This window comes from Chromobacterium sp. FG89 (assembly GCF_057808735.1).
Window position 1 is genome coordinate 57,672 of record NZ_JBMDIQ010000003.1, and the last position, 112,915, is coordinate 170,586.

A 112,915-nucleotide genomic window follows, 5' to 3' on the forward strand; every position below is an offset into this window, starting at 1 on the left:
CCAGACCCACCGGCAGATTGACGAAGAAGACCCAGCGCCAGCCCAGGTATTCGGTGAGAAAGCCGCCCAGGGTCGGGCCCACCGCGTTGGCCAGGCCGAAGGCCGCGGTCAGCATCACTTGCCAGCGCAGACGCTGCGCGGTTTCCGGAAACATGTCCGGCACGCAGGCGAAGGTGGTGGCCACCAGCATGCCGCCGCCCACGCCTTGCAGCGCGCGCGCCAGCACCAGTTCCAGCATGTCCTGGGCCAGGCCGCACAGCATGGAGGCGACGGTGAACAGGATGATGGCGGTCAGCACGAAGGGCTTGCGGCCGTGATCGTCGCCCAGCTTGCCGAAGATGGGCACGGTGATGACCGAGGTGAGCAGGTAGGCGGTGCCGACCCAGGCGTACAGGTCGAAACCGTGCAGCTCCGCCACCACGGTGGGCATGGCGGTGCCGACCACGGTCTGGTCCAGCGCCACCATCAGCAGCACGAAGCACAGGCCGAGCATGGCCAGCACTTTCTGGCGGAAATCCAGCGCGCCGGCCGCTCCAGCGGTTGCGGCTAAGGTGTTCATTTTTGTTGATCCATCAATAATTGACTAGTCAACTATTTTGCGCCGAGAAGGACCAGGAATCCAGTAGCGGACACAAAGATTTACAAAGCAGGGGCTCTTAGAGCCTGTTTAAGGCGCGCGAGCAAGAGCGGGGCAAGGCGAAAACGATTGAAGAAGCGGAATGTACAGCGGGTACCTGTGCATTCTGAAAGCGTTCTTAACGCCCTTGTCTAAACTATCCGGCCAAAGCGCCGCAAACTTAGAACGGGTTCTTAGGCGGCGGCGCGTCCGCGCCGCCGCGCGCTTCAGTAACCGCGCCGGGCCAGCCAGCTGCTGGCCTCGCTCTTGGCCAGAATGGCCACCAGCCAGTCCCGGAACACTTTGACCTTGGGCAGTTCCGCCAGCTCGTGCGGATAAACCAGGTAGTAGCTCCACTCGGTCTCCAGCACGGTGTCGAAAGGCATCACCAGCCGGCCGGAATCCAGGTCCTGGGTCACCATGGACACCTGGGCCAGGGTCACGCCCATGCCGGCGACGGCGGCGTGCAGCGCGTATTCGGAGGCGTCGAAGGTGACGCCGCTTTCCGAATTCACGCCGTTGACGCCGGCCAGTTTCAGCCAGCGCTTCCAGGTGTCCTGATCGCGCCAGGGGTGCAACAGGGTGTGATGGCGCAAATCGTCCGGGGTGTTCAGCGGGTGCTTGCCGTTGAGCAGGGCCGGGGAGCAGACCGGTATCAGTTTTTCGCGGCAGATGCATTCGGTGCGCAGATCCGGCGCCACTTCGGCGCGCGCCATGCCCACCACCGCCAGATCGTACTCCGCGCGGTTGAACGGCTTGTCGTGAATCAGCTGAGTCACCAGGTGCAGCGTGTATTCCGGATAGCGGGTCTGGAAGTCCGGCAGATTGGGCAACACCCAGCGCATCGCCGGGGTGGGCGGCATGCGCACGCGCAAATCGCTCTGCCGCAGCCGCAGCGCTTCGCTGGCCTCGTTCAGCAATTGGAAGGCCTCGCGCGCCGGCTTGATCAGCGCCTCGCCCTCGGCGGTCAGCGACAGGCCGCGCGCCTGCCGGGTGAACAGAGTGGCGCCGTAGTATTCCTCCAGCGTTTGCACGTGGCGGCTGACCGCCCCCTGGGTCAGGCTGAGCGCGGCGGCGGCGCGGGTGAAGGACAAATGCTCGGCGGCGACGACAAATACGCGTAATGCATTCAGCGGTGGCAGCTTCATCTTACATGCCTTTTTATCATGGTTATCATGAAATTAACTGCTTTGTCATGCCAGGCGCAACATCGTATGCTAGGCATGCCGGGCACGGCTGGGCTTGGAACGGCGGACCGCGGCATGCAAGCCGCCGCCATGCGTCAATGGCATGAAGGCCGCCGCTCCGCGTTGATCGAACCGTCCCTGCCGCGCTCCCCGATTTCCAGCGCGGCGCCCGCAGCCAAAACCAAGCCCGGCCTTGGCTTTCCCGGAAACGGAACCGTCATTCCCGAGCCTAAGGCTTTATCCGTACTGAAATAGTAACGGATTATAAATATTACAGGATGACATCCGCTTGCAACGGAGAATTTTCCACCGCTTATCGCGTGTCGCCGAAACTGCGGCGGCGTCGCCAGATTAACTGCCAATCCACGTTGGGCATTGCCGGGTTCAGACAGGGCCCGGCTTTTTTTTGCCCGCGCTCCGGCGAGCGGACAAGAAAAAAGGCCACGCGAGTGGCCCAAAGTTCGGAGAATAAGCCCAGGCGGCGCGAACGTCGCTTGGGCGCGGGCGGCGAACCGCCCGTTCTTGAGTTTGCGAGTGTAGCGCGTTGCGCCGACAGCGGCAACGCAATAATCCTGGCTAGTACCGCCCGGCTTTCACTCGCCCAATTCCGCCAGCAGTTCCGCCTGCTGCTCGGCGATCAAGGCGCCGGTCAGTTCGCTCAGATCGCCGTCCATCACGTAATCCAGCTTGTACAGCGTCAGATTGATCCTGTGGTCGGTGATGCGGCCTTGCGGGAAGTTATAGGTGCGGATGCGCTCGGAACGGTCGCCGGAGCCGATCAGGCTCTTGCGCTCGGCCGCTTCCTTCTGCTGCTGTTCGCGGCGCTGGATGTCCATGATGCGCGCCGCCAGCACTTGCATGGCGCTGGCCTTGTTGGCGTGCTGGGAACGGCCGTCCTGACACTCCGCCACAATCCCCGTCGGAATATGGGTGATGCGCACCGCGGAATCCGTCTTGTTGATGTGCTGGCCGCCGGCGCCGCTGGCCCTGAAAGTGTCGATGCGCAGATCAGACGGGTTCAGCACCACGTCGGCCAGTTCGTCGGCCTCGGCCATCACCGCCACGGTGCAGGCCGAGGTGTGGATGCGGCCCTGGGTCTCGGTCACCGGCACCCGCTGCACGCGGTGGCCGCCGGATTCGAACTTGAGCCGGGAATAGGCGCCGAAGCCGATCAGGCGCACGATGACTTCTTTATAACCACCCAGGTCGGATTCGCTGGCGGAGACGATCTCCGCCTGCCAGCGATTGCGTTCGGCGTAGCGGGTATACATGCGCAGGAGGTCGCCGGCGAACAGCGCGGCCTCGTCGCCGCCGGTGCCGGCGCGGATTTCCAAGAAGATGTTTTTCTCGTCGTTGGGGTCCTTGGGCAGCAGCAACTTCTGCAACTCCAGCTCCAAGACCGCCAGCTTATCCTTGCCCTCGGCGATTTCCGCCTGGGCGAACTCCTTCATTTCCGGGTCCGACAACATGTCTTCCGCCGCGGCGATGTCGCTTTCGCACTGGCGGTAGCCTTGGTAGGTTTCCACCACCGGGCTGAGTTCGGCGTGCTCGCGGGTGAGCTTGCGGAACGCATCCATATTTTGAGTGGCCGCCTCGCTGGCCAGGAGGTGGGTCACCTCTTCCAGACGATCGGCCAGTTGCGCCAGTTTGGCCGCAATTGACGCTTTCATTACGACTCCGGGTGTAAACGATAAAGACGCGCCACGGCTTCCACCTGCGCGTCGTGCTCCGCGCCGCGCCCGGACGACAAGGCCCGGGTGGGGGGATGCATCAATTTATTGGTCAGTTGCACCGACAAGGTTTCCAACACCCGCTCCGGCGCTTCGCCGCGCGCCAGCTGCTTGAGCGCGGCGTCCAGCGCGGCGCGGCGCAGCCGGTCCGCGTCGTCGCGCAGCGCGCGGATCAAGGGCACGGTTTCGCGCTTCTTCAGCCAGTCGCTGAACTCGCAAACCCGGGCCTGAATGATGGTTTCGGCTTCCGCGGCCGCGCTCTGACGCGCTTCCTTGCCCACTTCCACCACGCTGGCGATGTCGTCCACGCTGTACAGGAACACATCGGCCAGCTTGCCCACTTCCACTTCGATGTCGCGCGGCACCGCCAAGTCCAGCATGAAGATGGGGCGGTGACGGCGCGCCTTGATCGCGCGCTCCACCATGCCCTTGCCTATGATGGGCAGCTGGCTGGCGGTGGAGGTGACCAGCACATCGTAGCGCGGCAGGATGTCCGGCAGCTCGGCGAGGGTGACGGCGTTGCCGCCGAACTGCTCCGCCAGCCGCTGGCCGCGCTCCAGCGTGCGGTTGGCCACGGTGATACAGGAGGGATTGCGCGCGGCGAAGTGAGTGGCCACCAGCTCTATCATTTCCCCGGCGCCGACAAACAGAATGTTCAGTTCGCCAATGGTGGGGAAGATCTGCTCGGCCAGCTTGACCGCCGCCGCCGACATCGACACCGAACTGGCGCCCACCGCGGTGTTGGAACGCACCTCCTTGGCCACGGCGAAGGTGCGCTGGAACAGGCCGTTGAGCAGGGTGCCCATGGTGCCGGCGTGTTCGGCGCTGCGCACCGCGTCCTTCAGCTGGCCCAGGATCTGGGTTTCGCCCAGCACCATGGAGTCCAGGCCGGAGGCGACGCGAAAAGCGTGGCGCGCGGCGTTGGCCTCGTCCAGCTGATACAGATAGGGCTGCATTTCCGCCAGCGCCAGGCCGTGATATTGCGCCAGCCAGCTGAGCGCCGCCTGCGGATCGCCGCCGGTGCAATAGATTTCGGTGCGATTACAGGTAGAGACGATGGCCGCCTCGCGCGCCGCATGCGAGCTGACCAGGCTGTCCAGCGCCTTGGGCAACACCTCCGCAGGAAAAGCCAGCTTTTCCCGGATGGAGAGCGGTGCGGTATGGTGGTTCAAACCAAGGGCGAACAGATGCATGGGCGGATAAGCCGCGGAAAGAAATGGGGTATTTTAGCCTAACTTGAACCGCAAGTCCTGCGCCGCGGCGGCAAGCCGCGCCGGCCCGTCGCCGGCGCCTTATACGACATAGCAGAATCCGGCGCCGCGCGCGTCCCAAATAACGCGTTCTTCTTGCGCAAACCCCTATATGGGCCAAGCGAAGCTGGCATAAGATAAGCCCCATCAAGGAGGACGAAATGTCGCTGAACCTCGCAGACATCCGCAAGGATTTTTCCAAGAAAGAATTGTCGCCGGAGGAGTGCCTGCCGGACCCGCTGGCCCAGCTGGAGAGCTGGCTGGACCAGGCCATCGCCGCGCAGATGCCGGAACCCACGGCGATGAACCTGGCCACGGCCGGCGCGGACGGACGCCCCACATCGCGCATCGTGTTGCTCAAGGGCGTGGAAGACGGCCAGCTGCTGTTCTACACCAATTATCTGAGCCGCAAGGGCCGCCAGCTGAGCGACAACCCCTATGTGGCGCTGACCTTCTTCTGGCCGGAGCTGGAACGGCAGATCCGCATCGAGGGCCGCGCCGCCCAGGTGGCGCCGGAAATATCCGACGCCTATTTCGCCAGCCGGCCCTACACCAGCCGCGTAGGCGCCTGGGCCAGCGAGCAGAGCAGCGAGATCGGCTCCAAGGGCGTGCTGGTGTCGCGCGCGGCGATGTTCGGGGTCAAACACCCGCTGAACGTGCCGCGGCCGCCGCATTGGGGCGGCTACGCGGTGACGCCGGACCGGCTGGAATTCTGGCAGGGCCGACCCAGCCGGCTGCATGACCGGGTGCAGTACGCCTTGCGGGAAGACGGCGGCTGGAAGATCGCGCGGCTGGCGCCGTGAACCGGTCTCCAGTGAGGACAACTCATTGAAATAATGAGTTTTACGCATATTCAAAAAACTGCAACCATCTCAAATTAGACAGTTTGTCCGCTTTTATAGCGATTTGGATGTTGCCGCATCACAACAAGCCGCATCGGGATGATGCGGCTTTTCATTTTCTTGATGTTTCCCTCTCTTCTCCTTGTCTACCAAGGATTCGACGCCCCGCTTTGATTTCGGTCATGCCCGCCGCCGGCCATGCCCAGGCAACTGGCACTTAGAACAGATGCATATCAAGTCGGAAAAACCAATACATAATTTATGCATTTGGCAAGTGGTCGTCAGAACAAACCAAGCCAACGTCCTCTGGTTTCAGCAATTCCTTTCCCATGCTCAGAGCGACGTCCCATGTCGGGAATGCATAAGGGACGCGGCGAAAACCTCCCCGCCCGATGGCGGCAGCCATCTTGAGGGAACGGTTTCCAAGCGTCCGAAAGGGCAGGCGCAAGCCTGTCTGGCGCCGGCGGCCTTTATGCAAGACCCGCCGGCTTGACGCGGGGCATTACCGTGTCCTGCTGATCTACATTGGAGAAAAAGTCGTGATGAAAACCCAAACTGCGATGGTTCGCGTACTGGTGCTGTCCGCTCTCGCCCTGGCTTACGGTTCCGCCCACGCCGCCGAGCGCGTCAACCTGGAAGCGCTGGCCAAATCCAGCAAACTCGTCGACGGCGCCAGCGTGTTCAGCGCCGCCGGCATCAACCAGGGCGAACTGAAAGCGCAGCGCAGCGCCCAGTTCCCCAACGGCAAAGTCGTCACCCGCTACCAGCAGTTCTATCAGGGCGTGCCGGTGTGGGGCGAGGCCGTGGTGGAGGAAAAACAGTTCGCCAAAGGCTCGTCCACCGCCGCGGCCAGCAAGCTGTCCGGCTACTATGTGCGCGGCATCGGCTCCGACCTGGCTTCGGTCAAGCCGGCGCTCAGCGCCTCCCAGGTGCTGGCCAGCGCCAAGGCGCTGAAGGCCAACGGCTACGAAACCCGCAATGAGAAGACGGAACTGGTGGTCCGTCTGGACAACAACACCGCCCAGCTGGTTTACCTGGTGTCCTTCCTGGTGGAAGGCGGCAAGGAGCCCAGCCGCCCGCACCTCATCATCGACGCCAACAGCGGCCAGGTGCTGAAGCAGTGGGAAGGCCTGAACCACGCCGAAGCCAACGGCCCCGGCGGCAACGCCAAGACCGGCAAGTATCTGTACGGCACCAACTACGGCCCGCTGATCGTCACCAGCGATTGCAAGATGGACAGCGGCAACGTGGCCACCATCAACCTGAACGGCGGCACCAGCGGCACCACCCCGTACAAGTTCGCTTGCCCCACCAACACCTACAAGCAGATCAACGGCGCCTACTCGCCGCTGAACGACGCCCACTACTTCGGCAACGTGGTGTTCAATCTGTACAAGGACTGGTTCAACCTGCGTCCGATCAACCAGAAACTGCTGATGAAGGTGCATTACAGCCGCAACTATGAAAACGCGTTCTGGGACGGCAGCGCGATGACCTTCGGCGACGGCGCCACCCGCTTCTATCCGCTGGTGTCGCTGGACGTGTCCGCTCACGAAGTCAGCCACGGCTTCACCGAGCAGAACTCCGGCCTGGTCTACAGCGGCCAGTCCGGCGGCATCAACGAAGCGTTCTCCGACATGGCCGGCGAAGCCGCCGAGTACTACATGAAGGGCAAGAACGACTTCCTGGTGGGCGCGGAAATCTTCAAGCAGACCGGCGCGCTGCGCTACTTCGCCGATCCGACCAAGGACGGCCGCTCCATCGGCCACGCCAAGGACTACACCAGCGGCCTGGACGTGCACTACTCCAGCGGCGTGTACAACAAGGCCTTCTACCTGATCGCCACCAGCGCCGGCTGGAACACCCGCAAGGCCTTTGAAGTGTTCGTGGACGCCAACCGCCTGTACTGGACCTCCAACGCCACTTACAACAGCGCCGCTTGCGGCGTTGAAAAAGCGGCCGAAGCGCGCGGCTACAGCAAGGCCGACGTGACCAAGGCCTTCACCGCCGTGGGCGTGGCTTGCGGCAGCTGATGACCGCCTGACGGCGCGGCCATGACGGCCCGCGCCGTTTCTCCCATCCGCCGGCCATGGCCCGTCCATGGCCGGCATCGCTCAGGAATTCCGGAATGCTCACTCTCAAACCGAGTCTCGTCGCGCTCTTGGCCGCCACCAGCCTGGCCGGCGCCGCCCAGGCCGCCCCGGTGTGGATTTCCATCGGCGACGACGCCTACCAGCTATTGCAACAGGTCAGCCCGAAAAGCCGCAGTCAGGAAAGCCGCCAGCTGGCGGTGAGCGCGCTGCCGGCCGGCGTGTCCGCCAAGGGCGTGGCCACCGAGAAGGTCCACCTGGTGCAAGTGGACGACAGCGTGCTGCCGCAATTGTCGGACGCCATCCACCACAGCCTGCGCCATTGCGGCGGCTTCATCGTGCACAAGGATCTGCAGGACGCGCGCACCGCGCTGAAAGCCCCGGTGGCCAGCGCGCTGCTGCCCAGCTACCAGATCAACGACCAGGCCGCCGTCAACAAGCTGTTGCCGCAGCTGCAGGACAGCAACATCCTCGGCACCATCCAGTCCCTGTCCAACTACCAGAACCGCTTCTACACCACCAGCCACGGCGTCAACGCCTCCAACTGGATCGCCAGCCAATGGCGGCAGCTGGCCGCCGGCCGCGGCGACGTGAGCGTGGAGCAGTTCGCCCACAGCGCCTGGCCGCAGAAATCGGTGATCCTCACCATCAAGGGCAAGGACAACGCCGCCGAAACCCTGGTGCTGGGCGGGCATCTGGACTCCACCGTGGGCAACGGCACCGGCGAAACCAGCCGCGCGCCGGGCGCCGACGACGACGCCTCCGGCATCGCCAGCCTGACCGAGGTGATCCGCGTGCTGATGGCCAACAACTACCAGCCGCGCCGCACCATCAAGTTCATGGCCTACGCGGCGGAAGAAGTGGGCCTGCGCGGCTCCTCCGACATCGCCAACCGCTACAAGCAGCAGAAGGTCAACGTGGTGGGCGCCTTGCAGCTGGACATGACCAACTACCAGGGCAGCGCGGAGGACATCTTCCTGTTCACCGACTACACCAACGCGTCGCAGAACACCTTCCTCGCCAACCTGGCCAAGGTCTATCTGCCCAATCTGAAAGTGGGCTACAGCTCGTGCGGCTACGCGTGCTCGGACCACGCCTCCTGGCACAAGAACGGCTACCCGGCGTCCTTCCCGTTCGAGTCCGCCTTCAACCAGTCCAACCCCAATATCCACACCGTGCGCGACACCCTCGCCAGCGCCGGCAACCAGGCTCGCCACGCGCTGAAGTTCTCGCAACTGGCGCTGGCCTACGCGGTGGAATTGGGCAGCGACGGCCCGGCGGTCAAGCGCTGACCCCAACGCCCCGTCCAATGCGCCCACCCTCTTGCGGGGTGGGTTTTTCATTGTGGGCCATGCCGCGAGCGCTCAGAACGTGTTTACGATCTCGCGAGCTAAGGCGAGACAAGGCGAAAACGGTTGAAGAAGCGGAATGTACAGGGGGTACATGAGCATTCTGAAAGCGTTTTCAACGCCCTTGTCTAACTATTCCGCCGACGCGCAGCAGATCGTAAACAGGTTCTCAGACGCCGGCCTCTCGCCGCATGTCCACATGCGGAATGCCGCCGTCGTCGTAAGCCTCGGACACCACGCAGAAGCCGAAACTTTCGTACAAGGCCTGCGCGTCGGTCTGCGCCGACAACATGACGGCCGCCTGCGGGAAATGCGCGCGGCACTGCGCCACCGCCTGCGCCAGCAGCGCCTTGCCCAGACCCTGGCCGCGCGCCTCCGGCGCCACCACCACCCGGCCTATCGCCGCCGCGTCCGGGTATTTCTCCCCCGGCGCGATCAGGCGCGCGTAAGCCAGCAGCCGGCCGCCGTCGTCGTGGCCGGACAAGTGCAGACAGTGCAGATCCACGCCGTCCACGTCGCCGTAAATCGACTGCTGCTCCACCACGAACACCCGGTCGCGCAACTGCAAGGCCCGATACAGCGCCAGCGGCGTAAAACCATCGAAACGGTGGCAGTGCCACGCAACTCGGTTTGCCATAGTAGAATTCCCCTGAACTGATTCATTATCATCGGCCGGCTTAGCGGCGCGCCCGGGCCAAGCTTACGACAAGGCGTGTTTGCCAGCTATAACCGTGAGGACAGGCTTTGCCGTGGCGCAAACGCCGGCCGATGAACGCTAACCGATTCAACTCCTGCCTTGCCCATATGAACGATAACGATCTGTTTGCCGAGATTACGCCGGACGGCGCCGCCGCCCTGACCCCGCCGCCGCCCACTCCGCCCGCGGCAGACGCCGACGACGGCGAGTGGATTCCGCTGGACCTTTACGCCGAGCGCGCCTACCTGGAATACGCGATGAGCGTGGTCAAGGGCCGCGCGCTGCCGGAAGTGGCCGACGGCCAGAAACCCGTGCAGCGCCGCATCCTGTACGCGATGCGCGACATGGGCCTGGCCCACGGCGCCAAGCCGGTGAAATCCGCGCGCGTGGTCGGCGAGATCCTGGGTAAATACCATCCTCACGGCGACAGCTCCGCCTACGAGGCGCTGGTGCGCATGGCGCAGGACTTCACGCTGCGCTACCCCTTGATCGACGGCCAGGGCAACTTCGGCAGCCGCGACGGCGACGGCGCGGCGGCGATGCGTTACACCGAGGCGCGGCTGACCCCGATCGCCGATCTGCTGCTGTCGGAAATCGACATGGGCACCGTGGACTTCGTGCCCAATTACGACGGCGCCTTCGAAGAGCCGCGCTTGCTGCCGGCGCGCCTGCCCATGGTGCTGCTCAACGGCGCCTCCGGCATCGCCGTGGGCCTCGCCACCGAAATCCCGCCGCACAATCTGACCGAAGTGGCCCAAGCCTGCGTCGCGCTGCTGGACGATCCGGAACTGGACACCGCGGCGCTGATGCAATACGTGCCCGGCCCGGACTTCCCCGGCGGCGGCCAGATCATCACCCCGGCCGAAGACATCCTCGCCGCCTATGAGAGCGGCCGCGGCAGCGTGCGCGTGCGCGCCAAGTGGGAAGTGGAAAAACTGGCGCGCGGCCAGTGGCGCGTGATCGTGTCCGAACTGCCGCCCGGCTCCAGCGCGCAGAAAGTGCTGGCGGAGATCGAAGAAGCCACCAATCCCAAGGTCAAGACCGGCAAGAAGGCGCTGACCCAGGACCAGCAAAACCTGAAGAGCCTGATGTTGTCGCTGCTGGACCGCGTGCGCGACGAATCCGACAGCGAGTGCCCGGTGCGCCTGGTGTTCGAACCCAAATCCAGCCGCCAGGACACGGACGAGTTCATCAACACCTTGCTGGCGCAGACCAGCCTGGAGGGCAACGCCTCGATGAACCTGGTGATGATAGGCCTGGACGGCCGGCCGGGTCAGAAAGGCCTCAAGCCCATCCTCAGCGAATGGCTGGACTTCCGCCGCACCACCGTCACCCGCCGCCTGCAGCACCGGCTGGCCCAGGTGGAAAAGCGCATCCACATCCTGGAAGGGCGGATGATCGCCTTCATCCACATCGATGAAGTGATACGCGTGATACGCGAATCCGACGAGCCCAAGCCAGACCTGATCAAGGCCTTCGGCCTGACCGAGATCCAGGCCGAGGACATCCTGGAAATCCGCCTGCGCCAACTGGCGCGGCTGGAAGGCTTCAAGCTGGAGAAAGAGCTGTCCGACCTGCGCGAGGAGCGCGAAGGCCTGCGCCACGTGCTGGACACCCCGGACGCGCTGCGCACCATGATGCGCGAGGAAATCCAGGCCGACGCCGCCAAATACGGCGACAAGCGCCGCAGCGAGATCAAGACCGCCGAGCGCGCGGTGCTGACCCAGACCATAGCCGACGAGCCGGTCACCATCATCCTGTCGCAAAAGGGCTGGATCCGCGCCCGCGTCGGCCACAACGTCGACCTCACCGCGCTGGCCTTCAAGGACGGCGACGCGCTGCACACCGTGGTGGAAACCCGCACCGTGTGGTCGGTGATCGTGCTGGACTCCAAGGGCCGCGCCTACACCGTGGATCCGGCCGACGTGCCCACCGGCCGCGGCGACGGCGTGCCGGTGGCCTCGCTGGTGGACCTGCAGGACGGCGCCAAGCCGGCGCAGATGCTGTCCGGCAAGGACGAGACCCGCTTCGTCGTCGCCGGTTCCGGCGGTTACGGCTTCATCGCCAAGCTGGGCGACATGGCTGGCCGGGTCAAGGCCGGCAAGGCCTTCCTGACGCTGAACCCGGAAGAAAGCGTGCTAACCCCGGCGCCGCTGCCGGCGGCCGGCATCGCTGAAGCCACCCAGTTGGTGGCCGCCGCCGACAACGGCCGGCTGCTGGCCTTCCCGGCCGCCGAGCTCAAGGAGCTGGCCAAGGGCCGCGGCCTGATGCTGATGGCGCTGGACAACGGCGAAGCCCTCACCGCCGTCGGCCTCGTCAACGGCGACAAGGCGCTGCTGTCCACGCTGTCGGTGCGCGGCAAGGCCTCCGATGAAAAACTGGCGCTGGCGGAGTTCGCCGGCAAGCGCGGCAAGAAGGGCAAGCTGATGCCCAAGAAATGGAGCGTCGGCGCCATCAGCGAGCTGCCGACGACATGAACCGGGACCGCCCGCCCACGCCGTTGACCCCGCGCAGCGGGCTGGTCTTCATCAACAGCTTCCGGGCGGCGCTGCTGCTGGTGCTGCTGGCGATGTCGCTGTTCGCCAACCGCGAAGGCGAATCGCTGGTGGCCGGCGGCAAGGCCTTCTATCTGTGGAGCGGCGTCTACGCCGCGCTGATCGGCGCCTGGTTCCTGCTGCGCAACGGCCGGCTGGCCCACACCCTGCAACTGACCCTGGCCATCGCCGCCGACATCGCGATGATCGTGCTGCTGATGGGCATCAACGACGGCGTGCGCAGCGGCTACGGCATCCTGCTCCTGCCCTATCTGGCGGTGGCCGGCCTGCTGTCCTCCGGCCGCTACGCGCTGTTCTACGCCTCCATCGCCACGCTGATCCTGCTGTCCTTCGTCGGCGTCGAGCAATACCTGGGCATAGGCCGCGGTTCCGACTTCTACTACTCCGCGCTGCTGGCCACCGCCGGCTTCATCACCTCCATCGTCACCTGGAAGCTGGGCCGGGTGGCGCGCGACTCCGAGGCCTTGGCCACCCGCCGCGGCGGCGAAATCGCCAACCTCAACCGCCTGAACGAACTGGTGTTGCAAAGCCAGCGCGACGCGGTGGTGGTGCTGGACCCGTCCGGCCTGCTGCGCCAGTTCAACAACCAGGCGGCGCGCTACTTCGGCGCCATGCGCCGCGGCCACGTCGTCCCGGAACTGCTGCCGCTGGTGGAGCGCTGGCGGCACAACGGCTGCCCGCCCAATCCCAGCTTCATAGACCGCAATATCCGCGGCCGCCAATTGGTGGGCCGCATGGTGCCGGTGCTGATGGGCGACGACCACGCGCTCTTGCTGTTCATGCGCGATATGGCCGACATGGCGGAAGAGGGCAAACGCGTGAAGCTGGCGGCGCTGGGACGGCTCACCGCCAATATCGCCCATGAAATCCGCAACCCGCTGTCGGCGATCAACCACGCGGCGGATCTGCTGGCCGAAGACGAAACCGATCCCGCGCGCCAGCGGCTGATCCGCATCGTGCAAGGCAATAGCAAGCGCATCAACCACATGGTGCAGGAAGTGCTGGCCTTGAACCGCCGCGACCGGATCAAGCCCGAGCCCATCCGGCTGCAGCCATTTCTGGACGAACTGCTGGACCACTTCGGCGTGGTGGAGGCCGCCGCCGCCGGCGCGATCTGCTGCGTCTACCAGGCGCAAGCCGCCGCGGTCCAGTTCGACCGCGGCCATTTCGGCCAGATTCTCAATAATCTGCTGGCCAACGCCTGGCGCTACTCCAGCAAACAGCCGGGCGCGGTGCGCATCGAAGTGGGCGAAGTGGAAAACCACCTGACCATCAAGGTCATGGACGATGGGCCGGGCATGAGCGAAGATGCCCAGGCCCGCTTGTTCGAACCCTTTTTCACCACGGAAAGCGCCGGCACCGGACTGGGCCTGTACATTGCGCGCGAGCTGGCGGAAGCCAACGACGCGCGGCTGGACTACTGCCCGCCCGGCGGCGTGTTCCGTCTGATCTGTCACAAGGCTTATGGCTAAATCCTCTCTGCGCGTGCTGGTGATCGACGACGAACCGGACATCCGCGAACTGCTGGAACTGACCCTGATCAAGATGGGGCTGGACGTGGCCACCGCCGCCAGCGTCGGCGCCGCCAAACTCAGCCTGAACAGCCAGCCCTTCGACCTGGCGCTGACCGATATGCGCCTGCCGGACGGTGAGGGCATCGAGGTGGTGCGCCATATCGCCGAGCAGGGGCTGGACGTGCCCATCGCGGTGATCACCGCCTACGGCAACACCGACAACGCGGTGCTGGCGATGAAGGCGGGCGCCTTCGACTACCTGCAAAAACCGGTCAGCCTGGCGCAATTGCGCAGCCTGGTGAAGTCCGTGCTGCGCGTGGACAACGGCAAGCCCGGCGCCGCGGTGCGGCTGGACGGCGAATCCCCGGCGATCCAGGAAGCCTTGCGCCTGGTCGGCAAGCTGGCGCGCAGCCAGGCCGCGGTCTACCTCAGCGGCGAGTCCGGCACCGGCAAGGAACAGGCGGCGCGGATGATACACGAGCACAGCGCGCGCGCCGAACGGCCGTTCATTCCGGTCAACTGCGGCGCCATCCCGGAAACGCTGATGGAAAGCGAATTCTTCGGCTACCGCAAAGGCGCGTTCACCGGCGCCGACAACGACCGCGACGGCTTCTTTCAGCAAGCCAACGGCGGCACGCTGTTTCTGGACGAAGTGGCCGATCTGCCGCTGGCGATGCAGGTCAAGCTGCTGCGCGCGATTCAGGAAAAGAAAGTGCGCCGCCTCGGCAACGCCCAGGAAGAAGCGGTGGACGTGCGCATCATCTGCGCCACCCACAAAGACCTGGCGGCGCGGGTGGACGCCGGCAGCTTCCGCCAGGACCTGTATTACCGGCTGAACGTGCTGCCGCTGCGCATGCCGCCGCTGCGCGAACTGCGCGAGGATCTGCCGCGCTACATCGCCGGCCTGCTGGAACGCTTTTCCCCCGATGAAAAGCCGCGGCTGGCGCCGGCGGCGCTCAAGGCCTTGCTGGAATACAATTACCCGGGCAATTTCCGCGAACTGGAAAACATCCTGGAGCGCGCGGTGGCGCTGGCCAACGACGCCCGCATCGAATTGCCGGACCTGCAACTGCTGCCTGGCGATCACGGCGGCCACGGCGACGGCGAAGCGCCGACATGCGCCGACGGCGAGCCGCTGCAAGACTTTCTGGACCGGGTGGAGCGCGAGGCCATACTCAAGGCGCTGGAAAGCACCCGCTTCAACCGCACCCAAGCCGCCAAGCAGCTGGGCGTGACCTTCCGCTCCATGCGTTATCGGATGGAAAGGCTGGGCATCAAATAAGAAGGGCTTTCAACACGGCATCGCCGAAGCGCAGCAGGCTCTGCGCTAAGCACGCTGTGGATAAGCACGGCATTGCGCCAAATCCTGTGGATAAGCCATATTCTCGCTTTTTGCCGGCCCCTTGCCGGAAAGCCGGGAAGCCCGGCCGCGCAATCGCTACAATGCGGCAGCCGCGGCCCGCGTCCGCGCATCAGACAAGACCGGACCCGGACCAGCGGCTATAAATAATCTATTCGGCGGCCCCGCCCAAGCGCGCGCGCCATTGCAAGACATCGATATCCGCTACCGCCCCATGGCTTTCTCGCCGCTCCACCTCGCCCGCCGCGCCTTGCCGGCCCTGCTGTTCGGCGCGCTCAGCGCCCCGATAGCCGCGCTGCCGTCGATCCGGGTGGCGCTGGGCGAAACCAAACAGCCCTATATCGACGCAGAGCGCGCCAAAGGCGTGGAATACGATATCGTCCACCAGGCCCTGATCCAGGCCGGCTATCAGCCCCAAATCCGCTTCGGCCCCAATCTGCGCGCGCACAACTGGCTGGCCAACGGCCAGGTGGATGCCGCCATCGCCAATAGTGGCGGCCATGTTTCCGAGCCCTACATCGTCTACCAGAACATGGCGATCACGCTGTGCAAACGCCGCATCCGCCTGCGCCGGCTGGACGACCTGGCCCGTTTCCGGGTGGCCGCCTTCCAGGGCGCTCACCTTTACCTGGGCCCCGACTTCGCCGCGCTGGCGCCGCAGATTACGTCCTACCGGGAAGAATCGCCGCAGGTCACCCTCAACCGCCTGCTGTACAGCGAGCGCGCCGACGTGGCGATTTCTGACGTCAACATCTTCCAGCAGTTGAGCCACGAGCTGCGCCGGGAAATCGACGTCGGCGCCAAGCTCTGCCCGTACGCGCTGTTCACCCCCACCCATTACCGGCTGACCTTCCGCGACGTCCGCGACCGCGACCGCTTCAACCAGGGCCTGCGCCGCTTCGCCGCCGCCGGCGGCTACGAGAAACTGGCGGAACGCTACCAGCTGCCCACCCAGCGTGGACGTCCCTGGTTCAAGCCCTGAGAACCCGTTCAAAATCTGCCGCGCTTCGGCGATACGGCGTTGAACAGACTCTGAGCGCGCCTTGCCGCGCCCGGCTGGCCTAAGGGTGGGTGTCTGCTCTGGATCAATAACCTTCGCCGCCGCGCGGTGTTAGCATGGTTTGGCAGTATCTGATCGCTGACGGCCGCTGTCTTTGCCCTTAGGCTTCGCCCGGGTTCGCGTCGTCAGCCGCTCCATGTATCCACCCGCCCAAGGAGTCGCCCATGTTTCCCGAATACCGCGAACTGATCAGCAAGCTGAAAACCGAAGACGAGCACTTCACCCGCCTGTTCAACAAACACAACGACCTGGACCAGAAGATCAAGAATATGGAAGCGCGCATCGAGCCTTCCGTCGACTTCGAAATCGAAACCCTGAAAAAGGAAAAGCTGCGGCTGAAGGATGAGTTGTACATCATCCTGAGAAAGGCCGCCGGCTAGATCCGGCGTCTGCGCGCAAGAACAAAGCCCGCCGACAGGCGGGCTTTTGCATGATGCGCGCCGGGCTTCAGACCGTGGGCGCGTCCTTCTCCAGCTCCGCCAGAATCGCGCCAGGCTCCTGGGTCACTTCCAGAACCTTGCGGATGCGGTTGAACGCCACGCAGGCGTCGGCCGGATACTTGCCGAACGGCGTCAGCCCGCCATGGCTCCAGCCCGCCGCGGCCAGCACGTCCTTGCGGAACTGCGAGCCATCGGCGCTGCCGCCGGCGATCTGCTGCAAGGCCCGGTCGATCAGAATATGCGGAAACGGGTTGCGGGACAGCGTGGTGAAATGCTCTGGGCGAACTTCGTCGAACTGCATGGCGCACTCCTGATGCGTGAACATGATTCATCTAAGTCCAAACCAGGGCAATTCGCCAGCAGACTGTGAAGACTCACACGCCGCCGCCGCGAACGGCGGCGGCGCGGCCAGGCTCAGCGCCTATTCAAAACGCGCGCGGCCTTGAACCGGCTCTAGCGGTTCACCAGCAATTTGGAGTTGGAGTTGCCCCACACCGTGTACAGGTCGGCCAGCAAGGCGCCGTTGATGTCCTCCAGCTCGGCGGCGCCGATTTCGCCCTTGCCCTGCTTGCCGAACAACACCACCTCGTCGCCGATCTTGGCGCCCGGAATCTCGGTCACGTCCACCATCAGCGTATTCATCGACACCTTGCCCACCACCGGCGCGCGCTGGCCGTTGATCAGCACATGCGCCTTATTGGTGAAGGCGCGGCGATAGCCGTCGGAATAGCCGACCGGGATATTGGCCAGCAAGGACTCGCGCTTCAGGGTGTAAGTACGGTCGTAGCCTACAGTGTTGCCGGCCGGATAGCGGTTCACCGCCGCCACGCGCGATTTGAAGGCCATCACGCGCAGATATTCGGTATGGCTGGGCACGGTGTCGCCGAAGATGGCGCCGCCCGGACGCACCATGTCCAGCCGCGCTTCCGGCACTTCCAGCGTGGCGAAGCTGTTGGCGCAGTGCAGGGTGATCTTGCTGCGGTCCAGGCCGCCCGCCTTGATCAGCCAGGCGCTTTCCTGCTTGAAGGCCGCCAGGCCTTTTTCCACGTCGGCCTTATCCTCCACCGGGAAGTGGGTCATGATGCCCACCACTTGCAGATTGGGCAGCTTGAGCATGGCCAGCGCGTCGCGGCGGCCTTGCTTGCTGGCCAGCTCCACGCCGTTGCGGCTGATGCCGGCGGAATTGATGGCCAGATGGATTTGCAGCGTCTTGCCCTGGCGCTTGGCCAGCGCGGACGCCTGACGCGCCAGTTCCAGATTGCCCACCAGCTCTTGCATATCGTATTGCAGGCCGTCCGCTATCTCTTCCTGCGTGGCGCTGCGCACGCGCGCCACCACGCCCTTATAGCCGCTGACGCGGGCCACGCGGGCCTCTTCATTGCTGGCGATGCCCACGCAGGGAATGCCCTGGGCGATGATGGACGGCATCACGTTGGCGATGCCGTGGCCGTAGGCGTCCGCCTTCAAAATGGCGCACACCTTGGTGTCGGCGCCCACCAGGCGCTTGAGTTCGGCCAGATTGTGATCCAGCGCCGCCTTGTCGATTTCCAGCCAGGCGTTGCCGCGCGCCGCTTCCGCGGTGGAGCCGCTGTTGGCCGCGGTCAACGGCGGCGCCGCCATGGTCAGCGCGGGCGCCAGGGCCAGGCCCAGCGACAAGGCCAGCAGTGTTTTCTTGAATTGCATAAATCGTCCCCCGAGTGTGAATGCCGCTTGCCGACAAGGCCGTTCCGGCATCCGGGAGATGATAGGAGGCAGATATATTCATGTCGATATGAATATTCACTGCTAGTCCTGGTTTTGCATAAGCGCTTGACTGCGCGCAAACCCGGCAACGGCGAGCGGCCCTTGCGCGGCGCGGCGCGGCTATCCATCATGAAGGGGCGGCGCGCAGCTTCCGCGCGCCATCTCGAGGTTATTCCGATGCGGCAATCCCTATTCCTTCGCCGGCTGGCCGGCTGCTGGCTGGCCGTCCTCATCGCCTTGGCCGGCGGCATGTCCCCGTCCGTTCAGGCGGCCGGAATGATCTACGTCGGCCACGCGCCGGAAACCCCCGCCGACGAGCGCTACGACTATCACTGGGCGATTCTGCGCGCGGCGCTGGACGCCACCCGCCCGCGTTGGGGAGATTACAGCCTGCGCTTCGCCCCGCGGATGAACGAAGCCCGCCAGCTGCAGGAACTGGGCCACCCGCGCGGCCGGCTCAATGTGGTGATCCGCGAAACCAACCGCGACTACGAACGCCGCTATCTGCCGGTGCGGATTCCGATAGACCGCGGCCTGCTCGGCTATCGCGTGCTGCTGATCCGCGACGCGCGGCAAGCGGATTTCGACGCGGTGACGGGTCTGGCCGACTTGCGCCGTTTCAGCGTCATCCAGGGGGACGGCTGGGGCGACAACGCCATCCTCAAGCAAGCCGGGCTGACCGTGGTGACCGACCCCAATTACGAGGGCCTGTTCCGCATGCTGGAACGCGGTCTGGGCGACACGTTCTCGCGCGGCGTGGCGGAAGTGGAGGAGGAGATCCGCGTTTACCAGCCGCAATACAAGCATATCGCGCTGGAGCGGTCTTTATTGCTGTACTACCCGCTGCCCACCTATTTCTGGTTCGGCCGCGACGCGGAAGGGCAGAAGCTGGCGCAACGCGTGGAACAGGGCATGCGGCTGATGCTGCGCAACGGCGAATACCAGCGGCTGTTCCAGAAATACCACGCCGGGCTGATCCAGCGGCTGGACCTGAAGCACCGGCGGCTGATCCGCATCGACAACCCCTTCCTGCCGCCCAGCACGCCCTTCGCCGACCGCGGCCTGTGGTTCGATCCGACCACGGCTAAATAAACGCGCTCACTCCGCTTGCAAGGCCTGGCGCACGCACAGCCGCTGGGCTATTTCGCGGTCGGCGCATTTGAGTTCGGCCTCGGCGCGGGCGCGGCAGCGCGCGGGATTGGCCGAACGCGCGCAATCCGGCGGCGGCAGCCGCTCGTTGATGCAGACGCGGCGCGCCTTGCCTTCCAGCCCGTCGCAAGAGCTGTGCGCCGCCCGCAAGGCTTCGCACCGCTTGGCGTCGCGCTCGCGCAGGCAGCTCAAGGCCGGCGTGTAAAATTCCAGGCAGGCGTGCCGCCCGTTGACCGGCAAATCATTGCAGGCCATCGTGCCCTGACGGTGCAGCTCGCAGCGCTGCGGCGCGGTGGCGCGGCTGCAATCCCATTGCGCCGCCGCCGCGTCCGCCAGCCAGCACAAGACCAGCCCCCATCCCCAGGCGCGCCGCAACGCGCCGTATCCCCTATTGTTTTTCAAGGCATGCCCCTTGCGCATGACCGCTTATCTCCACGCCCGCCTAAGCACAGCTGTTGACGATCCGCTCAATGTCGAAATGCTGATGCGCCGCGTGTACTGTTCTTTCTCAGCCGCAACGCCTTGTCGCTCGCGAGAGCGTGAACCGCTTTTATTGGGCGAAAACGACGCTGCGCGCTAACGGCGCGGCGGACGGCCAGCCAGGCTCATGCCGGCGAAATCGTTTTGCTCCGCAAACCGTTCCGGCAATGAGAATTGGAATTGGAATGAAAAGGCTGGCGTACTCTATTCAAAGCTTATCAATAGAAATCTCGCTTCGCCAGCCGGGCTTGACGCGTCGGAGGCTCACTCCGAGCCGCGTTTGCGGCGGTCGCGCCAGAAATGAGGCTTGACGCGATCCGGCGGCGGCGGCGCGGCGCCGTCCGGGTTCATCCGCCAGTACGGCGGCGGCGCGCGATGCATCAGCTCCGGCGGCAAATCGCCGTCCTGCACCGCTTCGCGCAGGCGCAAATTGCGCAGGCGGCGCAATTCCTTGCAGTCAGGATCCGGCCGCGCCTGGCAGCGGCGGCTAGGCGCCGGCTCCAGGTCCGGCGGCATGGGGCCGCGCTCCTTCCCTCGCGCCAGGGCCGGCGCGCTGGCGAGCGCTTGCAGCAAGGCAAAGATGAGAAGAATCGGCAACCGCGTCATGAAAGCTGTTTTATCCTGTCGAAGGGGCTGGTAAAGGGCTCCGGTCCCAAGATCCGGGCCGGCGAGGGCGGACAGCATACACCATGCGCCGCCGATGCCAAAGGCATCTCCCCGCGGCCAAACCACCGGAACGCCTCATTAGGCAGCCTAGACTCGCGGCATGAGGCAGACATGAGCGACAATCGCTGATTTGTTAAGGTGTGTGATCGCGGGAACCGGCTTAACATATCTTCATCAGGCGCGCTGCCGCAGCCCGGGGCCAGCCGCTAAGCTGACACACCGCTCCGAGGAAAAATCGCATGGAACACAATAAGATACTGGTCGTCGACGACGACGCCAAGCTGCGCGAGCTGCTCACCCGCTATCTGAGCCAGCAAGGCTACGCGGTGGAGGCCCTGCCGGACTCCAAGGACCTGGACCGCAAGCTGGCGCGCAATCGTCCGGACCTGATGGTGCTGGACGTGATGATGCCGGGCGAGGACGGGCTGGCCGTGGTGCGCCGGCTGCGCGCCCAGGGCGAAACCATTCCGGTGATCATGCTCACCGCGCGCGGCGAGGACATCGACCGCATCCTCGGCCTGGAAATGGGCGCCGACGACTACCTGCCCAAACCGTTCAATCCGCGCGAGCTCACCGCCCGCATCCAGTCGGTGCTGCGCCGTCATCACGCCACGCCGGCGCTGGGCGCGCGCCACGACGCCGACGAGGAAGTGAGCTTCGGCGAATTCGTGCTCAATCTGGGCCAGCGGGAACTGCGCAAGGCCGGCCAGCCGGTGACGCTGACCAGCGCGGAATTCGCGGTGCTGTCGGTGCTGGTCAGCCATCCGCGCCGGCCGCTGACCCGCGAGCAATTGATGGAAATGGCGCTGGGCAAGGGCAATGGCGAATCGCTGGACCGCAGCATAGACGTGCATATCTCCCGGTTGCGCAAGGCGCTGGAAAGCGGGGACAGCCAGCTGCGCTTCATCCAGACGGTATGGGGCTACGGCTATGTGTTCGTGCCGGACGGCACGCCGCGGGAGTAAGCGGTGCGCAAGCTGACCGGCTCGCTGTTTTTCCGGCTGGCGGTGCTGGTGGTGCTGGTGGTGCTGACCACCCAGTTCGTCACCCTGTGGATGGCCGCCGGCGAACGCCACAAACTGCTGGACAAGCAGCTGTATTCGCAGACGGTGGACACCCTGGCCTTCCTGGAAGGCACGATGGAGGCGATGACCAACACCGAGCGCGCCGAATTCCTGGCCGGCTACAACCGGCCCGGCCTACCGCGCCTGCTGCCGATCAACGCCGATCAAGGCGTCAATTTCACCGACTACGTGCCGCGCCTGGGCGAGACCCTGGCGCAGCGGCTGTCGCACGGCCTCAACGAGCCGATAGAAGTGCGCCACGCCCAGATCGACGATCGCAGCGAGCTCTGGGTCAATGTGCACGTGCTGGACCAGGCCTACTGGCTGGTGCTGCCCTTCGGCCGCTACAGCGACCGCCCGATCAACACCATCATGCAGGCGGCGCTGCTGGCCTCCATCGTCGCCAGCCTGCTGGCCTTCGTCGTCGCCTGGCGGGTGACGCGGCCGATCAGCCGCGTGGTGCTGGCCAGCCGGGAACTGGCCGCCGGCACCATGCCGGCCGCGGTGCCGGAGGACGGCCCGCGCGAGGTGAAGGTGCTGGCGCATAATTTCAACCTGATGGCGCAAGCGCTGGACAGCGCCGCGCGCGAGCGCCGGCTGATGCTGGCCGGCCTGTCCCACGATCTGCGCACGCCGCTGACCCGGCTCAAGCTCTCGCTGGAACTGCAGCAGGACAGCCCGGATCAGCACGATATGCTGGCCGACATCGACGAGCTGTCGCAGATCGTCCGCCAGTTCATCGACTTCGCCCGCGCCGAGGAAACCACCCGGCTGGAGCCGGTGGCGCTGGCCGACCTCGCCGCCAGCGTGGTGTCGCGCTTCGCCCGCGAGGGCATGGACGTGCGCCTGAAGCGGCTGGCGGAGCCGGAGCTGCAAGGCGACGGGCTGGCGCTGGAGCGCTTATTGTCCAATCTGCTGGAAAACGCGCGCCGCTACGGCGCGCCGCCGGTGGAGGTCTGCGTCGAACAAGACAACGGCTTCGCCGTGCTCAGCGTGCTGGACCACGGCAAGGGCATTCCGGCCGAGCTGCGCGAAACCGCGCTGGCGCCGTTCGAACGGCTGGCCGAACACCGCGGCACCGACGGCGGCAGCGGCCTCGGCCTCGCCATCGTCAGCCGCGTGGTCAAACAACACCGCGGCCGGCTGGAGTTCTGCGATCAGGCGGACGGCTTCAAGCTGGCCGTCCATCTGCCGCTAAACGCCGCTTGATAACGCGGTCCGAGCGTCGCCCGTCTATCGGGCGGCGCTCAGCGGAAGCGCAGCATCATCCACAGCCCGCCCATGCTCAAGGCCATGCCGCCCAGCTTGCCCAGCGACGGCTGTTCGCGAAACAGCAGATAGCCCAACGGCAGCAACACCAGCGCGGTCAGCACATTGGAACTGAGCGCCGCGTAGCCGACATGCCAGCCGGCGCGATAGGCCAGCAAAAAGCCCAGTTCGATGCCGACAATACCCGCCGCCACGCCCAGGCTGCTCCAGTTCAGCGCGGCCAGCCCGCGCTGGCCGCCGCCGGGCAGCCACCACATCCCCAGCACGCACACCAGCATGGCCACGCCGTAACTGACCGCCAATGAAAAGAAAGGATTCGCCGCCTCCGGCACCTGCTTGATCGACAGGTGATAGACGACGGAGCCGGCGACCGCCAGCAATAAAGCCGCGATGAACATGTTTGAACGCCTCATGAGAAATATCCGTCCCTAGGCTAAACTTTCCCGCCGCTTATAGGTAGACTGAAAAATCAGGGCATTGTTATAAGAAAAAATCATGACTGGAGATTTGGACACCGGCTTGCTGCGCGCGCTGATCACGGTGGCGCGCCACGGCAGCATCAACCGCGCGGCGGCGGACTTGGGGCGCACGCAGCCGGCCTTGAGCCTGCAACTGCGCAAACTGGAACAGCACTGCGGCCAGACCCTGTTGCGACGCTCTCCGCGCGGCGTCAGCCTCACCGCAGCGGGGCTGCAATTGCTGCCCTACGCCGAACGCATCGTCAGCCTGACCGAACAGATGCAGCCGACGGCCGCGCCCGCCGCCGCGCGGCGTTGCCGGGTGGGCCTGATCGAGGATGTGATCAGCCGTCATCTGCCGCAGGTGCTGGCCGACTTCGCCGCCACCCAGCCGCAGTGGCAGCTCGAAGTGCGGGTGGCCCTGGAACGGGAACTCAGCCCGGCTTTTCGCCAGGGAGAACTGGATCTGCTGATCGCCAACCCGCGTCAGTGCGGGCTAGAGCGGACGCCGAGCTGGGTGCTGGAATACCCCTTGCAATGGTTGGCGCGCGACGGCGTGAAACCGGAAGCGGAGGTCCTGCCCTTGGTGATGTTCTCCGCGCCCTGCAGCTGGCGCGACGCGATGCTGCGCGCCTTGCACCAGCTTGACCAGCCTTATCGCATCGTCTTCGAAAGCACCAGTCAGCTGGCGGTGCAAGCGGCCTTGGAAGCGGGCCTGGGTGTGGGCGCCCTGTTTCCCGACGCCGTCTCCGCGCAGCTGCGGCCCTTGCCGGAACACAGCCTGCCGCCGCTGCCGGCGGTGCCGCTGGCGCTCTACCGCCAGCGCGACGACGACGGGCTGGAATTGCTGTCCCGGCTGTTCTTCCGCGCGCTGGGCCAGTTCGCGGTCTAGGCCGGCTGCAAACCCGCCATCACCGCGCCTTCCCAGCCTATCAACTCCACCTTGCGTTCCGCGCCCCAGCGGTATTCGCCCAAAGCGCCCTCGGCTCGTATCACCCGGTGGCAGGGAATCAGCCAGGCCACCGGATTGGCGCCCACCGCACTGCCCACCGCCCGCGCGGCGCGCGGCCGCCCCACCGCGGCGGCGATCTGGCCGTAACTGGCGAAGCCGCCGTAGGGAATGGACAGCAGCGCGCGCCAGACCTGGATCTGGAAATTGCTGCCCTGCACCCGCAGCGCCAGCGGCGCCTGGCCTTCGGCGCGCAGCGGCTCGAACATGGCCGCGGCCACCTCGGCGCCGCCACCGGGAACATGGCTCAACGCGGCCTTGGGCCAGCGCCGGCTCAGCCAGGCCACGGCCTCTTTCTCGTCCGCGACGAATTGCGCCGCGCACACCCCACGCGCGGTCCGCGCCACCAGCACCGGGCCGAAACGGCTGGCTTCCACGCTCCATTCGATCGCCAATCCGGCGCCGCCGTTGCGGTATTCGCCCGGGGTCATCGCCTCCAGCGTCACGAACAGATCGTGCAAGCGTCCGCCGCCGGACAAGCCCAATTCATGCGATAGCGGCAACAAGGCCTGTCCGCCCAGCCTGGCCTTGGCGGCCTCGCAGGTCAGATGCTGCAAAAAGCGCTTGGGGCTGACGCCGGCCCAGCGGGTGAACAAGCGCTGCAAACGCGATTCCGACAGGTGCAACGCGCCGGCCAGCTCGGCCAGCTCCGGCTGGCGCTCGGCGTTGGCCACCAGATAGCGGATGGCGTCGCGAATGCGGCCGTAGTCGCGGTCTTCCTCGAGAATTTCGCCGTGCATGGTCTGCTCTCCATTCGATCACAGCCCCAGCATAAGCAGATCGGGCCGCCGCGGCGACCCGATTCTTGCCCACTTGCGCGCCGCGCCCCTCATATCGCGTGCAGCAAGGAATATTGAATTTCCGACAGGGCCTGCGGCACGCGGATGAAGGAAAGCGGCATGCCCAGCAACCTGGCCATGTGGGAGGTGGAGAACAGGCCACACAATTCATGATGGCCGCTGCCGGGGTTGAACTCCGCCACCAGCGCGTGCTGGCGTCCCATCTGCTTCATCGTCGCCACCATATGACCCACGCTGGCGTGCTCGATATCGCCCAGGTTCAAGGCTTCCAGCTGCTTGCGCGGCGTCATCACATCGCCCACGCCGATGTCCGCATAGTGCTTGCCGTGTTCCTTCATGCACTGGATGGGCCGCTCGCCCAGCAGATCGGTGGCGGTGATCAGGCCGGCGAACTGGCCATCGCCATCGTGGACGAACAGCAGCCGAATGCCGTGGCTGATCATTCGGTCGTGCGCTTCGCGCAAGCTGGCGTTCTGATGAATGCCCACCGGATTGATCAGCCGCAAATCGGTCATCACGTCCAGAGCCGGGCTGTTCAGGGTGATAGGCGGGTGCGGGCGCTGATCCAGGCGCACCAGGTCGGTGGTGGACGGCAGGCTCATCGTGGGCAACACGCTGTAGTTGGCTAACATGGTAGCTCCTTGTCTTCTTAGACAGCGGAGTCGATGCGGCGGCGCTTTGCGCCCGTCATATTCGATCTGTCCGCTCGGAAGTTCTCCGACGGCGTGGACCGGCCTGGGGCATGACTGGATTTTGCACGTCCTTCCCGGGCCGGCGGCCTCGGGAGAACCGCGTCGGCGACGCGGCTCTTGTTTGAAGAGTAGAAGAAGGCGCGGCGCAGATCAGCCGGCGAATGATTAATTTTTTCGCAAACGCGGCCGCGGGTCCGTCATTCGTCCCGTTCGGCCCTCAGCTTGCGGCGAAACAGGGCACTCATGCGCTGGCTGGCGCCGCGATGGGCGCCGCTGAAGGCCAGCGCCGACTCGCGCATCGCCTGACGGCGGCACTCATCGCCCAGCAGTTCCACGACGGCGCCGATCAAGTCCGCCGCATTGGCCACCTGGCGCGCCGCGCCGGCGGCCAGCGCCAGCGCCGCCGCCTGCTTGAAATTGAAGATGGACGGGCCGAACAGCACCGGCACGCCCACGCTGGCCGGTTCGATCAGATTATGACAGCCCAAGGGCAGCAGGCTGCCGCCGACGAAGGCCAGGTCGCCGCAGGCGAAATAGGCGAAGGCCTCGCCCATGCTGTCGCCCAGCCAAACCTGGGTGGCGGCGTCCACCGGCGCGCCGTCGCTGCGGCGCTGCACTTTCATGCCGCGGCTCTCGGCCAGCGCGGCCGCTTCGGCGAACCGTTCCGGATGACGCGGCACCAACACCAGCAGCGCGTCGCCCAGCGCTTGGGCCGCGGCCCGCCAGGCGTCCAGAATCAAAGCCTCTTCGCCGTCGCGGGTGCTGGCGCAGACCAGGACCCGGCGTCGGCCTATCCTGGACTTGAATGCTTCCGCCAGCGCCAGCTGCGCCGGCGGCGGCTGAATGTCGTACTTGGTGTTGCCGCAGATTTCGACGGATTTAGCGCCCAATTGACGCAAACGTTCGCCATCTTCCGGCGTTTGCGCGGCAACGGCCCTCAAAGCCGCCACCGCGGGCGAAATCAGACCGCTGATTTTCAGATAGCCGTTCAGCGATTTTTCAGACAAGCGCGCATTGGCCAGGAACAAGGGCACCTGCTGCTCGGCCGCGGCGTGAATCAGATTGGGCCACAGCTCGGTTTCCATCAACACGCCCAGGCGCGGCCGGTAGGCGGCGAGAAAAGCTTGCGCGGCTTGCGGATAATCGTAAGGCAGATAACGCACTTCGGCGTCGGGATACAGCTGCAAGGCGGTGGCCCGCCCGGTGGGCGTCATCTGCGTCATCAGCAGCGGCGCGTCCGGCCAGGCTTCGCGCAGCGCCGCCACCAAGGGCTGAGCGGCGCGGGTTTCGCCCACCGACACCGCGTGGATCCAGATCGCGCCCTCTGCGCGCGGCTGCAATTGACTGCCGAAACGCTCGTCCCAGTGTTCCAGATAAGCCGGCGCCTTGCGCGCCCGCTTCTTCAGATAGTGCCGCACCAGCGGCGTGGCCAGCAGCCAGGCCCAGGAATACAGTCTGCGTTGCCAGTTCATGTCCAGTCCTTGCGCGCGAACAAGGCTTGCAGCGCCTCGTCCACCGACGGGCACAGCCCTATGCCGCCCAAATTGGTGGCCCACGGCGTTTCCACCACGCCGGTGGCGGCCGGATCGGTATCGGTGTAAATCGCCGCCAAGGGCACGTTCAAGGCATTGGCCAGATGAGTCAGCCCAGTGTCCACGCCCACCACCGCGTTGGCGTGGCCCAGCAGGCCGGCGGCCTCGATCAGGCCCATCTTGGGCGCCACCACCGCGGCCGGCATCCGCGCGGCCAGCCTTTCGGCGCGCTCGCGTTCGCGTTCATTGCCCCAGGGCAGCACCATCACCAGATCATGCTGCATGGACAGGCGTTTGCCCAGTTCCACCCAATGGCCTTCCGGCCACTCCTTGGACGCCTTGCTGGTGGCGTGCAGCAATACCGCGTAGCGGCCGGACAGCACCCAGGCGGGCCGTTCGCCGGCCGGCACCCCGAAACGGGGCTCGCCCTGCGGCTGATAACCGAACACCCGCGCGAACAAGAGCCTGTTGCGTTCTATCGCCGACAAGCTCCAGTCCACCTTGTGGCGCTTATCGTAAAAACAGCTGGCCAGAGACTCGCGCGCGCTGCCCCAGTCGTAACCGGTCAGCGGCGCCTTGGCCCAGCGGGCCGGCAAGGCGCTTTTCAACAGGCCCTGGCTGTCCACCACCAATTCCCAGGGCGTGTCGCGCAGTTCTTTGCGCAAAGCCCGGATCTCGCGCCAGGTGGAGGGCAGCCACCAGCGTTTGCGCCAGCGCCGCCCATTCAAGGCGATCACCCTGTCCACCGCCGGATGCAAACGGGCAATGTCGGCGAAAGCCTCTTCGGCCAGCCAACTGATGCGGAAATTCGGGTAATGCGCTTTCAACTCGGAAATGGCGGGCCAGGTGTGGATAAGGTCGCCCATCGACGAGGTGCGCACAATCAGCACATTCATCATGGCGCGCATTGTACCCGAGCATGGCTGTGGTTAACCAAGTAAAATCCCTGCAGTTCAATTGTGGATAAAGCGCTGTGGACAACTGAGCGCGAATTTATCCACAATTTGCAATGTCGCAGCGCACCTAAACTATCCAAAGCCCATCAACAGGACAAGTAACTGAACCCTTTGAAGTTTTTGTCGCTTATCCACAGCAATGGCCGACTATATCAGTTTCATCAATATAAAATTGCGTTAAAGAGTTATCGGTGGCTGTAGCAGCTAGGCAGGCAAATTCACGCCATGCACAAGCAGGTGGGAACAAAGGGGATCGGAGCTGTGGACAAGCAGGGACTTCACCGTTCTCTCAGATTTATCCACAAGTCTTCCGTCTGCAAAACGCAGGGTGAACAACAAGATTCCAACTTGTACAACATGATGAAAACAATGGAAAAAACAGGGTTATCCACAGAAACGGGACGCCTTCTACCAGTTTCTTCAAATTACATATGGGAAAACATATAACAAGATGCGTGCGCGAATTAGCGTGGTGCTAATCACCAAGAATGCGGAAACCTCGCTGGAAAAATGTCTGGACAGCGTGGGCTTCGCCGATGAAATCGTGCTTGTGGATTCAGGCAGCACCGACAGGACATTGGCGATAGCTTCCGCCTATAAGGCAAAAGTTATCCACCAAGACTGGCTGGGATTCGGTCCTCAGAAACAATTGGCGGTAAGGGCGGCCAGCCACGACTGGGTGCTGTGCCTGGATGCCGACGAGTGGTTGTCGGAAAATTTAGTCAATGAAATCAAAGAACTGCTGGACAATCCACAGGCCACGGCCTTCCAGTTCCCGCGTTGCAACCGTTTCATGGGTCGTTTTCTGAAACACGGAGAAGGCTATCCGGACTGGTCTTTGCGCTTGTTCCATCGCGCTCACGCGCGTTGGTCCGACGATCTGGTTCACGAGTATGTGATCGCCGACGGCCCTGTGCATAAGCTGCGTCACGAGCTGATGCACGAATCCGGCGAAGACATCGCGCTGTATCTGAGCAAGCAGAACCGCTATACCAGCTTGCAGGCGGAACAACTGTTGCAAAGGGGAAAACGTGTGGGTATTGCCAAACTTATCCTCAGCCCGCTGCTGCGCTTCGTGAAGTTCTATTTTTTTCGCCGCGGTTTTCTCGACGGCGTCCCCGGTTTGGTCCACATCAGCATCGGTTGCTTCAACAGCTACATCAAATACGCCAAATTGATCGAACTGCGACGGCTGAAGAACAAATAACCGGCTTGCCGGCTATCCCTCCTTATGCTGACAATGTCATTTCCTTGAGCAACTAGGCGAAGACAGATGGTGGAGATCAGGACAATGCGGGCGGCGGATGCCGCCGCCGCGGCGCGGCTATGCCTGGATCTGGGCTATGAAGCGACGGAAGCGGACATCAGCGAGCGTTTCGCCAGGTTGACGACACTGCCGGACAACCAGGTTTGGGTGGCCGAAAGAGACGGCGTCGTGCTGGCTTGGGCGCATTGCCGCGGCGTGCACCTGCTGCAAGCGCCGTCGGCGATAGAGATTGTCGGCATCGTGGTCAGCCCGGCTTGTCAGGGCCAGGGTTTGGGACGGCGTTTGCTCAGCGCTTGCGAAGCCTGGGCGCGGCAACTCGGTTATCGGCATATCCGGCTGCGCTCCAGCGTTCATCGCGTCGAAGCCCATGCTTTCTATCGTCATCTTGGTTATCGGCAACTGAAGACCAGCCACAGCTTTGCGCGGGATTTGAGCGAGGAAGCCGTCCTGCCTTGATGTTTATCCACAGGAGCAATCGCCGATGACGGCTTTTCCCGCGCCCTTGAGGCCAGGCGACCGCATCGCCGTCACCGCTTTTTCCTCCGGCGTGCCTCCGGTCTTGCACGGACAACTGGATCGCGCGCTGCAATGTCTGCGCGATCAGGGCTGGCAAGTGGTGGAGGGCGCTTGCCTGTGCGGCGAATCCCAGGACGCCAGCGCGCCGGCCGCCCAACGTCTGGCGGAGCTCAACCATTTTCTTTTCGATCCGGAGATTCGCGCCATCCTGCCGCCCTGGGGCGGCGAAAGGGCGATGGAATTGCTGGCCGGCATCGATTTCGCCGCCTTGGCGCGTTTGCCGCCCAAATGGCTGGCCGGGTTTTCCGATATTTCCACCGTGCTGACGCCGCTGACCCTGTTGGCGGGGTGGGCGACCTTGCACGGGCCGAACCTCTTCGATCTGGGCAATCCGCAGCGGATGGAAGAGAATTCGGCGCTGCTGCACGCCTTGCGCCACGGTTTGCCGCCTCAGCAAGGCCATTACAAGGCGTTTTGGCGCTGGGACGCTCCGGGAGAGTCTTATCCGTCCACGCTGCGCGTGTTGGGCGCGCAAAGGGCCCGCATGGCCGGCCGGCTGATAGGCGGCTGCCTGGATACGCTGAGCCGGCTGCAGGGCAGCCCTTATTTCGATTTGCGCGCGTTCAAACGGGAACCCGCGCTGCTTTACCTGGAAAACTGCGAGCTGAGGCCTTGCGAGTTGCTGCGCGCGCTGCTGGGCCTGCGCCTGTCCGGCGCGCTGGACGGCTTGAGCGGGCTGGTGTTGGGCCGCAGCAGCGGACCGGACGCCGCGGACGCGAACGCCTTGAGCTACAGCCAGGCCGTGGAAACGGCTTTGGACGGACTGCCGTATCCGGTGGCGGTGGACGCCGATATCGGCCATGTGCCGCCGCAATGGACATTGATGAACGGCGCCTGGGCCGAACTGGAAGTGGACGCGGGCCAGGCTACGCTGCGTTTTGCGAAAGGATGCGCATGAGTTGGCAATATCGTTTGGCCGGGGCGGGGGATGTGGACGCGTTGCGGACGCTGATCACGGAGCACGGACCCAATCCGTGGAACTGGCTGCCGGCGGACGGGGTGGAGCGGAGTTTGCGCCAGGTGGCTGCCGGCGAAGCCTGGGCGGCCTTGTTCGAGCGAGACGGCCTGCTGGGGGCCGCCATCCTGTATCGGCTGCACGATGCTTTTCCCCAACACCGGCCGGCCGAGGTGGCGGCGGAGGCCGCCGGCTACATCATGGAGGCGGTGGTGCGGCGCGATCAGGCCGGACAGGGCCTGGGCAGCTTGTTGTTGCGACAGGCTTGCGAGGATCTGGCCGCGCGCGGCGCGCGCTGGGTGACGGCGGACCGCCACGAGGAAAACGCCGCGTCCGGCGGCATGATGCGCAAGGCGGGTTTCGTTGAACTGGCCAGCTTCGACGATTGGGAACGCCGCGCCGGCGGCAGCCGTCGCAGCACGGTGTGCGGGCGCTTGCTGGGCTGAACGCTTGGTCTGCGGCGCTGCGGCGGGACTTTAAGCAGGAGGCGTTGAAAACCGCTTAAAAATGCTCGCCTACCACCTGTGCATTCCGCTGTCTCAGCGCTTTTCGTCTTGTCTCGCTCTGGCTCGCGAGATTGTAAACAGGTTCTAAATGCCGTCGTCGGCCGGCAGCGCCGCCGGCGGCGTCGGCAGTCGGGTGAGCAGAATCTTGTCTACCCGGGTCTTGTCCATGTCCACCACTTCGAAGCCGAAGCCGTTCCAGTCGAAACGGTCGGTGACGCTGGGCACCCGGCCCAGCTGGAACATCACCATGCCGCCCAGGGTGTGGATATTGCCGCCGGCTTCGCCCGGCAGCGCCTCGTCTATGTCGAAAAACTCCTTGAAGCGGTCCAGCGACAGCATGCCGTCTATCAGCCAGCTGCCGTCCTCGCGCTGGGCGATATCGTCGTTTTCGGCGCTGATGGCGGGCATGTCGCCGACGATGGCTTCCAGTACGTCGTTCATCGTCACCAGGCCTTCCAGCTCGCCGTACTCGTCCACCACCAGCGCCATGTGATGGCGGGTCTGCTTGAACTGCTCCAGCAGCTGCATCAAGGTGATCTTGGCGGGCACGTAGAGCGGCTGGGACAGTTCGGCGGCGACGTCGGCTTGTTGCCCGGCCAGCATGCGGTCCAGCACGCGTTTGGCGTGCAGCACGCCGACGATCTGCTCGATGCTGCCGCGGCAGACCGGGAAATGGTTGAAATGGTGGTTTTGCAGCAGGCGGTGGTTCAGTTCGGGCGCGTCGTCCAGATCCAGCGCCACGATGTCCTTGCGCGGCGTCATCGCCGCGGCCACCTTGCGGTTGTCCAGCCGGAAGATATTGGTCACCAGCTCCTGTTCGGCGCGGTCGAACACCCCCTCGTCCGCGCCTTGCTCCATCAGCACCCGGATTTCCTCCTCGGTGATGGACGGATCGCTGCTCTTCTTGGCGCCCAAGAGCCGCAACAGGCCGTCGGTGCAGCGGCTCAGGGCCTGGACCAGCGGCGCGCTGAGCCGCGACAGCAGCAGCATAGGCCGCGCCAGCGCGGTGGCCACCGCCTCAGGGTTGAGCAGCGCCAGCCGCTTGGGCACCAGCTCGCCGAAGATCAGCGACAGCAAGGTGATGATGAACACCATCAGCGCCACCGACAGCGGCTTGCTGTAGGGCTCCAGCAAGGGATAGTCCTGCATCGCCCGGCGCAGTTGTTCTGACAGCGCGGCCTCGCCGTAAACGCCGGACAGGATGCTGATCGAGGTGATGCCTATCTGCACCGTGGACAGGAAGCGGCTGGGGTCGTTGGCCAGTTTCAGCGCGGCTTGCGCGCCGCGTTGGCCGTCGTCCGCGCGTTGCAGCAGGCGGACCTTGCGGGAAGAGACGATGGCGATTTCCGCCATGGCGAACAGGCCATTGAGCAGAATCAGGAACAGCAGAACGAGAATTTCCACGGCGAGGACTGGGGCTGAGGAGAGGGAGCCCTAGCTTAGGCCATGACGGCGCGCTGGAAAAGAGTCTAAGAGCCAGTTCAAAGTCTGGCGAGCAAGAGCGAGACAAGAAGGGCGGGCAGGGAGGCCTGCCCGCCATCCTGCTCAGAACAGGCTGTTCTGCGGCGCCGGCGCGCCCCACTGGACGGCGCCGCGGCCGCGCGACAGCAGCCAGGCGTTGACCTGCGAAAAATGGCGGCAGCCGTGGAAGCCGCGGCTGGCGGACAGCGGCGAGGGATGGGCGGCGTCCAGCACCAGGTGGCGGCTGGCGTCGATGCGTTCGGCCTTGGTCTTGGCCCAATTGCCCCACAGCAGAAACACGCAGCCGGCGCTTTGCGCGTTGACGGCGTCGATCAGCGCGTCGCTGACCATTTGCCAGCCCAGCTTGGCGTGGCTGCCGGCCTTGTCCCGCTCCACGGTGAACACGCTGTTGAGCAGCAGCACGCCTTGTTGCGCCCAGTGGGTCAGGTCGCCGCTATTGGGCACGCCGCAGCCCAGATCCGCGGCCAGCTCCTTGTACAGATTGCGCAGGCTGGGCGGCACCCGCACGCCGGGCGGCACGGAAAACGACAAGCCCATCGCCTCGCCGTCGCCGTGGTAGGGGTCTTGCCCCAGGATCACCACGCGCACATCGGCCGGCGCGGTGAAGGTCAGCGCGTTGAAAGTCAGCGGCGCGGGGGGAAAGAGGATTTTGCCCTGCGCTTGCTGAGTTTGCAGTTCCCGGTCTATGCCGGCCAATTGCTGTTGAATGACCGGCGTTGACAGCACTTTCTCCCAGTCGGGATGAACGCGGGCCAGGGCGGGAGACAGGTAAGACAATGCTTGCATGGAAAATTACGGCTCTTGCTATCGTGTGGGGGATTGGAATCCGGCAGACCGGTTTCGTTCCATGAAAAAGCCGTTCCCACGGGAACGGCTGGCGACGACGGCGCGCGGCGGCTAAGTCAGTAGCGCGCCATTTGCGGGTCCACTTCCGCGGCCCAGGCTTCCACGCCGCCGGCCAGGCTCAGCACCTGTTCGAAGCCGGCGTCCAGCAGGAAACGCGCCACGTGCGCGCTGCGCACGCCGTGGTGGCAGATCACCACGATGGGCGCGTCCGGCAGCTCGCTCATGCGCAGCGGAATCAGATTCATCGGGATGTGCTGCGAGCCGGGAATCATGCACAGCTGCACTTCCCACGCTTCGCGCACGTCCAGCAGCACCGGCGGCTCCGCGGTGGTGTCGGCCAGCGCCGCCGCCAGATCGCGGGCGCGGATTTCCTGAACCATCAAAACGCGAAGCGTTCCGGCTCTACCGCTTCCGCCTTGGCCAGGCGGGCGATACAGGTTTCGAACAGGCCGGTTTCGCTGAAGCTGGCTTCGGTTTCGCGCTTGATCAGCTTGCAGGTCATCACCGGCAGATCGCCCGCCACCATGATCAGACGGCCGCCCACGGCCAGCTGGTCTTTCAGTTCCTGCGGCACCACCGGCAGCGAGCCGCCGACCACGATCACGTCGAAGGGCGCTTGTTGCGGCAGGCCCAGCACGCCGTCGCCTTCCACCAGGGTCACGTTGGCGATGCCGGCCTGTTTCAGGTTGGCGGCCGCGGCTTCGCGCTGGGCGGGGTCGATTTCCACGCTGTAGACATGTTGGCCCTGCTTGGCCAGCAGCGCGGTCAGATAGCCGCTGCCGGTGCCGATTTCCAGGATCTTGTCCTTGGCTTGGATGGCGGCGTCCTGAACCAGGCGCGCTTCCATTTTGGGCTGCAGCATGAAGCTGCCGTTGGGCAGCGGCAGTTCGGTGTCGACAAAGGCCAGGCTGCGTTTGTCGGCGGCGACGAACTGCTCGCGTTTCACGTGAAACAGCAGGTCCAGCACGTTCGTGTCAAGTACGTCCCACGGACGAATCTGCTGCTCGACCATGTTGAAACGGGCATTCTCAAAATCCATCAGCTCACTCCGGAGGGGCTTGCCGCCGAGTGAAAAAAGCGGCGGCGTGTCATGACGATAACTTGCGATTATCCCACATTTGCCGTACCTTCACAGCATCGCTAGGGGTCCTGCGCGACGGTCGGCAAGATGATCCATATCCTTGAAAGGATAGGATAATCGTTAAAGATTGTTGCGCGGGTGAGAAACACCCTTGGAACCTGACCCGGATAATACCGGCGTAGGGAAGCGTCAGCTGCCTTCGGCCCGGCATTGTCTTGTCGGACCGGCTCGCAGCCCGCCCAAGCGGCGGTCCGCTCCTTGCGCCATTCATCGACCAGGAGAATCGCCCGATGAACGCGCCCGCAACACCCAATCAAGCCATGGTGGTGGACACCGCCGCCATCCAGCCCTTGCCCAATTCCCGCAAGATCCACGTCGCCGGCAGCCGGCCGGACATCCGCGTGCCCATGCGCGAGATCAGCCAAAGCGACACGCCCACCCAGTTCGGCGGCGAAGCCAACCCGCCCATCACCGTCTACGACACCAGCGGCCCGTATACCGACCCGGACGCCCGCATCGACATCCAGAGCGGCCTGCCGCCGCTGCGCGCCGGCTGGATCGCCGAGCGCGGCGACTGTGAGCAGCTGGCCGGCCTGTCCAGCGAATACGGCCGCGCCCGCGAGGCCGACCCCAAGCTGGCCGAGCTGCGTTTCAACCTGACGCGCCAGCCGCGGCGGGCGCTGCCGGGCCGCAATGTCAGCCAGATGCATTACGCGCGCCGCGGCGTCGTCACGCCGGAAATGGAGTTCGTCGCCATCCGCGAGAACCTGCGTCGCCGCGAATACCTGGACGCGCTGCGCGAAGCCGGCGGCAAGAACAGCCGGCTGGCGGAACTGATGACGCGCCAGCATCCCGGCCAGGCTTACGGCGCGGCGCTGCCGGAGGAGATCACGCCGGAATTCGTGCGCGCCGAGATCGCCGCCGGCCGCGCCATCCTGCCGGCCAACATCAATCACCCCGAATCCGAGCCCATGATTATTGGCCGCAATTTCCTGGTCAAAATCAACGGCAATATCGGCAATAGCGCGGTAACGTCTTCGATCAGCGAAGAAGTTGACAAGATGACTTGGGGCATACGCTGGGGCGCGGACACCATCATGGACTTGTCCACCGGCAAGAACATCCATGAAACCCGCGAATGGATCATCCGCAATTCGCCGGTGCCCATCGGCACCGTGCCCATTTACCAGGCGCTGGAAAAAGTGGGCGGCAAGGCCGAGGACCTGAACTGGGAAATCTTCCGCGATACGCTGATCGAACAGGCCGAGCAGGGCGTCGATTACTTCACCATCCACGCCGGAGTATTGCTGCGCTATGTGCCGATGACCGCCGGCCGCATGACCGGCATCGTGTCGCGCGGCGGCTCCATCATGGCCAAATGGTGTCTGGCCCATCACCGCGAAAACTTCCTCTACACCCATTTCGAGGGCATCTGCGAAATCATGAAGGCCTACGACGTGGCCTTCAGCCTGGGCGACGGCCTGCGGCCGGGCAGCGTCTGGGACGCCAACGACGAGGCGCAGCTGTCGGAATTGAAGACTCTGGGCGAGCTGACCGCCATCGCCTGGAAACACGATGTGCAGGTGATGATAGAGGGCCCCGGCCACGTGCCCATGCAGCTGATCAAGGAGAATATGGACAAGGAGCTGGAGTGGTGCCACGAGGCGCCGTTCTACACCCTGGGGCCGCTGACCACCGACATCGCGCCCGGCTACGACCACATCACCTCGGCGATAGGCGCGGCGCAGATAGGCTGGTACGGCACCGCCATGCTGTGCTACGTCACTCAGAAGGAACACCTGGGCCTGCCGGACAAGAATGACGTCAAGGAAGGCATCATCACCTACAAGCTGGCCGCGCACGCGGCCGACCTGGCCAAGGGCCACCCCGGCGCGCAGATCCGCGACAACGCGCTGTCCAAGGCGCGTTTCGAATTCCGCTGGGAAGACCAGTTCAACCTGGGGCTGGATCCGGACAAGGCGCGGGCCTTCCACGACGAGACCTTGCCCAAGGACAGCGCCAAGGTCGCGCATTTCTGCAGCATGTGCGGTCCGCATTTCTGCAGCATGAAGATCACCCAGGACGTGCGCGAATACGCGGCCAAGCAGGGCATCAGCGATCAGGACGCGCTGGCGCGGGGGATGGAGGTCAAGTCGGTGGAGTTTCTGAAGGGCGGCTCCAAGCTTTACGACAAGGTGTGAGCCCGGAGTCAGGAGAAAACGGCGGCCGCGGCCGCCGTTTTTCATGGCGCAAGGGCCGGCGGCGGCGGCGGCGATTCGGGTCTATCATCAGACATCCCCTCATAGGAGAAGCGTCATGGACACCAGCGAGCATTCCCTGTCCGGGCTGTTCCGCCAGTTGGGCCTGGCGGACGAGCCCGCCGCCATCCGCGCCTTCATCGCCAGCCATCCCTTGCCGCGGAACGCGGTGCTGGCCGACGCGCCGTTCTGGACGCCGGCGCAGGCGGATTTTCTGCGCCAGGCCTTGGCCGAGGACGCGGACTGGAGCGAGGAGGTGGATGAGCTGGCGGTGTTGTTGCAGCTGGGCTAGGGCTTTAACGCGCGCAGCAGCCCCCGTACCGTATTGGCGGCATTGTCGGCGGCGATCTGCATGAAGGTGTCCATTTCATTGGCGTGTTCGCTGCCGCCGGCCAGATCGGACAGGCTGCGGAAGGCGATGAAGGGCACGCGGTTGGCGTGCGCCACCTGGGCCACCGCCGCGGTTTCCATATCCACCACCTGGGCCTGGTAAGTCTTGGCCAGGTAATCGCGGTAGCCGGCGTTGTCCATGAAGATGGGGCCGGACAGGCCGTTGCCGCCGGCGACGATGCGCGGCGGCGCGGACAGGCAGCGCTGGGCGGCGTCGCAGCCGCGCAGGGTGTCCGCCGGCAAGTTCTTGGCCAGCCGCAGCAGTTCCGGGTCCACCTCGAACCAGAAGCGGGTTTCGCTGCCGCCGTCGGCGGTGGCCAGCTTGACGTCGCGCGGGTGGATCATGCCGTAGTTGGCGCGCGCGGCCGGGTCCGCGTACGGCGGCGGCGCGTAGCGGCCGGGCGCGGTTTCTCGCGCGTAGATGGCTTCGGCGTAATTGCCCCAGCGCCGCGGCACCGCCACGTCGCCGATGCGCAAGCGGTCGTCCACGCCGCCGGCGATGCCGCTGAACACGATGCGGCTCACATTGAAGCGGTCCAGCGCCAGCTGGGCGTTCATCGCCGCATTGCTCATGCTGACCCCGCTCATGAACAGCAGCACCGGCCGGCCTTCCAGTTGCGCGGTGGTGAAACGCACGCCGTTGACGCGGTATTCGCGTTTATCGACGGCCTGGTTCAGCAGCAGGGTTTCCTCCGGACCGAAAGCCGAAACCACGGCGGTGCGCGGCGCCGCGTCCAGAACGGGGGCGGCGTGGACGGCGGCGCTCAGCGCCAGCAGCGTGCCAACTAACTGAACCTTGAATGCTTTCATGACGAAAATCCGGATGGAAATGGAATCGCGCCATGATAAACGGTTTTCGCGTCGAAACCGCGCATCAAGTCAGCAAGAATCGGAATGCCAAACGGGTTGATCGGCCTGAAACTGAAGCTGTCGTCGCGCCGAAGACCGGCGCGGGCCTCATTCACTTTCAGGAGGAAACTCAATGGGCGCATTGATCAATAAAACCGCCATCGTCACCGGCGCCAGTTCCGGCATCGGCATGGTGGCGGCCAGGCTGTTCGCGAGCGAAGGCGCGCGCGTGGTGCTGGTGGCGCGGCGCGCGGCCAAGCTGGATCGGCTGGTGTCGGAAATCGTGGCCGGCGGCGGTCAGGCGGCGGCTCTGGCCGGCGATCTGACCTCGGAGGATTGCGCGCGGGAGGCGGTGGAGCTGGCGCTGGATAGATTCGGCGGCCTGGACGTCGCCTTCAACAACGCCGGCAGCCTGGGCGCGCTGGGCAGCCTGGACCAGGTGTCGCTGGACGGCTGGCGCGAGACGCTGGACAGCAATCTGAGCAGCGCCTTTCTGTGCGCCAAGCACCAACTGCCGGCCTTGTTGCGCAGCGGCGGCGGATCGATGATCTTCACCTCGTCCTTTGTCGGCCACGCCATCGGTTTCCCCGGCATGGCCGCTTACGCGGCCAGCAAGGCGGGGCTGGTGGGGCTGGCGCGCACGCTGGCGGCGGAATACGGCGCCCGGGGCCTGCGCGTCAACGCCTTGTTGCCGGGCGGCACAGACACCGAGATGGGCCGCGCCGCGGCGGCGACGCCAGAGCAGCGCGAGGCGGTGGCCGGCCTGCACGCGCTCAAGCGCATGGCCGCGCCGGAGGAGATCGCGCGCGCGGCCTTGTTCCTGGCGTCGGACGCGTCCAGCTTCGTCACCGGGACCACCTTGTTCGTCGACGGCGGCGTGTCCATCGGCAAGCTGTGATCAGAAGCGGGCCACCATCTTGCGCTTCACCGTGTAATCCGGCCGCAGGCTGGCTTCGCTGTCCATGAAGTAACGGTTGCTGTCCAGCAGAAAGTGCGGGTCGTTCAGCTCTTCCGGATCGGCCCAGTCGCATAGCAGGTGATAGAGCGCCTGCGCGCTGTGGCAGCGTTCCAGCGCCTGACGGAACGGCCGTTCCGCGAACATGCGCGCGCAGCTGGCCAAAATATGCAGATGGGCCTCGCGGCTTTGCCGCGGCAGGAGCAGCACCAGCGCGGTATGCACCGCTTGTTGGTCCGGGGCGTCGAAGGCGATGGGGGTTTGCAGCCGCAGCAGCAGCGCGCGGGCTTCCGTCAGGCCCTCGATGCGGGCGTGCGGCAGCGCGAGGCCGTGGCCGAGCGCGGTGCTGCCGGCCTGTTCGCGCTCATGCAGCGCGGCGGCCAGCGTCGGGCGGTGCAGGGCGTGGCGCTGGGCCAGCTGGGAGGCGGCGTGTTCCAGCAGCGCGGCCTTGTCGGCCAGGGTTTGATTGAGCAGGATGTCTTGCGGGCCGCAGAGGTCGGGCAGGGTCAGCATGGCGGATTTCTCCTTTGGCTAGGGGTGCGACCTCATCCTAGTCAGCAGGGGCTAAAGATCCGCTAAAGAAAACGCGCGGCGGCATAAAAATGCCGCCAACGCGGCCGGGCTTATTTTTGCTCGGATTGCGGCTGCTCGGCCTTTTTCTCCTGGGCCTGCAGCGCGCCCTTCACGGCGGAAGCCTGTTCTTTCAGCTTGTTCACCTGCTCTTTCAGTTCCGGGCTCAGCGCGGCGGCCGCGGCGCCTGCCTGTTTGGCGACGCCGATGGCGGCGCTGGCCTGTTCCTTGAGCTGGCCCAGCGGCGCGCTGCTGTCCTGCAGCGTGTTGTGCACCGTGCCGATGGCGCTGGAGGCGGACTCTTGCAATTGGTTGGTTTGCTTCTCGCTGCAAGCGGCCAGAGCCAGGGCGGAAGCGGCGGCGATCAAAAGCGTGGCGCGCATGTAAACGTCCTCGTTGGGGAAAATGCTGTATTGAGCGCCGGCGAAGGCCGAAGTTCCGGGGTGGCTCCTGGCTGCAAGGCCAAGTGGTTCTTATGACTCCGTCTTGCTTGGGCCACAATGCGCGCATTGGGCGCGTTTGCGCCGCCACTGGAGATCGGCATGAGCGATACGCTTTCCATCCGCCCGTTGCGGGCCGAAGACTACGAGGCCTGGTTGCCGCTATGGCGCGGCTATCAGCGTTTTTACCAAGTGACGATGGACGAGGCCACGGTCATGGGAACCTGGCGGCGCTATCTGCTGCCGGATCACGCGATGCGCGGCTGGCTGGCCTGGGACGGCGAGCGGGCGGTGGGGCTGGTGCACATCGTATTGCACCCCAGCAGCTGGACCTTGGGCGATTATTGCTATTTGCAGGATTTGTTCGTGGCCGAGGATTGCCGCGGCCTGGGCGCCGGGCGGCAACTGATCGAATGGGTGTACCGGTGGGCGCGCGAGCGCGAGTGTTCGCGGGTGTATTGGCTGACCCATGAGACCAACGCCACCGCGCGGCGGCTTTACGATCAATTGGCGGAGAACCTGGGTTATATCCAGTACCGGAAGACCCTATAGCCGTCACGGGCGATCAGGAGCAACCATGTCAACGCATAGCGTGGAATACTGGGCCGAACGTTCGGTATTGTGCTGGCTGGCTACGAGCGACGGAAATGGCCTGCCGAATGTTTCGCCCAAGGAAATGTTCATGGCGGTGGACGACTCTCATCTGCTGATCGCGGACATCGCTTCTCCCCGGTCGGTGGCGAATATTCGCGTCAATCCCCAGGTATGCGTGGCCCTGCTGGATATATTCGCGCAAAGAGGCTGCAAATTGCGCGGCACGGCCAGCATCATAGAGCAGGGCCAGCCCGAGTTTTTGGCGCTGGCCGCTCCGCTGCTCGCCATGGGACAGGGCCAGTTTCCCATTAGGAGATTGATCTCCATTGCCGTGGAAGGCGTCAGCGATATTGTGGCGCCCAGTTACCGCTTGATCGCCGGGACTACGGAAGCTTCACAACGGGAGGCGGCTTTCAAGCGATACGGGGTTAAGCCGCTGGAAGCCTCCCAGGGCTGAATCAACTGTTCAATGCCTGGGCCAGTGTCCCCGGCGCGCGCTCCACGTGCAGCCGCGGCGCGCCGTGCCAGTCGGCCAGCTTTTGCAGCGCGGTCTTGAGATCGGCGCTCAGCCGCGCGCTGTGGCGAACGCCGGGCTCCAGGTAGAGCGCCTTGACCTCGAACACGCCTTGGGCGCGATGGGCCTTGGCGTCCAGCCGGCCCACCAGCTTGCCGCGGTTGAGTATGGGCAGCACGAAATAGCCGTACTGGCGTTTGGGCGCCGGGGTATAGCATTCGATGCGGTAGTCGAAGTCGAACAGCTCCGACGCGCGCTTGCGGTCCCAGACCAGCGGGTCGAACGGGGACAGGATGGCGGTGGCGGTGGCCTTGAGCTCGCCTGAGACGGCTTGGGGCAGGCGTTCCGCCAGATCGGCGTCGACGAAGACGTCGTGCTGCCAGCCATCGATGCGGGCCGGGATCAGTTCGCCGGCATCGGCCATCTGGTGCAGCATGGCGTCGTAGCGGCCGCGCTTGAGCCGGTAGTAATCGGCCACCCAGCCGGCCTTGACCACGCCCAGCGCGCGGCAGCTATTGCGCAGCATCCGCCATTGCGCCTGTTCTTCGGTGGGCAGGTCGCGCGCGTCGTCCCAGCCGGGCTTCACCCGTTCCGCCAGATCGTAGACGCGCTGGAAATTGCGCCTCTCCCTGACCATCAGCCGGCCCAGCGTGAACAATACTTCCAGATGTCGTTTCTCCGGCTTCCAGTCCCACCAGCCGTTGCCCTTGCCGTCCTTGCGTTCGAAGTCCGCCGAACGCGCCGGGCCGTTGACGCGGATGCCGTCTATCAGCGCGTCGATGTCGGCGCGGTGCTGCTCCAGCCAGCGCAGCGAGAATTTCCAGCCCATCGCCTCGGGTTTGAGCATGCGGTGGCGCAGCAGGCCGTAGTCCTCGGCGGGAACGAAACAGGCTTCGTGCGCCCAGTATTCGAACAGCCGGCCTTCGGCCAGCAATTGGTCCAGCCAGGCCGGATCGTAGGATCCCAGCCGGCTGTGCAGCACCAGATAGGGGCTGCGCGCCACCACGTGTATGGTGTCGATCTGCAATAAGGCCATGCGGCGGATGGCGGCCAGCACGTCGGCCTTGCCGGCTTTGCGGCGCGGCGGGCTCAGCAGGCCCTGGGCGGCCAGTTGCAGATGGCGGGCTTGCTGCGGCGACAGGTGCAAAATGGACATGGCATGGTCATCGGTAGGACAAGTGGATGACTATAGCAAAAACCGTTTTGCTCAGGGGGACGCTAAGTCCGGCCTAGGGTTTGGAGGGGGGGCGACCGGAGAAGAACTGCTTCACCAATTGTTGATAACTGCCGTCCTGGCGCATTTTCTCCAGCGCCTGGTTGAAGCGCTGCAACAGCGGCAGCTGCGGCGAGGTTTTGTTGATGGCCAGATAAGTGGCTTTGCTGGCCAGGATGGCCGGCGCCACCGCGAGATTGGCGTAGGCGCCGTTTTGCATTCTGGCGTCCATCGCCTCCTGTATCGCCAGCACCGCGTCCAGATTGCCGCGCTGCAGGAGTTGCAGGTTCTGGCGGTCGGAGTCGCCGTCGTAGGCGCTGAAACGCTTGTCGGCGCGGGCGCGGTCGAATTCGTCGCCGTAGCTCCAGCCCGCCATCACGCCGACGCGCTTATTGTCCAGATCCGCCAGGCTGCGAAAATCGATGGGGCGTTGGCGGAGGTAGACCACCACGATGCGTTCCTGATACAGCGGCAGGCTGAAGTCGTAACGCTGTTCGCGGTTGACGGTTTTGTAGATGCCGGCCGCCGCCATGGCGCTGCGGTCCAGTTCGAAGATCGCGCGGCGCCACGTCAGGGCCCGGAACGCATGGGGAATGCCGGCTTTATCGCAGACGGCGCTGACCAGGCGCGGGTAGAGGCCGCCGACCCGTTCGTTCTCCTCGTACATGAAGGGCGGCGCGTTGGCGTCCACCGCCACGGTCAGGATGTCCGCGTCTTGCCCGCGGCAGGGCGCGGTCAGGCAGGCGCCGAGCAGCAGCAGGGTCAGGCCGAGGCGGCGGATGCTAGCGATCATCGAGAGGAATCCGGAACGTGCTGATCAGCTAAGCATAGCCGCTGACGCGGCCGACGACGGGCAAACGAAAACGGAACCCTAAGGTTCCGTTTGCTGTGACGCTCGGCCGGCGTTCAAGGGTAGACGATGCGCAGCAAATTGGTGGTGCCCGGCGTGCCGAAGGGCACCCCGGCGATGATCACCATGGGCTTGCCTTGTTCCGCCAGGCCCAGCTTGGTGGCGGCGAAGGTGGTTTTCACCACCATGTCTTCCAGGTTTTCCGCGTCCGGGCCGTTATAGGCCACCACGCCCCAGACCAGGGTCAGCCGGCGCGCGGTGTTCAGCCGTGGCGAGATGCCGAGTATGGGGGTGTGCGGGCGCTCGCGCGCCAGCCGCAGGCAGGTGGAGCCGCTGGTGGTGAAGGCGGCGGACACGGTGACCGGCAGCAGCGAACCCACTTTGCGCACACAGGCGGCGATGGCGTCGGCGCGGTCCGGCGCGTCGGCGGCGCTGTAATCCAGCGCCATCACCCGGCGGTAGTCCGGCGCGCTTTCCACGCGGCGGATCACCCGGTCCATGATGCGCACCGCTTCCAGCGGGAACTGGCCGGCGGCGGTTTCCGCCGACAGCATCACCGCGTCGGCGCCTTCGTAAACCGCGGTGGCCACGTCGTTGGCCTCGGCGCGGGTGGGCGTGGGCGCGGTGATCATCGATTCCAGCATCTGGGTGGCGACGATGACCGGGCGGCCCAGATGACGGCACTGATGGACGATGCGGCGTTGCACCACCGGCACGTCTTCCGGCGGCAGCTCCACGCCCAGATCGCCGCGCGCCACCATCACCGCGTCGGCCAGTTCGGTGATGGCGTCCAGCTCGTCCACCGCCGACGGTTTTTCGATCTTGACCATGATGCCCAGCTTCTGTCCCACCAGTTCGCGCAGCTCGCGCACGTCGTTGGCGGTTTGCACGAAGGACAGCGCCAGCCAGTCCGCGCCTTCCTTCAGCGCGAATTCGGCGTCCAGCCGGTCTTTGTCGGTGATGGCGGACAGGGGCAGGATGGTTTGCGGCAGATTGAAGCCTTTGCGGCTGGACAACTCCCCGCCCACCTCCACCCGGGTGGCGATGCGGCGCGCTTCCACTTGTTCCACGTGAAACGCCAGCTTGCCGTCGTTGACCAGGATGCGATGGCCGGGCTTGAGCGCGGCGAAGGCTTCCGGATGCGGCAGGCTGGCGCGTTGCGCGTCGCCGTCCACCTCGTCCAGCACGAAGTCGAAGGCGTCGCCGGTGTTCACCATCGTCGGCACGGCGAACTGGCCGATGCGCAGCTTGGGTCCTTGCAGGTCCACCAGCACGCCCAGCGGGCGGCCGAGCGCGGCTTCGGCGGCGCGGATGGACGCCAGGCGCGCGCGATGATCGTCATGGCTGCCGTGGCTCATATTGAGGCGGAACACGTTCACGCCGGAGCGCGCCAGTTCCAGGATGATTTCGGGCGTGCTGGAAGCCGGGCCCAGCGTGGCTAGGATTTTGGTATTGCGAAGCATGACAGTCCTTTATGCCCGGTCCGGCCGCGAGGCGTTGCGCGGCCTGGCGTGGGCGGTGTTGTTTTGCCAATCACATCCGTGCGTCTTTCCATCTAGGCTGCGCCGCGTTTGATGGAACTGTCTGTCATGCTGCCACAGTCGGACTGTAGCGGCTTGACTACGTAAGGCCGGCGGCGTTTAAGGCCGGAAAACGCGCGGCCTGTGTGCGAATCCCGCCACTGGATCAGGGTAAATGTTCGTTTTTTGCGCGTTTTACCCTTTTCAGCGGCAAGCGAGAGAAGCCGCCGAAAAGCTGGCCCTAGGGGGATCTTGGGACCAGAGCAGGGTTATTTTATCTCCAGATAAAGACAAAAACTTTGTTGCAACACAGAGTCAGTGGAGAATCATGGCGGCCAATGCGCTGCAACATAGGGCTTTTACTCGATAACTTGCTGAAACGGCACCCTTTGTAGTGGAGCGCTACAGGGAGCAAACCCTTGCTGTTATTGCTTTGCAGCATGAATTGGAGCGGCGCGGAAAGTCGCGATATTAAGATTTTTTTACGAAGAACGATTGACAAGCTTTGGCCGGGGCCTAGAATGGCTCGAAAATAAAACGAACGTCATAAGTACAAAAAGAAACATTATCAATAACTTGAGCGATGGAGCACGGTCCGCAACCGGCATCCGCCGCCGCATGCAACGAACGAACAGACACCAGGCCGCCCACCGGCTGAACAGGAGAAACCCTATGCAGGATCAATTCGTGTTGGCCTTGGATCAAGGCACCACCAGTTCTCGCGCCATTTTGTTTAATCGCAGCGGCGACATCGTGTCGCTGGCGCAAAAGGAATTCCGTCAGATCTACCCGCAGCCGGGCTGGGTGGAGCACGATCCGCAGGAAATCTGGGGCGGCCAGGTGGGCGTGGCGGCCGAGGCCGTGGCCAAGGCCGGCATCGACGGCCGCAGCATCGCCGCCATCGGCATCACCAATCAGCGTGAAACCACGATTGTATGGGACCGCGAAACCGGTCACCCGGTCTACAACGCCATCGTATGGCAGGACCGCCGCACCGCGGAATTCTGCGATGAGCTGAAGGGGCGCGGCCTGGGCGAGTTGATCCGCTCCAAGACCGGCCTGCTGGTGGACGCCTATTTCTCCGGCAGCAAGATCAAGTGGATTCTGGACAATGTGCCGGGCGCGCGCGAACGCGCCCGCGACGGCAAGCTGGCCTTCGGCACCGTGGACAGCTGGCTGATCTGGAATTTCACCCACGGCAAGGTGCACGTCACCGACGTGTCCAACGCCTCGCGCACCATGCTGTACAACATCCATACCCTGGAATGGGACGCCGAGCTGCTGGACATCATGGGCATTCCGGCCAGCATGCTGCCGGAGGTGAAAAGCTCCAGCGAAGTCTACGGTCACACCCACGCCGCCCATCTTGGCGTGGCCATCCCCATCGCCGGCGTGGCCGGCGACCAGCAGGCGGCCTTGTTCGGCCAGCAATGCACCCGTCCCGGCATGGTGAAGAACACCTACGGCACCGGCTGCTTCATGATGCTGAACACCGGCGACGCGCCGATCGAATCCAAGAACAATCTGCTGACCACCATCGCCTGGAAGGTGGACGGCAAGGTGCAGTACGCGCTGGAAGGCTCCATCTTCATCGGCGGCGCGGTGGTCAAGTGGCTGCGCGACGGCCTGGGCATCATCCGCCATTCCGCCGACGTGGGCCCGCTGGCCCAGGAAGTGGCCGACAGCGACGGCGTCTACCTGGTGCCGGCCTTCGCCGGCCTGGGCGCGCCGCATTGGAATCCGAACGCGCGCGGCACCATCGTCGGCGCCACCCTGGGCACCAAGGCCGCCCACATCGCCCGCGCGGCGCTGGACAGCATCGCCTATCAGACCATGGACGTGCTCAAGGCGATGGAGGCCGACGCCGGCTTCGACATCGCCGAATTGCGCGTGGACGGCGGCGCCACCGTCAACGAACTGCTGATGCAGTTCCAGTCCGACATCCTGAGCGTGGACGTGGTGCGCCCCAAGATCACCGAAACCACCGCGCTGGGCGCCGCCTATCTGGCCGGCCTCGCCGTCGGCTACTGGAAGAACGTCGACGACGTCCAGGGCCAATGGCAGCTGGACCACCGCTTCAAGCCGCGGCTGGAAGCCGCGCACGTGGCCGGCAAGGTCAAGGGCTGGCGGCGCGCGGTGAACGCCGCCAAGGTCTGGGCCGACGACGAACAGGCTTGATGAACGCGGCCTGTCTCGGACGCGACGACTGATAGGTTCCGCCGCCCGGGCGCGGCGGACGCACTCCTTATCCGGAAGAAACAATCATGAATCCTTTAATGGGCGAATTCATCGGCACCGCCTTGCTGGTGCTGCTGGGCAACGGCGTGGTGGCCAATGTGCTGTTGAAAAACACCAAGGGCCACAATAGCGGCCTCATCGTCATCGCCTTCGGCTGGGCGATGGCGGTCTTCGTCGGCGTGTTCAGCGTGGCGGCGATCAGCGGCGCCCACCTGAACCCGGCGGTGTCCGTGGCGCTGGCGGTGGCCGGCAAGTTTGCCTGGGCCAAGGTGCCCGGCTACGTGCTGGCGCAGATGCTGGGCGGCATGAGCGGCGCCGGCCTGATGTGGCTGATCTACCGCAAGCATTTTGACAGCACCGATTGCGCCGACACCAAGCTGGCCACCTTCTGCACCGGCCCGGCCATCCGCAGCCTGCCGGGCAATCTGGTGTCCGAAATCGTCGCCACCTTCGTGCTGGTGTTCGCCATCCTCAGCATGGTGGCGCCCAAGATGTCGCTGGGCGCCATCGACGCGCTGCCGGTGGCGCTGCTGGTGTTGGGCATCGGGGTGTCGCTGGGCGGCACCACCGGCTATGCGATGAGCCCGGCCCGAGATCTGGCGCCGCGCATCATGCACGCCATCCTGCCGATTCCCGGCAAGCGCGACAGCGACTGGGGCTATGCCTGGGTGCCGGTGGTCGGCTCCCTGATCGGCGGCGCGCTGGCGGCCTTGGCCTATACCCTGTAATGCCTGGCCGGTTCCTTGGACCCGGCCGCAGTTTTCGCGCGGCGGCGTTTTAGCCGCCGCGCTTGTAATCCGGAGCCGGCGCAGATCGGACCGTAGTTGCCACACTAAAAAATGAGGTGTTCCCATGATCAGCATGTTCCGTCCGGCGGCGCATCAGCCGCTATTGCCCTCCTCTGAGCAAGACAGCTTGTACCGGAGACTGCGCTGGCAGATCTTCCTCGGTATCTTCATCGGCTACGCCGGTTATTACCTGGTGCGCAAGAATTTCTCGCTAGCCATGCCCTACCTGGTGGAGCAAGGCTATTCGCGCGGCGACCTGGGCTTCGCCATGTCCGGCGTCGCCATCGCCTACGGCATTTCCAAATTCCTGATGGGCGCGGTGTCAGACCGCTCCAACCCCCGCGTCTTCCTCAGCGTCGGCCTGATTTTGTCCGCCGCCATCTTCCTGCTGATGGGCTTCGCCCCCTGGGCCACGTCCAGCGTGGGCATCATGTTCGTGCTGCTCTTCCTCAACGGCTGGTTCCAGGGCATGGGTTGGCCGGCCAGCGGCCGCACCATGGTGCACTGGTGGTCGCAGAAGGAGCGCGGCGGCATCGTGTCGATCTGGAACTGCGCGCATAACGTGGGCGGCGGCCTGATCGGCCCGCTGTTCATCCTGGGCATGGGCTGGTTCAACGACTGGCGCGCCGCCTTCTACGTGCCGGCCGCCGCCGCCATCGGCGTGGCCATCTTCGCCTATCTGACCATGCGCGACACCCCGCAGTCTTGCGGCCTGCCGCCGGTGGAAGCCTATAAGAACGACTACCCGGAAGACTACGACGCCAGCCACGAGCAAGAGCTGAGCGCGCGCGACATCTTCAAGAAATACATCCTGCCCAACAAATTGTTGTGGTACATCGCCTTCGCCAACGTGTTCATCTACCTGCTGCGCTACGGCGTGCTGGACTGGGCGCCCACCTATCTGAAAGAGGTCAAGCACTTCTCGGTGGACAAATCGTCGTGGGCCTACTTCTTGTACGAATGGGCCGGCATTCCCGGCACCCTGCTGTGCGGCTGGATGTCCGACAAGCTGTTCAAAGGCAACCGCGGCGCCACCGGCATGCTGTTCATGGCCCTGGTGACCGTGGCCACCGTGGTGTACTGGCTGAACCCGGCCGGCAATCCCACCGTGGACATGCTGGCGCTGATCGCCATCGGCTTCCTGATTTACGGCCCGGTGATGCTGGTGGGCCTGCACGCGCTGGAGTTGGCGCCGAAGAAAGCCGCCGGCACCGCCGCCGGCTTCACCGGCCTGTTCGGCTATCTGGGCGGCTCGGTGGCCGCCAATGCGGTGGTCGGCTACACCGTCGACCACTTTGGCTGGGACGGCGGCTTCATGCTGATGGTGGGCTCTTGCGTCGCCGCCATCGTGCTGCTGGCTTTGACCACCTGGCATGGGCGCGATCAGGACGCCGTCTTGAACCGGGTGTAGATCCCGCAGGGCCCGGCGCTGCCGGGCGCTTTACGAGGCGGCGACTCAGGTTGCCGCCTGTTTTTTTGCGTATTTCCGCGTTTATCCGGTTAAAAATACAAAACCGCGTGCTAACAACGTATAAACGAAAGCAAAATGTTGTATTTTTGTTCGTTTATAATTATTCTGGGTAGGATGGCATCGCAGGGGCGCTGACGCGCGCCTGCGAGGGAATAACAGCTGCTAAGAAGCTATTTACGATCTCGCGAGCTAGAACGAGACAAGGCGAAAACAGCCGAGAAAGCGGAATGTACGCGTGGTACATGAGCATTTCGAAGCTGTACTCACCGTGCCACGCCTCACGAAGCGCAGCAGATCGTAAACAGGTTCTAAGCAGGCCCCTGGAAAGAAAGAGGTAGGGAAGATGGCAGTGGAGATTTACGACCTGATGGTGATCGGCGGCGGCATCAACGGCGCCGGCATCGCGCGCGACGCGGCCGGACGCGGCTTGTCGGTGATGCTGTGCGAAAAGGACGATCTGGCCGCGCACACCTCCTCCGCCAGCACCAAGCTGATTCACGGCGGCCTGCGCTATCTCGAATACTATGAATTCGGCCTGGTGCGCAAAGCGCTGCAAGAGCGCGAAGTGCTGCTCAAGGCCGCGCCGCACATCATCTGGCCGCTGCGCTTCGTGATGCCGCACGACAAGAACCAGCGTCCGGAATGGATGATACGCTGCGGCCTGTTCCTCTACGATCACCTGGCGCGCCGCGAAGTGCTGCCCGGCTCCGAAACCGTCAGCTTCGCCAGCCACCCGGCCGGCCAGCCGATCAAGCCGGCGTTCAAGCGCGGCTTCGTCTACTCCGACGGCTGGGTGCAGGACGCGCGCCTGGTGGTGCTCAACGCCAAGGACGCCGCCGAGCGCGGCGCGCGGGTGCAGACCCGCACCGCCTGCGTCGGCGCCCGCCGCGACGGCGAACACTGGCTGTGCGAACTGCAGGCCGAAGACGGCAGCCGCAGCCAGGCGCGCGCTCGCGCGCTGGTCAACGCCGCCGGCCCGTGGGTGGAAAGCCTGATCAAGGACACGCTGGCCTTGCCGTCCGGCAAGTCCATCCGTCTGGTCAAGGGCAGCCACATCGTGGTCAAGAAGCTGTTCGACCACCCTTATGCCTACATCTTCCAGAACCCGGACAAGCGCATCATTTTCGCGATTCCCTACGAGCAGGATTTCACCCTGATCGGCACCACCGACGTGGAATACCGCGGCGATCCGGCCAAGGTGGCGATAGACGATCAGGAAGTGGCGTATCTGTGCCAGATGAGCAACCGCTACTTCCAGACCCAGATCAGCCCGGCCGACGTGCTGTCCACTTATTCTGGCGTGCGCCCGCTGCTGGACGACGAAGCCAGCAATGCCGCCAGCGTCACCCGCGATTACTCGCTGGAAATGGATCTGGACGGCGCGCCGCTGCTGTCGGTGTTCGGCGGCAAGATCACCACCTTCCGCAAACTGGCGGAAGAGGCGGTGGACAAGCTGGCGCCGTTGCTGGGCAACAACAAGACCACCTGGACCGCCGACGCGCCGCTGCCGGGCGGCGACATGCCGGGCGCGGATTTCGAGCGCTTCCTGCAAAGCCTGCGCCAGCAATATCCGTGGCTGCCGGAAGCGTTGGCGCGACGCTGGGCGCGCGCCTACGGCACCCGCGTGGCTAGATTGATAGGCGAGGCCGCCGGCCTGGAGCAATTGGGCGCGGAACTCCTGCCCGGCCTGTACGAAGCCGAGTTGCGTTATCTGGTGAACGAGGAATGGGCGACGCGCAGCGAGGACATTCTGTGGCGCCGTTCCAAGCTCAAGCTGCACCTGCCGGCGCACGCCGCCCAGGTGATCGACGCCTGGTTATTGGGCCAGGCCGCCGCGCGCGAGCAGCGGCTGACCGCCTGATTCAAGGCGGTTTCAAGCCAGAACAGCCCGGCCTTGCGCCGGGCTTTTTCTTTGCCGGTTCTTTGGCGGGCGGCGCGATGCGGACTGTAGCGGATTTATCCACAGGCAAGCCTGAAACCCGGATTCATCCACAGCGCAGGCAAGCGGCCGGTTTGATCGCTCGCCGCCCGCCCTCGGCGGGGCCGGGACGGCATGCGCGGGCCTTGCCGCGCCAAAGCTGCTACTCTTTGCTTTCCTAGCCTGAAGCCAGGCATGCAGTGGGAGCCTGATCAATTTGAGCGAGGCAAGGCGTTAGCGCTGAAGAATACGGTAGTGGGCGTTCTGAAGCGGCGTTCGCCGCGCAAAGCTTCGCGCAGCGCAGGCATTGAACAGGTTCTACGACCAATGGGAGGCTTTATGTCCGTAAAACGTCCATTTCGTCATGATGAGCATTCCGTCGCCCAGACGGAGTCCTTGCAGGAGCCCTCTTTCGCCGTGTGTCTGCCGGCGCGTTTGCGTTTGTACTGCCAGTTGGTGCCAGCCACGGCAAGCAATCAAGAGGCTTACCGGATGGGCCGCGCGTTTGCCGGCCATTACATGGCCTACGTGGCGGAGCACCCCTGCCATGCGGAAGATTCGCTGTTGGCGCGCATGGCGGAGCACGCCGATTTCACCGCGGAAGGGCTGGAAGGCGAATACTGGGCCGGCTTTTTTTCGCTGATAGAAGAGGCGGTGCTCAACGCGGTTGAACTCCTGGACGCGGATGGCAAGACGGGTGGCTCTATCCACTGAGCTCGCGCCATTGCGGTTTCTGCCCGGCCATGGCGCCGGGCTTGCTATTTGTGCCCGGCTTGCTTGGTTTGCAGCATGCTGCTTTAGAAGCTGACGCCGCTTAGCTGCGGGCTGTTCTTATCCACAGCGTCCAAGCCTGCATGTCTAGGAGGGGGCGAGTATCGGTAACCCAGCCCGTGGGTTTCATTCTACGATGCCAAAGACCTCGTTCCATTTCATCAATTCCGCCACCACTTCAGGGTTTGCTTGGTACTTTAATCAGCAAGCGCTTTTGTTGCTTGATTGCAATATTTATTTAAATATCGGATAACCTCACTTTGGTGAGTCTCTCCACCCCATGATACCTATCCTAAGCTGAAGTCTGTCATTGCATTTTCCACTTTTCCTCTAATCCCTCATGTTCTCTTGCCGGAATATAAATTAGTGTTGAGTTGCCCAGGCTTACAACTTACTCAGGATCAACAGTTTACGTAGCTTTAAAAAACTTGCTAGAGACCGGTGTTTTAAATCACTGATAGAATAGTGGCGTTCCCCTTTATCGTTTATTTTTACTGCATAACGATGATTATTGTCATATTTTTGAAAGGTAAATATATTTCCTTCTAAGCTGTACCTCTCAATTAAGCCATCGTCTCTATCTGGTGGAGAGTACAGATGCACACAATCCAAAATCATAAAATCTTTCGATAAAATATAAAATTTATAATTTGTCTCTTCCCAAGGAGCATTTTGTAAAACAATAAAAAACCTTCCATCATTCAACTCATATTGTGCAAATATAGTTTCAAAAAAATCCTTAATACCAATGTCAAATTCCTTGTGCGTGAGATGATAATATATCCCTCCACCCTCTTCCATTTTTTTACTTTTAATCAATCCAAAGCAGTTTATTTCATTTGCCATTTACTAAATTCCTCTAGCTCCTCATCCAAACTATCTACGACGTCTTCTGATACCACTCCACCAATGATACTACCGACCAAAACAACGGCAACTGCACAGATTGGTGCGCCTGGCCCACATATTGGTGTAACCAGCAAACCAGCCGCAGCTCCTCCAGCCATTCCGCCTCCAATCAAGGCTCCCTGTCTGACAACTTCTTTTTTCTTATTGCGAGCCTCCAAAACAGCATGTGCAGCAAGAGCAGCCGTCACAATCCATCCTACTTTCCCCATTACACTTAACCTTTTCGCGCTCTTGTCAAATATAGCGCTTGATCTTGCTGATGACTCTATAATGGCATAGTAAATTTTATTTTGCTCCGTTGCTGTTAGCAAATAAAATCCCTTGCCATAAATTTCTCTAGATTTTTTGTCTAAAAGGTGCTCTATGGTTCTGCCATCTTTCTTATATTTTTCAGCAACGACAACTCCTTGAGCAGAAGTCACCGTCCGGTGCTCTATCATAATTTGGTTGCGCATTTTATTGGAAAATTCCATTCCACTTTTAGCAGAAATTTTTCCTGTGTCTACATCCTCAAGCACGGCTTGTGCCATTCTTTGAATATTTTTCTGATACGAAGCACGCACATTCCCATCACTAATTGCATCCGTCGCAAAACGTGCCGCCGCCGCTTCAAGATTTTCAAGACTTTTCTTGAGCGGAGATTCCAGCTCATGCCGCTTATTCACTTGATAATAGCCACGGTATTCAATCTTATACTCGGGAAAACTATTCCCGCTGGTCGTGGAGGTGCCGGTGCTGCGGCTTCTGCCATAGGTTACGGAATCGTTCATGTCTCAGTCCTCGATCAGATTAAGGATTTGGCTGGCAAGGTTTGCGCCGCTATCTTCGCTATTTTCTGGAATTTCAACATGGCTGCCCGCCACCTCCGCCATGGAGTCGATCCGCAAGCAACCCTCTTGGTCAAACACCATGTTTTTGGTGCTGCCGTTGTTGAAGTTGATCATGCAGGCCAAGCCCTGGTAGTTTTCTGGCCGGGTAAGGCGAACTCGATCCAGTTCGGACCTTCCGCAGGCAAGGGCATCCCCGCCGTTACCATCGCGCTCAACGGGCCTGGAACCATCTGAACAGCCCTTGGCCGGGCTGCAATACGAAACGCATGCTGAGAAGCGATCAATATCGCCCCGCAAGAAGTCCGCATGCCCTCAACTGCAACGTTTTTGCCCCTGAAGGTGAAGTGTTCTACTCCCTCCACGATCACGAAGTCTTTTTTACATTGCGGGCAATAGCCTTTGTGGCCGACGCCCGCAGCGTTCTTGCCGCGAATATTAAAATTTCGGGAAGTATTCCAACACCGTTCCACCGTGAGAGGAGGAATCCCCTTCGCGGATAACTGCGCGTAAGCTTATATCGCCTCCTTTTACTTTCCCATCAATTAAAAATAACGATGGTTTATTTAATAGTAGGCACCGGCAACTGGCTTAAAGGCTAGTATTTCTATTTGCATTCCATTGCGTTTATATAAAAAATAAATACATTAAAAATGATTGATGCTTTGCTTATTTTTAATGATGGGTTATTTATTGGCAGTAATGGTTTTTATTGCGTGGGCAGCCAGAAATCATAATGGATTCAGTTTCACTAATGCCCCAGCAAAAAAACGCGTTTCCCCTTTGTCCGCGGCGGGCCTATGCTGAGGCGGATTCAACCGTGGAAAGTCCGAGATGCAGATTGCCCTGAGCCCCGCCTTATTGTCCCGCCTGCCGCAGATCCAGGTCAGCGGCCTGATCGCGCTGGAGATAGACGCCGCCGCCTTGCCCGCGCGCTTGCCGACGCTGCCGGAGCCGGAGCGCGATCTGGACGCGCTGCTGCAAGCCTGGAAGCAGTTGTACAAGGACTTGCCCGGCGACAAGAAGGCGCGCTGTTCGCTGGAATACCTGGTCAAGGCGGCGCAAAAGGACAAGCTGCGCAGCATTCTGCCGCTGGTGGACTTGTACAATCAGGCGTCCTTGTCGAGCCTGAGCCCGTTTGGCGGCGAGGACATCGCCAAGCTGGGCGGCGTATTGCAATTGGATCTGGCGGCGGGCGACGAGTCCTTCCTGCCGCTGGGACGGGATCAGGCGGAAACGCCGCAGCCGGGCGAGGCGGTGTGGCTGAACGGCGAGCGGCGGGTGGTGTGCCGCTGTCTGAACTGGCTGGAGTCGGACCTGTTCAAGCTGGACGCCGGCAGCCGCGACGTGGTCTTCGTCAGCGAGCGCCCGGATCAGGGGTTTCCTTCCGGCGCGGCGGGCATGGACTGGCTGGCTGAGCAACTGCGGCCGCATGCCGGAAGGCTGCTGCGTTTCGAACTGGACGCGGCGCGGGCGAGCTTTGAACTGGCCGCTGTGGATAAAGCGGCGTGAAGACGCCGGCTTGTGGGTAAGTGGCGCAGGCCTGCTTTTAGCCGAGCATCGTCGCGCGGCGATGGCGGCTTGTGGATAAAACGGCAGGATAAGGTTTTCTGTGGATAAATGAAAAAGGACGCGATCGCGTCCTTTTTGCGTATGCGCTGCCGTTGTTCACACCGTCTCGGTCTGGGCCTGCGCTTGAGTCGTCAGCCGGGGCAAGGCCTGGTTCCGGGCGTCGAACAGATGACAGTGCTCGGCGTCCAGCGCCAGGCGGCAGGCGCTGCCGGCCGGTGGGGCGGCGTCCTGGCCGCCCAGCTTGACCGCGATGGGCTCGGCCACGCCGTCGGCCTGGACGTAGACGATCTGCACATCGCCCAGGTGTTCGACCAACTGCACCGTCGCCGGCACGCCGGCGTCGGCGAAGCGCAGGTGTTCGGCGCGCACGCCCAGGGTGGCGGCGTCGCCGGCGCGGCCCTGGAAGGGCAGGCTCAGCCGGTGGCCGCCGGGCAGTTCCAGCGCCAGGCCGGCCGGGCCGTCCGCGGCGATGGCCGCCGGCAGGAAGTTCATCTTGGGCGAGCCGATGAAGCCGGCGACGAAGCGGTTGGCCGGGCGCTGGTAGAGCTCCAGCGGCGTGCCCACTTGTTCGATGCGGCCGGCGTTGAACACGGCGATGCGGTCGCCCATGGTCATCGCTTCCACCTGGTCGTGGGTGACGTAAATCATGGTGCTGCCCAGTTCCTTGTGCAGACGCGCCAGTTCGATGCGCATCTGCACCCTGAGCGCGGCGTCCAGATTGGACAGCGGCTCGTCGAACAGGAACACCTCCGGCTTGCGCACGATGGCGCGGCCGATGGCCACGCGCTGGCGCTGGCCGCCGGACAGGGCCTTGGGTTTGCGGTCCAGCAGGTGTTCGATCTGCAGGGTCAGCGCCGCGCGGTGCACGGCGGCGGCGATTTCCTGCTTGCTCTTGCCGGCCAGCTTGAGGCCGAAGGCCATGTTTTCCCGCACCGTCATGTGCGGATAGAGCGCGTAGCTCTGGAACACCATGGCCACGCCGCGCTTGGACGGCTGGATGTCGTTGGCGAGCTGGCCGCCTATCCACAGTTCGCCGGCGCTGATGTCTTCCAGGCCGGCGATCATGCGCATCATCGTGGATTTGCCGCAGCCGGACGGGCCGACGAAGACCATGAATTCGCCGTCGCGGACGGCGAGGTCGACGCCGTGGATGACCGCGTTGCCGTCGTCGTAGACTTTTTTAATATTGCTGAGCTTGAGGTGGGCCATATCGAATCCTTTTAGTGCAGGCGCGCCGGCAGCGCGCCCGCGGCGTCTATCTCGCCGGCCAGCCATTGGGCGACGGCGTCCAGCGCCGCGTCGGCGAAACCGTAGCTGATCAGCGCCGGCGCGTCGAGATCGGCGGCGGCGTAGGGGTTCCACAAGGCCAGGTGCAGGTCCGGCCGCCATTCGGCGCGCTCGCGCGCGCCGTAGCGTTCGCGGGTGGTGGAGGCGACCACGGTGTAGCGGCCGTCCTGAGGCAGCCGGCGCCAGTCCAGTTCCTCGCGCCGCTGATAGCGGATCACTTCCAGGCTGAAGCGGCGCGACAGCTGGGCGATCAGCCTAGCGATCAGCGCGTCGGCGGATAGGCCGGCCTCGGACACGCCGTCGGACGGCGCCTGGTCCTGCACCACCAGGCGCAGCGTGGCGCCGGCCGGCGGCCGTTGCGGCTGGCCGTGGGCGGTCAGCGCGCGGCGCCAGGCGTCGGCGAACAATTCGGCGTCGGCGGCGCGCTGCGCCGCGTCGTAATCGCGCTGACGGCTGGGGTAGCGCCGGATCAGCGCGTCCACGCGCGCGGCCGCTTCTTGCAGCCGCGCCTCGCTCAGCCGGCCGGCGGAGACGGCGGCTATCAAGGCCTGCTTGCTCTCCTCCATTTCGTCCGGGAATTGCAGCACCAGGCTGAGGTCGGCGCCGGCGGCCAGCGCCTGCGCGCTGCCCTGGGCCTGGCCCCAGCGTTCGCGGATGGCCTTCATATTCATGCCGTCGGTGATCACCACGCCCTGGTAGCCCAGCTGCTCGCGCAGCAGTTGCTGCAAGATGGCCGGCGACAGCGTGGCCGGCCAGTCCGCGTCCAGCGTCGGAAAGCGGATGTGGGCGCTCATCATGCCGGGGGCGAGGTCGGCCAGCGCGGCGAACGGCGACAGTTCGTAATCGCGCAGCTCGGCCTTGGGCTTGTCCACCACCGGCAGGTCCAGGTGGGAATCGGTATGGGTGTCGCCATGGCCGGGGAAGTGCTTGACGCAGCAGGCCACGCCTTCGGACAGATGGCCGTTGATCCAGGCGCGCGCCAGCCGCGTCGCCTTGAGCGGGTCCTCGCCGAAGGAGCGTTCCGAGATCACCGGATTGGCCGGGTTGTTGTTGAGGTCCAGCACCGGGGCGAAGTTCCAGTTCACGCCCAGGCTGGCCAGGCCGCGCGCCACCGCGGCGCCCACTTTCTCGGCCAGTTCGGCGTCGTCCACCGCGCCCAGCGCCATCGCCGACGGCGCCGCCGGCAGGAACAGGGTGCGCATCACCGCGCCGCCTTCCTGATCCATGCCGATCAGGATGTCCTCGCCCAGAGCGCATTGTAGATCGGCGATCAGCCGGCGGATGCTGGCCTCGTCCGGCACATTGCGGCGGAACAGGCAGATGGCGCGCGCGCCCAGCTGTTGCAGGAAGGCGGCTTCCTCATCGCCCAGGCGCGGGCCGGCCACGTCCACCATCAGCGCCTGGCCGGCCAGTTGTTGCAGGGTATCGCTCATTTGACGGCTCCATCGAATCCGCGCAGAAAGTAGCGCTGGGTGAACAGGAAGACCAGCAGGATGGGCAGCACGGTCAGCACCGCGCCGGCGGCCACCACCCGGGTCTTGAAGCTGAAGGCGCCGGACAGGTAGAGCACGCCCACCGACAGCGGGAATTTGTCCGGGCTGGACATCACGATGGACGGCCAGATGTATTGGTTCCACGCCGACACCATGGTGAGTATGGTCAGCGCCGCCAAGGCCGGGCGCGACAGCGGCAGCATGATTTTCCAGAAGATCTGCCAGTCGCCGGCGCCGTCGACGCGGGCGGCGTCGATCAGATCCTGCGGCACGGCTTCGAAGGCCTGCTTCATCAGGAAGATGCCCACCGCGCCCGCCAGCGTGGGCAGCACCACGCCGCTGTAGCTGTCGGTGAGCTGCAGCTTGGACACGGTGATGAAGTTGACCAGGAAATTGACTTCGCTGGGCAGGATCATGGTGGCGAGGATGGCGCCGAACACCAGCTTGCGGCCGGGAAAACGCATCCGCGCCAGCGGGTAGGCGGCCAGCGCGCTGACCAGCAGGGTGCCGGCCACGGTGGCCAGCGCGATGACGACGGAGTTCTTGTAGAAGGCCAGCAGATCGATGCTGGACACCGCCTCCTTGAAGTTGTCCAGGCCGGGGGCGCTGGGCAGCAAGGGCGGGGGGAAGGCGAACACGTCGCCCTCGGTGGACAGCGCGGTGACCAGCGTCCACCAGAACGGATAGACGGTGACGACGGCGATCAGGCTCAGCACCAGATAGTGCAGGCCGCGGCCGGCCAGCTTGCTCAGCCGGGCGCTGTGGCGGCGGGCGGCGGGCGCGGCGAGGGTGGCGGTGTTGTGCATGGCGTTTCCTTAAGCGTCGCGCGGCTGCAGATAGCGGAAGTTCAACCAGGCCAGCGCCACGCAGAACACCGACATCACCAGGCTGGCGGCCAGCGCGCGGCCGAAGTTCAGCGATTTGATGCCGAACTCGTAGGCGTAGAACAGCGCGGTGTAGGTGGATTGCATCGGTCCGCCCTTGGTCATGATCTGCACCTCTTCGAAGGCCTTGACCGCGGCCAGCACCGACATCACCGAGCACAGCAGGATGGTGGGCGCCAGCAGGGGCACGGTGATGCGCCAGAAGCGCTGCCAGGCGTTGGCGCCGTCCAGCTGCGCGGCTTCGTAGATGTCGGCCGGCACCGCTTGCAGGCCGGCCAGGTAGAGCACCATATACCAGCCCAGGCCGCGCCAGACGGTGATGAACATCACCGCGAACAGCGCGATGCGGTCGTCGTTGAGCCAGCCCACCGGTTCGTTGATCACCCGCAGCCAGTGCAGCGCGGCGTTGAGCACGCCGTCCTCGGTGTACATGAAGTTCCAGATGATGCCGATCACCGATACCGAGGTGACCACGGGCAGGTAGTAGGCGGCGCGGAACCACTTGATCGCCGGCAGCTGGTTGTTGACCAGCACCGCCAGCAGCATGGCGACGATCTGGATCACCGGCACCACCAGCAGGTAGACGGCGGAGTTTTTCAGCGAGGCCAGGAACAGTTCGTCGCCGAACAAATCGCGGAAATTGTCCAGGCCCACCCAGCGCGGACTGTCGATCAGATTGTACTGGGTGAAGGCGATGAAGCTGCCGAAGCCCACCGGCCAGAAGGAGAAAGCCAGCATCAGCAGCAGCGCCGGGGCCAGGAACAGATAGGCTTGCAGCGTGGTCTTGGTGCGCATGGGCAGAACCTTGTGACGTAGCGGCAGGCCGGCGCCGGGATGCGGCGTCGGCCTGCGGGTTGCGGGGCGGCGGGGTCTGGGACGCCGCCGCGTTCAAGCGCGTATCAGAACCTGTTTACGATCTGCTGCGCGTCGTGAGACGTCACACGGTGAGTACCGCTTCGAAATGCTGATGTAGCACTTGTACATTCCGCTTTCTCAGCCGCAACGCCTTGTCTCGTCTTCGCTCGCGAGATCGTAAACACGTTCTCAGAGCTTGCCGCTCCAGAACGCCGCCGCCTCGTCCAGCGCGGCCTTGGGGTCCTGGCGGCCGGTGACGGCTTTTTCCACCGCGGCGGCCAGGCGGGCGGACAGCACGTCCGGATCCTTGACGCCGGCCAGGTAGATGGTGCGGGTCTTGTCCAGGCTGGCGGCGGCCACGCCTACGGCTTTTTCCGCCGCGCCGGCGTCATTGGCCACTTTCTGGAAGTAGGGGTCCTGCGCCGCCTTGCGCGCGGTGGGCAGGGTGCCGGCCAGTTTGGCGAAGGCGAGCTGGTTGTCGGCGTTGGTCAGGTAGTTGCCGAACTTGCTTATTTCCGGCAGCAGCGCCTTGTTGACGTTGCGCGCCACGCCGAAGTTGAACATCCAGCCGCCGGCGGCGATGCCGGTGGGGCCGATGGGCGCCGGAGCCACCTGGGTGGACTGATAGAGCTTGGGCGCTTCGTCGCGCACCCGGGTCAGCGAGGCCGGGGTGGTGACCAGCATGGCCATGCGGCCGCTGTTGTAGGCGGCGATGGAGACCTGGAAGTTGTCCTGGGCGAACAGATTGTCCTTCAGCAGCGCGCCGGATTTGTAGGCGTCGCCCAGTTTTTTCAGCATGGCCACGTGGGCCGGGCTGTTGAACACTGGCTTGCCGTCCTTGAGCAAGGGCAGGCCGTTCTGGATCAGAAAGCCTTCGATCTTGGTGGGGCCCAGCGCCGGCGCGAAGCCGGCGACGCCGGTCTTGGCCTTGATGGTTTTGGCGTAAGCCAGCTGCTCGTCCAGCGATTTGGGCGGCTTGGCCGGGTTGAGGCCGGCTTTCTTGAACAGTTCGGCGTTATAGGCGATGACGTTGGCGCCGTTGTAGTGGGGGAAGGCGTAGACCTTGCCGTCGAAGGTCACGTCCTTGATCGCGCCGTCCACGTACTGGCCCTTGTTGATCACGCCGTCCAGCGGCTGCAGCAGGCCGCTTTGCTTGTAGTCGTAAGCCCAGGGCACGTTCAGGTTGACCAGGGCCGGCGGTTTGCCGGCGCCGACGGCGGCGGTGAACTTGGACTGGATCACGTCCCAGGGGTAATCGGTCCATTTGATTTCGACATTGGGGTTCTGGGCGTTGTATTTGCCGACCAGGTCCTTGAAGTAGCCGTCGAATTTGGGCGACAAGCTCATGGTCCACACTTCCAGCACCGGTTTGTCGGCGGCCAGCGCCGGCAGGGCGACGGCGCAGCCGGCGATGAGCAGGGCGGCGCGAGCGAAGGCGTTGAGTTTCATGATGGTTTCTCCTTGGAGGCCGGCGCTGGCGGGCGGCCAGTCTGACGGCGGACTTGCTGTGTTGATATGCCATTTGATTGGCGTTTTTCCGCATTGTGGCATTGAAGTGGTGTCAATGAAAGCGAGACCAGTTCAATGCCAGTGAGCCGACGGCCGGACGGGGGAGGAAGGGCTCCGGCCGGCCGCGCGGATCAGAAGGTCTTGCTGTAGGAAGCGATCACCTTGACGTCGTTGCGGTCGGATTTGCCGTAGAAGCCGTCGGTGCGCAGCCAGGCCGGGTAGACGCCGATGCTGGCACCCTTGAACATGCCGCTTTGCACGCTGTAGCCGATGCTGAAGTCCACCTCGTGCGCCTTGGTGTCCGCCTTGCCCGGGTTTTTCATTCCGGTGGCGTAGTTGCCGGACAGGCCCACGGTCAGGCCGGGCACGCCCACCTTGGCCAGGTCGTAGTTGACGCCCAGCTTGTAGACGGTGGTGCCGTCCCAGACGAAGTCGTCCAGCTGGCCCCAGGTCTGGATGAAGTTGCGGTTGTCGCTATTGCCCCACGGCGTCATGCGGAAGTTCAGTTCGCCGGAGTCCGGGGCCTTGGTGTAGCCCAGGCCGCCCATCAGCGTCCAGCCGTTGGTGGCATAGCTGACGCTGCCGCTGGCGTGGTATTCGTTCTTGGGGTTCTGGATGCCGGAGAGCTGGGTCTGGTACTTGCCGGTGAAGTAGTAGCCGGTGGCGGTCAGCTTGTCGTCGCCGTTGAGCTGCCAGGAGTAGGAGCCGGCGATCTGGGCGTTGCGGCGGTAGTCCTTGCCTTCGCCTACGCCGACGTCGACGAAGCCGTTCTTGGGCGCGTAGCGGAAGCCCAGGCTGTTGACGTAGTCGACGCGCTTGGCGGCGCTGCCGTTGCTGCGCCCCTGTTCCCAGGAGTTGCTCATGTCGCGGAAGCGGGTGTCCCATTCGTTGCGGAACTGGTCGGCCCAGCCGTAGCCCACTTCGAAGTCGCCGAACTTGTATTTCATTTCCACGCCGCGGTAGGCGTGGGATTGCAGGCCGCCGGAGGTGCCCAGGGTGCCGATGCCTATCGGGGTGTAGCCGGCGCGGGCGGAGAAGCCCTGGCCGTCCTCGTGCTGGCGGAATTTCAGCGCCGCCTGGCTCAAGACCGCGGCGCTCTTGTCCACGCCGCCGGGCTGGGAGCTGTCGTTGACGTCGTGATTCAGCACTTCCGACCAGCCCTTGCCGCTGTCCAGGCGGATGGCGGCGTGGGCGGCGGCGTCGAAGCCCAGCTTGTTCCAGGCATAGCCGGAACGGAAGTTCAGGCCCAGGTTGAGCGCGTTGACGGTGATGTCGTCGCGGTTCTTGCCATTGGGCGGGGCCGGCCAGTCCGCCTGGCGGTTGCGGCCGTAATAGATGGCGCTGACGGTGGTTTCGGACTTGGTGATCAAGTCGTAGACGTCCACCGGTTCGAAGGTGGACGGCGCGCCCTGGGTGGGCGAGGTGTCGTTGGTCGGAATCGAGTCTTCCGCCGCCATGACGACACAGGGCAGGGCGGTCAACAGCAGTAGGGCAAGCTTGGTCGGCTTAGGCATTTCAGTCACTCCAATCACGTGGCGACACCTCTGGCGGATGTCCTGCGCTAAAACTATCTGGTCTTTTACTGGTTCTCAATTGGTATCTCATTGGTATTGCAAAATAATTCGTCATATTGTTGCAATGCTGCCATGCACATGGGTTTGCTGGAAGTAGCCGTTCTTTGACGTCAGATGGCCGCTGAATGCGAATGAAAGGCATCTGCTTTTTGTTTTTACGAACAAAATTTGGAGCGCCAACGAATGATTGCCCGTGGAGGCTATGCGTTTTCAGTCGCGATAGCGTGTGTGGGCGCGGAGAATGTTCGCTTATCGACATTGCTGCTATGCAGCATGACCTTGAGGCCAAGTCCGGCTCCGGCTGATCCATAGGCCACCGGCCATTGCCAGACTAAAAAAAAGCCTGGCAAGCGCCAGGCCAAGTGCGGAGAGGAGGTAAGCGGCGCTTCAGCCGGCGGCCGCCAGCGAATGGCCGGTCTGCAGCGGCGTTTCGCCGCCCTGGCTTTGACCGGCTTGAGGCAGGGTGAAGTAGTTGATGCTGGATTGCAGCTCATGCGACATCTGTTCCATCTGGCTGGCGGAGTCCGCGGTCTGGCTGGCGGCGGCGCTGGTTTCCTCGGACATCTGCGCCACTTTCTCTACATTGGCGGCGATGCCGGTGCCGGCGGCCTGCTGTTCGTGCAGGGACACCGAGATCGCGCTCAGCGATTGCTTGACCCTGGCCACCTTGTCGTTGATGCCGGTGATGGCGGCGCGCGCGTCGCTGGCTTGTTGCAGCCCCACTTCCATATGGTCCACGGTGTGGTGGATGTTCTGCACCACGTGGGCGCTGCTATCCAGCATTTCGCGGATGCTGGCGCCGATTTCGGAGGTGGATTGGGCGGTGCGCTCGGACAGTTTGCGCACTTCGTCGGCCACCACGGCGAAGCCGCGGCCCTGTTCGCCGGCGCGCGCGGCCTCGATGGCGGCGTTCAGCGCCAGCAGATTGGTCTGGTCCGCCACGTCGCGTATCACCTGGATCACGTTGGCGATCTGCTGCGAGCGGCTGCTCATCAGGTCGGCCTGGTCTTGCGAGGCGCGCGCCATGTCGGCCACCGATTCTATGGTGTGCAGGGTCTGGTCGATGATGGATTCGCCGCGGGTGGCCAGTTCGCCGGTGGAGACGGATTCGGTGGCCACGTCCGTGGTGTTGTCGTCCACCGAGCAGATGCTGACCGACAACTGTTCCACCGACGCCGACATCGACGAGGCGGCGCGAGTCTGTTCCTCCGCGCTGGCGGCCACCTGCTCCGCCGCCGCCGCCAGTTCCGTGGCGTTGGCGCTCAGCTGGCTGATGATCTGCTGCATGGCGCGCACCATGCGGATCAAGCCGCTCTGCATCCGCGCCATGGAGGCGATCACGCTGTGTTGATCGCCCGCCTTGACCTGCAGTCTTTGGCTGAGGTCGCCGTTGGCGATGCGTTCGGTCAGCGCCACTACGTCGCGCGGCTCGCCGCCCAGCTCGGCCATCAGCGAGCGGATGATGATCAGCGACAGCACGGCGCCCAGCGCCACGCCGCAGATCAAGAGCGCGATGGCGACGGCGCGGCTGGCGGCGGCGCGTTCCTGCGCCTTGGCGAACTCTTCCGCCGCCACCCGCAGCTGCAAGTCGATCAGCGCGGCGATGCGGTTGGCGATGGGATCGATGGCCGGGTACATTTCCTTGTCCAGGAAGAGCTGCATCGCGGCGCGGTCCCCGGTCTGGGCCAGGCTTTTGAGCCGCGCCACGCTGGCGTCGGCCTGGCGCATCGCCGCCTCGGCCTGGTCGGCCAGGGTTTTTTCCTCGGCGGTCAGATAGGTGGCGCGGTAATCGCCCCATTGTTTTTTCAGCGCCGCCTGCGCGGCGTCGATGCCGCCTAGAAAACCGGCGGCGTCGATGGCGCCGGCATGCAGCTTGTGCGCGCCGTCCACAATGCCCACCGCGTAGCTGTCGGCCACGGTTTTCAGCTGTTTCAGGCAGACCACCCGGTCGTTGTAGGTGGTGGCGAAGTCGTCGAGTATGCCTTTTTGCGCGTGCTGGCCAAACAGGCTGATCAGGATGGTGATGGCCAGCAGGGCCGCGACGAGCGCGCTTAGGCGCTGGGCGATGGTCAGGCGGTTGAACATGACGCTCTCCGAATTGGTTTTTACATGCATAAAACCGATTTTGACTATTTGGAGGTGTAGTCGCGGCATGTGACGGCGGCATGGCAAGGCCGTGAACCTGGGGGTTTAACTTAAAAGCCGCTGCTGCAAAATTCTACCTATAACTCCATGATTCCGTTATAATTCCGCCCCTTTGCGGCCGCCATCGCCCGACGCGGCCACCTATACTAAATGTCAGGAAACGCCATGAGCCTGTTGTCGCACCAGATCGAGTTGCTATCGCCCGCCAAGACCGCCGAAATCGGCCGCGAGGCCATCTTGCACGGCGCCGACGCGGTGTACATCGGCGGGCCCAGCTTCGGCGCGCGCCACAACGCCTGTAATAGCGTGGAGGACATCGCCGGCCTGACCGCGTTCGCCCACCGCTACCACGCGCGCATCTTCGCCACGCTCAACACCATCTTGCATGACGCCGAGCTGGAGCCGGCGCGCAAGCTGATCTGGCAGTTGTACGACGCCGGCGTGGACGCGCTGATCATCCAGGATATGGGCATCCTGGAACTGGATCTGCCGCCTATCCAGCTGCACGCGTCCACCCAATGCGACATCCGCACGCCGGAAAAAGCGCGTTTCCTGTCCGACGCCGGCTTCTCCCAGGTGGTGCTGGCCCGCGAGCTGACCATTCCGCAAATCCGCAAGGCGGCGGACGCGGTGGGCGACGACGCCACCATCGAATACTTCATCCACGGCGCGCTGTGCGTGGCCTTCTCCGGCCAGTGCTATATCAGCCACGCCGACAACGGCCGCAGCGCCAACCGCGGCGACTGTTCGCAAGCCTGTAGGCTGCCGTACACGCTGACCGACAAGGATGGCGGCGTGGTGGCTTTCGACAAGCATTTGCTGTCGATGAAGGACAACAACCAGAGCGCCAACCTGGAGGCCTTGCTGGACGCCGGCGTGCGTTCCTTGAAGATCGAGGGCCGCTACAAGGACGTGTCCTATGTGAAGAACATCACCGCCCATTACCGGCTGCTGCTGGACGAGATCATCGAGCGGCGGCCGGAGCTGGCGCGCGCCTCCAGCGGCGACAGCGAGATCTTCTTCGCGCCGGACCCGGACAAGACCTTCCACCGCGGCGGCACCGACTACTTCGCCACCGGCCGCAAGATCGACATCGGCGCTTTCGATTCGCCCAAATTCGTCGGCGTCGGCCTGGGCGTGGTCAGCAAGGTGGGCTCGGACTGGCTGGAGATCGCCACCGGCGAAACCATGAGCAACGGCGACGGCATCAACTTCATGAAGAAGCGCGAAGTGGTGGGCGTGCAGGCCAACACCGTGCAGCAAGTGGGCAAGACCGCGGACGGCGAGCTGTTGTGGCGGGTGTTTCCCAACGACGTTTCGGTGCTGGCCGGCCTCAAGCCGGGCGTGGACATCAGCCGCAACCGCGACCACGCCTGGGAACTGGCGCTGCTGAAGAAGTCCGCCGAACGCAAGGTGGGCGTGTGGATGACGCTGAGCGAAAACGCCGAAGGCCTGGAACTGAGCATTACCGACGAGGACGGCGTCAGCGCCTCCGCCTGTAGCCCGCTGGCGCTGGAGCCGGCCAAGGACGCCGACAAGGCGCTGGCCGGCCTGCGCGACAATCTGGGCAAGCTGGGCAACACCATGTTCGTCGCCCACGAGGTGACGCTGCAGCTGTCCCAGCCGTGGTTCGTGCCGGCCTCGGCGATCAACGCGCTGCGCCGCGACGCCATCGCCCGGCTGGAGGCCGCGCGCTTGCAGGCCTGGCCGCGCCAGCCGCGCAAGGCGGCGCTGGAGCCGCCGGCGCCGTATCCGGAAAAGACGCTGAGCTATCTGGCCAATGTCTACAACAACCTGGCCTGGCAGTTCTACCGCAAGCACGGGGTGGAGCTCATCGACGCCGCCTACGAGGCGCACGAGGAAGAGGGCGAGGTCAGCCTGATGATCACCAAGCACTGCCTGCGCTTCTCCTTCAATCTGTGTCCGAAGCAGGCCAAGGGCGTGAAGGGCGTGATGGGCCAGGTGCGCGCCGATCCGATGACGCTGAAGTCCGGCAACGAGACCTATACGCTGAAGTTCGAATGCCGGCCCTGCGAGATGCATGTGATGGGCAAGATGAAAAAGCACATCCTGAAGGCGGCGCCGCCGAGCGAGGTGCCCTACACCGCGCCCCTGACCTTCTTCAAGCAGCGTCCGCAGTCTTGAGTGCTGGATTGCCGGTCTGAAACGGCCGGCGCGCCGATTGCGGCGGCGGGGAGGCGCGTAAAATGCGCCTCTTTCCTTTTTTCCTATTTGGAACAATCCTTTAATAAACGATCGCCGGCCACGCCGGCAGCACGGGGAATCAAACGTGGCCGACATCGAGCGCCTGGACACCTGGGTCAAATACAAGAACGGTTTATGCGAGGACTGCATGGGCAGCTGCTGTTCCATGCCGGTGGAAGTGCGGCTGCCCGATCTGGTGCGCATGGGCGTGGTGGACGAGTTCGAGTTGGAAGAACCGATCAAGAACATCGCCAAGCGCCTGGAAAAGCAGCGGCTGATCCAGCATTTCAATTTCAAGCGCGAGCTGTTCACGCTGGCGCGGCGCGCCAACGGCGATTGCATGCACCTGGATCAGAAGACCCGTTTGTGCACTATCTACGAGCGGCGGCCCAATACCTGCCGCAACCATCCCAAGGTGGGCCCCAAGCCGGGCTTTTGCGCGTATACCCGCAATCCGCAGAAGATCGCTTTCCATCGCAACACCGCGGCGTGAACGCTGTTTCACGTGAAACCCTCCGTTGATTCGACTGGATTGTCATGAACCCCATTTATCCTTTATTCGCTTTCCTCATCGGCGTCGTGGTGCCGCTGCAGGCCGCCATCAACAACCAGCTCAAGGGCGTGCTGGGCAATAGCACGCTGCTGGCGGCGCTGGTGTCGTTCTCCGTGGGCAGCCTGTGTCTGGCCGGCCTGGCCGTCGCCACCGGTCAGAAATGGCAGGATCTGGCGCAATTGGGCCGGGTAGAGTGGTGGATGTTGTTGGGCGGCGCGATGGGGGCGATGTTCGTGTTCGGCACCACCTTGCTGGCGCCGCGGCTGGGCGTGGCGGCCATGCTGTCCCTGGTGATCGCCGGCCAAGTGTGCGTATCCCTGATGTTCGACCGTTTCGGCTGGTTGGCGATGCCGCTGCGCGAGGTGAACGCGCCTCGGCTGCTGGGCGCGGCGCTGGTGGTGGGCGGGGTGTTGTTGGTCAACTTCGGCGACAAGTGGTTTGGACGCGCTTGAATGATGGGCGCGGAGCCAACACGCTAAAAACGGCAGCCTGAGGCTGCCGTTTTTCTTGGCCGGCGCGCGGCGCTTACTTGGGTTGCGGCTTGGCCATCGGACTCATGCGGCGGCCCATCTGGCCGTGCCATTGGTCCATCACCTTCTGTTGCTCCGGCGTCAGTTGGGCGTAGAAGGTTTTCAGCGCGTCCAGGCGCTTCTGCATCGCGTCCTGATGTTGTTTCATCATGTCCAGCATGCGCTCCATGCGCTGCGGCGCGGTGTCGCCGGCCTGGGGCTTGGGCGGCATCGTCCGTTCGCCCGGCTTCATCGAGGCGGCGAAGGTTTTCCAGGCGGCTTCCTGGTTCGCCTGCAGCTTCAGTTGATCGTGCAGCCCTTGCAGATGGCGCGCGGCCATGGCTTCGCGCTGGGCCGGGTCCATGTGGCGGCCTTTTTCCATCATCGGCATCGGGCTTTGCGTCGGGGCCTCGCCGGCGGCCAGCGCGGAACCGGCAACGCCGGCGGCCAGCAGCGTGGCGATCAGCATGGGCTTGAACAGCTTGGTCATGATTGAAGACTCCTACCGAGGTTGATCATGCAGCCAGTATTGACCACGGATGTCTGGCAAGTGTTGCGGCTAGGGCGGGGCTTGTTATCGAGTGTTAACCGGGCCGGCCGGCTTAGCAGTTTGCAACAATGCGCGGAGAGATGTTGTCGGGGGCCGGCTGCTTAAGGTTCTGTCCTGCCGGCGAGGCGATTAAGCGATGCTTAGAGTCTGTTCAAAGTCTGCTGCGCTTGGTGAGACGCGACCGGCCCATCTGCCGTGGGCGCTTTCCGCTTTCTCAGCCGCAAGGTCTTGCCCCGATCTTGCTCGCGAGGCTTTGAACCGCTTCTTAGTTGTGGGACTCATTGCCTTGGCCGGCCTGCAGTTTGCGCATCGGCCCCTGGCCTCGGCCGCCCATCAGCGGTGGGCTGTCCTGGTCCATGATTTTTTGCTGCTCGGGCGTGAGCTGGCCGTAGAAGGATTTGAGCGCTTCCAGCCGCTTTTGCAGGTTCAGCAGGTGGCGCTGCGCCATCAGCACGCGCTGCTCCATGCGCTCGGGCGCGGTGGACGCGTTTTCGCAAGGCGGCGGCGGGCCGGGGCGGGTGGCGCTGGCGAAGGCCAGCCAGGCGGCTTCCTGCGCCGGCTGTATCTTGAGCTTGTCGTGCAGCGTTTTCTGGTGCTGGGCGATGAAGGCGTCGCGCTTGGCCGGGTCTATCTTCCACGACCGGCCGGCGAAGTTGCCCATCGGCGGGCATGCGGGCTCCGGCGGCGCGGCCAGAGCGGCGCCGGCGACGAGGCTGGCGAGTATAAAGGGTATCTGCGGTTTCATAGGCGGGCCATTCCATTGATGGCTGCGACGCGGGCGGACGGCATCGGCAGGATCACTCCATTATTCTGGATGGCGACTGTCAATTAAGTATGAGTTGGCCGGGGTCAATTGTTACCAAATGTAAAGCCCGTCCGCAAGCGTTTTGCCTACGGGCTTTTTCCCGACCGGCGCGGGGATTTGAACTAGAGTGAATTGCGGCATTCCCTTATCGTCGCCGGAGCGTTTTCGCATGAGCCTGCCTGACTCTTCATTTCCTTGGTTCTCCGCGCTGGGCGCGGGCGGTTTGAACGGCGCCTTGGTGGAGTATTGGATCGATGCCTGGCAGCGTTCCGTGCTGTATTGCGATATTTTGCGCCAGCGCGGCGACACCTATCTGGAGCACGCCGCCTCCGGCCACCCGCCGGTGCTGGTGTTCGACTATGACATCATCGTCGACGGCCGCGAACTGGAACAACCGGTCAATTACGCCTTGTCGGCCATCCGTCCGCCGGACGGCTGCCCGAAACCGGACCCGGCCAAACGGCCCTTCGTGGTGATAGACCCGCGCGCCGGCCACGGGCCCGGCATAGGCGGTTTCAAGATGGATAGTGAGATCGGCATCGCGTTGCGCCAAGGCCATCCTTGTTATTTCGTGATGTTCTTCCCGGTGCCGGAGCCCAAGCAGACGATTGAATGCGTGTGGCGGGCCGAGAAGATCTTTCTGCAAAAGGTCAATCAACTGCATCCGCACAGTTCCGGCAAGCCCTTCGTCATCGGCAATTGCCAGGGCGGCTGGGCCTTGGCGATGCTGGCGGCCACCGCGCCGGAACTGGTGGGCCCCATTCTGCTGGCCGGTTCGCCCTTGTCCTACTGGGCCGGCGTGGCCGGCAAGAATCCGATGCGTTATTCCGGCGGCCTATACGGCGGCACCTGGATGGCCTCCCTGGCCGGAGACCTGGGCCACGGCCAGTTCGACGGCGCCCATCTGGTCAGCAATTTCGAGCAGCTGGACCCGGCTAACACCTACTGGAAAAAGCCTTACACCCTGTACGCCAAGGTGGACAGCGAGCGCGAACGCTTTCTGGAGTTCGAACGCTGGTGGGGCGGCCACTATCTGCTGAACAAGGCGGAAATGGAGTGGATTGTGCAGAACCTGTTCGTCGGCAACCGGCTGAGCCACGGCGAGGTGACGCTGGAGCAGGGGCGGCAGGCGGTGGATTTGCGCAATATCCGTTCGCCCATCGTGGTGTTCGCCTCCTGGGGCGACAACATCACGCCGCCGCAGCAGGCCTTGTTCTGGATCGCGGATCTGTACCACAGCGTGGAGGACATCCGCGTCAATGAGCAGACCATCGTCTATTGCCTGCACGAACAGGTGGGCCATCTGGGCATTTTCGTGTCCGCCGGCGTGGCCAACAAGGAGCACAGCGAACTGGCCAGCGCGCTGGACCTGATCGATGTGCTGCCGCCCGGCCTGTACGAGGCCATCATCACCGATACCCACCCGGAAATGGCCGGGCTGGAATATCTGCAAGGGCGCTATGTGATCCGCTTCGAGCCGCGCGACATCGACGACATCCTGGCCCTGGGCGACGGCCGCCAGGGCGAGGCCGCTTTCGAAGTGGTGCGTCGGGTGGGCGAGGTCAACCAGCAGTTGTACGACACCTTCGTCTCGCCCTGGCTGCGTTTGTACGGCAATGAGCACACCGCGCGCTGGTGGCGCGAAATGCATCCGTCGCGCCTGGAGCGGCGCTGGTTCTCCAGCCGCAACCCCTGGCTGGCCGGGCTGAGGCAATGGGCGGAGCAAGTGCGCGACGAGCGGCGGCCGGCGGCGGAGGACAATCCCTTCTGGCAATGGCAGCAAAGCTACGCGCGCTTGATGGAGACCGCGCTGGACGGCTGGCGCGACGGCCGCGACGCCTGGCAGGAACTGAGTTTCCGTAGCCTGTTCGAATCGCCGTGGAGCGCGGCGCTGACCGGCTTGAAGCCGCAGCGCGAATACGGAGTGCGCAAGGCGGACGGCAGCTGGGAGCGCAGCGAGATGCTGCGGCTCAAGCGCCAGGAGCTGGAAGCCCATTACGCCGAGGGCGGGCCGGTGGACGGCTTTTTGCGGCTGCTGATCTATGTCGCCATCGGCAACGGCGTGGTGGACGTGAGGCCGTTCAACGCCATCCGCCGGGTGATGCAGGAAACCGCCCTGGGCGAGGATTTGACGCTGGAGCAGTTCAAGCAGGCGGTGCGGCGGCAAACCTGGCTGGTGCGCAACGACGAGAAACGCGCGCTGGCGACGCTGGAGCATTTGCTGCCCACTGAGGAGCAGCGCCAGTTCTCGCTGGAATTGGCCATCCTGTTGTTGCAGGCGGCCGGGCCCATCAGCGGCGAAAAACAACAGCGGCTGGGCCGGCTGGCGCTGGCGATGGGCTTGGCGCAGCGGCACGCCGCTCCCGCCGCGGCCCCGGCGCCCGTCAAGCCCGCGCCCCAGCGCGCGCCGCGGCAACGCAAGCCCAAGCCGGCCGCGTGAGGGTGGCTTTGCGGCGCGGCGGGCGCAAGGTACACTGCGCCCGCCCAAGCCAGAAAACACGATCATGAACGCATCGCAAGCCAAGAACCCCACCCACGGCGTCACGCTGGAACAGATGCTGAACCAGCTGGTCGGCCACTACGGCTGGCCGGAGCTGGGCCGGCGCATCCAGATCCGCTGCTTCAATCACGATCCCAGCGTCAAATCCAGCCTGGCCTTCTTGCGCCGCACCCCGTGGGCGCGCCAGCAGGTGGAAGACTTGTTCGTGGCGCTGAAGACCCGGCCGCAGGCGGCCGCCGGTTCCGGAACGGACTCCCGTCCGCGGCTGTTTTCCAAAAAATCGTCCTGACGATCCATTGTCCCTGTCCACGGTTTGACGCTGTATTGCGTTATGGCGATGGGAACCCCCTATCGTCAGCCGGGAGCGTGAGATGGAACTGGAAATCAGCGTGGAAGCGGAGAAGAAGTACTTGAACAGCCTGGTGGCGCTGACCGTGGTGCTGCTGTCGGTGTTCATGGGACTGGGCAAGCTGAAGGACGACAATATCGTGCAGGCGCGCCAGCTCTTGAAGGCGGACGCCGTGGACGGCTGGTCCGAATACCAATCCAAGAAGATCAAGCAGCATCTGGCGGAAAGCAGCCTGCGCCAGGCGCGTTTGCTGGCGCTGGCCAATCCGGCGGCGGCGGCGGCCTTGCGGCCGGAGCAAGCGGCGATTCAAGGCGATATCGCCCGCTACGCGGCGGAGGCGCAGGCTTTGCAGCAAAAAGCCAAGGCCAAGGAGCAGGGCTTCGAGGAGTTGAACGCTCGCCATGAGCTGTTCGACGTCAGCGACGCCGGCCTGTCCATCGCCGTGGCCTGCGCCGCGGTGGCGGCGCTGGCCGCCAATTTCATCCCGCTCTTGTGCGCCTGGGCTTTTGGCGCGCTGGGCGTGTTTTTCTGGCTGGCGGGTTTCGCCGGCTGGAACATCCATCCGGGCTGGATCGTTTCCTTGCTGGGCTGAGCCGCCGAGGCTGCGGCCCTATCGGCGGCAGGGTTGCAACTGTCATCGATTTGGATCAGGCTGTCCGGGTTTTCCGCAATCCTGCGTTTTGTCCCGAGACATTCTGAACTGGAGAAAAGCGATGAAACTGTATTTTTCCCCCGGCGCCTGCTCGCTGTCCCCGCATATCGTGTTGTTCGCCAGCGGCCTGCCCTTCGACACCGAGAAGGTCAATCTCAAGGTTCAGCCGCATCTGACCGAGGGCGGGGTGGACTTCTCCACCATCAATCCGCGCGGCTATGTGCCGGCCTTGCAGCTGGACAACGGCGAACTGCTGGCCGAGGGCGTGGCCATCGTGCAATACCTGGCGGATCAGGTGCCGGCCAAGCAGTTGGCGCCGGCCAACGGCACGCTGGAGCGCTACCGGCTGCAAGAGTGGCTGAACTATATCTCCACCGAGGTGCACAAGGGCTTCTCGCCGCTGTTCTACCCCAATAGCGACGAGCTCAAGCAGCAGGCCTGGGACAAGCTGACCCGCCGCCTGGGGCTGGCGGAGCAGCAGCTGGCGAAAACGCCCTATCTGCTGGGCGAACGTTTCAGCGTGGCCGACGCCTATCTGTTCACCTGCCTGAACTGGGCGCAGTTCGTCCAGCGCTCGCTGGGCGATTTCCCGGCGCTGATCGATTTCCAGAAACGCGTGGCGGCGCTGCCCTTCGTGCAGCAGGCCTTGAAGGCGGAAGGCTTGCTGGAATAATTCCAAGTGGAACGGGAATAAGCTCGCTGTTCCAGACAAGATCATGCCCGGCTTTAGCCGGGCATTTTTCATGGCGAGTGGATTTATACCGCCTCGGCCTGCAGGTGCCGCAGATACGCGTCCGCGCTGGCCTCGATCTTGGCGTCGCTCAGATCGTGCTCGGCGCCGTGCAGTGTGAAGCCAGGCAGCCATTCGGCGCGGAGGTAGCGGCAGGTCAGCTCGAACGGCCGCAGCACTTCCTCCATCCGGTACAGATAGCGGCCGTCGGGCGCGAAGTCCCGCTCGCGTATGCCGGTGGACACCGCCACGCTGATGCGCTTGTCCCGCATGCGCCAGTCTTCCGGCCATGCGCCGATGGCGAAGCCCTCGTCCAGCACCTGGTCCTGCCAGGTTTTCAACAGCGGCGGCGAACTGAACCAGTACAGCGGGAATTGCAGCACGATGCGTTGGTGGCGGTTCAGCAGCGCCTGTTCGCGCGCCACGTCGATATTGCCGTCCGGATAAGCCTGGTATAGCGAGTGCACGGTGTAGCGCTCCGGGTGCCGGCATAACGCGGCCATCCAGCGGCGGTTGATTCGGGATTGTTCCAGATCGGGGTGGGCAACGATGATCAGGGTTTTCATGGCGCTTCCTGTAAAATGGGAGAGGGCATGCTAACAACGGATCAAGTTGTTGATAAGTATGCACTTTTTTGTTTCATAAGCACCAAGAGGTAACTGTGCCCGCATGAGCGAACTGAATTTCCCCATCGACGCCACCGTGCGGCTGGTGGGCGGCAAATGGAAATGCGCGATCCTCTGCCATTTGTCCGAGGACAGCCGGCGCACCGGCGAACTGCGCCGCTTGCTGGGCGGGGTGTCGCAGAAAGTGTTGACCGAGCAACTGCGCGAACTGGAGCGCGACGGCCTGATCGCGCGCACGGTTTACGCGGAAGTGCCGCCGCGGGTGGATTACCGGCTGACCGAGCTGGGCGGCACGCTGCGGCCGGTGATAGACGCGATGTGCGCCTGGGGCGCTTTCTATCTGGAGCGGCCGACGGCGGGCGTATAATGCGGGCGCGATAAAACCAGAAAAAGGCTGTCCCGTGAAACTTGCGCCTCTCCTCCTCACCTCCCTGCTGGCCGTGACGACCGTGAACGCTTGGGCCGCCCCGCTGAAGCTGCGGGTGCTGGAAACCTCCGACGTGCACATGAACCTGCTGGATTACGATTACTACCAGGACAAGCCGACGCAGGACTTCGGCCTGGCGCGCGCGGCGACGCTGATCCGCGCGGCGCGGCAAGAGGCGCGCAACAGCCTGCTGATAGACAACGGCGATCTGTTGCAAGGCAATCCGCTGGGCGATCTGGTGGCCAAGGTTCAGCCGCTGCGCGCCGGCGAGGTTCATCCCGCCTACAAAGTGCTCAACTGGCTGGGTTACGACGCCGGCAATATCGGCAACCACGAGTTCAATTACGGCTTGCCCTTTCTCGGCCAGGCGCTGAAGACGGCGGCCTTTCCCTATGTCAACGCCAATGTGGTGGACGCCAAGACCGGCCGGCCGTATTTCCAGCCCTATGTGTTGCTCAAGCGGGAGTTCAAGGACGAGGACGGCCAGCCGCAGACGCTGAACATCGGCGTGATCGGCTTTGTGCCGCCGCAGATCATGCAGTGGGACAAAACCAATCTGCAGGGCAAGGTGGAGGTGAGGGACATCGTCGACACCGCGCGCCGCTATCTGCCTGAACTCAAGCAGAAGGGCGCCGACATCGTGATTGCGGTGCCGCATTCCGGTTTCGAAAAAGGCGAGAGCGCGCGCTTCGCCGAGAACTCGGTGGCCGGCCTGGCCGAGGTGGCCGGCATCGACGCCATCTTGTTTGGCCACGCCCACGCGGAATTCCCGTCTTCCGCCTTCGCCGGCTATCCCAAGGTGGACCTGGCCGCCGGCACCATCAACGGCGTGCCGGCGGTGATGCCGGGACGCTGGGGCGACCATATCGGCGTGGTGGACCTGGTGCTGGAGCGCGGCGACGGCGGCTGGAAGGTGAGCGGCAAACAGGCCGGCTTGCGCGCCGTCTACGACAAGCAGGCCAAGCGATCGCTGGCGGCCGCCGAGCCCAAGGTGGCCGAGCTGATCGCCGCCGAACACCGCCGGACGTTGGACTATGTGCGCGGCAAGGTGGCGGAAACCCGCGCGCCGATTTACAGCTACTTCGCCCAGGCGGCGGACGATCCCTCGGTGCAGATCGTGGCCGAGGCCCAGGCTTGGTATGTGAAGAACGCGATCAAGGGCACCGAGTACGAAGGCTTGCCGGTGCTGTCCGCCGCCGCGCCGTTCAAGGCCGGCGGCCGCCAGGGCTGGAATTACTACACCGAAATCCCGGCCGGTCCGCTGGCGATCCGCAATCTGGCCGATCTCTACATCTATCCCAATACGCTGAAGGCGGTGAAGGTCAGCGGCCGCGAAGTGCGCGAGTGGCTGGAGATGTCGGCCGGGCAGTTCCTGCGCATCGATCCCAAGGGCCCCAAGACCCAGCCGCTGCTGAACCCGGAATTCCGCTCTTACAACTTCGACAGCATCGCCGGCGTCAGCTATGAGATCGACGTCAGCCGGCCGGCGCGCTACGACGCCGACGGCAAGCTGGTTGCACCGGACAGCCATCGCATCGTCAAGCTGAGCTATCAGGGGAAGCCGATAGACGAGAACGCCGGTTTCCTGGTGGCCACCAACAACTACCGCGCCTCCGGCGGCGGCCACTTCCCCGGCATAGACTCCAGCCGCGTGGTGGTGGATTCTCCGGACGAAAACCGCGCGGCGGTGGCCGCCTATCTGGCCGAGCGCAAGGTGGTGGACCCGGCGGCCAAGCCGGCCTGGCGCATCCTGCCGGTGGCCGGCGTCGCCATGCGCTTCGACACCGGCGCCGGCGCGTTGCGCTATCTGGCGCGCCAGCCGCAGTTCCGCCTGGCGGCGGAGCATGGTGACGGTTCGGTGAGCCTGGAGCTGGTGGAATAAGAGAAAGGTTTAAGAACCTGTTCACGACCTGCTTCGCTGAGGCGGTACAGGGTTAAAAACAAGCTCAAAATGCTCATGTGCCACTCGTACATTCTGTTTTTTCGCTCGTTTTTGCCTTGTCTCGTTCTGGCTCGCGAGACTTTGAACAGGCGCTAAGCCTGTTCTCGCGTATTGCTGTTAGCGATATCGGGAATGGGCGATGCGGCCAGTTCGCCGCGTCGATGCAGCTGGCTGTGGACCTCGGCCGGTTGCAGCGCCTCGCGCAGCCGCGCCAGCGCGGCGTCGATGCGGGCCTGGCCGCACATGAACAGGTCCAGCGCGGCGTAGCCGTGTTCCGGCCAGGTGTGGATGCTGAGGTGGGATTCCATCAGCAGTAGGATGCCGGTGACGCCCTGGGCTTCGCCGAAGTGGTGGACATGGCCGGCCAGCACGGTGGCGCCGGCGGCCTGCGCCGCCTGGCGCAGCGCCTGTTCCACCTGGGCCGGGTCGCAGAGGCGCTGCGGCGGACAGCCGTGAAAATCCGCCAGCAGATGCCGGCCGATCGCCGTCTTCATTTATGGCCGCCGCCGCTGCCCCAGCCGGAGGAGCCGCCGCCGCTACCGCTGCTCCAGCTGCGGGAGCTGGAGCCGCCGCTGTCCATATTGGAAAAGTTGAGCATGGTGGTGATCACGATCACCAGCAGGCAAAACGCTTTATAGAGTCCTGGCGACATCGGCCTTCATTCCTTCTGCTTGAGCGGTATCGCCAGCACGCAGCAGGCGAAGAAGCAAATCAGCAGCCCATCGCCGATATCCTGACCCAGGAAGGCCAGCGGCAGGTTGATCAATAACAGCACCAGGCCGAATTTGACGGCGATGGCCTTCAAATCCTCGCCGTCGTCCTCGGCGGCGGAAAAACCCGGTTCGATCGGCGTGGCGCTGCCAAACCAGCGGCCGACCTCCACCGAGGTGGCCAGGCGGCTGCAGCTCCAGCTCAGTTCCTGCGCGGAGAGTTCGCGCGACAAGCGCTTCTGGCCGCCGGAGATCTGGTATTCGCTGAGCAGCGCTTGATCGCCCAACTGGGCGCGCCAGGGGAAGGCGCCGGCGGCGTAGACGATGCGGGCGGCGTAGTCGGGATAGGCGCGCTGATAGGCCTTGTTGCCCAGCATCGCGTAATCGGCGCGCAAGCTGTCCACCCACACGTCCATCAACTCGCCGATAAACCAGCCGTCGCCGCTTTCCACCAGCCAGCGGAAGCCCTTGTCCACGTTGTAGAGCAGGTATTCGCACCAGCGGCTGTCGGCGTCCTCTTCTTCGGCCCACACCAGCGCGCCGGTCAGCGTCCACGGCAGCTTGTCTATGGTGGCGGTCTTGCCCAGCTCCAGCGTCAGCGGCGCGTCCAGCCGCTGTTGCGCCTTGCTCAGCGCCAGCGCCTGGTCGCCGCTGGCGTCCACCTGGGTGTGGCAGTGGCCGCAGACCAGTTGGGTGGCGGCGCCGGCGCGGTAGCTCAGCGGCGCGGCGCAGGACGGGCATTCCAGCGAGGCGACGCTGCCTTTTAGCTTGCCGGTGGCTTCTTCTATCATCCGCGCATCGCGCAAGCGCTCCATGCGCAGCTGCTGCAGGGTGACGGCGTTGCCGAGGAAAAGCTGAGGCTTTTGCGGGTTGTCGGAGTAATCCAGCGTCAGGAATTGCGCCTGGCGGCGCGCGTCCACCACTTTGGCTTGCCAGCCGGCGCCCACCTGGAAGGGCAGCTCGCCCTCGCCGGCGGTGCATTCGGCGCTGCGAACATCGGAGATCACGAAATCGGCCTTGCCGTGGCGGAAGACCGCGCCGGGCCGCTGGTGTTCGAAGCCCGCCGCTTGCGGCGCCGCGCCGGCGGCCAGCGTCAGCGTGTACTGGCCGACGCTTTCCGACAGCCAGCCGTCGCCGCCGTCGTCGAACAGCACATACCACTCGTTCCATAGGCCGGCGTCGTAGCGCAGCTGGATGCGGCCGACGATGCTGAAGCCGCGGTCCATGTACAGGCCGCAGCTGGTGATTTGCAGCGGCGAGTAATCATTGAGCAGCGCCGCCATCTTGCCGATGTCGCGGACGCTGTCCGCGCTGCGCAGCAGGGTGCTCTGGCAATAGGCGCACACCGCCATGGCGGAGGCTTCGGACTTGAACTCGACATCGGCGCCGCAGGAGGGGCAGGCAATACGGTACATGCGCTAGCTTAACCCACCAGTTTCTTCAGCACGTCGGCCTTGGCCGCGTCGTAATCCGCCTGGGTGATCAGGCCCTGATCCAGCAGGCCCTTGAGCTGGGCCAGCTTGGCTTGCGGATTGTCCGCCGCAGGCGCGGCGGCTGGCGTTGCCGGCGCGGCTTGCGCGGCGGGCGCAGCCTCAGGCTGCACCGCCTGCTGCATGGCCTGGCCCATCAGCTGGCCGACGCCGACGCCGGCCGCCAAGCCGGCGCCCAGGCCGGCGATGCCGCCCTCGTTCTGCGCCGCCAGCGGAATGCTTTCCGCCGCCTGGTAGCGGGTGTATTGGTTGAGATCGCCGGCCATGCCCATGGCGATGCGCTTGTCTATGGCTTTTTGCAGCTCTTCCGGCAGCGAGATGTTTTCCACCGCGAAACTGTCCAGCTCCAGGCCCAGGCGCTGGAAGACCGGGATCAGCGCTTCGCGGATCTTGTCCGCCATCAGGCCCTGGTTGCCGGCCATGTCGAGGAAGGGCACGCCGCTGCCGCCCAGCACGCTGCTCATGGTGGCCACCACCTGGTTGCGCAGCTGCAACTCCAGATCGTCGCGGCTGTAGCTGTCGCGGGTGCCGCTGACCTCGGTGAAGAACAGGCGCGGATCGGCCACGCGGTAGGAATAGACGCCGAAGGCGCGCAACCGCACCATGCCGAAGTCCTGGTCGCGTATCGTCACCGGCTGGGCGGTGCCCCATTTGCGGCCCAGCTGCAGCCGGGTGCTGAAGAAGTGCACATCGGATTTGAAGGGGGATTCGAACAGCTTGTCCCAGTTCTTCAGATAGGTCAGCACCGGCAGGGTCTGGGTGGTCAGCTTGTACATGCCGGGTTCGAACACGTCGGCGATCTTGCCTTCGTTGATGAACACCGCCGCCTGCGATTCCCGCACCGTCAGGCTGCCGCCGTACTGGATCTCGTTGTCCTGCATCGGATAACGCCAGGCCAGCACGCCGTCTTCCTGTTCCTGCCACTCCAGGATGTCGATGAACTGCTTCTTGATGAAAGACATCAGGCTCATAGTGTCTGCTCCAATTGAAAAGGCGCGGCCGGGGTCAGGACAGGCTGCCGGCGTTGATCAGGCCCACCGCCAGGTGGATGGATCCGGCCAGGATGCCCATCGCCAGATTATTGTCTATCAGCGCGCGGCTCAGGTCTTTCAGGCAGCGCGCCACCACCATGTGGACGACGATCTGCACCAGCATGGCCAACAGCGCCCACAGCATGAAGCTGTTCCAGTTGTTCAGGTGCCAGGCGCTGGAGGCCAGCGTCAGCGAAAAGCCCAGCAGCGCGCCGGCGAAGGACACCGCGGCGGCGTGGCCGTTGTCGCGGATCAGCTTCAGCTCGTCTATCGGGGTGACCCAGCAATAAATCACCGCGAACAGCGCCAACAGCGCGAGGCCGCTGCCCATATAGGTCAGGTAGGCGATCAGGGCGGGCAGGAAGGCGGCAATCATGGTCAGGCGTCCTTTGTCGATGCGGAGCGCGCGCGGCGGCGGGCCGCGGGCTGGGGCATAATGGCGGCTATTTTACCCACAATGACAATCCAATGCGAAATCGCTTGCTGATAGTATCGGTGTTTATCGTGGCCTCCTGCGGGCTGGCTTACGAGCTGATCACCGGCGCGCTGGCTAGTTACTTGCTGGGCGACTCGGTGCTGCAGTTCTCTTCCATCATAGGCTGCTACTTGTTCGCCATGGGGGTGGGCTCCCATTTGTCCAAGTACGTGAAGGACGAGCGGGTGCTGGACGCCTTCATCGAAATCGAGCTGCTGGTCGGCCTGATCGGCGGCGTGTCCGCCGCCGTGTTGTTCCTGGTCTTCGCCTGGGCCGGCGAGCCGTTCCGCCTGGTGCTCTACGGCCTGGTCTTCGTGATCGGAGTGTTGGTGGGCATGGAAATCCCGCTGGTGATGCGGGCGATGAACCAGCGCCAGGCGAGCTTTTCCGAGCTGGTCAGCCAGGTGCTGACTTTCGACTACCTGGGCGCGCTGGCGGTGTCCTTGCTGTTTCCCTTGGTGCTGGCGCCCCGGCTGGGCCTGGCGCGCAGCGCGCTGCTGTTCGGCCTGCTCAACGCCGGCGTGGCCTTGTGGGCTTGCCGCGCCTTCCGCCATGAATTGCGCCGGCCCGGCTTGCAGATGGCGCGCAGCGGCGTGGTCTTGCTGCTGTTGATCGGCGGTTTTCTGGCCTCAGATCACCTGACGCGCTGGAGCGAGAAGGCGGTGTACGGAGACGAGATCATCCATGCCGAGACCACGCCCTACCAGCGTCTGGTGATCACCAAGTGGAAGAGCGATCTGCGGCTCTACATCAACGGCAATCTGCAGTTCTCCAGCCGCGACGAACACCGCTACCACGAGGCGCTGGTGCATCCGGTGCTGGCCAAGCTGCCGTGGGCGCGCAATGTGCTGGTGTTGGGCGGCGGCGACGGTCTGGCGGTGCGCGAGATGCTCAAATACCGCAATATCCAGCGCATCACCCTGGTGGATCTGGACCCGGCGATGACCCGGCTGTTCAGCCGCTCCGAGCCGCTGCGCGCCTTGAACCAGGGCTCTTTGACCGATCCGCGCGTCACCGTGGTCAACGACGACGCCGCACGCTGGCTGGAGCAGGACCATGGCAGTTTCGACGCCGTCATCGTCGATTTCCCGGACCCGTCCAATTTCGCCTTGGGCAAATTGTATTCGGTGCCGCTGTACCGGCTGCTGGCGCGCCACCTGGCGGAAAACGGCCTGGCGGTGGTGCAGTCCACCTCGCCCATGCACGCGCCGCGCTCGTTCTGGAGCGTGGACGCCACCTTGCGCGCCGCCGGCCTGCACACCACCCCCTACCACGCCTATGTGCCGTCCTTCGGCGAATGGGGCTTCATCATCGCCTCCAAGAAGCCTGGCTACACGCCGCCGGAACGCTATACGGTGCCGCTGCGTTTCCTGGACAAGGAGGCCACGCGACAGATGTTCTTTTTCCCGCCCGACATGCCGCGCTGGAAGGTGCTGCCCAATGAGCTGAACAATCAGCAATTGGTGCACTACTTCGAGCAGGACTGGTCGCAGGTGCTGCGCTGATGCGCCGCCGCGAGGTCTTGCAACTGGCGGCGGCGCTGGCCGGCCTGCCCCTGTTGTCCGGCTGCGAACGGGTGATGCGGCTGGGCCTGCCCTTGCGCTTGAACCGGCCGGGCATGGCCGCCGGCCACCGGCTGCGCGGCGGCATGAGACCACCGCCGCCGCGCGAAACGCGCCGCTGCCGCGTCGCCATCGTCGGCAGCGGCGTGGCCGGCCTGTTCGCCGCCTGGCGGTTGCGCAAGGAGGGCTTCGACGACGTGGTGGTGCTGGACGGGCCGGAGCCGGACGGCAACGCCGCGGCCGGCGCTTTCGGCGGCTATCGCTATCCCACCGGTGCCCACTATCTGCCGCTGCCGTCGATGGAGTCGCGCCATGTGCGCGAACTGTTGGCCGAGATGGGGGTGATCGAGGCCGATCCCTACGGCGCGCGGCCGCGTTTCGACGAGCGCGCGACCGTGCACGCGCCGGACGAGCGGCTGTGGGTAAACGGCCAGTGGCAGGAAGGCTTACTGCCCCGGCTGGGCATGGGCGCGGACGAGTTGGCGCAGCAGCGGCGTTTTCTCGCCCAGACCGCGGCCTGGCGCGAACAGCGCGGCCGCGACGGCCGCCGCGTGTTCTGCGTGCCGCTGGCGCTGTCCTCGCATGACCCGGCCTGGACCGCGTTGGACAGGCTGAGCTTCGCCGACTGGCTGCGCGCCAACGGCTACACCGCGCCCGGCCTGCTGTGGTATCTGGACTACTGCTGCCGCGACGATTACGGCAGCGCGCTGGCCGCCACTTCGGCCTGGGCCGGCCTGCATTATTTCTGCAGCCGCGGCGGCCAGGCGGCCAATGCCGAAGAGGGCGCGGTGCTGACCTGGCCGGACGGGCTCAACCCGCTGATCCGCCATCTGCGCGCCCGCATCGGCGCCGAGCGGCAATGGCCGGGCGTGGCCTGGCGGGCGGCGCCGGCCGGCGCCGGCATGGCGGTGGACTATCTGGACGCGGCCGGCGCGAGCCGGCGCCTGCTGGCCGAACGGGTGATCCTGGCGACGCCGCTGCATGTCAGTCTGCATCTGAGCGAGCAGTTGCCGGAACTGGGCTTCGAGCGCCGCCACCTGCCGCCGCGCGCGCCGTGGCTGATAGGCAACTTCCTGATCGACCGTTTCCCGGCGGAGCCGGCCGCCGCGCCGCTGGCCTGGGATAATGTGGTGTACGGCAGCCGCGGCCTGGGCTATGTGGTATCCACCCACCAGCTGATCCGCGCGGCCAAGCCGGAGCAGAGCGTGTTCACCACTTACCACGCCTTCGCCGACCCGGCGCCGGCGGATGCGCGTAAAATGCTGGAGGCCGCCAGCGCCGAGGACCTGTTCGCCACCGCCGCCGCCGATTTGCGGACCGTCTACGGCTGGCGTTTCCGCCAGTCGCTGTTGCAGGTGGAACTGACCGCGCGCGGCCACGCGATGGCCAGTCCGGCGCCGGGCTTTCTGTCCAACCCCGGCTTGCGCGCCTTGCGCGAGGCCGACGGCCCGCTCTTGTTCGCCCATTCCGATCTCAGCGGTCTGTCGCTGTTCGAGGAGGCCGCGTGGTGGGGGGAGCAGGCGGCCTTGAAGGTGCTTGGCGCATGAGAACCTGTTCATAGTCTGCCGCGCGTCGGCGATACGGCGTTGAAGCGGTCTTCGAAATGCTCATGTACCACGTGTACATTCCGCTTTCTCAGCCGCAACGCCCTGTCTCGCTCGCGAGCTTTTGAACAGGCTCTGAGGCGGCAAGCGCCTGATGTTCCACGTGAAACCCGGATTGAACGATGACCGAAGCCCTGATTGCTACTGAAAAACTCACCGCCGCATTGCAGCGTTTTGCCGATGAACGCGACTGGAACCGCTACCACACGCCGCGCGGCCTGATGCTGGCGCTGGTGGGCGAGGTGGGCGAACTGGCGGAAATCTTCCAATGGCTGAGCGACGAGGAAGCCGCCGCGCTGCGCGACGATCCGGCGCGCTTCACCCATCTGCAGGAGGAAATCGCCGATGTGCTGCTCTACCTGACGCGGCTGGCGATGGTGACGGGAGTGGACCTGGACGCGGCGGTACGCGACAAAATGGCCAAGAACGCCGTCAAATACCCTGTGCCAACGGCCGGCTGAGCGTATGGCATGAAAACGGCTAAGCTGAGGCCACGGTACGCGAGTGCATGACGCGGCCAGCTTCTATAGTGGATTCAATCAATAGCTGGAATGCATAGATGTCCGAGCAAATCCACCGCCTGCGCCAGATGCTGGAGCAGGCGGAAACCATTGTGGCGCTGACCGGCGCCGGCATGAGCACCGAATCCGGCATCCCGGACTTCCGCTCCGCCAACGGCCTGTGGTCGCGCAGCATGAGCCTGGCCGAAGTGGTGTCCATCGATTATTTTCGTCGCGATCCGGAGGCGTTCTGGCAGGCGTTTCGCGAGATCTTCCGCATCAAGTTGATTGGCGATTACCGGCCCAACGCCGGCCACCAGTTTCTGGCGGAATTGGAGCAGCAGGGCAAGCGGGTGACGGTGCTGACCCAGAACATAGACGGCCTGCACGCGCGCGCCGGCAGCGGCCAGGTGCTGGAATTGCACGGCAGCTTGCTGACCGCCAGCTGCCCCAGCTGCGACACCACTCACGCGCTGGATTACGTGCTGCATCACCCGCTGCCGGTCTGCCGGCTGTGTCACGACGTGCTCAAGCCCGACGTGGTGCTGTACGGGGAGGCGGTGCCCTTGATCGAGCTGGCCTTCGACGCCGCCTTGCAGGCGGACCTGCTGCTGGTGATGGGCTCGTCGTTGGAGGTGTCGCCGGTCAATCTGATCCCGCTGGAGGCGGCGCAGGCCGGCGTGGCCACCGCCTTGATCAATTACACGCCCACGCGCATGGACCACGCTTTCGACCTGCGCATTCTGGGCGGCATCGGGGAGACCTGCCGCGCCTTGTCCGACGCTTGAGAGGCGGAGCAGGGCCCGCCGCGCGTCGGCTCGCGGGACTTTGAACCGGCGCTAAAAAACGACGAGGCGGTTTCGCATTTAAAATTCATTTGGTATTTCTGTGGCAAACTCCTATCTTTAAACATGTTGCAAAACCGTTCAAAAGGGGAATTTACAAATGGATGCCATTAACTGGACTCACTGGACCGATCTGGCGGTGAAGATCGGCCTCAATATCTTGTCGGCCATCTTGCTGTGGCTGGTGGGCCGCTGGCTGATCAATTTCGCCACCCGGCTGCTGGACGCCAAGCTGGCCAGCAAGTCGCTGGACCACACCATCCGCCAGTACGTGAAGTCCTTCCTGGACGTGACGCTGACCATTGTGCTGGTGATCGGCATCCTCGGTTTCTTCGGGGTGCAGACCACCACCTTCGCCGCGGTGATCGCCGCCGCCGGCGTGGCGGTGGGCATGGCCTGGAGCGGACTGCTGGCCAATTTCGCCGCCGGCATCTTCCTGGTGGTGTTGCGGCCGTTCAAAGTGGGCGATCTGGTGGGCGTGGCCGGCGTGATCGGCACGGTCAAGCACATCGGCTTGTTCGCCACCGCGGTGGACACGCCGGACGGGGTGCTGACCCTGATCGGCAATAACAAGATCTTCTCCGACACCATCCAGAACTTCAGCGTCAACGAACAGCGGCGGGTGGATTTGAAAGCCCAGTTGGCCGCCAGCGCCGATCACGCCGCGGCGATGAGCTTGCTGCGGGAGACGGTGGCCAAGGTGCCCAATGTGCTGGCCAGCCCGGCGCCGGACATCGGCCTGCTGGAGTTCACGCCCTTGGGACCGGTGTTGGCGGTGCGGCCTTATTGCAAGCCGCAGGATTACTGGCAGGTGTATTTCGACAGCAACCGCGTGATTCGCGAGACCCTGGCCGCCGGCGGCTTCCCGGCGCCGGAGCAGGCGATGGTGGTGCGTCAGAGCTGAGCGCCGCGGGCGCTGGACAACAATAACGGGGCCGCTGGCCCCGTTTTGCTGCGTGTTGGCCGGTTTAGCGGACGTCGTTCCGCCGCGCGAACTCGTCCATCTGCTGCTTGAGCTCGGGCATCAAGCGCTGGCCGATGTCCTTCATCAGCACCGGACCGATTTCCGCCGTGATCTTGGGCATCAGCCGCAGCATCTTGCTGCCGGTGGGGGTCTGATAGAAAGCGCTCATCTCGCGGATCTCGGCGACGCTGAAATTCTTGCTCAGCGCCTGGACCTGCACTTCGTTCATCAATTTGCGGGTTTCGGGGGAGTGGAAATAGGCTTGCTGGGTTTTCATCACCTGCTGCAGAAAAGCGCCGACCTTGCTTTTGCAGTCCGGCGTTTCCGCGCAGTTTGGCAGGTTTTGCCACAGCTGCTGCTCCATTTGCTGCTGCATGGAGGCTTCCATCTGCTGCATCGTTTGCGCGATGATCTCGTCGTAACGCATCGCCCGCAGCAGGGCTTTGGCGGCGGCGACGCTGTCTTCGGCGGCGAACGCCGGGCCGGCGTGGAACAGCGCGGCGCACAGGCTGGCGGCGAGAAGGGGCTTAAGGCGCATGGTCGTTTCTCTTGTTGGAATAAACGACCATGCTGATGGCTTAGAAGGTTGGCGTCAATTGAGTGGGGTCTTGCTCAAGAGGCCGGCGGGAAATCTCCCAGGTCCTCGCAGCGCTCCACCAGCAGGCTGTCCGGGCTGGCGTTGGGGATGTAGACCTGGTTGACCGGCGAGGGCGGATAGTTGGCGTCCGGCGCGCAATCGGCGCTCTGGCCCGGACCCACCGCCACCTGGGCGCCCACTTTCAATTGGCAGCGCACCATGCGGTTGAGCTGGCTCCAGCTTGGGCAGATGGCGTTGGCGGCGCGGTAGGCGGCCACCGGCCCTTGCGGCTGGCTGAACGACCACCAGCGGCCCAGCCGCGAATTGGCCTTGGCGCTGTCGTACACGCGGTAGACCGTCACGGTTTGATCCGCCGGTTCCTGGCGCCGCACCTGGCCGGCGCACAGGCCGCCTTTGCCGGGCTGGCCCAATGCGCTGTTCAGCAGATCGGGATTGTCCACCGCGGCCATGCCGGGCAGGGCTGGCTGGGTCAAGCCGGCGCAGCGGTCGCTGCCGGGCGTGGACGCGCAGCCCAATAGCAGCGCGCAGGCGGAGGCGAGCAGCCAGTGGCGACAGTTCAGGGACATATGGGGTCTCCTATGCGGACAAGCTTGGGATGGGACGGCGCGAGAGTGCGCCAGTCTTGAGGCTAGGAAATGCTTTTGGCATTTTCAATGCGAGCAGGGCGCGACCGGCAGAAAGAATGGGTAAAAAAAGGGCGTCGACCTTGGTCGACGCCCGCAAGCTGTAGGAACACTCGGGTACTACGTTTACAGCAACTTCAATCTGTTCAACTTAGGCCACCTGGCGGTTTTTGCCCCCCGGCTTCAGCTCGCTCAGCAGCTGCGTTTGCTTGCTCTTAGCCTGCTGGTAGTTGCGCTCCTTGATGTGGCCGAAGCCGCGCACGCCTTCCCAGGTTTTCACCAGCTCCACCGCGCGCGGCAGCGCGTCCAGCGTCAGACCGCCCAGCAAGGCGTCCACCTGTTGTTCGAACTCGCCGATCAGCCGGCGCTCCAGCTTGCGGTCGGCCTGCCAAGCGAACGGGTCCAGCAGGGTGCCGCGCAGGAAGCGCAGCTTGGCCAGCCACTTCATGCCGGTCAGCAGCCAGGGGCCGAAAGCCACTTTGCGCGGCTGGCCGCCGGTGATCCAGCCGGCGCCGATGTGGAAGCGCAGCTGGTAATCGCCGTCGAACTGCTGCGCCAGCTCGCGCTGGAAGCCGCCGTCGGTGTAGAGCCGGGCCACTTCGAACTCGTCCTTGTAGGCCAGCACATGGTAGTAGTTCTTGGCCACCGCCAGCGTCAGCGCGCTGCTGGCCGGGTTCAGCGCTTCCTCGGCCTGGCGCACGCGGCCGACCAGCGCCTTGTAGCGTTCGGCCAGCGCCGCGTTCTGGTAGGCGGTCAGCGCGCTGGCGCGGTGGTGCAGCACCGCGTCCGGGGTTTCACGTGGAACGAAGGCCACCACCGCCGACGGGCTGACCAGCGCTTCGATGCGCGCCGGATCATGGGCGGCGTGGCGGCCCCAACTGAAGGCGTCCTGATTGAACTTGACCGCGGCGCCGTTCAGGCGCACCGCTTCCATGATGGCTTCCAGCGTCACCGGCACCAAACCCTTTTGCCAGGCGTAGCCCAGCATGAACATATTGCTGGCGATGGCGTCGCCCAGCAGCGAAGTGGCCAGCCGGGTGGCGTTGACCTCGCTGTAGCGGCCGGCGCCCACCGATTCGACGACGGCGTCCTTCATCGCCTTGCTGGGGAAGCGCACGTCCGGGTTTTTCAGGAAGGCGCTGGTCGGCGATTCGTAGTTGTTGACGATGGCGTGGCTGAAGCCGTCGCGCATCTTGGCCAGCGCCTCCTCGGCGGCGGTGACCACCAGATCGCAGCCCAGCACCAGGTTGGCGTCGCCGGCGGCGATGCGCACCGCGTGCAGCTTGTCCTGGCTGTCGGCGATGCGCACATGCGACCACACCGAACCGCCTTTCTGCGCCAGGCCGGCCATGTCCAGCACGGTGACGCCCTTGCGGTCCAGATAGGCGGCCATGCCCAGCACCTGGCCTATGGTGACCACGCCGGTGCCGCCGACGCCGGTGACCATGATGCTGAACGGTTCGTGGAGCTGCGGAATCGTCGGCTCCGGCAGCGCCGGCATCGCGCCCAGGCTGGCGCTGCTGCCGGCGGACTTTTTCAGCTGGCCGCCTTCCACGGTGACGAAGCTGGGGCAGAAGCCCTCTACGCAGGAGTAGTCCTTATTGCAGCTGGACTGGTCGATCTTGCGTTTGCGGCCCAGCGGGGTTTCCACCGGCAACACCGACAGACAGCCGGATTTCTGGCCGCAATCGCCGCAGCCTTCGCAGACCTGCAGGTTGATGAAGGCGCGCTTGGCCGGGTCGGGGTAGTCGCCGCGTTTGCGGCGGCGGCGCTTCTCGGCGGCGCAGGTCTGATCGTGGATCAGGATGGTGGTACCTTCGACTTCGCGCAGCTCTTTTTGCAGCCGGTCCAGTTCGCGGCGGTGGAAGACTTCCACGCCGGCCGCCAGGCCCTGGACGTTCTGGTATTTGTCCGGATCGTCGCTGGTGATCACGATGCGCTTGATGCCTTCCGCCGCCAGCTGGCGGGTGATCATGGGCACGTCCAGATAGCCGTCCACGTGCTGGCCGCCGGTCATCGCCACCGCGTCGTTGTACAGGATCTTGTAGGTAATGTTGACCTTGGCGGCCACGGCGGCGCGGATGGCCAGCAAGCCGGAGTGGAAGTAGGTGCCGTCGCCCAGATTGGTGAAAATGTGCTTGGTGTGGGTGAACGGCGCCTGGCCCACCCAGGTGATGCCTTCGCCGCCCATCTGGGTGAAGGTCTTGGTGCTGTCTGCCTGAATCCAGTGCGCCATATAGTGGCAGCCGATGCCGGCGACGGCGCGGCTGCCTTCCGGCACCTTGGTGCTGGTGTTGTGCGGACAGCCGGAGCAGTAGTGGGGCACGCGGGCGATGGACTCGCGCGGTTTGACCAGCTGGGCTTCCTTGTCGTCGTAGAACTTCAGCCTGTCGTGGATGATGGGGCTGTCGAAGATCAGCGCCAGCCGGCCGGCGATGGCGCGGGCGATCATCGCCGGGGTCAGCTCGCCGGCGGCCGGCAGCAGCCAGTCGCCGTGCGGCAGCGCCCATTCGCCTTTTTCGGCGAACTTGCCCACCACGCGCGGGCGCACGTCGTCGCGCCAGTTGTACAGCTGCTCTTTCAACTGGTATTCGATGATCTGGCGTTTTTCCTCCACCACCAGGATCTCTTCCAGGCCTTCTGCAAACTGGCGCACGCCTTCCGGCTCCAGCGGCCAGACCATGCCCACCTTGAAGATGCGCAGGCCGATGTCGGCGGCCAGCGCCTCGTCTATGCCCAGATCGTCCAGCGCCTGCATCACGTCCAGATAGCTTTTGCCACAGGTGATGATGCCCAGCCGCGGCTTGGGGGAATCCAGCGTGATGTGGTTCAGCTTGTTTGCGCGGGCATAGGCCAGCGCCGCGTACAGGCGGTGGTGCAGCACGCGTTTTTCCTGCGCCAGCGGCGCGTCCGGCCAGCGGATGTTGAGGCCGTCCTCGGGCAAGGGGAAGTCTTCCGGAATCTTGAACTGCAGCCGTTCCGGGGAGATGTCGACGATGGCGGAGCTTTCAATGGTGTCGGAGATCGCCTTGATCGATACCCAACAGCCGGAATAGCGGCTCATCGCCCAGCCGTGCAGGCCGTAGTCCAGGATTTCCTGCACCCCGGACGGGCTGAGCACCGGAATCATGCTGGCGGCGAGGATGTGGTCGGATTGATGCGGGAAGGTGGACGACTTGGCCGCGTGGTCGTCGCCGGCTACCAGCAGCACGCCGCCGTGGCGGCTGGTGCCGGCGGCGTTGCCGTGCTTGAGCACGTCGCCGGAGCGGTCCACGCCCGGGCCCTTGCCGTACCACAGCGCGTAGACGCCGTCGTATTTGGGGCCGTCGAACATATTCACCTGCTGGGTGCCCCAGACCGCGGTGGCGGCCAGGTCCTCGTTGAGGCCGGGGTGGAACACCACATTGTGTTCCTTCAGGTATTTGCCGGCCTTCTGCATGGTCTGGTCGACGTTGCCCAGCGGAGAGCCGCGGTAGCCGGTGACGTAGCCGGCGGTATTGAGCCCAGCGGCGCGGTCCAGTTGTTGTTGCAGCATGGGCAGGCGCACCAGCGCCTGAATCCCGGTCATCAGCACCTGGCCGGTGGGGGCCGTGTATTTTTCTTCCAGGTCTGCGTGGCGGATCGACATGGTTTCTCCTCCTGTCATTCTCGGGCGCGTCCGCCGCGCGGCGGACGTCCCATCGCTTGTGGCGATGGGGCCGGCCTGCGCCTTGTGGGCGCGTTCGGCCGGCCTTCTCCTTAAGTTTTAGACCCGCTGGCCCGGTGTCACCGCCCTTATGAGAGCCTGTTTCAAGTTTCGCGTTGAGCGCGGCAGACATTGAACAGGTTCTATGCAAGGGCGGCGGCCCGGTGTGTCTGCGCCCGCCGCATGTGTGCGGTCTGTGCGGCGCCGACGGCTTCTCCTTTGCTGTCAGCGGTTGAGCTCCATCTTCCAGCCGGTGTTTTTTTGATCGCCGGCATGTTCTGCATGTCGGCGCGGTCCCTGGTCCGGGGCTGGTTTCTAGAGTCTTTTCTCTATTTGATCGGACTATAAGTTACGTTTACGTCAACGTCAAAGAGATTGACTGAATTGGACGGCGACTGCGGCGATTGTGCCAGCGCAGCATGTTTGCCATCCGGAAAGTCATTGTTTTAAATATTGAACAATCTGTTGATTGAATAGCGGTTTTTCCGCTGAGGCAATTTGGTTAAGCTGTCATCCTGACCCCCTCCCTTGCTGTGTGAAATCCCATGAGTTCAGTTTCTTCTACCCCCGAAAGCGGCCGCGGCGTCGTTTTCACCGTTGCCGCCTTCATCTGTTGGGGTCTGTTTCCTCTGTACTGGAAGCCGCTGCACGATGTCCCGGCTTTGCAAATTCTGTGCCACCGCATTGTCTGGTCTGCGGTGTTCGTCGCGGCGGTGCTGACCGCGCGCAATCATTGGGGCTGGCTGCCGGCCGCGGTGCGCGAGCCGCGAAAGCTGGGCATCTTCGGCCTGTCTTCCTTGCTGCTGTCGCTGAATTGGCTGATCTATATCTGGGCGGTGAACGCCGGCCACGTGGTGGAGGGCAGCCTGGGCTATTTCATCAATCCGCTGTTCAATGTGTTGTTGGGCCGGATCTTTCTGTCCGAGCGTTTGAGCGGGCTGCAGAACGCCGCCTTGCTGCTGGCGGCGGCCGGCGTGGCCTGGATCACTTACAGCGCCGGCGCTTTGCCGTGGATCGCGCTGTCGCTGGCGGCCACCTTCGGCTTGTACGGCCTGCTGCGCAAGAAGGCGCCCTTGGCCTCGCTGGAGGGCCTGGCTTTGGAAACCTTCCTGATGACGCCGCTGGCGGCGCTGGCCCTGGTCTGGTTCGAATGGCAGGGGCAGGGCGCTTTCGGCCATGGCTCCGCCGCGCAGACCGGTTTGCTGATAGGCGCCGGCGTGGTGACCGCGGTGCCCTTGCTGCTGTTCGCCGCCGGCGCGCGCCGGCTCAAGCTGGCGACGGTGGGAGTGATCCAGTACATCGGCCCCAGCATCCAGCTGGCGCTGGGCGTGCTCTTGTTCGGAGAGGCGTTCGACAGCGGCCGCGCGCTGGGTTTCGGCCTGATCTGGGCGGCGCTGCTGCTGTACTCCGCCGCCGGTCTGCTGCAGATGTGGCAGGGGCGACGCGCCGCCGCGACCTGAGTTTTTCCGCGCTTGGAGCAGCCCGCGTTTCGCAAGAAACGCGGGCTGTTTTCATTAGGAGAGTCTGCTATAAACCACTCAATGGGCCGTCGCCGAGTGTTTCCGGCGTCGGCCCATTGCCGAGCCGAATCCGGCCCGCGCCAGCCGTTCAAAAGCACCGAGCGCGGTTGCACCGCGCCGCCCATGCATCATTGCAATGCGTTGCCGCCCCTGATTGCCCCAAAAACAAGCATTCGCTCCGAGCCGCCCTCGTGCCGCCGGCGGCGGAGTGACATGGTCAATATTTTGCAAGGAGGCGCGTCATGGCGCTCTATCTGGTTAGCGTGGTTTTCTTCGGTTCGGACCTTCTGATCCGCTTGGCCCTGCGCGCGCGTTCCCGCGCCTGGGTGGGCGCGGCGCTGGCGGCAGGCCTGTTGCTGGCGTGCTTGCTGTATCCGATGTTGAGCGATTGGGCGCTGCCCTATATGCCGGACGAACACGGCATGCAGCTCTACGCGGCGATGGTGGGCCTGCAATTGGGCCTGACCGACGCGGCCATTTCCACCAGCCTGGCCCGTTATCTCGGCTGGTGGCGCTGAGCGCCTGCGCCATGCCCGCCGGGCGCGGCGCGCCCCTTCGTACCGCTCCTACGCTTTTCTCGGCGGCGTTCGCCTGTCTCGTTCCCGCTCGCGAGAGCGTAAACGGATTTAGCGGCTACGGCTTTCCTCTCTACATGCCATAGGTATGTTTCGCTCAGATTATGCTTGACGCCATGCCATCCCGGTAGCAGACTGCGCAGCGTCGCTCGGCCCCACAAGCCGGACGACGCATGCCGGACGCCTTCCCGCTCCCCGCGGGCCAGCCGTCCATGATCTTTATCGTTCTTTACAGGTTACGCCATCATGGCATTGTTCTTTATTCCCCTGTCGCGGCACTTGCTGCGCGACATTCTCGGCGACGACCACGCGGCGTTGACCGATAAAGCATGGCTGAGAAGCCAGACTCAACACCAGGATCAACAAGAGCGACACCGTCGCCAGGAGCTGGAACAGCGCATTCACCGGCTGCGGCTGGAGAAGGGCGGCTTATGCTGAGCCCCTTGCTCTACAGCCGGCGTCTGATGCTGCGCGATTTCCGCCCGGACGACCACGCCGCCTACGCGATGGCGCGCAGCGGCCGCGAGTTCGCCCGTCATTACCCGCCGGAAGAACTCACGCCTGCGCGCAGCGGGCAGTTGTTGCTGCGCTTTCTGGAGCAGCAGCGCGACGCTCCCCGCCGCGGCTGGCAGCTGGCCATCGTGCGCGTCGAAGACAAGGCGCTGCTCGGCTCGGTCGGCCTGCGCGGCCTGGGACGCGGCGGCGAAGCCGGCTTCGGCATCGAACTGGCGGAATCGGCCTGGGGCCAGGGCTACGCGCTGGAGGCGGCGCGGATGATGCTGGACTTCGGCTACCGCCAATTGGGCTGGCACCGGATCTGGGCCGATTGCGCGCCCGGCAACATCGCCATGCTGCAATTGGCGCGGCGTTTGGGTTTCGTGGTGCAGCCGCTGGGCGCTGAGCCGAGGCTGAGCCTGCTCTTGTCCGCGGTGCCGCCGCCCTTCGCCGGCCCGCGGCGGGAAGTCCTGCAATGGGCGGCGGAAGCGCGCGGCTAGCTTGGGCGCGGCCCGCGCTTGACCGGCGGAGGACGCTCGCGCACACTTAATGCAAACTTCATAAACAGACTGTTCCGGCCCGCCACAAGCGGCCGACGGACAGCGCAAAGGAGAGTGAGCAAGATGACAGCGATTGCCGAACTGCGCGCGGGCTTCGACCAGCTCAACCGCGATTACCTGGCGGTGCACAAGACCAAGGAAGACCTGTTCTGGGACACCTATATGGCGGTGTCCGACGACCACGACGGTTTCGCCCGCGCGGAAGCCGCCTACAAGGCCTTCATCTCCAGCCCGGAGCGGCTGACGGCGGTGCGCGCGGCGCTGGAGGGCTTGCAGGCGCAGCCGGCCGGCGCGGAGCGCGACGCCCTGCTGCACGGTTATCGGGGATGGTTGGCCTTGTTCGAGAGCAATATCGTCGACAGCGAGGCGGCGCAGGAGCAGATGCGCCGGCTGATCGAGATGGAAGCCGCGTTGTTCGCCAAGCGCCGCGATCTCGCGCTCAGCCACGTCAACGAGCGCGGCGAGCGCGAAGAGGCGACGCTGACCATGTTGAGCATCAATATGACCACCAACCCGGACGCCGCCGCGCGCAAGAGCTCGCACGACGCCTTGCTCGATCTCGAGCGCTGGGTGTTGGACAACGGCTTCCTCGACATCGTCAAACAGCGCAACGCGCTGGCGCGCAGCCTGGGCAGCGCCGATTATTTCGAGCACAAGGTGCGCAAGAACGAGCAGATGACGCCGGAGGCGCTGTTCGCCGTGCTCGACGATTTCGAGGCGCGCACCCGCGAGGCCAATCAGCAAGCGCTGCGGCGTCTGGCCGACGACAAGGGCGAGGACGCGCTGCTGCCGCACAATCTGCGTTTTCACATGAGCGGCGACGTCACCCGGCAGATGGACCCCTATCTGCCGTTCTCCAAGGCGGTGGAGCGCTGGGTGCTGAGTTTCCGCCGGCTGGGCGTGCAATACCGGCAAGCCACGATGCAGCTGGACCTGGTGGAGCGCAAGGGCAAGTATCAGAACGGTTTCTGCCACGGGCCGGTGCCCAGCTTCTACGACGGCGACCGCTGGGTGCCGGGCCGGATCAATTTCACCGCCGACGCCACGCCGGATCAGGTGGGCAGCGGCGCGCGCGCGATCAACACCCTGTTCCACGAAGGCGGCCACGCCGCGCACTTCGCCAATGTGATCCAGAACGCGCCGTGCTTCTCCCAGGAGTTCGCGCCCACTTCGATGGCTTACGCCGAAACCCAGAGCATGTTCTGCGACAGCCTGCTGAACGACGCCGACTGGCTGAAGCGCTACGCGCGCAACGCCGCGGGGGAGGCGATGCCGGACGCCTTGATCCGCGCGCGCATCGAAGCGGTCCAGCCCTTCTTCGCCTTCTCTGAGCGCTCCATCGCCGTGGTCGCCTACTTCGAGCGCGAGTTGTATCGCTTGCCGGAGGCGGAACTGAAGCCGGAGACGGTGTTGGCGCTGGCGCGCCGTTGCGAGCGCGAGATTCTGGGCGTCGAATGCGGCCCGCGGCCGCTGCTGGCGATTCCGCATTTGCTGAACCAGGAGTCGGCGGCGTCCTATCACGGCTATCTGCTGGCGCATATGGCGGTGTATCAGACCCGCGCTCACTTCCTGCGCGAATACGGCTATCTGACCGACAACCCGGCGATCGGCCCGCTGCTGGCCGAGCATTACTGGGCGCCGGGCAACAGCCTCAGCCACGACGCCACCTTGCTGAGCCTGACCGGCGAGCATTTCAACGCTCTTTATCTGGCGGAGGCCTGCAAGCGCAGCGCGGCCGAGGCCTGGCAAGAGGCGGAGCGGCAGATCGCCGCCGCCGCGGAGCGGAACTACGCGCGGGATTACCCGGAGCGGCTGGACGCGACGATACGGCTGGTGCACGGCGCCGAGCTGATCGCCGACAACGAGGCCGGGGAGGCGGAAATGTGCCGCCGTTTCGAGACTTGGGTCAGAGAGCGCTACCCGGCCGCGGCGCACTGAGAAGCTGTTCATAATCTGCTGCGCGTCGCGGAGCGTTACACGGTGAGTACAAGCTCAACATACTCATGTACCACGTGCACATTCCGCTTTCTCAGACGCTCGCCTTAGCTCGCGAGAGCGTAAACACATTCTGAGGCCGCGCATGACAACGGCAGCCCAAGGGCTGCCGTTTTCTTTGTCCTCGCTCAGCAGCAGAAGCCGCGCTATAGACCTCAGGCCTGGCGGTAGATCAGCCGGCCTTCAAACAGCAGCTCGCTTGAATCCAGCCGGGCGTCGCCGCTGGGCGGCGCGGCGCGTTCGAACACGAAGCGCTGGCCCTGATATTCGATCCAGGCGTTGATGGGCTCGCCCTGAAAACGGCCCAGCACTTCTTCCGATCGGGTGACGAAGGCGTTGTCGGGCAGCACGAAGCCTTGCTGCGGCGTTTCCGACGGGCTTGCCTCCAGCGTCCAGTTTTCGTCGCCGGGCGGCTGCGGATCGTTGCGGGTGGCCATGTGCAGCCACATGCGGAAGGCCCAATGCGGCAGCAGCACGCGGTGCACGCGCTTGTCGTCCGTGATCACGCAACGCACCGGGAAACCGGCGCCGCAGGACGGGCAGCGCGCCTGGGCCGCGAGGAAGATCTTGTCCTGCTGTTTGCTGGCGATGCCTTCCATATGCTCCGAGCCCACCATCGCGCGGCAGCTGGGGCAGTGTTTGCCGAAGCGGCGCACGCTGTTGCCGTTGGCAAAGGAAATCGGCAGGAAACGGGAAATCTTGTCGGGTCTGGCCATCGCTAGGGGTTCCGGAACTGAAAAACGCGGTCCGCCGGGCTGTGCACCGCGGCGGCATCGGCCCTCATTATACCCCGGCCTCGCCGTGGAAGGGTTCCAGCGTCAAGCGGCAGGCCAGGCGGTGGCTGGCGCCGGGGGCGAGCAGTCGGACATCGTCGCCGGCGTTGGCGGTTTCCACGCAGACGAAATCAAGCCAGGCGGCGTCCGGCAAGTCGCCCAGCAAGGCGGTTTTCTCCGCCGCCGGATTCCACACCACCACGCTGCCGGCGCCTTCCGCTGTGACGCGAATGCAACGCCGCCAGACCGGGTCGCGCAGCAAGGCGGGGCGCTCGCTGTAAACAATGCTGTCCACCTCGCCCCGGAAGCGGAATTCGCCGTCCGGCCAGCGGCTTTCGCGGCCGGCCACCTTGTCGTGACAGCGCTCGCCGTCCAGGCCGGACAAGGCGGCTTGGCGCGCGTCGCCCACCGCCAGATAACTGTGCAGCGCGGCGCCGAGGCGTTGCGGGCGGTCGCCGCGGTTGCGGGTGGTCAGCGCCGCTTCCACCGCCGCGCCCAGCCGGTATTCCATTTCCGCCGTCAGGCCGTCGCATTCCGGGCCGGAGAGTTTCACGTGGAACGCGCCGGCGTCCTCGCGGACCTCGTCCAGGCGCCAGGCTTGCGTGCGCGCCACGCCGTGGGCCGGCAGGCTCGCGTCGTCGGGGTGCGGGCCGAACCAGGGCCAGCACAGCGGCACGCCGCCGCGTATGGCCTTGCCCGGCTGGTAGCGCGCCTGCGGCGACAAATACAGCAAGGGTTGCTGGCCGGCGGCGCGGAAGCTGAGCAACTGGCCGCCCAGCAAGGAGATTTCCGCGTGAAAATCCGCCGTGGAGATGACGAGGATATCGACGCCGGGCGCGCGGCTGGACAGCGCGGCGGCGGGAGGCAGGGCGACGGACATACGGAGCTTCCGGGCAAAAAACCGATGATAGCGCGCTACAGCCAGCGGCGCAGCGTCCACAGCGGGCCGATCAGCAGGAATTGCAGGTCGCGCAGAAAGGAGGGCTTTTTGCCCTCGATCGCGTGGCCGACGAACTGGCCGATCCAGGCGACGACGAACAGCCCCAGAGAGAGCAGCGCCAGCGGCAGGCCGGCGCGGGACGCCGCCTCCAGAAGCAAGAGCATGGGCAGGCACATCGCCGCCATCGCCAGCACGGGCGCGCGGCCCAGCCGCCAATAGAAGGCCAGGCCGGCCGCCGCCGCCAGCCAGGCGAGGTTCAGCGGCGAGGGCACGCTGGATAGCAGGCCCAAGAGCGCGAACACGATGGCGGGCACGCAGATTTTATGAATGCGGATATTGACGGGATGGCGGTGACTGAGATCATACTCTTGCAACCATTGCTCAAGCGTCATGTCAGGCCTCGCAAACGGGCGACGGGCTTCCATCTTGGCGCAGACAAGCGGCGGCGGCAATGCCCGCGGCCGGTTTTGTCTGCGCTGGATCAGGGGCTTGCGCGCCGCCTTGGGCTACAATCCTTTTGCCAACCGTTAATGTCTGGGTTCCCAAGGTGTCATCCACAGCACAACCGCGTTATCTGCGCATCAAGGAATACATCCTTGAAGGCATTCGTTCCCGCCAGTTTCTGCCAGGCGGCAAGATTCCGCCCGAGCTGGAGTTGGCGCGTCAGTTCCAGGTATCGCGCATGACCGTCAACAAGGCGGTGCGGGATCTGGCCGAGGCCGGCATCCTGCTGCGTTTCGCCGGCGACGGCACGTATGTGGCGGAGCGCAAGGCGGAGTCCCCGCTGCTGGACATCAACAACATCTCCGAAGAAATCGAGGCGCGCGGCCATCGCCACAGCGCCGACGTCTACGAACTCAAGGCCGTGCAGGCCACCGAAGACGTGGCGCTGCGCCTGGGGGTGAAGGAGGGCAGCACGGTGTTCCGCTCGCTCATCGTCCACCGCGAGGACGATGTGGCCATCCAGCTGGAAGACCGCTACGTCAATCCCGCTTTCGCGCCGGATTATCTGGAGCAGGACTTCAGCAGCCGCACGCCCAACGACTATCTGATGAAGAACTGCCCGCTGACCGACATCGAGCACAGCGTGGAGGCGGTGCTGCCCAGCGCGGCCGAGCAGGCGATGCTGGACATGAGGGCGCAGGAGCCCTGCCTATTGGTTTTGCGCCGCACTTGGTCGCACAAGAAGCTGGTCAGCTTCGCGCGGCTGACGCATCCGGGCTCGCGCTACAAATTGCGTTCGCAAACCCGGGTCAAGCGCTGAGCGGCGGCGGGGATGCTGCGCCGCAGCTTGCCGCGCTTGTTCGAGCGCAATATTGTATATACAAATAGAGGCTGAATTTTCCAGTCGCCTCAAGCCGCCGCCGGGCGGCTTTTTTGTTGCCATGCAACATCAAGTGATTGGACTATAAGTAAAATCTGCCAATTCGGCCTGTTTACAAAAATCACCGCTTCAAACTTGACAGGCTGTTTGGATAGGATTAATTGTATATACAAATAACCCGCAGCGAGCCCACCATGAGTCAAGCCGAAACGGATCGCCGCAGCCTGTGGATCAACGCCAGGCTGGCGACCATGGACCCTAGCCGCCCGGCGCCTTACGGCGCGCTGGACGGCCACGCGCTATTGCTGGAAGCCGGCCGCATCGTCGCGCTGCCGGCGGCCGCGGACGTGGACCCCGCCGGCTTCGACGGCGCGGTGATCGACGCCAAGGGCGCCTGGATCACGCCCGGCTTCATCGATTGCCACACTCACCTGGTTTACGGCGGCAACCGCGCCGCCGAATGGGAAAAGCGCCTCAACGGCGTGCCTTATCAGCAGATCGCCGCCGAGGGCGGCGGCATCGTCTCCACCGTGCGCGCCACCCGGGCGCTGGACGAAGCCGGCCTGGCCGCCGCCGCCAAGCCGCGCTTGCGCGCCTTGATGGCCGAGGGCGTGACCACGGTGGAGATCAAGTCCGGCTACGGCCTGAGCCTGGAGGACGAACTCAAGCAGCTGCGCGCGGCGCGGCGCCTGCGGGACGAGCTGCCGGTGGAAGTGTCCGCCACCTTGCTGGCCGCCCACGCGCTGCCGCCTGAGTACGCCGGCCGGCCCGACGCCTACATCGACCACATCGTGGACGCCATCCTGCCGGCCGCCGCGCGCGCCGGCCTGGCCGAGGCGGTGGACGCTTTCTGCGAAAGCGTGGGCTTCTCGCCGGCGCAGACCCGCCGCGTGTTCGAAGCGGCGCGCGCGCACGGCCTCAAGGTCAAAGGCCATGTCGAGCAGCTGTCCAATCTGCACGGCGCCGAACTGGTGGCCGAGTTCGGCGGCTGGTCCGCCGATCACGTTGAATACCTGGACGCCGCCGGCGTGGCCGCGCTGAAGGCCGCCGGCACCGTGGCGGTGCTGCTGCCGGGCGCGTTCTACTTCCTGCGTGAAACCCAAAAGCCGCCGGTGGAGCTGCTGCGCGCCGCCGGCGTGCCGATGGCGGTGTCCACCGATCTCAACCCCGGCACCAGCCCGTTCGCCTCCATCCGGCTGGCGATGAACCAGGCCTGCGTGCTGTTCGGCCTGACGCCGGAAGAAGCGCTGGCCGGCGTCACCCGCCACGCGGCGCAAGCCCTGGGCCGCGGCGCCAGCCACGGCCGGCTGGCCGCCGGCCGTGTCGCCGACCTGCTGGTGTGGGACATCGATTCGCCGGCCGAGATCGTTTACGGCCTGGGCGACAATCCTTTGCGTCAGCGCGTGTTCCGCGGCGTGGCGCAGCATATGAAAGGCTGTTGAAGCATGAGCGTGGACATGAGTGTTTGGAGCGGCCGGGTCGACGCCGGCGAGGGCGATCTGGCGCGGCGCTGGCATCAGCTGGCGCGTCCCTACGCCGCCGGGCTGGAGCCGGGCGTCGGCATCGTCGGTTTCTCCTGCGACGAGGGCGTGCGCCGCAATCAGGGCCGCGTCGGCGCCGCCGCCGGCCCGACGGCGATCCGCAAGGCGCTGGCCAATCTGGCCTGGCATCAGGCCTTGCCCTTGTGCGACGCCGGCGACGTGGCCTGCGCCGACGGCGACCTGGACGCCGCGCAGGCGCGCTTGGGCGAACAGGTGCGCCGGCTGCGCGCCGACGGCCACTTTCCGCTGGTGCTGGGCGGCGGCCACGAAACCGCCTACGGCACCTGGCGCGGACTGGCGGCCGCGCATCCGGACAAGGTGATAGGCATCGTCAATTTCGACGCCCATTTCGACATCCGCGAAGCGGCCGAAGCCACCTCCGGCACCCCGTTCGCCCAGATCGCCGCCGACTGCGCGCAGGCCGGCCGGCCCTTCCATTATCTGTGCCTGGGCGTGGCCGAGCCGTCCAACACCCAGGCCTTGTTCGCCCGCGCCCGCGCGCTCGGCGTCAAGTGGACGCTGGACAGCGATATGACGCTGGACACCTTGTCCACGGTGCGCAGCGCGATGATGGCCTTCGTCGATCAGGTGGACATCGTCTACTTGACCATAGATCTGGATGTATTGCCCGCCAGCGTGATGCCGGCGGTTTCCGCCCCCGCCGCCATGGGGGTGGCGCTGCCCGTGGTCGAGGCCCTGGTCCGGCGTCTGGCCGAAAGCGGCAAATTGGCGGCCGCCGACCTGGTGGAACTGAACCCGGCCTTCGACATCGACAGCCACGGCGCCAAAACCGCCGCCCGGCTGGCGTGGAGCATAGGCCGGCATCTGAAACAGCCCTGAACCCGTTGATAGCGATAGCGTCATTCCCCGCCCGCCGGGCCACAACCGGCGGCGGGCCTACAAAGGAGAATACCGATGTCCGACCCGCGTTTTGATCCGACCCGCCACATCTGCGCGCCGCGCGGCAGCGAATTGACTTGCAAGAGCTGGCTGACCGAGGCCGCCTACCGCATGATCCAGAACAATCTGGACGCGGAAGTGGCCGAGCACCCGCAAAGCCTGGTGGTGTACGGCGGCATCGGCCGCGCCGCCCGCGATTGGAAGTGCTACGACACCATCCTGGACGTGCTCAAGCGTCTGGAGGACGACGAAACCCTGCTGGTGCAGTCCGGCAAGCCGGTGGGCGTGTTCAAGACCCACGCCGACGCGCCGCGCGTCTTGATCGCCAACTCCAATCTGGTGCCGCACTGGGCCAACTGGGAGCACTTCAACGAGCTGGATAAGAAGGGCCTGATGATGTACGGCCAGATGACGGCCGGCTCCTGGATCTACATCGGCTCGCAAGGCATTGTGCAGGGGACTTACGAAACCTTCTTCGCCGTCGCCAATCAGCATTTCGACGGCAAGCCGCAAGGCCGCTGGATCCTGACCGGGGGTCTGGGCGGCATGGGCGGCGCCCAGCCGCTGGCCGCCACCATGGCCGGCTTCAGCATGATCGCCGTCGAATGCGACGAGACCCGCATCGATTTCCGCCTGAAAACCCGCTATGTGGACCGCAAGGCCAAGACCCTGGACGAGGCGCTGGCCATCATCGACGAGGCCAAGCACAGCGGCAAGGCGGTGTCGGTGGGCTTGCTGGGCAACGCCGCCGACGTGTTCGCGGAGCTGGTGGCGCGCGGCATCACCCCGGACGTGGTCACCGACCAGACCTCGGCCCACGACCCGGTGCACGGCTATCTGCCGCAGGGCTGGACCGTGGAGCAATGGCGCGCCAAGCAGAAGACCTCCGGCGCCGAAATCACCGCCGCCGCCAAGAAATCGATGGCGGCGCAGGTGCGCGCGATGCTGACTTTGCAAGAACGCGGCGCCGCCACGCTGGACTACGGCAACAACATCCGCCAGATGGCGCTGGAAGAGGGCGTGGCCAATGCCTTCGACTTCCCCGGCTTCGTGCCCGCCTATGTGCGTCCGCTGTTCTGCGAGGGCATCGGCCCCTTCCGTTGGGTAGCGCTGTCCGGCGATCCGGAAGACATCTACAAGACCGACCAGAAGGTCAAGGAGCTGATCCCGGACGATCCGCATCTGCATAACTGGCTGGACATGGCCAAGGAGCGCATCAGCTTCCAGGGCTTGCCGGCGCGCATCTGCTGGGTGGGCCTGCAAGACCGCGCCCGTCTGGGCCTGGCCTTCAACGAGATGGTCAAGAACGGCGAATTGAAAGCGCCGATCGTGATCGGCCGCGACCATCTGGACTCCGGCTCGGTGGCCTCGCCCAACCGCGAGACCGAAAGCATGAAGGACGGCTCCGACGCCGTGTCGGACTGGCCGCTGCTGAACGCCTTGCTCAACACCGCCGGCGGCGCCACCTGGGTGTCGCTGCATCACGGCGGCGGCGTGGGCATGGGCTTCTCCCAGCATTCCGGCGTGGTCATCGTCTGCGACGGCAGCGACGCCGCGGCCAAGCGCGTGGGCCGCGTGCTGCGCAACGATCCGGGCACCGGGGTGATGCGTCACGCCGACGCCGGCTACGAGATCGCCGAGCACTGCGCGCGCGAGCAAGGGCTGGACCTGCCGATGCTGAAGCGCTGAGAACCTGTTTACGATCAGCTGCGCGTTGGCAGGATAGATGGAAAAGGGCGTTGAAAGCCGCTTCAGAATGCTCATGTGCCATATGACCATTCCGTGTCTTCAGCCGCAACGCCTTGTCCCGCTCTAGCGCGCAAGATCGTAAACCTGTTCTGAATGTAGGAACGCCGCCGCGCTCACGCCGGCGGCGGCTGGCGGCATCCGGGAGGGCCCGGATCCGCGGTCCCGCACGACAAGCTTGTACAAATAAGCGGCGGGGCTGGCAATCGTCTTGCAAAGGAAAAAAACGGTCATGTTGTTCTTGCCCGTCCACTGAGACGCACCGGCGCGTTCGCGCCCGCAGTCCGCATTGCTTCGTCATGACCGGCCGCTCTTTCCGCGTCTTGGTCTTGTGATCCGCCCACGCTGGCTCTACAGTTTGCCGGCGCTGGGTTGCTCAACGAAACATGCCGGGCCGCGGGATGCGGCGTAGCGGGCGCATCCGCGTTCGGTCGGCAAGCGCAGCCATGCCCAGGAGGAGAGAGATGCAAACACAAACACTGACGCGCGGCCTGTCCGCCCGTCACATCCGTTTCATGGCGCTGGGGTCGGCCATCGGCACCGGCTTGTTCTACGGTTCGGCGGCGGCGATACAGATGGCCGGTCCGGCGGTATTGCTGGCTTATTTGATCGGCGGCGCCGCCGTTTACATGGTGATGCGCGCGCTGGGCGAAATGGCGGTGCACAATCCGGTGGCCGGTTCCTTCGGCCATTACGCCACCAGCTATCTGGGCCCCTTGGCCGGGGTGATCACCGGCTGGACCTACGCTTTCGAGATGATCATCGTCTGCCTGGCCGACGTGACCGCCTTCGGCATCTATATGAGCTTGTGGTTTCCGGAAGTGGACCGCTGGGTCTGGGTGCTGAGCATCATCTTCTTCATCGGCGCCTTGAACCTGTGCAGCGTCAAGGTGTTCGGCGAGATGGAGTTCTGGCTGTCCATCGTCAAGGTGGGGGCCATTATCGCGATGATCATAGGCGGCGTGGCCATCATCCTGTTCGGCTTCGGCAGCGCCGAGGCCAGCGGCCTGCATAATTTATGGTCGCACGGAGGCTTCATGCCCAATGGCTGGGGCGGGGTGATCGCCTCGCTCGCGGTGGTGATGTTCGCCTTCGGCGGCATCGAGATCATCGGCATTTCCGCCGGCGAGGCGCAGGACCCGCAGCGCACCATCCCGCGCGCGATCAACGCGGTGCCGGTGCGCATCCTGTTGTTCTACGTGCTGACGCTGACCGTGCTGATGTCCATCTTCCCGTGGCCGAAGATCGGCAGCCAGGGCAGCCCCTTCGTGCAGATTTTCGAAAGCCTGGGCATTCCCGCCGCCGCTCATATTCTGAACGCGGTGGTGATCTCGGCGGCGATTTCGGCGATCAACAGCGACATCTTCGGCGCCGGCCGCATGTTGTACGGCATGGCGCGTCAGGGCCAGGCGCCGCAAAGCTTCGCCAAGCTGTCGGCCAACGGCGTGCCGTGGATGACGGTGCTGGTCATGGCCGCCGCCTTGCTGCTGGGCGTGGTGCTCAACTACCTGATGCCCAAGGACGTGTTCCTGCTGATCGCCTCCATCGCCACCTTCGCCACGGTGTGGGTATGGCTGATGATTCTGCTGTCTCAGGTGGCGATGCGTCGCCAGATGAGCAAGGAGCAGGCGGCGGAGCTGAAATTCCCGGTGCCGTTCTGGCCGTACGCGCCGCTGGCGGCGATAGGGTTCATGCTGTTCGTGATCGGCGTGCTCGGTTACTTCGAGGATACCCGCTCCGCGCTGCTGGTGGGCGCCGCTTGGGTGGCGCTGGTGGTGGCCGGCCACTTCCTGTGGAGCCGGGTGCTGGCGCCCGGCGCGGAGGCGGAGGCTCGGCGCGACGCCGCCTAAAGGCGCGGCGCAAGGTTTTCTGTCCGGCGGGCGCGGGCTCGCCGGAACATTCAAGCCGCTTGTCGGCAGGGCGCGATAACACAAGACCAGCGCTCACCGCGGCAAGCGGCGCTGCAAACGCTTTAGAAGGAGAATCTCAAGATGGTATTGAACATCGTTCCCGGCACGCTCAGCCTGGCCGAGCTGCGCCGCGTTTCACGTGAAACCGATCTGCAACTGCATCTGGACCCGTCCAGCCACGCCGGCATCGACGCCTCCGCCGCCACCGTGGCGCGGGTGCTGTCCGAAGGCCGCACCGCCTACGGCATCAACACCGGTTTCGGCCTGTTGGCCAATACCCGCATCGCGCCGGAAGAGCTGGAGCTGTTGCAGCGCTCCATCGTGCTGTCCCACGCCGCCGGCATCGGCGCGCCGATGGACGAATCCACGGTGCGCCTGGTGATGGCCTTGAAGATCAACTCGCTGGCGCGCGGTTTTTCCGGTATACGCCGGCTGGTGATCGAGGCGCTGATCGCCTTGTTCAACCAGCGCATCTACCCGGTGATCCCGCAGAAGGGCTCGGTGGGCGCGTCCGGCGATCTGGCGCCGCTGTCGCATATGAGCGCGGTGCTGATCGGCGAGGGCGAAGCCTTCGTCAACGGCACCCGCGTACCGGGCGCGGTGGCGATGCGCTCCGCCGGCCTGGAACCCATCACCCTGGCGCCCAAGGAAGGCCTGGCCTTGCTGAACGGCACTCAGGCGTCCACCGCCTTCGCGCTGGAAGGCCTGTTCGCCGCCGAAGACCTGTACGCCTCGGCTTCGGTGGCCGGCGCGCTGTCGGTGGAAGCCGCGCTGGGCAGCCGCACCCCGTTCGACGAGCGCATCCACGCGGTGCGCGGCCACGCCGGCCAGATCGACGCCGCCCGCATCTACCGCGATCTGCTGGAGCATAGCGAGATCGAGGGCTCGCACGAGAACTGCGGCAAGGTGCAGGACCCGTATTCGCTGCGCTGTCAGCCGCAAGTGATGGGCGCCTGCCTGACCCAGATCCGCCAGGCCGCCGCGGTGCTGACGGTGGAGGCCAACTCGGTGTCCGACAACCCGCTGGTGTTCGCCGCCGACAACGACATCCTGTCCGGCGGCAACTTCCACGCCGAGCCGGTGGCTTTCGCCGCCGACAATCTGGCGCTGGCGCTGGCCGAAATCGGTTCGCTGTCCGAACGCCGGATGGCGCTGCTGATCGACAGCAATCTGTCCAAGCTGCCGCCCTTCCTGGTCAACAACGGCGGGGTCAACTCCGGCTTCATGATCGCCCAGGTCACCGGCGCGGCCCTGGCTTCGGAAAACAAATCGCTGGCGCACCCGGCCTCGGTGGACAGCCTGCCCACCTCGGCCAACCAGGAAGACCACGTGTCCATGGCCACTTTCGCCGGCCGCCGTCTGCGCGACATGGCCGGCAACACCGCCGGCATCCTGGCGGTGGAATTGCTGGCCGCCTGCCAGGGCGTGGACTTCCGCGCGCCGCACAAAACCTCGGCCAAGCTGGAAGCGGCCAAGGCCGAGCTGCGCGAACAGGTGAGCTTCTACGACAAGGACCGCTACTTCGCGCCGGACATCGAGAAAGCCGCCGCGCTGGTGGCCAGCGGCTCTTACAACCGCTTCGTCGAAGCCGGCCTGCTGCCCTCGCTGTAAGCGCCGCTGCAGCCGCAAAAAAAAGCCCGCCGAAAGGCGGGCTTTTCTTATTCAACGGCGCTTTAGAACACCACCGGCTCGTCCGGACGCGCCGGCGCCGCGGATTGGCCGAAGATATCCTTCCAGCCGGTATAGGCGGTCACGTACAGCACCGGGAACCACAGCAAGAGGCCCAGACCCAGCGGAATCATCGCGATGAAGGCCAGCACCGCCAGCATCAGGCCGCTGACCAGCACCGCGCCCCAGTTGGCGAGGCCGGCTTGCAAGCTGGTGCGGATCGCTTGCCACGGGCCGGCCTGGTTCAGCGTCACCAGCGCCGGCGCGAACCAGTAAGCCAGGCTGACCAGGAAGATGGCCACGCCGCCGATGAAGGCGAACAGCGCGATGGGGCCGGCGATCACCGGGATCGCGTTGGGATCGCTCTTGGCCACGCTCACGCCCATCGCGCCCATCAACAGGCCCAGCACCACGCCGATGACGATCAGGATGGCCAGGTAGAGCATGCCCACATTGATCAGCGGCCGCAGCGCGGTCTTGAAACCGGCGAACAGATCGCCCAGTTCCAGCTCCGAGCCCTGCTCGCATTTCTTCGCCGCCAGGATGAAGCCGGCGGCGAACACCGGCGCCAGGAAGAAGGACAGCGGGCCGCCCAGCAAGGGGATCATGTTGACGATGAAATTGATCACCAGATAGGCCAGCGCCAGCAGGACCCAGGTCAGCGGCTGCTGGCGGACGATGTAAAAGGCCTCCACGATCCAGCGCCAGCCGCGTCCGAAAGCGACTTTGCGCGGAGCGGGTAGGGCATCGAATGATTGCATCGAAATCTCCAAAAAGGTTGTGGCGATCGAGCCGGCGGCGCTTGGCCGCGTCGGCCGGTTCGTTTTTTTTCGCGGCTAAAGACAGAGCCAGACTGACAGCGATTTGCGTCGCGGGTTTCCCTGCCGGCGCGTCCGTCGCGCATTCTGCCCATTCGTCATCGGCGGAACCCGGCGCGGAGTCGCTCGCAGGCTTTTGATTCAAAATGCATTTTATGCCGGCCTGGGCATTATCTTGCAAAACGGCCGCATCCGGCTATTTTTCATGCCCCTTCATGCCGCAGCGGTATTCCGCGCGGCGGGGCGGTTGCCGCCAATGGTGAAAATCGGCGATAATTCCATGATTTTGCGACGGTTGGTCCATGCCGGAGGCATGTTCGGATGGCGCGGCCGTCGTCCCGGTTTCCACACAAGTCTTGAGGTTTTCCCGAAATGGTCACCCGTACCGAGCTTGCCAACGCCATCCGTTTCCTGTCCATGGATGCCGTTGAAAAAGCCAAATCCGGTCACCCCGGCGCCCCGATGGGGATGGCAGACATCGCGGAAGTATTGTGGCGCGATCACCTGAAACACAACCCGGCCAATCCCAACTGGCCAGACCGCGACCGCTTCGTGCTGTCCAACGGTCACGGTTCCATGTTGATCTACAGCCTGTTGCACCTCACCGGTTACGACCTCTCCATCGAAGACCTCAAGCAGTTCCGTCAGCTTCACTCCAAGACTCCCGGCCATCCCGAATACGGCTACGCTCCCGGCATTGAAACCACCACCGGCCCGCTGGGCCAGGGCATCACCAACGCGGTGGGCATGGCGCTGGCCGAGAAAATGCTGGCGTCGCAGTTCAACCGCGACGGCCATCAGATCGTAGACCACCACACTTACGCCTTCCTGGGCGACGGTTGCCTGATGGAGGGCATCAGCCACGAAGCGTGCTCGCTGGCCGGCACCTGGGAGCTCAACAAGCTGATCGCCTTCTGGGACGACAACGGCATTTCCATCGACGGTCATGTGGAAGGCTGGTTCACCGACGACACCCCGGCCCGCTTCGAAGCCTACGGCTGGCAGGTGATCAAGAACGTCAACGGCCACGATCCGGTGGAAGTGGCCACCGCCATCGCCACCGCGCAAAAGGAAAGCGCGCGTCCGACGCTGATCTGCTGCAAGACCACCATCGGTTTTGGCGCGCCCACCAAGCAAGGCAGCCACGATTGCCACGGCGCGCCGCTGGGCGCGGCCGAAATCGCCGCCGCGCGCGAAGGCCTGAACTGGCCGCACGCGCCGTTCGAGATCCCGGCCGAGATCTACGCCGAGTGGAGCGCGCGCGACAAGGGCGCGCTGGCCGAGATCGAATGGAACAAGCGCTTCGACGCCTACCGCGCCGCTTTCCCGGAACTGGCCGCCGAATTCAGCCGCCGCATGAGTGGCGAATTGCCGTCCGGCTGGGAAGAGACCAAGGCCGCCGCGCTGGCCAAGATCGCCGACGCCGCCCAGACCGTGGCCACCCGCAAGGCCAGCCAGATCGCGCTGGAAGCGCTGTCGCCGGCGCTGCCGGAATTCGTCGGCGGTTCCGCCGACCTGACCGGCTCCAACCTGACCAACTGGTCCGGCTCCAAGTGGATTGACCGCGACGGCCAGGGCAACTACATCAGCTACGGCGTGCGCGAGTTCGGCATGGCCGCCATCATGAACGGCATGACCCTGCACGGCGGCCTGCGTCCGTACGGCGGCACCTTCCTGATGTTCAGCGAATACGCGCGCAACGCCTTGCGCATGGCTTCGCTGATGAAGATCAACCCGATCTTCGTGTTCACCCACGATTCCATCGGCCTGGGCGAAGACGGCCCCACCCACCAGCCGGTGGAGCAAGTGGCCACGCTGCGCTACATCCCCAACCACCACACCTGGCGTCCGTGCGACACCGCCGAAACCGCGGCGGCCTGGGCGCACGCCGTCGAGCAGAAGACCACGCCGAGCAGCATGGTGCTGAGCCGTCAGAACCTGCCCTTCGTCGCCCGCGACGCGGCGCAGCTGGCCGCCATCCAGAAGGGCGGCTATGTGCTGCGCGACGCCGCCGGCGCCCGCGCGGTGCTGATCGCCACCGGTTCCGAAGTGGAACTGGCGCTGAAGGCGCAGGATGCGCTGGCGGCGGAAGGCGTCGCCGTGCGCGTGGTGTCCATGCCGTGCACCAATGTGTTCGACCGCCAGGACAAGGCCTGGCGCGACAGCGTGCTGCCGGCGGGCCTGCCGCGGCTGGCGATCGAAGCCGGCCATCCGGACTTCTGGCGCAAATACGTGGGCCTGGACGGCGACGTGGTCGGCATCGACCACTTCGGCGAATCCGCCCCGGCGCCGCAGCTGTTCCAGGCCTTCGGCTTCACCGTCGACAATGTAGTGGCCAAGACCAAAGCGCTGCTGTGATGTAAAGACAGGCCATTGCGAAAGCAATGGCCTTTTGTTCGCCGTTTCATGTAGTGGACGCACTACACAACACGCGGAGCGCCGGCCGGGAAACCGGGCGCTCCGGATCGTCCCCAGGAGATTTAGAAGCATGACTATCCGCATCGCCATAAATGGTTACGGCCGCATCGGCCGCCAGGTACTGCGCGCCATCTACGAAAACCAGCTGCATGACGATTTCAAAGTAGTGGCCGTCAACGCCACCGGCGATCTCAACATCAATGCCCACCTGACCAAGTTCGACACCGTGCACGGCCGTTTCCCCGGCGAGGTCGAGCAGGACGACGCCCACCTGATCCTGAACGGCGACAAAATCCCGTTCTTCAGCACCCGCAACCCGGCGGAACTGCCGTGGAAAGCGCTGGACGTGGATCTGGTGCTGGAATGCACCGGCGCCTTCACCAGCAAGGAAAAATGCCAGGCCCACCTGGACGCCGGCGCCAAGAAGGTGCTGATTTCCGCGCCGGGCGGCGACGATGTCGACGCCACCATCGTTTACGGCGTCAATCACGACGTGCTGAAGCCGGAAATGACCGTGGTGTCCAACGCCAGCTGCACCACCAACTGCCTGGCCCCGGTGGCCAAGGCGCTGCACCAGGCCATCGGCATCAAGAAAGGCCTGATGACCACCATTCACGCCTTCACCAACGACCAGGTGCTGACCGACGTCAAGCACAAGGACCTGCGCCGCGCCCGCTCCGCCACCGACAATATGATTCCGACCAAGACCGGCGCGGCCAAGGCCGTGGGCCTGGTGCTGCCGGAGCTGAAGGGCAAGCTGGACGGTTTCTCGGTGCGCGTGCCCACCATCAACGTGTCGCTGGTGGACCTGACGTTCAGCGCCGCGCGCGACACCACCAAGGACGAGGTCAACGACATCCTGAAGGAAGCGTCCAACGGCGCGATGAAGGGCATCCTGGGCTACAACACCCTGCCGCTGGTGTCCGGCGACTTCAACCACACCGAGGAAGCCTCCACCTTCGACTCCACGCTGACCAAGGTGACCGGCGGCAATATGGTGAAAGTGCTGGCCTGGTACGACAATGAATGGGGTTTCAGTTGCCAGATGCTGCGCACCGCGCGCGCGATGTTCGCTTGCTGACGACGAAGTGATCCAGGAAATCCGGGCCGGCATGCGTTGCCGGCCCGGATTTTTTGCGTCCGCTAGCGCGGGCGCTACATCCACCGGCATTTGATTGGTGTTAAGGTAGGGCCGTTTTTTTGGCATACACTTGCCGGGCGATCGCCGATATCGCCCCCCGCTGAACCGCCGTCACAGGAGAGCAGCATGCGACAGAACCAAGCATTGTCCCGCCCGGAAAAATGGGTCCGGCTGGCCTCCTGGCTGGTGGCTTTGGTGTTCGCCGGCTTTCTGTCCAATCTGGGCGAACTGGTGATCCGCGATCTGTTCTACGTGCCGGACGGCGGCCCGCCGCAGCTGGAAACGCTGCAGCAGCAGGCCGGCATCGAGCCGCTGCGGCAGCGGCAGCAGGTTTTGCAGCGCCAGAACGACGCGCAGCGCGCCCAGCTGGAAAACCTCGGCGCCACCCGCGAGCAGCTGGAACGCAATTACCAGACTCAGCGCAAGGGCCTGGCCAACTGGCTGGCCAGCCGCGCCGCCAGCGCCGATCCGCAGCAAAGCGCCGAAGTCAGCCGCCGCACCCGGGAACTGGACGCCCTGCAGGCGCAGATCCTGCAATGGCAGCAGAAGGAAGACCGGGCGAGCGACGGCCTGCGCGCGCTGGAGCGGAGCCGGCAAACGCTGCAAGAAGAGATCGCCCGGGTGGATGCCGTCGCCCAGGACCGTTACCAGCAGGCCTACCAGCGTTTCGAGTTGAAAGTGTTCCTGCTGCGGCTGGCGGTGATCCTGCCGCTGCTCTTGCTGGCGGTATGGCTGTTCAGCCGCTATCGGACGCATCGTTACTGGTTCTTCGTTTACGGCTTCGGCCTGTTCGCGCTGTTCGCCTTCTTCGTCGAACTGCTGCCCTATCTGCCCAATTTCGGCGGCTATGTGCGGCTGGCCGTCGGCATCGCGCTGACAGTGTTCGCCGGCCTGCGCATGATTCAGGCCTTCCAGCGCTACGCCGAGAAAAAGCGCGCCGAGCTGCAGCAAAGCCAGAGCGAGCGCGCGCGCCACGTGGCCTACGCCCAGGCCTTGGGCGCCTACCAGAAGAAAACTTGCCCGTCCTGCGACCATCAATAC

The 112,915-nt window shown here is 64.6% G+C and carries 106 protein-coding genes and 1 riboswitch (2 of these 107 only partly in view); of the genes, 56 read left to right on the top strand and 50 right to left on the bottom strand.

All coding sequences use genetic code 11. The features are described from left to right. Both ACODRW_RS03750 and gcvA read right to left on the bottom strand, forming a co-directional pair. Positions 1–559, bottom strand: partial view of an MDR family MFS transporter gene (locus ACODRW_RS03750; protein ID WP_488905205.1) — the start only. 1,022 nt of this gene lie to the left of the window's left edge; 559 of the gene's 1,581 nt are visible here — the first part of the coding sequence; its start codon is at positions 557–559; its stop codon lies beyond the left edge, outside the window. 284 nt (positions 560–843) lie between these two features. Further along, the gene (gcvA, locus tag ACODRW_RS03755) at positions 844–1,764 is read right to left on the bottom strand and encodes a transcriptional regulator GcvA (protein WP_488905206.1); all 921 of its coding nucleotides are present in this window, start codon (positions 1,762–1,764) and stop codon (positions 844–846) included. Positions 1,765–1,878: 114 nt separating this feature from the next. Between gcvA and ACODRW_RS03760 the strand changes: the two genes are divergently transcribed. Then, entirely contained in the window at positions 1,879–2,058 is a 180-nt protein-coding gene (locus ACODRW_RS03760) for a hypothetical protein (protein WP_488905207.1), read from the top strand. A gap of 338 nt (positions 2,059–2,396) precedes the next feature. On the opposite strand, the gene prfA is transcribed toward ACODRW_RS03760, so the two are convergent. Further along, complete coding sequence (gene prfA, locus ACODRW_RS03765; protein WP_107801379.1) at positions 2,397–3,473, bottom strand: peptide chain release factor 1; 1,077 nt, start codon at positions 3,471–3,473, stop codon at positions 2,397–2,399. Beyond that, positions 3,473–4,726, bottom strand: a complete 1,254-nt coding sequence (gene hemA / locus ACODRW_RS03770; RefSeq protein WP_107801378.1) for a glutamyl-tRNA reductase — start codon at positions 4,724–4,726, stop codon at positions 3,473–3,475. The genes prfA and hemA overlap by 1 nt, the downstream gene beginning before the upstream one ends. Positions 4,727–4,944: 218 nt before the next feature. Here hemA and pdxH point away from each other — a divergent pair, with 218 nt between their 5' ends. From pdxH to ACODRW_RS03785, 3 genes are all read left to right on the top strand, one after another. Next, on the top strand, positions 4,945–5,586 hold the full coding sequence (pdxH, locus tag ACODRW_RS03775) for a pyridoxamine 5'-phosphate oxidase (protein WP_107801377.1): 642 nt from the start codon (positions 4,945–4,947) through the stop codon (positions 5,584–5,586). Between the two features lie 581 nt (positions 5,587–6,167). Further along, positions 6,168–7,658: a M4 family metallopeptidase gene (locus tag ACODRW_RS03780; protein WP_107801376.1), complete on the top strand. Its 1,491-nt coding sequence runs from the start codon at positions 6,168–6,170 to the stop codon at positions 7,656–7,658. A 95-nt stretch (positions 7,659–7,753) separates the two neighbouring features. Beyond that, complete coding sequence (locus ACODRW_RS03785; RefSeq protein ID WP_107801375.1) at positions 7,754–9,007, top strand: M28 family metallopeptidase; 1,254 nt, start codon at positions 7,754–7,756, stop codon at positions 9,005–9,007. A 226-nt stretch (positions 9,008–9,233) separates the two neighbouring features. Here the strand turns inward: ACODRW_RS03785 and ACODRW_RS03790 are convergent, their stop codons facing one another. Next, positions 9,234–9,701, bottom strand: coding sequence for a GNAT family N-acetyltransferase (locus ACODRW_RS03790; RefSeq protein WP_486636201.1), 468 nt, complete (start codon positions 9,699–9,701; stop codon positions 9,234–9,236). 167 nt (positions 9,702–9,868) lie between these two features. Between ACODRW_RS03790 and parC the strand changes: the two genes are divergently transcribed. The 5 genes from parC to ACODRW_RS03815 all read left to right on the top strand — a co-directional run bounded on the left by parC (position 9,869) and on the right by ACODRW_RS03815 (position 16,630). Beyond that, entirely contained in the window at positions 9,869–12,238 is a 2,370-nt protein-coding gene (parC, locus tag ACODRW_RS03795) for a DNA topoisomerase IV subunit A (protein WP_488905208.1), read from the top strand. Beyond that, positions 12,235–13,788, top strand: a complete 1,554-nt coding sequence (locus ACODRW_RS03800) for a sensor histidine kinase (RefSeq protein WP_107801372.1) — start codon at positions 12,235–12,237, stop codon at positions 13,786–13,788. Before parC ends, ACODRW_RS03800 begins: the two co-directional genes overlap by 4 nt. Continuing rightward, on the top strand, positions 13,781–15,112 hold the full coding sequence (locus ACODRW_RS03805; RefSeq protein WP_488905209.1) for a sigma-54-dependent transcriptional regulator: 1,332 nt from the start codon (positions 13,781–13,783) through the stop codon (positions 15,110–15,112). Before ACODRW_RS03800 ends, ACODRW_RS03805 begins: the two co-directional genes overlap by 8 nt. Before the next feature lie 262 nt (positions 15,113–15,374). After that, positions 15,375–16,172 (top strand): transporter substrate-binding domain-containing protein, encoded by a 798-nt coding sequence (locus ACODRW_RS03810; RefSeq protein ID WP_233246762.1) that lies wholly within the window; start codon positions 15,375–15,377, stop codon positions 16,170–16,172. 242 nt (positions 16,173–16,414) lie between these two features. Further along, on the top strand, positions 16,415–16,630 hold the full coding sequence (locus tag ACODRW_RS03815) for an HP1242/YdcH family protein (RefSeq protein ID WP_107801369.1): 216 nt from the start codon (positions 16,415–16,417) through the stop codon (positions 16,628–16,630). A gap of 67 nt (positions 16,631–16,697) precedes the next feature. Here ACODRW_RS03815 and ACODRW_RS03820 read toward each other — a convergent pair whose 3' ends face one another. After that, entirely contained in the window at positions 16,698–16,991 is a 294-nt protein-coding gene (locus ACODRW_RS03820; protein WP_107802085.1) for a hypothetical protein, read from the bottom strand. Positions 16,992–17,143: 152 nt separating this feature from the next. After that, complete coding sequence (gene alr / locus ACODRW_RS03825; RefSeq protein ID WP_488905210.1) at positions 17,144–18,373, bottom strand: alanine racemase; 1,230 nt, start codon at positions 18,371–18,373, stop codon at positions 17,144–17,146. A gap of 237 nt (positions 18,374–18,610) precedes the next feature. Here alr and ACODRW_RS03830 point away from each other — a divergent pair, with 237 nt between their 5' ends. Next, positions 18,611–19,525, top strand: a complete 915-nt coding sequence (locus ACODRW_RS03830) for a hypothetical protein (RefSeq protein ID WP_488905211.1) — start codon at positions 18,611–18,613, stop codon at positions 19,523–19,525. 6 nt (positions 19,526–19,531) lie between these two features. Here ACODRW_RS03830 and ACODRW_RS03835 read toward each other — a convergent pair whose 3' ends face one another. Both ACODRW_RS03835 and ACODRW_RS03840 read right to left on the bottom strand, forming a co-directional pair. Continuing rightward, positions 19,532–20,002, bottom strand: coding sequence for a hypothetical protein (locus ACODRW_RS03835; protein WP_146176767.1), 471 nt, complete (start codon positions 20,000–20,002; stop codon positions 19,532–19,534). Positions 20,003–20,326: 324 nt separating this feature from the next. Then, on the bottom strand, positions 20,327–20,668 hold the full coding sequence (locus tag ACODRW_RS03840) for a hypothetical protein (RefSeq protein ID WP_227105936.1): 342 nt from the start codon (positions 20,666–20,668) through the stop codon (positions 20,327–20,329). 299 nt (positions 20,669–20,967) lie between these two features. On the opposite strand from ACODRW_RS03840, the gene ompR reads away from it, so the two are divergent. Continuing rightward, positions 20,968–21,693: an osmolarity response regulator transcription factor OmpR gene (gene ompR / locus ACODRW_RS03845; protein WP_043636475.1), complete on the top strand. Its 726-nt coding sequence runs from the start codon at positions 20,968–20,970 to the stop codon at positions 21,691–21,693. Between the two features lie 3 nt (positions 21,694–21,696). Then, positions 21,697–23,001 carry an ATP-binding protein gene (locus ACODRW_RS03850; protein WP_107801364.1) on the top strand — a complete coding sequence of 435 codons (1,305 nt, stop codon included), beginning with the start codon at positions 21,697–21,699 and terminating at the stop codon, positions 22,999–23,001. Between the two features lie 38 nt (positions 23,002–23,039). On the opposite strand, the gene ACODRW_RS03855 is transcribed toward ACODRW_RS03850, so the two are convergent. Continuing rightward, the gene (locus tag ACODRW_RS03855; RefSeq protein WP_227105935.1) at positions 23,040–23,474 is read right to left on the bottom strand and encodes an EamA family transporter; all 435 of its coding nucleotides are present in this window, start codon (positions 23,472–23,474) and stop codon (positions 23,040–23,042) included. 82 nt (positions 23,475–23,556) lie between these two features. Between ACODRW_RS03855 and ACODRW_RS03860 the strand changes: the two genes are divergently transcribed. Next, a complete protein-coding gene (locus tag ACODRW_RS03860) occupies positions 23,557–24,411 on the top strand; it encodes a LysR family transcriptional regulator (protein WP_488905212.1) in 855 nt (284 codons plus the stop codon). Here ACODRW_RS03860 and ACODRW_RS03865 read toward each other — a convergent pair. From ACODRW_RS03865 to waaC, 4 genes are all read right to left on the bottom strand, one after another. After that, entirely contained in the window at positions 24,408–25,268 is an 861-nt protein-coding gene (locus tag ACODRW_RS03865) for a methylated-DNA--[protein]-cysteine S-methyltransferase (RefSeq protein WP_305883556.1), read from the bottom strand. The genes ACODRW_RS03860 and ACODRW_RS03865 overlap by 4 nt on opposite strands. 89 nt (positions 25,269–25,357) lie before the next feature. Next, on the bottom strand, positions 25,358–25,960 hold the full coding sequence (locus ACODRW_RS03870) for a CBS domain-containing protein (protein ID WP_107801360.1): 603 nt from the start codon (positions 25,958–25,960) through the stop codon (positions 25,358–25,360). Between the two features lie 257 nt (positions 25,961–26,217). Next, positions 26,218–27,492: a lipid IV(A) 3-deoxy-D-manno-octulosonic acid transferase gene (gene waaA / locus ACODRW_RS03875; RefSeq protein ID WP_488905213.1), complete on the bottom strand. Its 1,275-nt coding sequence runs from the start codon at positions 27,490–27,492 to the stop codon at positions 26,218–26,220. Next, the gene (waaC, locus tag ACODRW_RS03880; protein WP_107802083.1) at positions 27,489–28,448 is read right to left on the bottom strand and encodes a lipopolysaccharide heptosyltransferase I; all 960 of its coding nucleotides are present in this window, start codon (positions 28,446–28,448) and stop codon (positions 27,489–27,491) included. Before waaC ends, waaA begins: the two co-directional genes overlap by 4 nt. Positions 28,449–28,977: 529 nt before the next feature. On the opposite strand from waaC, the gene ACODRW_RS03885 reads away from it, so the two are divergent. The 4 genes from ACODRW_RS03885 (at position 28,978) to ACODRW_RS03900 (ending at position 31,752) form a co-directional block, all read left to right on the top strand. Beyond that, positions 28,978–29,715, top strand: a complete 738-nt coding sequence (locus tag ACODRW_RS03885) for a glycosyltransferase family 2 protein (RefSeq protein ID WP_253314770.1) — start codon at positions 28,978–28,980, stop codon at positions 29,713–29,715. Positions 29,716–29,799: 84 nt separating this feature from the next. Then, positions 29,800–30,231, top strand: coding sequence for a GNAT family N-acetyltransferase (locus ACODRW_RS03890; protein ID WP_253314769.1), 432 nt, complete (start codon positions 29,800–29,802; stop codon positions 30,229–30,231). Positions 30,232–30,256: 25 nt separating this feature from the next. Beyond that, entirely contained in the window at positions 30,257–31,249 is a 993-nt protein-coding gene (locus tag ACODRW_RS03895) for a S66 family peptidase (RefSeq protein WP_488905214.1), read from the top strand. After that, positions 31,246–31,752 carry a GNAT family N-acetyltransferase gene (locus tag ACODRW_RS03900; protein WP_488905215.1) on the top strand — a complete coding sequence of 169 codons (507 nt, stop codon included), beginning with the start codon at positions 31,246–31,248 and terminating at the stop codon, positions 31,750–31,752. The genes ACODRW_RS03895 and ACODRW_RS03900 overlap by 4 nt, the downstream gene beginning before the upstream one ends. Before the next feature lie 144 nt (positions 31,753–31,896). Here ACODRW_RS03900 and ACODRW_RS03905 read toward each other — a convergent pair whose 3' ends face one another. The 4 genes from ACODRW_RS03905 to ACODRW_RS03920 all read right to left on the bottom strand — a co-directional run bounded on the left by ACODRW_RS03905 (position 31,897) and on the right by ACODRW_RS03920 (position 35,179). Next, positions 31,897–33,216, bottom strand: a complete 1,320-nt coding sequence (locus ACODRW_RS03905; protein ID WP_107801355.1) for a hemolysin family protein — start codon at positions 33,214–33,216, stop codon at positions 31,897–31,899. A gap of 141 nt (positions 33,217–33,357) precedes the next feature. Next, positions 33,358–34,080 (bottom strand): uracil-DNA glycosylase, encoded by a 723-nt coding sequence (locus ACODRW_RS03910; protein WP_227105924.1) that lies wholly within the window; start codon positions 34,078–34,080, stop codon positions 33,358–33,360. A gap of 116 nt (positions 34,081–34,196) precedes the next feature. After that, entirely contained in the window at positions 34,197–34,520 is a 324-nt protein-coding gene (locus ACODRW_RS03915) for a rhodanese-like domain-containing protein (protein WP_488905216.1), read from the bottom strand. Continuing rightward, entirely contained in the window at positions 34,520–35,179 is a 660-nt protein-coding gene (locus ACODRW_RS03920) for a protein-L-isoaspartate O-methyltransferase family protein (RefSeq protein ID WP_107801352.1), read from the bottom strand. Before ACODRW_RS03920 ends, ACODRW_RS03915 begins: the two co-directional genes overlap by 1 nt. Positions 35,180–35,272: 93 nt before the next feature. Beyond that, positions 35,273–35,423: riboswitch (TPP riboswitch) on the top strand. Positions 35,424–35,541: 118 nt separating this feature from the next. On the opposite strand from ACODRW_RS03920, the gene thiC reads away from it, so the two are divergent. After that, positions 35,542–37,422 (top strand): phosphomethylpyrimidine synthase ThiC, encoded by a 1,881-nt coding sequence (gene thiC / locus ACODRW_RS03925; protein WP_488905281.1) that lies wholly within the window; start codon positions 35,542–35,544, stop codon positions 37,420–37,422. Between the two features lie 115 nt (positions 37,423–37,537). Next, positions 37,538–37,771 carry a DUF2789 domain-containing protein gene (locus ACODRW_RS03930; protein ID WP_107801350.1) on the top strand — a complete coding sequence of 78 codons (234 nt, stop codon included), beginning with the start codon at positions 37,538–37,540 and terminating at the stop codon, positions 37,769–37,771. Here the strand turns inward: ACODRW_RS03930 and ACODRW_RS03935 are convergent. Continuing rightward, positions 37,768–38,679 carry a 5'-methylthioadenosine/S-adenosylhomocysteine nucleosidase gene (locus ACODRW_RS03935; protein WP_488905217.1) on the bottom strand — a complete coding sequence of 304 codons (912 nt, stop codon included), beginning with the start codon at positions 38,677–38,679 and terminating at the stop codon, positions 37,768–37,770. The genes ACODRW_RS03930 and ACODRW_RS03935 overlap by 4 nt on opposite strands. Before the next feature lie 172 nt (positions 38,680–38,851). Between ACODRW_RS03935 and ACODRW_RS03940 the strand changes: the two genes are divergently transcribed. Beyond that, a complete protein-coding gene (locus ACODRW_RS03940; RefSeq protein WP_488905218.1) occupies positions 38,852–39,616 on the top strand; it encodes an SDR family oxidoreductase in 765 nt (254 codons plus the stop codon). Here the strand turns inward: ACODRW_RS03940 and ACODRW_RS03945 are convergent, their stop codons facing one another. Beyond that, positions 39,617–40,186, bottom strand: coding sequence for a PTS sugar transporter subunit IIA (locus ACODRW_RS03945; RefSeq protein WP_107801347.1), 570 nt, complete (start codon positions 40,184–40,186; stop codon positions 39,617–39,619). A gap of 110 nt (positions 40,187–40,296) precedes the next feature. Then, complete coding sequence (locus tag ACODRW_RS03950) at positions 40,297–40,626, bottom strand: hypothetical protein (protein ID WP_227105915.1); 330 nt, start codon at positions 40,624–40,626, stop codon at positions 40,297–40,299. A gap of 159 nt (positions 40,627–40,785) precedes the next feature. Here ACODRW_RS03950 and ACODRW_RS03955 point away from each other — a divergent pair, with 159 nt between their 5' ends. Together ACODRW_RS03955 and ACODRW_RS03960 are read left to right on the top strand one after the other, a co-directional pair. Continuing rightward, complete coding sequence (locus ACODRW_RS03955) at positions 40,786–41,235, top strand: GNAT family N-acetyltransferase (protein ID WP_107801345.1); 450 nt, start codon at positions 40,786–40,788, stop codon at positions 41,233–41,235. Between the two features lie 25 nt (positions 41,236–41,260). Next, the gene (locus tag ACODRW_RS03960; protein ID WP_488905219.1) at positions 41,261–41,734 is read left to right on the top strand and encodes a pyridoxamine 5'-phosphate oxidase family protein; all 474 of its coding nucleotides are present in this window, start codon (positions 41,261–41,263) and stop codon (positions 41,732–41,734) included. Position 41,735: 1 nt separating this feature from the next. Here the strand turns inward: ACODRW_RS03960 and ACODRW_RS03965 are convergent, their stop codons facing one another. The 3 genes from ACODRW_RS03965 to pyk form a co-directional block, all read right to left on the bottom strand. Beyond that, positions 41,736–42,947 carry a winged helix-turn-helix domain-containing protein gene (locus ACODRW_RS03965; protein ID WP_107801343.1) on the bottom strand — a complete coding sequence of 404 codons (1,212 nt, stop codon included), beginning with the start codon at positions 42,945–42,947 and terminating at the stop codon, positions 41,736–41,738. A 73-nt stretch (positions 42,948–43,020) separates the two neighbouring features. After that, on the bottom strand, positions 43,021–43,797 hold the full coding sequence (locus ACODRW_RS03970) for a substrate-binding periplasmic protein (protein ID WP_107801342.1): 777 nt from the start codon (positions 43,795–43,797) through the stop codon (positions 43,021–43,023). Positions 43,798–43,910: 113 nt separating this feature from the next. Continuing rightward, on the bottom strand, positions 43,911–45,317 hold the full coding sequence (pyk, locus tag ACODRW_RS03975) for a pyruvate kinase (protein ID WP_107801341.1): 1,407 nt from the start codon (positions 45,315–45,317) through the stop codon (positions 43,911–43,913). Positions 45,318–46,046: 729 nt separating this feature from the next. Between pyk and glpK the strand changes: the two genes are divergently transcribed. The 5 genes from glpK to ACODRW_RS04000 all read left to right on the top strand — a co-directional run bounded on the left by glpK (position 46,047) and on the right by ACODRW_RS04000 (position 52,503). Further along, positions 46,047–47,552 (top strand): glycerol kinase GlpK, encoded by a 1,506-nt coding sequence (gene glpK, locus ACODRW_RS03980; protein WP_107801340.1) that lies wholly within the window; start codon positions 46,047–46,049, stop codon positions 47,550–47,552. An 86-nt stretch (positions 47,553–47,638) separates the two neighbouring features. Then, complete coding sequence (locus ACODRW_RS03985; RefSeq protein ID WP_107801339.1) at positions 47,639–48,340, top strand: MIP/aquaporin family protein; 702 nt, start codon at positions 47,639–47,641, stop codon at positions 48,338–48,340. Positions 48,341–48,464: 124 nt separating this feature from the next. Beyond that, positions 48,465–49,811 (top strand): glycerol-3-phosphate transporter, encoded by a 1,347-nt coding sequence (glpT, locus tag ACODRW_RS03990; protein ID WP_488905220.1) that lies wholly within the window; start codon positions 48,465–48,467, stop codon positions 49,809–49,811. 403 nt (positions 49,812–50,214) lie between these two features. Then, the gene (gene glpD / locus ACODRW_RS03995; protein WP_235085554.1) at positions 50,215–51,732 is read left to right on the top strand and encodes a glycerol-3-phosphate dehydrogenase; all 1,518 of its coding nucleotides are present in this window, start codon (positions 50,215–50,217) and stop codon (positions 51,730–51,732) included. A gap of 252 nt (positions 51,733–51,984) precedes the next feature. Then, the gene (locus ACODRW_RS04000) at positions 51,985–52,503 is read left to right on the top strand and encodes a hypothetical protein (protein WP_253314762.1); all 519 of its coding nucleotides are present in this window, start codon (positions 51,985–51,987) and stop codon (positions 52,501–52,503) included. A gap of 441 nt (positions 52,504–52,944) precedes the next feature. Here ACODRW_RS04000 and ACODRW_RS04005 read toward each other — a convergent pair whose 3' ends face one another. Genes ACODRW_RS04005 through ACODRW_RS04020 form a run of 4 tightly spaced genes read right to left on the bottom strand, consistent with a single transcriptional unit; the run spans position 52,945 to position 54,769 of the window. After that, positions 52,945–53,406, bottom strand: a complete 462-nt coding sequence (locus ACODRW_RS04005; protein WP_488905221.1) for a hypothetical protein — start codon at positions 53,404–53,406, stop codon at positions 52,945–52,947. Continuing rightward, positions 53,391–54,239 (bottom strand): hypothetical protein, encoded by an 849-nt coding sequence (locus ACODRW_RS04010; protein ID WP_488905222.1) that lies wholly within the window; start codon positions 54,237–54,239, stop codon positions 53,391–53,393. Before ACODRW_RS04010 ends, ACODRW_RS04005 begins: the two co-directional genes overlap by 16 nt. 3 nt (positions 54,240–54,242) lie before the next feature. Next, a complete protein-coding gene (locus ACODRW_RS04015) occupies positions 54,243–54,413 on the bottom strand; it encodes a hypothetical protein (protein ID WP_488905223.1) in 171 nt (56 codons plus the stop codon). Continuing rightward, positions 54,410–54,769, bottom strand: a complete 360-nt coding sequence (locus ACODRW_RS04020) for a PAAR domain-containing protein (protein WP_488905224.1) — start codon at positions 54,767–54,769, stop codon at positions 54,410–54,412. Before ACODRW_RS04020 ends, ACODRW_RS04015 begins: the two co-directional genes overlap by 4 nt. Before the next feature lie 361 nt (positions 54,770–55,130). On the opposite strand from ACODRW_RS04020, the gene ACODRW_RS04025 reads away from it, so the two are divergent. Beyond that, complete coding sequence (locus ACODRW_RS04025) at positions 55,131–55,808, top strand: B3/B4 domain-containing protein (RefSeq protein ID WP_227105891.1); 678 nt, start codon at positions 55,131–55,133, stop codon at positions 55,806–55,808. A 156-nt stretch (positions 55,809–55,964) separates the two neighbouring features. On the opposite strand, the gene ACODRW_RS04030 is transcribed toward ACODRW_RS04025, so the two are convergent. The 7 genes from ACODRW_RS04030 to ACODRW_RS04060 form a co-directional block, all read right to left on the bottom strand. Then, a complete protein-coding gene (locus tag ACODRW_RS04030) occupies positions 55,965–57,077 on the bottom strand; it encodes an ABC transporter ATP-binding protein (protein ID WP_235085569.1) in 1,113 nt (370 codons plus the stop codon). An 11-nt stretch (positions 57,078–57,088) separates the two neighbouring features. After that, positions 57,089–58,588 carry a beta-N-acetylhexosaminidase gene (gene nagZ / locus ACODRW_RS04035; RefSeq protein ID WP_227105887.1) on the bottom strand — a complete coding sequence of 500 codons (1,500 nt, stop codon included), beginning with the start codon at positions 58,586–58,588 and terminating at the stop codon, positions 57,089–57,091. Next, a complete protein-coding gene (locus ACODRW_RS04040) occupies positions 58,585–59,454 on the bottom strand; it encodes a carbohydrate ABC transporter permease (protein WP_107801329.1) in 870 nt (289 codons plus the stop codon). The genes nagZ and ACODRW_RS04040 overlap by 4 nt, the downstream gene beginning before the upstream one ends. 9 nt (positions 59,455–59,463) lie before the next feature. Continuing rightward, complete coding sequence (locus ACODRW_RS04045) at positions 59,464–60,327, bottom strand: carbohydrate ABC transporter permease (protein ID WP_107801328.1); 864 nt, start codon at positions 60,325–60,327, stop codon at positions 59,464–59,466. Positions 60,328–60,576: 249 nt separating this feature from the next. After that, on the bottom strand, positions 60,577–61,836 hold the full coding sequence (locus tag ACODRW_RS04050; protein WP_488905225.1) for an ABC transporter substrate-binding protein: 1,260 nt from the start codon (positions 61,834–61,836) through the stop codon (positions 60,577–60,579). 191 nt (positions 61,837–62,027) lie between these two features. After that, on the bottom strand, positions 62,028–63,410 hold the full coding sequence (locus ACODRW_RS04055; protein WP_107801326.1) for an OprD family outer membrane porin: 1,383 nt from the start codon (positions 63,408–63,410) through the stop codon (positions 62,028–62,030). A gap of 447 nt (positions 63,411–63,857) precedes the next feature. Beyond that, positions 63,858–65,555, bottom strand: a complete 1,698-nt coding sequence (locus tag ACODRW_RS04060; RefSeq protein WP_488905226.1) for a methyl-accepting chemotaxis protein — start codon at positions 65,553–65,555, stop codon at positions 63,858–63,860. A 225-nt stretch (positions 65,556–65,780) separates the two neighbouring features. Between ACODRW_RS04060 and ACODRW_RS04065 the strand changes: the two genes are divergently transcribed. The 3 genes from ACODRW_RS04065 (at position 65,781) to ACODRW_RS04075 (ending at position 68,825) form a co-directional block, all read left to right on the top strand. Then, complete coding sequence (locus ACODRW_RS04065; RefSeq protein WP_488905227.1) at positions 65,781–67,760, top strand: peptidase U32 family protein; 1,980 nt, start codon at positions 65,781–65,783, stop codon at positions 67,758–67,760. A 145-nt stretch (positions 67,761–67,905) separates the two neighbouring features. Continuing rightward, entirely contained in the window at positions 67,906–68,313 is a 408-nt protein-coding gene (locus ACODRW_RS04070; RefSeq protein WP_235085579.1) for a YkgJ family cysteine cluster protein, read from the top strand. A gap of 44 nt (positions 68,314–68,357) precedes the next feature. After that, positions 68,358–68,825 carry a DMT family transporter gene (locus ACODRW_RS04075; RefSeq protein WP_107801322.1) on the top strand — a complete coding sequence of 156 codons (468 nt, stop codon included), beginning with the start codon at positions 68,358–68,360 and terminating at the stop codon, positions 68,823–68,825. 73 nt (positions 68,826–68,898) lie between these two features. Here the strand turns inward: ACODRW_RS04075 and ACODRW_RS04080 are convergent, their stop codons facing one another. Together ACODRW_RS04080 and ACODRW_RS04085 are read right to left on the bottom strand one after the other, a co-directional pair. Further along, the gene (locus ACODRW_RS04080) at positions 68,899–69,372 is read right to left on the bottom strand and encodes a Spy/CpxP family protein refolding chaperone (protein ID WP_227105879.1); all 474 of its coding nucleotides are present in this window, start codon (positions 69,370–69,372) and stop codon (positions 68,899–68,901) included. A gap of 325 nt (positions 69,373–69,697) precedes the next feature. Beyond that, positions 69,698–70,177 carry a Spy/CpxP family protein refolding chaperone gene (locus ACODRW_RS04085; protein WP_488905228.1) on the bottom strand — a complete coding sequence of 160 codons (480 nt, stop codon included), beginning with the start codon at positions 70,175–70,177 and terminating at the stop codon, positions 69,698–69,700. A 229-nt stretch (positions 70,178–70,406) separates the two neighbouring features. Between ACODRW_RS04085 and ACODRW_RS04090 the strand changes: the two genes are divergently transcribed. From ACODRW_RS04090 to gstA, 4 genes are all read left to right on the top strand, one after another. After that, positions 70,407–72,677 (top strand): TerB family tellurite resistance protein, encoded by a 2,271-nt coding sequence (locus ACODRW_RS04090; RefSeq protein ID WP_227105877.1) that lies wholly within the window; start codon positions 70,407–70,409, stop codon positions 72,675–72,677. A 64-nt stretch (positions 72,678–72,741) separates the two neighbouring features. Further along, positions 72,742–73,026 carry a VF530 family protein gene (locus ACODRW_RS04095; RefSeq protein WP_107801319.1) on the top strand — a complete coding sequence of 95 codons (285 nt, stop codon included), beginning with the start codon at positions 72,742–72,744 and terminating at the stop codon, positions 73,024–73,026. Positions 73,027–73,108: 82 nt separating this feature from the next. Continuing rightward, entirely contained in the window at positions 73,109–73,678 is a 570-nt protein-coding gene (locus ACODRW_RS04100) for a DUF4337 domain-containing protein (protein WP_227105875.1), read from the top strand. A 121-nt stretch (positions 73,679–73,799) separates the two neighbouring features. Next, the gene (gene gstA, locus ACODRW_RS04105) at positions 73,800–74,411 is read left to right on the top strand and encodes a glutathione transferase GstA (RefSeq protein ID WP_107801317.1); all 612 of its coding nucleotides are present in this window, start codon (positions 73,800–73,802) and stop codon (positions 74,409–74,411) included. An 83-nt stretch (positions 74,412–74,494) separates the two neighbouring features. Here gstA and ACODRW_RS04110 read toward each other — a convergent pair whose 3' ends face one another. Further along, positions 74,495–75,034, bottom strand: coding sequence for an NAD(P)H-dependent oxidoreductase (locus tag ACODRW_RS04110; RefSeq protein WP_488905229.1), 540 nt, complete (start codon positions 75,032–75,034; stop codon positions 74,495–74,497). A gap of 103 nt (positions 75,035–75,137) precedes the next feature. Here ACODRW_RS04110 and ACODRW_RS04115 point away from each other — a divergent pair, with 103 nt between their 5' ends. Beyond that, positions 75,138–75,461, top strand: coding sequence for a winged helix-turn-helix transcriptional regulator (locus ACODRW_RS04115; protein WP_486636178.1), 324 nt, complete (start codon positions 75,138–75,140; stop codon positions 75,459–75,461). A gap of 34 nt (positions 75,462–75,495) precedes the next feature. Further along, positions 75,496–77,403 (top strand): bifunctional 2',3'-cyclic-nucleotide 2'-phosphodiesterase/3'-nucleotidase, encoded by a 1,908-nt coding sequence (locus ACODRW_RS04120; RefSeq protein ID WP_488905230.1) that lies wholly within the window; start codon positions 75,496–75,498, stop codon positions 77,401–77,403. A 152-nt stretch (positions 77,404–77,555) separates the two neighbouring features. Here ACODRW_RS04120 and speD read toward each other — a convergent pair whose 3' ends face one another. The 5 genes from speD to ACODRW_RS04145 are packed head-to-tail and all read right to left on the bottom strand — an operon-like array spanning position 77,556 to position 81,070. Beyond that, positions 77,556–77,957, bottom strand: a complete 402-nt coding sequence (speD, locus tag ACODRW_RS04125) for an adenosylmethionine decarboxylase (RefSeq protein ID WP_235085591.1) — start codon at positions 77,955–77,957, stop codon at positions 77,556–77,558. Next, entirely contained in the window at positions 77,954–78,115 is a 162-nt protein-coding gene (locus ACODRW_RS04130) for a hypothetical protein (protein WP_235085593.1), read from the bottom strand. The genes speD and ACODRW_RS04130 overlap by 4 nt, the downstream gene beginning before the upstream one ends. Before the next feature lie 6 nt (positions 78,116–78,121). After that, positions 78,122–79,588 (bottom strand): DUF4178 domain-containing protein, encoded by a 1,467-nt coding sequence (locus ACODRW_RS04135; RefSeq protein WP_488905231.1) that lies wholly within the window; start codon positions 79,586–79,588, stop codon positions 78,122–78,124. An 8-nt stretch (positions 79,589–79,596) separates the two neighbouring features. Further along, complete coding sequence (locus tag ACODRW_RS04140; protein ID WP_370646615.1) at positions 79,597–80,628, bottom strand: SPFH domain-containing protein; 1,032 nt, start codon at positions 80,626–80,628, stop codon at positions 79,597–79,599. A gap of 40 nt (positions 80,629–80,668) precedes the next feature. After that, a complete protein-coding gene (locus ACODRW_RS04145) occupies positions 80,669–81,070 on the bottom strand; it encodes a DUF350 domain-containing protein (RefSeq protein WP_235085601.1) in 402 nt (133 codons plus the stop codon). 92 nt (positions 81,071–81,162) lie between these two features. Between ACODRW_RS04145 and ACODRW_RS04150 the strand changes: the two genes are divergently transcribed. The 5 genes from ACODRW_RS04150 (at position 81,163) to ACODRW_RS04170 (ending at position 86,584) form a co-directional block, all read left to right on the top strand. Beyond that, on the top strand, positions 81,163–82,674 hold the full coding sequence (locus tag ACODRW_RS04150; protein WP_235085604.1) for a polyamine aminopropyltransferase: 1,512 nt from the start codon (positions 81,163–81,165) through the stop codon (positions 82,672–82,674). Beyond that, on the top strand, positions 82,674–84,278 hold the full coding sequence (locus tag ACODRW_RS04155) for an FAD-dependent oxidoreductase (protein WP_488905232.1): 1,605 nt from the start codon (positions 82,674–82,676) through the stop codon (positions 84,276–84,278). Before ACODRW_RS04150 ends, ACODRW_RS04155 begins: the two co-directional genes overlap by 1 nt. A gap of 179 nt (positions 84,279–84,457) precedes the next feature. After that, positions 84,458–84,796, top strand: a complete 339-nt coding sequence (locus tag ACODRW_RS04160; RefSeq protein ID WP_107801313.1) for a nucleotide pyrophosphohydrolase — start codon at positions 84,458–84,460, stop codon at positions 84,794–84,796. A gap of 98 nt (positions 84,797–84,894) precedes the next feature. Continuing rightward, the gene (locus ACODRW_RS04165; protein ID WP_107801312.1) at positions 84,895–85,623 is read left to right on the top strand and encodes an NAD-dependent protein deacylase; all 729 of its coding nucleotides are present in this window, start codon (positions 84,895–84,897) and stop codon (positions 85,621–85,623) included. Positions 85,624–85,780: 157 nt separating this feature from the next. Then, a complete protein-coding gene (locus ACODRW_RS04170) occupies positions 85,781–86,584 on the top strand; it encodes a mechanosensitive ion channel family protein (RefSeq protein ID WP_107801311.1) in 804 nt (267 codons plus the stop codon). Positions 86,585–86,648: 64 nt separating this feature from the next. Here the strand turns inward: ACODRW_RS04170 and ACODRW_RS04175 are convergent, their stop codons facing one another. The 3 genes from ACODRW_RS04175 to ACODRW_RS04185 form a co-directional block, all read right to left on the bottom strand. Next, on the bottom strand, positions 86,649–87,182 hold the full coding sequence (locus ACODRW_RS04175; RefSeq protein ID WP_235085611.1) for a DUF2059 domain-containing protein: 534 nt from the start codon (positions 87,180–87,182) through the stop codon (positions 86,649–86,651). Positions 87,183–87,256: 74 nt separating this feature from the next. Next, positions 87,257–87,808, bottom strand: coding sequence for a hypothetical protein (locus tag ACODRW_RS04180; RefSeq protein ID WP_107801309.1), 552 nt, complete (start codon positions 87,806–87,808; stop codon positions 87,257–87,259). 208 nt (positions 87,809–88,016) lie between these two features. Next, the gene (locus ACODRW_RS04185) at positions 88,017–91,493 is read right to left on the bottom strand and encodes an indolepyruvate ferredoxin oxidoreductase family protein (RefSeq protein WP_488905233.1); all 3,477 of its coding nucleotides are present in this window, start codon (positions 91,491–91,493) and stop codon (positions 88,017–88,019) included. Positions 91,494–92,095: 602 nt separating this feature from the next. Between ACODRW_RS04185 and rarD the strand changes: the two genes are divergently transcribed. The 5 genes from rarD to ACODRW_RS04210 all read left to right on the top strand — a co-directional run bounded on the left by rarD (position 92,096) and on the right by ACODRW_RS04210 (position 96,638). Further along, the gene (gene rarD, locus ACODRW_RS04190) at positions 92,096–93,010 is read left to right on the top strand and encodes an EamA family transporter RarD (protein ID WP_107801307.1); all 915 of its coding nucleotides are present in this window, start codon (positions 92,096–92,098) and stop codon (positions 93,008–93,010) included. 302 nt (positions 93,011–93,312) lie between these two features. Continuing rightward, positions 93,313–93,588 carry a hypothetical protein gene (locus ACODRW_RS04195; protein WP_081547485.1) on the top strand — a complete coding sequence of 92 codons (276 nt, stop codon included), beginning with the start codon at positions 93,313–93,315 and terminating at the stop codon, positions 93,586–93,588. A gap of 303 nt (positions 93,589–93,891) precedes the next feature. After that, complete coding sequence (locus tag ACODRW_RS04200) at positions 93,892–94,083, top strand: hypothetical protein (RefSeq protein WP_158274392.1); 192 nt, start codon at positions 93,892–93,894, stop codon at positions 94,081–94,083. Continuing rightward, complete coding sequence (locus ACODRW_RS04205; protein ID WP_158274391.1) at positions 94,077–94,640, top strand: GNAT family N-acetyltransferase; 564 nt, start codon at positions 94,077–94,079, stop codon at positions 94,638–94,640. Before ACODRW_RS04200 ends, ACODRW_RS04205 begins: the two co-directional genes overlap by 7 nt. 123 nt (positions 94,641–94,763) lie before the next feature. Then, positions 94,764–96,638, top strand: a complete 1,875-nt coding sequence (locus ACODRW_RS04210) for a M3 family metallopeptidase (RefSeq protein ID WP_488876742.1) — start codon at positions 94,764–94,766, stop codon at positions 96,636–96,638. Positions 96,639–96,850: 212 nt separating this feature from the next. On the opposite strand, the gene ACODRW_RS04215 is transcribed toward ACODRW_RS04210, so the two are convergent. The 3 genes from ACODRW_RS04215 to ACODRW_RS04225 form a co-directional block, all read right to left on the bottom strand. Continuing rightward, positions 96,851–97,411 carry a hypothetical protein gene (locus ACODRW_RS04215; protein WP_227105857.1) on the bottom strand — a complete coding sequence of 187 codons (561 nt, stop codon included), beginning with the start codon at positions 97,409–97,411 and terminating at the stop codon, positions 96,851–96,853. Between the two features lie 67 nt (positions 97,412–97,478). Beyond that, positions 97,479–98,348 carry a D-hexose-6-phosphate mutarotase gene (locus ACODRW_RS04220; RefSeq protein WP_107801303.1) on the bottom strand — a complete coding sequence of 290 codons (870 nt, stop codon included), beginning with the start codon at positions 98,346–98,348 and terminating at the stop codon, positions 97,479–97,481. Positions 98,349–98,383: 35 nt separating this feature from the next. Then, entirely contained in the window at positions 98,384–98,800 is a 417-nt protein-coding gene (locus ACODRW_RS04225; RefSeq protein WP_253314741.1) for an Mpo1 family 2-hydroxy fatty acid dioxygenase, read from the bottom strand. A 155-nt stretch (positions 98,801–98,955) separates the two neighbouring features. On the opposite strand from ACODRW_RS04225, the gene hutC reads away from it, so the two are divergent. From hutC to hutH, 6 genes are all read left to right on the top strand, one after another. After that, on the top strand, positions 98,956–99,672 hold the full coding sequence (hutC, locus tag ACODRW_RS04230; protein WP_199225959.1) for a histidine utilization transcriptional repressor HutC: 717 nt from the start codon (positions 98,956–98,958) through the stop codon (positions 99,670–99,672). A gap of 254 nt (positions 99,673–99,926) precedes the next feature. Beyond that, on the top strand, positions 99,927–101,174 hold the full coding sequence (gene hutI, locus ACODRW_RS04235; protein WP_488905234.1) for an imidazolonepropionase: 1,248 nt from the start codon (positions 99,927–99,929) through the stop codon (positions 101,172–101,174). A 15-nt stretch (positions 101,175–101,189) separates the two neighbouring features. After that, entirely contained in the window at positions 101,190–102,113 is a 924-nt protein-coding gene (gene hutG / locus ACODRW_RS04240) for a formimidoylglutamase (protein ID WP_227105852.1), read from the top strand. Positions 102,114–102,188: 75 nt separating this feature from the next. Continuing rightward, positions 102,189–103,862: a urocanate hydratase gene (hutU, locus tag ACODRW_RS04245; RefSeq protein ID WP_488905235.1), complete on the top strand. Its 1,674-nt coding sequence runs from the start codon at positions 102,189–102,191 to the stop codon at positions 103,860–103,862. A 521-nt stretch (positions 103,863–104,383) separates the two neighbouring features. Continuing rightward, positions 104,384–105,769, top strand: coding sequence for an amino acid permease (locus ACODRW_RS04250; RefSeq protein WP_107801299.1), 1,386 nt, complete (start codon positions 104,384–104,386; stop codon positions 105,767–105,769). Positions 105,770–105,910: 141 nt separating this feature from the next. Beyond that, complete coding sequence (hutH, locus tag ACODRW_RS04255) at positions 105,911–107,440, top strand: histidine ammonia-lyase (RefSeq protein ID WP_488905236.1); 1,530 nt, start codon at positions 105,911–105,913, stop codon at positions 107,438–107,440. A 62-nt stretch (positions 107,441–107,502) separates the two neighbouring features. Here the strand turns inward: hutH and ACODRW_RS04260 are convergent, their stop codons facing one another. Then, positions 107,503–108,258 carry a BPSS1780 family membrane protein gene (locus ACODRW_RS04260; protein WP_227105849.1) on the bottom strand — a complete coding sequence of 252 codons (756 nt, stop codon included), beginning with the start codon at positions 108,256–108,258 and terminating at the stop codon, positions 107,503–107,505. A 429-nt stretch (positions 108,259–108,687) separates the two neighbouring features. Here ACODRW_RS04260 and tkt point away from each other — a divergent pair, with 429 nt between their 5' ends. The 3 genes from tkt to ACODRW_RS04275 form a co-directional block, all read left to right on the top strand. Next, positions 108,688–110,673, top strand: a complete 1,986-nt coding sequence (tkt, locus tag ACODRW_RS04265) for a transketolase (RefSeq protein ID WP_488905237.1) — start codon at positions 108,688–108,690, stop codon at positions 110,671–110,673. A gap of 130 nt (positions 110,674–110,803) precedes the next feature. Further along, positions 110,804–111,814, top strand: coding sequence for a type I glyceraldehyde-3-phosphate dehydrogenase (gene gap / locus ACODRW_RS04270; protein WP_048408492.1), 1,011 nt, complete (start codon positions 110,804–110,806; stop codon positions 111,812–111,814). Positions 111,815–112,000: 186 nt separating this feature from the next. Continuing rightward, on the top strand, positions 112,001–112,915 hold the 5' portion of the coding sequence (locus ACODRW_RS04275) for a serine endopeptidase (protein WP_488905238.1). It continues 201 nt past the right edge of the window; only the first 915 of its 1,116 coding nucleotides appear in the window; its start codon is at positions 112,001–112,003; its stop codon lies off the right edge, out of view.

Coding starts and splice junctions, on each gene's coding strand:
- ACODRW_RS04110 (WP_488905229.1), bottom strand. CDS start 75,034: ATGAAAACCCTGATCATCGTTGCCCACCCCGATCTGGAACAATCCCGA.
- ACODRW_RS04225 (WP_253314741.1), bottom strand. CDS start 98,800: ATGACGCTTGAGCAATGGTTGCAAGAGTATGATCTCAGTCACCGCCAT.
- ACODRW_RS04175 (WP_235085611.1), bottom strand. CDS start 87,182: ATGCGCCTTAAGCCCCTTCTCGCCGCCAGCCTGTGCGCCGCGCTGTTC.
- ACODRW_RS04040 (WP_107801329.1), bottom strand. CDS start 59,454: ATGCACAACACCGCCACCCTCGCCGCGCCCGCCGCCCGCCGCCACAGC.
- ACODRW_RS03965 (WP_107801343.1), bottom strand. CDS start 42,947: ATGTCCATTTTGCACCTGTCGCCGCAGCAAGCCCGCCATCTGCAACTG.
- ACODRW_RS04000 (WP_253314762.1), top strand. CDS start 51,985: ATGCAGTGGGAGCCTGATCAATTTGAGCGAGGCAAGGCGTTAGCGCTG.
- ACODRW_RS04210 (WP_488876742.1), top strand. CDS start 94,764: ATGACAGCGATTGCCGAACTGCGCGCGGGCTTCGACCAGCTCAACCGC.
- ACODRW_RS04155 (WP_488905232.1), top strand. CDS start 82,674: ATGCGCCGCCGCGAGGTCTTGCAACTGGCGGCGGCGCTGGCCGGCCTG.
- ACODRW_RS03955 (WP_107801345.1), top strand. CDS start 40,786: ATGAGCGATACGCTTTCCATCCGCCCGTTGCGGGCCGAAGACTACGAG.
- rarD (WP_107801307.1), top strand. CDS start 92,096: ATGAGTTCAGTTTCTTCTACCCCCGAAAGCGGCCGCGGCGTCGTTTTC.
- prfA (WP_107801379.1), bottom strand. CDS start 3,473: ATGAAAGCGTCAATTGCGGCCAAACTGGCGCAACTGGCCGATCGTCTG.
- ACODRW_RS03820 (WP_107802085.1), bottom strand. CDS start 16,991: ATGCAGTTCGACGAAGTTCGCCCAGAGCATTTCACCACGCTGTCCCGC.
- ACODRW_RS04100 (WP_227105875.1), top strand. CDS start 73,109: ATGGAACTGGAAATCAGCGTGGAAGCGGAGAAGAAGTACTTGAACAGC.
- ACODRW_RS04195 (WP_081547485.1), top strand. CDS start 93,313: ATGGCGCTCTATCTGGTTAGCGTGGTTTTCTTCGGTTCGGACCTTCTG.
- ACODRW_RS03890 (WP_253314769.1), top strand. CDS start 29,800: ATGCGGGCGGCGGATGCCGCCGCCGCGGCGCGGCTATGCCTGGATCTG.
- hemA (WP_107801378.1), bottom strand. CDS start 4,726: ATGCATCTGTTCGCCCTTGGTTTGAACCACCATACCGCACCGCTCTCC.
- ACODRW_RS04080 (WP_227105879.1), bottom strand. CDS start 69,372: ATGACCAAGCTGTTCAAGCCCATGCTGATCGCCACGCTGCTGGCCGCC.
- ACODRW_RS04130 (WP_235085593.1), bottom strand. CDS start 78,115: ATGTCGCCAGGACTCTATAAAGCGTTTTGCCTGCTGGTGATCGTGATC.
- alr (WP_488905210.1), bottom strand. CDS start 18,373: ATGCAATTCAAGAAAACACTGCTGGCCTTGTCGCTGGGCCTGGCCCTG.
- ACODRW_RS03915 (WP_488905216.1), bottom strand. CDS start 34,520: ATGGTTCAGGAAATCCGCGCCCGCGATCTGGCGGCGGCGCTGGCCGAC.
- ACODRW_RS04160 (WP_107801313.1), top strand. CDS start 84,458: ATGACCGAAGCCCTGATTGCTACTGAAAAACTCACCGCCGCATTGCAG.
- waaA (WP_488905213.1), bottom strand. CDS start 27,492: ATGAACTGGCAACGCAGACTGTATTCCTGGGCCTGGCTGCTGGCCACG.
- ACODRW_RS04060 (WP_488905226.1), bottom strand. CDS start 65,555: ATGTTCAACCGCCTGACCATCGCCCAGCGCCTAAGCGCGCTCGTCGCG.
- ACODRW_RS03945 (WP_107801347.1), bottom strand. CDS start 40,186: ATGCTGACCCTGCCCGACCTCTGCGGCCCGCAAGACATCCTGCTCAAT.
- nagZ (WP_227105887.1), bottom strand. CDS start 58,588: ATGAGCGATACCCTGCAACAACTGGCCGGCCAGGCGCTGATGGTGGAC.
- ACODRW_RS04205 (WP_158274391.1), top strand. CDS start 94,077: ATGCTGAGCCCCTTGCTCTACAGCCGGCGTCTGATGCTGCGCGATTTC.
- ACODRW_RS04005 (WP_488905221.1), bottom strand. CDS start 53,406: ATGGCAAATGAAATAAACTGCTTTGGATTGATTAAAAGTAAAAAAATG.
- ACODRW_RS04115 (WP_486636178.1), top strand. CDS start 75,138: ATGAGCGAACTGAATTTCCCCATCGACGCCACCGTGCGGCTGGTGGGC.
- ACODRW_RS04180 (WP_107801309.1), bottom strand. CDS start 87,808: ATGTCCCTGAACTGTCGCCACTGGCTGCTCGCCTCCGCCTGCGCGCTG.
- glpT (WP_488905220.1), top strand. CDS start 48,465: ATGATCAGCATGTTCCGTCCGGCGGCGCATCAGCCGCTATTGCCCTCC.
- pyk (WP_107801341.1), bottom strand. CDS start 45,317: ATGCTTCGCAATACCAAAATCCTAGCCACGCTGGGCCCGGCTTCCAGC.
- gstA (WP_107801317.1), top strand. CDS start 73,800: ATGAAACTGTATTTTTCCCCCGGCGCCTGCTCGCTGTCCCCGCATATC.
- ACODRW_RS04095 (WP_107801319.1), top strand. CDS start 72,742: ATGAACGCATCGCAAGCCAAGAACCCCACCCACGGCGTCACGCTGGAA.
- ACODRW_RS04075 (WP_107801322.1), top strand. CDS start 68,358: ATGAACCCCATTTATCCTTTATTCGCTTTCCTCATCGGCGTCGTGGTG.
- thiC (WP_488905281.1), top strand. CDS start 35,542: ATGGTGGTGGACACCGCCGCCATCCAGCCCTTGCCCAATTCCCGCAAG.
- ACODRW_RS04165 (WP_107801312.1), top strand. CDS start 84,895: ATGTCCGAGCAAATCCACCGCCTGCGCCAGATGCTGGAGCAGGCGGAA.
- ACODRW_RS04055 (WP_107801326.1), bottom strand. CDS start 63,410: ATGCCTAAGCCGACCAAGCTTGCCCTACTGCTGTTGACCGCCCTGCCC.
- ACODRW_RS04220 (WP_107801303.1), bottom strand. CDS start 98,348: ATGTCCGTCGCCCTGCCTCCCGCCGCCGCGCTGTCCAGCCGCGCGCCC.
- ACODRW_RS04170 (WP_107801311.1), top strand. CDS start 85,781: ATGGATGCCATTAACTGGACTCACTGGACCGATCTGGCGGTGAAGATC.
- ACODRW_RS03830 (WP_488905211.1), top strand. CDS start 18,611: ATGCGGCAATCCCTATTCCTTCGCCGGCTGGCCGGCTGCTGGCTGGCC.
- gap (WP_048408492.1), top strand. CDS start 110,804: ATGACTATCCGCATCGCCATAAATGGTTACGGCCGCATCGGCCGCCAG.
- ACODRW_RS04250 (WP_107801299.1), top strand. CDS start 104,384: ATGCAAACACAAACACTGACGCGCGGCCTGTCCGCCCGTCACATCCGT.
- ACODRW_RS04135 (WP_488905231.1), bottom strand. CDS start 79,588: ATGTACCGTATTGCCTGCCCCTCCTGCGGCGCCGATGTCGAGTTCAAG.
- ACODRW_RS03835 (WP_146176767.1), bottom strand. CDS start 20,002: ATGCGCAAGGGGCATGCCTTGAAAAACAATAGGGGATACGGCGCGTTG.
- speD (WP_235085591.1), bottom strand. CDS start 77,957: ATGAAGACGGCGATCGGCCGGCATCTGCTGGCGGATTTTCACGGCTGT.
- ACODRW_RS03790 (WP_486636201.1), bottom strand. CDS start 9,701: ATGGCAAACCGAGTTGCGTGGCACTGCCACCGTTTCGATGGTTTTACG.
- ACODRW_RS04215 (WP_227105857.1), bottom strand. CDS start 97,411: ATGGCCAGACCCGACAAGATTTCCCGTTTCCTGCCGATTTCCTTTGCC.
- ACODRW_RS03800 (WP_107801372.1), top strand. CDS start 12,235: ATGAACCGGGACCGCCCGCCCACGCCGTTGACCCCGCGCAGCGGGCTG.
- ACODRW_RS04030 (WP_235085569.1), bottom strand. CDS start 57,077: ATGGCCCACCTCAAGCTCAGCAATATTAAAAAAGTCTACGACGACGGC.
- ACODRW_RS04090 (WP_227105877.1), top strand. CDS start 70,407: ATGAGCCTGCCTGACTCTTCATTTCCTTGGTTCTCCGCGCTGGGCGCG.
- parC (WP_488905208.1), top strand. CDS start 9,869: ATGAACGATAACGATCTGTTTGCCGAGATTACGCCGGACGGCGCCGCC.
- ACODRW_RS03860 (WP_488905212.1), top strand. CDS start 23,557: ATGACTGGAGATTTGGACACCGGCTTGCTGCGCGCGCTGATCACGGTG.
- ompR (WP_043636475.1), top strand. CDS start 20,968: ATGGAACACAATAAGATACTGGTCGTCGACGACGACGCCAAGCTGCGC.
- ACODRW_RS03935 (WP_488905217.1), bottom strand. CDS start 38,679: ATGAAAGCATTCAAGGTTCAGTTAGTTGGCACGCTGCTGGCGCTGAGC.
- ACODRW_RS03780 (WP_107801376.1), top strand. CDS start 6,168: ATGAAAACCCAAACTGCGATGGTTCGCGTACTGGTGCTGTCCGCTCTC.
- ACODRW_RS04065 (WP_488905227.1), top strand. CDS start 65,781: ATGAGCCTGTTGTCGCACCAGATCGAGTTGCTATCGCCCGCCAAGACC.
- ACODRW_RS04260 (WP_227105849.1), bottom strand. CDS start 108,258: ATGCAATCATTCGATGCCCTACCCGCTCCGCGCAAAGTCGCTTTCGGA.
- ACODRW_RS03840 (WP_227105936.1), bottom strand. CDS start 20,668: ATGACGCGGTTGCCGATTCTTCTCATCTTTGCCTTGCTGCAAGCGCTC.
- ACODRW_RS03970 (WP_107801342.1), bottom strand. CDS start 43,797: ATGATCGCTAGCATCCGCCGCCTCGGCCTGACCCTGCTGCTGCTCGGC.
- ACODRW_RS03760 (WP_488905207.1), top strand. CDS start 1,879: ATGCAAGCCGCCGCCATGCGTCAATGGCATGAAGGCCGCCGCTCCGCG.
- ACODRW_RS04085 (WP_488905228.1), bottom strand. CDS start 70,177: ATGAAACCGCAGATACCCTTTATACTCGCCAGCCTCGTCGCCGGCGCC.
- glpK (WP_107801340.1), top strand. CDS start 46,047: ATGCAGGATCAATTCGTGTTGGCCTTGGATCAAGGCACCACCAGTTCT.
- ACODRW_RS04150 (WP_235085604.1), top strand. CDS start 81,163: ATGCGAAATCGCTTGCTGATAGTATCGGTGTTTATCGTGGCCTCCTGC.
- ACODRW_RS04045 (WP_107801328.1), bottom strand. CDS start 60,327: ATGCGCACCAAGACCACGCTGCAAGCCTATCTGTTCCTGGCCCCGGCG.
- hutU (WP_488905235.1), top strand. CDS start 102,189: ATGTCCGACCCGCGTTTTGATCCGACCCGCCACATCTGCGCGCCGCGC.
- tkt (WP_488905237.1), top strand. CDS start 108,688: ATGGTCACCCGTACCGAGCTTGCCAACGCCATCCGTTTCCTGTCCATG.
- ACODRW_RS03920 (WP_107801352.1), bottom strand. CDS start 35,179: ATGGATTTTGAGAATGCCCGTTTCAACATGGTCGAGCAGCAGATTCGT.
- ACODRW_RS04015 (WP_488905223.1), bottom strand. CDS start 54,413: ATGATCAACTTCAACAACGGCAGCACCAAAAACATGGTGTTTGACCAA.
- ACODRW_RS03865 (WP_305883556.1), bottom strand. CDS start 25,268: ATGCACGGCGAAATTCTCGAGGAAGACCGCGACTACGGCCGCATTCGC.
- ACODRW_RS03900 (WP_488905215.1), top strand. CDS start 31,246: ATGAGTTGGCAATATCGTTTGGCCGGGGCGGGGGATGTGGACGCGTTG.
- ACODRW_RS03815 (WP_107801369.1), top strand. CDS start 16,415: ATGTTTCCCGAATACCGCGAACTGATCAGCAAGCTGAAAACCGAAGAC.
- ACODRW_RS03805 (WP_488905209.1), top strand. CDS start 13,781: ATGGCTAAATCCTCTCTGCGCGTGCTGGTGATCGACGACGAACCGGAC.
- ACODRW_RS03960 (WP_488905219.1), top strand. CDS start 41,261: ATGTCAACGCATAGCGTGGAATACTGGGCCGAACGTTCGGTATTGTGC.
- ACODRW_RS04145 (WP_235085601.1), bottom strand. CDS start 81,070: ATGATTGCCGCCTTCCTGCCCGCCCTGATCGCCTACCTGACCTATATG.
- ACODRW_RS03950 (WP_227105915.1), bottom strand. CDS start 40,626: ATGCGCGCCACGCTTTTGATCGCCGCCGCTTCCGCCCTGGCTCTGGCC.
- hutG (WP_227105852.1), top strand. CDS start 101,190: ATGAGTGTTTGGAGCGGCCGGGTCGACGCCGGCGAGGGCGATCTGGCG.
- ACODRW_RS04050 (WP_488905225.1), bottom strand. CDS start 61,836: ATGAAACTCAACGCCTTCGCTCGCGCCGCCCTGCTCATCGCCGGCTGC.
- ACODRW_RS03985 (WP_107801339.1), top strand. CDS start 47,639: ATGAATCCTTTAATGGGCGAATTCATCGGCACCGCCTTGCTGGTGCTG.
- ACODRW_RS03895 (WP_488905214.1), top strand. CDS start 30,257: ATGACGGCTTTTCCCGCGCCCTTGAGGCCAGGCGACCGCATCGCCGTC.
- ACODRW_RS03785 (WP_107801375.1), top strand. CDS start 7,754: ATGCTCACTCTCAAACCGAGTCTCGTCGCGCTCTTGGCCGCCACCAGC.
- ACODRW_RS03870 (WP_107801360.1), bottom strand. CDS start 25,960: ATGTTAGCCAACTACAGCGTGTTGCCCACGATGAGCCTGCCGTCCACC.
- ACODRW_RS04025 (WP_227105891.1), top strand. CDS start 55,131: ATGCAGATTGCCCTGAGCCCCGCCTTATTGTCCCGCCTGCCGCAGATC.
- pdxH (WP_107801377.1), top strand. CDS start 4,945: ATGTCGCTGAACCTCGCAGACATCCGCAAGGATTTTTCCAAGAAAGAA.
- ACODRW_RS04200 (WP_158274392.1), top strand. CDS start 93,892: ATGGCATTGTTCTTTATTCCCCTGTCGCGGCACTTGCTGCGCGACATT.
- ACODRW_RS03855 (WP_227105935.1), bottom strand. CDS start 23,474: ATGAGGCGTTCAAACATGTTCATCGCGGCTTTATTGCTGGCGGTCGCC.
- glpD (WP_235085554.1), top strand. CDS start 50,215: ATGGCAGTGGAGATTTACGACCTGATGGTGATCGGCGGCGGCATCAAC.
- ACODRW_RS03930 (WP_107801350.1), top strand. CDS start 37,538: ATGGACACCAGCGAGCATTCCCTGTCCGGGCTGTTCCGCCAGTTGGGC.
- hutI (WP_488905234.1), top strand. CDS start 99,927: ATGAGTCAAGCCGAAACGGATCGCCGCAGCCTGTGGATCAACGCCAGG.
- waaC (WP_107802083.1), bottom strand. CDS start 28,448: ATGAATGTGCTGATTGTGCGCACCTCGTCGATGGGCGACCTTATCCAC.
- ACODRW_RS04010 (WP_488905222.1), bottom strand. CDS start 54,239: ATGAACGATTCCGTAACCTATGGCAGAAGCCGCAGCACCGGCACCTCC.
- ACODRW_RS04185 (WP_488905233.1), bottom strand. CDS start 91,493: ATGTCGATCCGCCACGCAGACCTGGAAGAAAAATACACGGCCCCCACC.
- ACODRW_RS03910 (WP_227105924.1), bottom strand. CDS start 34,080: ATGCAAGCATTGTCTTACCTGTCTCCCGCCCTGGCCCGCGTTCATCCC.
- gcvA (WP_488905206.1), bottom strand. CDS start 1,764: ATGAAGCTGCCACCGCTGAATGCATTACGCGTATTTGTCGTCGCCGCC.
- ACODRW_RS03940 (WP_488905218.1), top strand. CDS start 38,852: ATGGGCGCATTGATCAATAAAACCGCCATCGTCACCGGCGCCAGTTCC.
- hutH (WP_488905236.1), top strand. CDS start 105,911: ATGGTATTGAACATCGTTCCCGGCACGCTCAGCCTGGCCGAGCTGCGC.